This is a genomic window from Enterobacter sp. 01-M-03-SI-ECC, from assembly GCF_047530215.1.
Lineage (GTDB): Bacteria > Pseudomonadota > Gammaproteobacteria > Enterobacterales > Enterobacteriaceae > Enterobacter > Enterobacter chengduensis.
Genome location: NZ_JBLKDA010000003.1, coordinates 171,960 through 286,180, shown reverse-complemented (window position 1 = coordinate 286,180; position 114,221 = coordinate 171,960). Strand labels below are relative to the sequence as shown.

General features: G+C 54.9%; 105 protein-coding genes, 2 tRNA genes, 4 pseudogenes and 1 other annotated feature (2 of these 112 cut by a window edge). Of the genes and pseudogenes, 59 read left to right on the top strand and 52 right to left on the bottom strand.

Annotated features, from left to right (window positions below):
- The 3 genes from ACMWKK_RS04965 to ACMWKK_RS04955 all read right to left on the bottom strand — a co-directional run.
- Window positions 1–225 carry the 5' portion of a DUF1883 domain-containing protein gene (locus ACMWKK_RS04965; RefSeq protein ID WP_045329432.1) on the bottom strand. It extends 15 nt beyond the left edge of the window, so the window shows 225 of its 240 coding nt (coding positions 1–225); its start codon is at window positions 223–225; the stop codon falls past the left edge of the window.
- A gap of 211 nt (window positions 226–436) precedes the next feature.
- Window positions 437–2,221, bottom strand: a complete 1,785-nt coding sequence (locus ACMWKK_RS04960; RefSeq protein WP_112780898.1) for a methyl-accepting chemotaxis protein — start codon at window positions 2,219–2,221, stop codon at window positions 437–439.
- Window positions 2,222–2,327: 106 nt separating this feature from the next.
- The gene (locus ACMWKK_RS04955; RefSeq protein ID WP_112780899.1) at window positions 2,328–2,681 is read right to left on the bottom strand and encodes a DsrE/DsrF/TusD sulfur relay family protein; all 354 of its coding nucleotides are present in this window, start codon (window positions 2,679–2,681) and stop codon (window positions 2,328–2,330) included.
- Between the two features lie 177 nt (window positions 2,682–2,858).
- Here ACMWKK_RS04955 and ACMWKK_RS04950 point away from each other — a divergent pair, with 177 nt between their 5' ends.
- The gene (locus ACMWKK_RS04950; RefSeq protein ID WP_112780900.1) at window positions 2,859–4,265 is read left to right on the top strand and encodes a YchO/YchP family invasin; all 1,407 of its coding nucleotides are present in this window, start codon (window positions 2,859–2,861) and stop codon (window positions 4,263–4,265) included.
- A gap of 3 nt (window positions 4,266–4,268) precedes the next feature.
- Here the strand turns inward: ACMWKK_RS04950 and narL are convergent, their stop codons facing one another.
- Window positions 4,269–4,919: a two-component system response regulator NarL gene (gene narL, locus ACMWKK_RS04945; RefSeq protein ID WP_112780901.1), complete on the bottom strand. Its 651-nt coding sequence runs from the start codon at window positions 4,917–4,919 to the stop codon at window positions 4,269–4,271.
- Complete coding sequence (narX, locus tag ACMWKK_RS04940; protein ID WP_112780902.1) at window positions 4,912–6,708, bottom strand: nitrate/nitrite two-component system sensor histidine kinase NarX; 1,797 nt, start codon at window positions 6,706–6,708, stop codon at window positions 4,912–4,914. The genes narL and narX overlap by 8 nt, the downstream gene beginning before the upstream one ends.
- Before the next feature lie 309 nt (window positions 6,709–7,017).
- Here narX and ACMWKK_RS04935 point away from each other — a divergent pair, with 309 nt between their 5' ends.
- The 5 genes from ACMWKK_RS04935 to narI all read left to right on the top strand — a co-directional run bounded on the left by ACMWKK_RS04935 (window position 7,018) and on the right by narI (window position 15,456).
- Complete coding sequence (locus ACMWKK_RS04935) at window positions 7,018–8,415, top strand: NarK family nitrate/nitrite MFS transporter (RefSeq protein WP_045329425.1); 1,398 nt, start codon at window positions 7,018–7,020, stop codon at window positions 8,413–8,415.
- A 381-nt stretch (window positions 8,416–8,796) separates the two neighbouring features.
- The gene (locus ACMWKK_RS04930; protein WP_045329424.1) at window positions 8,797–12,540 is read left to right on the top strand and encodes a nitrate reductase subunit alpha; all 3,744 of its coding nucleotides are present in this window, start codon (window positions 8,797–8,799) and stop codon (window positions 12,538–12,540) included.
- Window positions 12,537–14,072, top strand: a complete 1,536-nt coding sequence (gene narH, locus ACMWKK_RS04925; RefSeq protein WP_112780903.1) for a nitrate reductase subunit beta — start codon at window positions 12,537–12,539, stop codon at window positions 14,070–14,072. The genes ACMWKK_RS04930 and narH overlap by 4 nt, the downstream gene beginning before the upstream one ends.
- Entirely contained in the window at window positions 14,069–14,779 is a 711-nt protein-coding gene (narJ, locus tag ACMWKK_RS04920; protein ID WP_112780904.1) for a nitrate reductase molybdenum cofactor assembly chaperone, read from the top strand. The genes narH and narJ overlap by 4 nt, the downstream gene beginning before the upstream one ends.
- On the top strand, window positions 14,779–15,456 hold the full coding sequence (narI, locus tag ACMWKK_RS04915; protein ID WP_112780905.1) for a respiratory nitrate reductase subunit gamma: 678 nt from the start codon (window positions 14,779–14,781) through the stop codon (window positions 15,454–15,456). Before narJ ends, narI begins: the two co-directional genes overlap by 1 nt.
- Here the strand turns inward: narI and ACMWKK_RS04910 are convergent.
- Window positions 15,453–16,349, bottom strand: a complete 897-nt coding sequence (locus ACMWKK_RS04910) for a DMT family transporter (protein WP_112780906.1) — start codon at window positions 16,347–16,349, stop codon at window positions 15,453–15,455. The two genes, narI and ACMWKK_RS04910, sit on opposite strands and share 4 nt — an antisense overlap.
- Window positions 16,350–16,457: 108 nt before the next feature.
- Here ACMWKK_RS04910 and ACMWKK_RS04905 point away from each other — a divergent pair, with 108 nt between their 5' ends.
- Window positions 16,458–16,901, top strand: coding sequence for an Lrp/AsnC family transcriptional regulator (locus ACMWKK_RS04905; protein ID WP_112780907.1), 444 nt, complete (start codon window positions 16,458–16,460; stop codon window positions 16,899–16,901).
- 95 nt (window positions 16,902–16,996) lie between these two features.
- On the opposite strand, the gene ACMWKK_RS04900 is transcribed toward ACMWKK_RS04905, so the two are convergent.
- From ACMWKK_RS04900 to ACMWKK_RS04885, 4 genes are all read right to left on the bottom strand, one after another.
- Window positions 16,997–17,081, bottom strand: a tRNA-Tyr gene (locus ACMWKK_RS04900).
- A gap of 35 nt (window positions 17,082–17,116) precedes the next feature.
- Window positions 17,117–17,201 (bottom strand) — tRNA-Tyr (locus tag ACMWKK_RS04895).
- A 157-nt stretch (window positions 17,202–17,358) separates the two neighbouring features.
- Window positions 17,359–18,201: a formyltetrahydrofolate deformylase gene (purU, locus tag ACMWKK_RS04890; protein WP_023312104.1), complete on the bottom strand. Its 843-nt coding sequence runs from the start codon at window positions 18,199–18,201 to the stop codon at window positions 17,359–17,361.
- A 46-nt stretch (window positions 18,202–18,247) separates the two neighbouring features.
- Window positions 18,248–18,706: a YchJ family protein gene (locus tag ACMWKK_RS04885; protein ID WP_045329419.1), complete on the bottom strand. Its 459-nt coding sequence runs from the start codon at window positions 18,704–18,706 to the stop codon at window positions 18,248–18,250.
- Between the two features lie 115 nt (window positions 18,707–18,821).
- Here ACMWKK_RS04885 and rssA point away from each other — a divergent pair, with 115 nt between their 5' ends.
- The 3 genes from rssA (at window position 18,822) to galU (ending at window position 21,938) form a co-directional block, all read left to right on the top strand.
- Entirely contained in the window at window positions 18,822–19,724 is a 903-nt protein-coding gene (gene rssA, locus ACMWKK_RS04880) for a patatin-like phospholipase RssA (RefSeq protein ID WP_045329418.1), read from the top strand.
- A 91-nt stretch (window positions 19,725–19,815) separates the two neighbouring features.
- Window positions 19,816–20,829, top strand: coding sequence for a two-component system response regulator RssB (gene rssB / locus ACMWKK_RS04875; RefSeq protein WP_112780908.1), 1,014 nt, complete (start codon window positions 19,816–19,818; stop codon window positions 20,827–20,829).
- A gap of 200 nt (window positions 20,830–21,029) precedes the next feature.
- Entirely contained in the window at window positions 21,030–21,938 is a 909-nt protein-coding gene (galU, locus tag ACMWKK_RS04870) for a UTP--glucose-1-phosphate uridylyltransferase GalU (protein WP_045329415.1), read from the top strand.
- A gap of 201 nt (window positions 21,939–22,139) precedes the next feature.
- Here galU and hns read toward each other — a convergent pair whose 3' ends face one another.
- Window positions 22,140–22,553: a histone-like nucleoid-structuring protein H-NS gene (hns, locus tag ACMWKK_RS04865; RefSeq protein ID WP_008502781.1), complete on the bottom strand. Its 414-nt coding sequence runs from the start codon at window positions 22,551–22,553 to the stop codon at window positions 22,140–22,142.
- 549 nt (window positions 22,554–23,102) lie between these two features.
- Between hns and tdk the strand changes: the two are divergent.
- Window positions 23,103–23,717 (top strand): annotated as a pseudogene (gene tdk, locus ACMWKK_RS04860) (thymidine kinase).
- Window positions 23,718–23,782: 65 nt separating this feature from the next.
- Here the strand turns inward: tdk and adhE are convergent.
- On the bottom strand, window positions 23,783–26,461 hold the full coding sequence (gene adhE / locus ACMWKK_RS04855) for a bifunctional acetaldehyde-CoA/alcohol dehydrogenase (RefSeq protein WP_045329413.1): 2,679 nt from the start codon (window positions 26,459–26,461) through the stop codon (window positions 23,783–23,785).
- 478 nt (window positions 26,462–26,939) lie between these two features.
- On the opposite strand from adhE, the gene ACMWKK_RS04850 reads away from it, so the two are divergent.
- The 7 genes from ACMWKK_RS04850 (at window position 26,940) to ACMWKK_RS04820 (ending at window position 34,825) form a co-directional block, all read left to right on the top strand.
- Window positions 26,940–27,587, top strand: a complete 648-nt coding sequence (locus ACMWKK_RS04850; protein ID WP_032641031.1) for a YchE family NAAT transporter — start codon at window positions 26,940–26,942, stop codon at window positions 27,585–27,587.
- Between the two features lie 770 nt (window positions 27,588–28,357).
- Complete coding sequence (oppA, locus tag ACMWKK_RS04845; protein WP_045329412.1) at window positions 28,358–29,989, top strand: oligopeptide ABC transporter substrate-binding protein OppA; 1,632 nt, start codon at window positions 28,358–28,360, stop codon at window positions 29,987–29,989.
- Window positions 29,990–30,073: 84 nt separating this feature from the next.
- Window positions 30,074–30,994 (top strand): oligopeptide ABC transporter permease OppB, encoded by a 921-nt coding sequence (oppB, locus tag ACMWKK_RS04840; RefSeq protein WP_008502786.1) that lies wholly within the window; start codon window positions 30,074–30,076, stop codon window positions 30,992–30,994.
- Window positions 30,995–31,006: 12 nt separating this feature from the next.
- On the top strand, window positions 31,007–31,915 hold the full coding sequence (oppC, locus tag ACMWKK_RS04835; protein ID WP_008502787.1) for an oligopeptide ABC transporter permease OppC: 909 nt from the start codon (window positions 31,007–31,009) through the stop codon (window positions 31,913–31,915).
- 11 nt (window positions 31,916–31,926) lie between these two features.
- A complete protein-coding gene (locus ACMWKK_RS04830; RefSeq protein ID WP_023335973.1) occupies window positions 31,927–32,940 on the top strand; it encodes an ABC transporter ATP-binding protein in 1,014 nt (337 codons plus the stop codon).
- On the top strand, window positions 32,937–33,941 hold the full coding sequence (gene oppF, locus ACMWKK_RS04825) for a murein tripeptide/oligopeptide ABC transporter ATP-binding protein OppF (RefSeq protein ID WP_045329409.1): 1,005 nt from the start codon (window positions 32,937–32,939) through the stop codon (window positions 33,939–33,941). Before ACMWKK_RS04830 ends, oppF begins: the two co-directional genes overlap by 4 nt.
- A 14-nt stretch (window positions 33,942–33,955) precedes the next feature.
- On the top strand, window positions 33,956–34,825 hold the full coding sequence (locus tag ACMWKK_RS04820; RefSeq protein WP_181663664.1) for an ion transporter: 870 nt from the start codon (window positions 33,956–33,958) through the stop codon (window positions 34,823–34,825).
- 31 nt (window positions 34,826–34,856) lie between these two features.
- Here ACMWKK_RS04820 and ACMWKK_RS04815 read toward each other — a convergent pair whose 3' ends face one another.
- Window positions 34,857–35,186, bottom strand: a complete 330-nt coding sequence (locus ACMWKK_RS04815; RefSeq protein WP_006810881.1) for an HI1450 family dsDNA-mimic protein — start codon at window positions 35,184–35,186, stop codon at window positions 34,857–34,859.
- Between the two features lie 33 nt (window positions 35,187–35,219).
- The gene (cls, locus tag ACMWKK_RS04810; RefSeq protein WP_008502791.1) at window positions 35,220–36,680 is read right to left on the bottom strand and encodes a cardiolipin synthase; all 1,461 of its coding nucleotides are present in this window, start codon (window positions 36,678–36,680) and stop codon (window positions 35,220–35,222) included.
- Window positions 36,681–36,837: 157 nt separating this feature from the next.
- Here cls and ACMWKK_RS04805 point away from each other — a divergent pair, with 157 nt between their 5' ends.
- Window positions 36,838–37,011, top strand: a complete 174-nt coding sequence (locus ACMWKK_RS04805) for a YciY family protein (protein ID WP_086379783.1) — start codon at window positions 36,838–36,840, stop codon at window positions 37,009–37,011.
- A gap of 108 nt (window positions 37,012–37,119) precedes the next feature.
- Window positions 37,120–37,755 (top strand): leucine efflux protein LeuE, encoded by a 636-nt coding sequence (gene leuE / locus ACMWKK_RS04800; RefSeq protein WP_045329407.1) that lies wholly within the window; start codon window positions 37,120–37,122, stop codon window positions 37,753–37,755.
- Window positions 37,756–37,790: 35 nt separating this feature from the next.
- Here leuE and ACMWKK_RS04795 read toward each other — a convergent pair whose 3' ends face one another.
- Window positions 37,791–38,087 carry a YciI family protein gene (locus ACMWKK_RS04795; RefSeq protein ID WP_023327637.1) on the bottom strand — a complete coding sequence of 99 codons (297 nt, stop codon included), beginning with the start codon at window positions 38,085–38,087 and terminating at the stop codon, window positions 37,791–37,793.
- Between the two features lie 220 nt (window positions 38,088–38,307).
- On the opposite strand from ACMWKK_RS04795, the gene tonB reads away from it, so the two are divergent.
- Entirely contained in the window at window positions 38,308–39,030 is a 723-nt protein-coding gene (gene tonB, locus ACMWKK_RS04790) for a TonB system transport protein TonB (RefSeq protein ID WP_045329459.1), read from the top strand.
- A 38-nt stretch (window positions 39,031–39,068) separates the two neighbouring features.
- Here tonB and yciA read toward each other — a convergent pair whose 3' ends face one another.
- The 4 genes from yciA to ACMWKK_RS04770 form a co-directional block, all read right to left on the bottom strand.
- A complete protein-coding gene (yciA, locus tag ACMWKK_RS04785; protein WP_008502796.1) occupies window positions 39,069–39,464 on the bottom strand; it encodes an acyl-CoA thioester hydrolase YciA in 396 nt (131 codons plus the stop codon).
- A 104-nt stretch (window positions 39,465–39,568) separates the two neighbouring features.
- Window positions 39,569–40,108 carry a septation protein A gene (locus ACMWKK_RS04780; protein ID WP_032647595.1) on the bottom strand — a complete coding sequence of 180 codons (540 nt, stop codon included), beginning with the start codon at window positions 40,106–40,108 and terminating at the stop codon, window positions 39,569–39,571.
- A 56-nt stretch (window positions 40,109–40,164) separates the two neighbouring features.
- Complete coding sequence (locus tag ACMWKK_RS04775; protein ID WP_112780909.1) at window positions 40,165–40,908, bottom strand: YciC family protein; 744 nt, start codon at window positions 40,906–40,908, stop codon at window positions 40,165–40,167.
- A gap of 25 nt (window positions 40,909–40,933) precedes the next feature.
- Complete coding sequence (locus ACMWKK_RS04770) at window positions 40,934–41,338, bottom strand: YkgJ family cysteine cluster protein (protein ID WP_112780910.1); 405 nt, start codon at window positions 41,336–41,338, stop codon at window positions 40,934–40,936.
- Window positions 41,339–41,620: 282 nt separating this feature from the next.
- Between ACMWKK_RS04770 and ompW the strand changes: the two genes are divergently transcribed.
- Window positions 41,621–42,253 carry an outer membrane protein OmpW gene (gene ompW, locus ACMWKK_RS04765; RefSeq protein WP_045329373.1) on the top strand — a complete coding sequence of 211 codons (633 nt, stop codon included), beginning with the start codon at window positions 41,621–41,623 and terminating at the stop codon, window positions 42,251–42,253.
- Between the two features lie 47 nt (window positions 42,254–42,300).
- On the opposite strand, the gene ACMWKK_RS04760 is transcribed toward ompW, so the two are convergent.
- The 10 genes from ACMWKK_RS04760 to trpL all read right to left on the bottom strand — a co-directional run bounded on the left by ACMWKK_RS04760 (window position 42,301) and on the right by trpL (window position 53,079).
- A complete protein-coding gene (locus tag ACMWKK_RS04760; protein WP_112780911.1) occupies window positions 42,301–42,639 on the bottom strand; it encodes a hypothetical protein in 339 nt (112 codons plus the stop codon).
- Window positions 42,640–42,764: 125 nt separating this feature from the next.
- On the bottom strand, window positions 42,765–42,998 hold the full coding sequence (yedF, locus tag ACMWKK_RS04755; RefSeq protein WP_003856774.1) for a sulfurtransferase-like selenium metabolism protein YedF: 234 nt from the start codon (window positions 42,996–42,998) through the stop codon (window positions 42,765–42,767).
- A complete protein-coding gene (yedE, locus tag ACMWKK_RS04750; protein ID WP_112780912.1) occupies window positions 42,995–44,206 on the bottom strand; it encodes a selenium metabolism membrane protein YedE/FdhT in 1,212 nt (403 codons plus the stop codon). The genes yedF and yedE overlap by 4 nt, the downstream gene beginning before the upstream one ends.
- 410 nt (window positions 44,207–44,616) lie before the next feature.
- On the bottom strand, window positions 44,617–45,756 hold the full coding sequence (locus tag ACMWKK_RS04745) for an acyltransferase family protein (RefSeq protein WP_406542756.1): 1,140 nt from the start codon (window positions 45,754–45,756) through the stop codon (window positions 44,617–44,619).
- 650 nt (window positions 45,757–46,406) lie between these two features.
- On the bottom strand, window positions 46,407–47,216 hold the full coding sequence (gene trpA, locus ACMWKK_RS04740) for a tryptophan synthase subunit alpha (protein WP_112780914.1): 810 nt from the start codon (window positions 47,214–47,216) through the stop codon (window positions 46,407–46,409).
- Window positions 47,216–48,409 (bottom strand): tryptophan synthase subunit beta, encoded by a 1,194-nt coding sequence (trpB, locus tag ACMWKK_RS04735; protein WP_023312081.1) that lies wholly within the window; start codon window positions 48,407–48,409, stop codon window positions 47,216–47,218. Before trpB ends, trpA begins: the two co-directional genes overlap by 1 nt.
- A 10-nt stretch (window positions 48,410–48,419) precedes the next feature.
- Window positions 48,420–49,778 (bottom strand): bifunctional indole-3-glycerol-phosphate synthase TrpC/phosphoribosylanthranilate isomerase TrpF, encoded by a 1,359-nt coding sequence (trpCF, locus tag ACMWKK_RS04730; RefSeq protein WP_161656411.1) that lies wholly within the window; start codon window positions 49,776–49,778, stop codon window positions 48,420–48,422.
- 3 nt (window positions 49,779–49,781) lie between these two features.
- Entirely contained in the window at window positions 49,782–51,377 is a 1,596-nt protein-coding gene (gene trpD / locus ACMWKK_RS04725; protein ID WP_161656412.1) for a bifunctional anthranilate synthase glutamate amidotransferase component TrpG/anthranilate phosphoribosyltransferase TrpD, read from the bottom strand.
- Window positions 51,377–52,939, bottom strand: a complete 1,563-nt coding sequence (locus tag ACMWKK_RS04720; protein WP_112780917.1) for an anthranilate synthase component 1 — start codon at window positions 52,937–52,939, stop codon at window positions 51,377–51,379. Before ACMWKK_RS04720 ends, trpD begins: the two co-directional genes overlap by 1 nt.
- 25 nt (window positions 52,940–52,964) lie before the next feature.
- Window positions 52,965–53,058: a sequence feature (Trp leader region), on the bottom strand.
- Window positions 53,035–53,079 carry a trp operon leader peptide gene (gene trpL, locus ACMWKK_RS04715; RefSeq protein ID WP_106993556.1) on the bottom strand — a complete coding sequence of 15 codons (45 nt, stop codon included), beginning with the start codon at window positions 53,077–53,079 and terminating at the stop codon, window positions 53,035–53,037. (Overlaps the previous feature by 24 nt.)
- Before the next feature lie 139 nt (window positions 53,080–53,218).
- On the opposite strand from trpL, the gene rnm reads away from it, so the two are divergent.
- From rnm to rluB, 3 genes are all read left to right on the top strand, one after another.
- Window positions 53,219–54,100: an RNase RNM gene (rnm, locus tag ACMWKK_RS04710; protein WP_112780918.1), complete on the top strand. Its 882-nt coding sequence runs from the start codon at window positions 53,219–53,221 to the stop codon at window positions 54,098–54,100.
- Window positions 54,097–54,717: an L-threonylcarbamoyladenylate synthase gene (locus ACMWKK_RS04705; protein WP_003856793.1), complete on the top strand. Its 621-nt coding sequence runs from the start codon at window positions 54,097–54,099 to the stop codon at window positions 54,715–54,717. The genes rnm and ACMWKK_RS04705 overlap by 4 nt, the downstream gene beginning before the upstream one ends.
- A 96-nt stretch (window positions 54,718–54,813) precedes the next feature.
- Window positions 54,814–55,689, top strand: coding sequence for a 23S rRNA pseudouridine(2605) synthase RluB (rluB, locus tag ACMWKK_RS04700; protein ID WP_032640985.1), 876 nt, complete (start codon window positions 54,814–54,816; stop codon window positions 55,687–55,689).
- Window positions 55,690–55,722: 33 nt separating this feature from the next.
- Here the strand turns inward: rluB and cobO are convergent, their stop codons facing one another.
- Both cobO and ACMWKK_RS04690 read right to left on the bottom strand, forming a co-directional pair.
- The gene (cobO, locus tag ACMWKK_RS04695; RefSeq protein ID WP_112780919.1) at window positions 55,723–56,313 is read right to left on the bottom strand and encodes a cob(I)yrinic acid a,c-diamide adenosyltransferase; all 591 of its coding nucleotides are present in this window, start codon (window positions 56,311–56,313) and stop codon (window positions 55,723–55,725) included.
- The gene (locus ACMWKK_RS04690) at window positions 56,310–57,071 is read right to left on the bottom strand and encodes a YciK family oxidoreductase (RefSeq protein WP_112780920.1); all 762 of its coding nucleotides are present in this window, start codon (window positions 57,069–57,071) and stop codon (window positions 56,310–56,312) included. Before ACMWKK_RS04690 ends, cobO begins: the two co-directional genes overlap by 4 nt.
- Before the next feature lie 251 nt (window positions 57,072–57,322).
- Between ACMWKK_RS04690 and sohB the strand changes: the two genes are divergently transcribed.
- Window positions 57,323–58,369: a protease SohB gene (gene sohB, locus ACMWKK_RS04685; protein WP_161656413.1), complete on the top strand. Its 1,047-nt coding sequence runs from the start codon at window positions 57,323–57,325 to the stop codon at window positions 58,367–58,369.
- Window positions 58,370–58,403: 34 nt separating this feature from the next.
- On the opposite strand, the gene ACMWKK_RS04680 is transcribed toward sohB, so the two are convergent.
- Window positions 58,404–58,655, bottom strand: coding sequence for a YciN family protein (locus ACMWKK_RS04680; RefSeq protein ID WP_003856804.1), 252 nt, complete (start codon window positions 58,653–58,655; stop codon window positions 58,404–58,406).
- A gap of 399 nt (window positions 58,656–59,054) precedes the next feature.
- On the opposite strand from ACMWKK_RS04680, the gene topA reads away from it, so the two are divergent.
- The 6 genes from topA (at window position 59,055) to acnA (ending at window position 66,538) form a co-directional block, all read left to right on the top strand.
- Complete coding sequence (gene topA, locus ACMWKK_RS04675) at window positions 59,055–61,652, top strand: type I DNA topoisomerase (protein ID WP_112780108.1); 2,598 nt, start codon at window positions 59,055–59,057, stop codon at window positions 61,650–61,652.
- A gap of 187 nt (window positions 61,653–61,839) precedes the next feature.
- Window positions 61,840–62,814: an HTH-type transcriptional regulator CysB gene (gene cysB / locus ACMWKK_RS04670; RefSeq protein ID WP_008502814.1), complete on the top strand. Its 975-nt coding sequence runs from the start codon at window positions 61,840–61,842 to the stop codon at window positions 62,812–62,814.
- A gap of 338 nt (window positions 62,815–63,152) precedes the next feature.
- Window positions 63,153–63,293, top strand: a complete 141-nt coding sequence (locus tag ACMWKK_RS04665) for a YmiA family putative membrane protein (protein WP_213327741.1) — start codon at window positions 63,153–63,155, stop codon at window positions 63,291–63,293.
- Between the two features lie 2 nt (window positions 63,294–63,295).
- Window positions 63,296–63,466, top strand: a complete 171-nt coding sequence (locus tag ACMWKK_RS04660; RefSeq protein WP_181663640.1) for a hypothetical protein — start codon at window positions 63,296–63,298, stop codon at window positions 63,464–63,466.
- 137 nt (window positions 63,467–63,603) lie between these two features.
- Complete coding sequence (gene ymiC, locus ACMWKK_RS04655) at window positions 63,604–63,702, top strand: small membrane protein YmiC (protein WP_032623144.1); 99 nt, start codon at window positions 63,604–63,606, stop codon at window positions 63,700–63,702.
- 160 nt (window positions 63,703–63,862) lie between these two features.
- Window positions 63,863–66,538, top strand: a complete 2,676-nt coding sequence (gene acnA / locus ACMWKK_RS04650; protein WP_112780109.1) for an aconitate hydratase AcnA — start codon at window positions 63,863–63,865, stop codon at window positions 66,536–66,538.
- Between the two features lie 37 nt (window positions 66,539–66,575).
- Here acnA and ribA read toward each other — a convergent pair whose 3' ends face one another.
- Complete coding sequence (ribA, locus tag ACMWKK_RS04645) at window positions 66,576–67,166, bottom strand: GTP cyclohydrolase II (RefSeq protein ID WP_008501210.1); 591 nt, start codon at window positions 67,164–67,166, stop codon at window positions 66,576–66,578.
- A 198-nt stretch (window positions 67,167–67,364) separates the two neighbouring features.
- On the opposite strand from ribA, the gene pgpB reads away from it, so the two are divergent.
- The 5 genes from pgpB (at window position 67,365) to yciH (ending at window position 71,014) form a co-directional block, all read left to right on the top strand.
- Window positions 67,365–68,132 (top strand): phosphatidylglycerophosphatase B, encoded by a 768-nt coding sequence (pgpB, locus tag ACMWKK_RS04640; RefSeq protein ID WP_406542755.1) that lies wholly within the window; start codon window positions 67,365–67,367, stop codon window positions 68,130–68,132.
- A 148-nt stretch (window positions 68,133–68,280) separates the two neighbouring features.
- On the top strand, window positions 68,281–68,589 hold the full coding sequence (locus ACMWKK_RS04635; protein ID WP_023312067.1) for a LapA family protein: 309 nt from the start codon (window positions 68,281–68,283) through the stop codon (window positions 68,587–68,589).
- Between the two features lie 6 nt (window positions 68,590–68,595).
- The gene (gene lapB / locus ACMWKK_RS04630) at window positions 68,596–69,765 is read left to right on the top strand and encodes a lipopolysaccharide assembly protein LapB (protein WP_045329357.1); all 1,170 of its coding nucleotides are present in this window, start codon (window positions 68,596–68,598) and stop codon (window positions 69,763–69,765) included.
- A gap of 185 nt (window positions 69,766–69,950) precedes the next feature.
- Window positions 69,951–70,688 (top strand): orotidine-5'-phosphate decarboxylase, encoded by a 738-nt coding sequence (gene pyrF / locus ACMWKK_RS04625; RefSeq protein WP_112780303.1) that lies wholly within the window; start codon window positions 69,951–69,953, stop codon window positions 70,686–70,688.
- Window positions 70,688–71,014 (top strand): stress response translation initiation inhibitor YciH, encoded by a 327-nt coding sequence (yciH, locus tag ACMWKK_RS04620; protein ID WP_045329356.1) that lies wholly within the window; start codon window positions 70,688–70,690, stop codon window positions 71,012–71,014. The genes pyrF and yciH overlap by 1 nt, the downstream gene beginning before the upstream one ends.
- Window positions 71,015–71,119: 105 nt before the next feature.
- On the opposite strand, the gene osmB is transcribed toward yciH, so the two are convergent.
- The 3 genes from osmB to ACMWKK_RS04605 form a co-directional block, all read right to left on the bottom strand.
- Window positions 71,120–71,338, bottom strand: coding sequence for an osmotically-inducible lipoprotein OsmB (osmB, locus tag ACMWKK_RS04615; RefSeq protein ID WP_008501216.1), 219 nt, complete (start codon window positions 71,336–71,338; stop codon window positions 71,120–71,122).
- Between the two features lie 260 nt (window positions 71,339–71,598).
- Window positions 71,599–72,351, bottom strand: a complete 753-nt coding sequence (locus ACMWKK_RS04610) for a DNA-binding transcriptional regulator YciT (RefSeq protein WP_045329355.1) — start codon at window positions 72,349–72,351, stop codon at window positions 71,599–71,601.
- Window positions 72,352–72,393: 42 nt separating this feature from the next.
- The gene (locus tag ACMWKK_RS04605) at window positions 72,394–72,576 is read right to left on the bottom strand and encodes a hypothetical protein (RefSeq protein ID WP_112780304.1); all 183 of its coding nucleotides are present in this window, start codon (window positions 72,574–72,576) and stop codon (window positions 72,394–72,396) included.
- A 193-nt stretch (window positions 72,577–72,769) separates the two neighbouring features.
- Between ACMWKK_RS04605 and ACMWKK_RS04600 the strand changes: the two genes are divergently transcribed.
- Window positions 72,770–73,639: a crotonase/enoyl-CoA hydratase family protein gene (locus ACMWKK_RS04600; RefSeq protein ID WP_045329353.1), complete on the top strand. Its 870-nt coding sequence runs from the start codon at window positions 72,770–72,772 to the stop codon at window positions 73,637–73,639.
- On the opposite strand, the gene pdeR is transcribed toward ACMWKK_RS04600, so the two are convergent.
- The 6 genes from pdeR to ACMWKK_RS04570 all read right to left on the bottom strand — a co-directional run bounded on the left by pdeR (window position 73,636) and on the right by ACMWKK_RS04570 (window position 83,753).
- Window positions 73,636–75,627, bottom strand: a complete 1,992-nt coding sequence (gene pdeR, locus ACMWKK_RS04595) for a cyclic di-GMP phosphodiesterase (RefSeq protein ID WP_045329352.1) — start codon at window positions 75,625–75,627, stop codon at window positions 73,636–73,638. The genes ACMWKK_RS04600 and pdeR overlap by 4 nt on opposite strands.
- A gap of 324 nt (window positions 75,628–75,951) precedes the next feature.
- Window positions 75,952–77,886, bottom strand: coding sequence for an exoribonuclease II (locus ACMWKK_RS04590; RefSeq protein WP_112780110.1), 1,935 nt, complete (start codon window positions 77,884–77,886; stop codon window positions 75,952–75,954).
- 88 nt (window positions 77,887–77,974) lie between these two features.
- Complete coding sequence (locus ACMWKK_RS04585; RefSeq protein WP_112780111.1) at window positions 77,975–78,961, bottom strand: carboxymuconolactone decarboxylase family protein; 987 nt, start codon at window positions 78,959–78,961, stop codon at window positions 77,975–77,977.
- A gap of 154 nt (window positions 78,962–79,115) precedes the next feature.
- Window positions 79,116–79,904 (bottom strand): enoyl-ACP reductase FabI, encoded by a 789-nt coding sequence (fabI, locus tag ACMWKK_RS04580; protein WP_003856831.1) that lies wholly within the window; start codon window positions 79,902–79,904, stop codon window positions 79,116–79,118.
- 270 nt (window positions 79,905–80,174) lie between these two features.
- Window positions 80,175–83,270: a multidrug efflux RND transporter permease subunit gene (locus ACMWKK_RS04575; RefSeq protein WP_112780112.1), complete on the bottom strand. Its 3,096-nt coding sequence runs from the start codon at window positions 83,268–83,270 to the stop codon at window positions 80,175–80,177.
- A gap of 96 nt (window positions 83,271–83,366) precedes the next feature.
- Window positions 83,367–83,753 (bottom strand): transporter, encoded by a 387-nt coding sequence (locus tag ACMWKK_RS04570; RefSeq protein WP_112780113.1) that lies wholly within the window; start codon window positions 83,751–83,753, stop codon window positions 83,367–83,369.
- 270 nt (window positions 83,754–84,023) lie between these two features.
- Here ACMWKK_RS04570 and ACMWKK_RS04565 point away from each other — a divergent pair, with 270 nt between their 5' ends.
- Window positions 84,024–84,728, top strand: coding sequence for a response regulator (locus ACMWKK_RS04565; RefSeq protein WP_045329348.1), 705 nt, complete (start codon window positions 84,024–84,026; stop codon window positions 84,726–84,728).
- Window positions 84,725–85,789 carry an ATP-binding protein gene (locus ACMWKK_RS04560; protein WP_161656415.1) on the top strand — a complete coding sequence of 355 codons (1,065 nt, stop codon included), beginning with the start codon at window positions 84,725–84,727 and terminating at the stop codon, window positions 85,787–85,789. Before ACMWKK_RS04565 ends, ACMWKK_RS04560 begins: the two co-directional genes overlap by 4 nt.
- Here ACMWKK_RS04560 and ACMWKK_RS04555 read toward each other — a convergent pair.
- From ACMWKK_RS04555 to pspF, 7 genes are all read right to left on the bottom strand, one after another.
- Complete coding sequence (locus tag ACMWKK_RS04555) at window positions 85,770–86,711, bottom strand: ATP-grasp fold amidoligase family protein (RefSeq protein WP_112780115.1); 942 nt, start codon at window positions 86,709–86,711, stop codon at window positions 85,770–85,772. The two genes, ACMWKK_RS04560 and ACMWKK_RS04555, sit on opposite strands and share 20 nt — an antisense overlap.
- 148 nt (window positions 86,712–86,859) lie before the next feature.
- The gene (sapF, locus tag ACMWKK_RS04550) at window positions 86,860–87,666 is read right to left on the bottom strand and encodes a putrescine export ABC transporter ATP-binding protein SapF (protein ID WP_406542754.1); all 807 of its coding nucleotides are present in this window, start codon (window positions 87,664–87,666) and stop codon (window positions 86,860–86,862) included.
- A 1-nt stretch (window position 87,667) separates the two neighbouring features.
- Window positions 87,668–88,660 carry a putrescine export ABC transporter ATP-binding protein SapD gene (gene sapD / locus ACMWKK_RS04545; RefSeq protein ID WP_406542753.1) on the bottom strand — a complete coding sequence of 331 codons (993 nt, stop codon included), beginning with the start codon at window positions 88,658–88,660 and terminating at the stop codon, window positions 87,668–87,670.
- Window positions 88,660–89,550 (bottom strand): putrescine export ABC transporter permease SapC, encoded by an 891-nt coding sequence (sapC, locus tag ACMWKK_RS04540; RefSeq protein ID WP_047716637.1) that lies wholly within the window; start codon window positions 89,548–89,550, stop codon window positions 88,660–88,662. The genes sapD and sapC overlap by 1 nt, the downstream gene beginning before the upstream one ends.
- Complete coding sequence (gene sapB, locus ACMWKK_RS04535; RefSeq protein ID WP_045329338.1) at window positions 89,537–90,502, bottom strand: putrescine export ABC transporter permease SapB; 966 nt, start codon at window positions 90,500–90,502, stop codon at window positions 89,537–89,539. Before sapB ends, sapC begins: the two co-directional genes overlap by 14 nt.
- Window positions 90,499–92,139: an ABC transporter substrate-binding protein SapA gene (sapA, locus tag ACMWKK_RS04530; RefSeq protein WP_112780116.1), complete on the bottom strand. Its 1,641-nt coding sequence runs from the start codon at window positions 92,137–92,139 to the stop codon at window positions 90,499–90,501. The genes sapB and sapA overlap by 4 nt, the downstream gene beginning before the upstream one ends.
- A gap of 88 nt (window positions 92,140–92,227) precedes the next feature.
- Window positions 92,228–93,205 carry a phage shock protein operon transcriptional activator gene (pspF, locus tag ACMWKK_RS04525; protein WP_045329335.1) on the bottom strand — a complete coding sequence of 326 codons (978 nt, stop codon included), beginning with the start codon at window positions 93,203–93,205 and terminating at the stop codon, window positions 92,228–92,230.
- 166 nt (window positions 93,206–93,371) lie between these two features.
- Between pspF and pspA the strand changes: the two genes are divergently transcribed.
- The 15 genes and pseudogenes from pspA to ACMWKK_RS04450 form a co-directional block, all read left to right on the top strand.
- Window positions 93,372–94,040, top strand: coding sequence for a phage shock protein PspA (gene pspA / locus ACMWKK_RS04520; protein ID WP_023617933.1), 669 nt, complete (start codon window positions 93,372–93,374; stop codon window positions 94,038–94,040).
- A 49-nt stretch (window positions 94,041–94,089) separates the two neighbouring features.
- The gene (gene pspB / locus ACMWKK_RS04515) at window positions 94,090–94,314 is read left to right on the top strand and encodes an envelope stress response membrane protein PspB (RefSeq protein WP_023312045.1); all 225 of its coding nucleotides are present in this window, start codon (window positions 94,090–94,092) and stop codon (window positions 94,312–94,314) included.
- Complete coding sequence (gene pspC / locus ACMWKK_RS04510) at window positions 94,314–94,673, top strand: envelope stress response membrane protein PspC (RefSeq protein ID WP_023617934.1); 360 nt, start codon at window positions 94,314–94,316, stop codon at window positions 94,671–94,673. Before pspB ends, pspC begins: the two co-directional genes overlap by 1 nt.
- 12 nt (window positions 94,674–94,685) lie before the next feature.
- A complete protein-coding gene (gene pspD, locus ACMWKK_RS04505) occupies window positions 94,686–94,910 on the top strand; it encodes a phage shock protein PspD (RefSeq protein WP_023312043.1) in 225 nt (74 codons plus the stop codon).
- A 194-nt stretch (window positions 94,911–95,104) separates the two neighbouring features.
- Complete coding sequence (locus ACMWKK_RS04500) at window positions 95,105–96,802, top strand: alpha-amylase family glycosyl hydrolase (protein ID WP_112780117.1); 1,698 nt, start codon at window positions 95,105–95,107, stop codon at window positions 96,800–96,802.
- 14 nt (window positions 96,803–96,816) lie between these two features.
- A complete protein-coding gene (locus ACMWKK_RS04495; protein ID WP_112780118.1) occupies window positions 96,817–98,109 on the top strand; it encodes an ABC transporter substrate-binding protein in 1,293 nt (430 codons plus the stop codon).
- 22 nt (window positions 98,110–98,131) lie between these two features.
- Window positions 98,132–99,013: a carbohydrate ABC transporter permease gene (locus tag ACMWKK_RS04490; protein ID WP_112780119.1), complete on the top strand. Its 882-nt coding sequence runs from the start codon at window positions 98,132–98,134 to the stop codon at window positions 99,011–99,013.
- Window positions 99,000–99,841: pseudogene (locus ACMWKK_RS04485) on the top strand (carbohydrate ABC transporter permease). Before ACMWKK_RS04490 ends, ACMWKK_RS04485 begins: the two are co-directional and overlap by 14 nt.
- A gap of 28 nt (window positions 99,842–99,869) precedes the next feature.
- Entirely contained in the window at window positions 99,870–100,922 is a 1,053-nt protein-coding gene (locus tag ACMWKK_RS04480; RefSeq protein ID WP_112780121.1) for a zinc-dependent alcohol dehydrogenase, read from the top strand.
- Between the two features lie 17 nt (window positions 100,923–100,939).
- Window positions 100,940–101,728: a sugar phosphate isomerase/epimerase family protein gene (locus tag ACMWKK_RS04475; RefSeq protein WP_112780122.1), complete on the top strand. Its 789-nt coding sequence runs from the start codon at window positions 100,940–100,942 to the stop codon at window positions 101,726–101,728.
- A gap of 11 nt (window positions 101,729–101,739) precedes the next feature.
- The gene (locus tag ACMWKK_RS04470) at window positions 101,740–102,798 is read left to right on the top strand and encodes a Gfo/Idh/MocA family protein (RefSeq protein WP_112780305.1); all 1,059 of its coding nucleotides are present in this window, start codon (window positions 101,740–101,742) and stop codon (window positions 102,796–102,798) included.
- The gene (locus tag ACMWKK_RS04465; RefSeq protein WP_112780123.1) at window positions 102,792–105,071 is read left to right on the top strand and encodes a glycoside hydrolase family 65 protein; all 2,280 of its coding nucleotides are present in this window, start codon (window positions 102,792–102,794) and stop codon (window positions 105,069–105,071) included. The genes ACMWKK_RS04470 and ACMWKK_RS04465 overlap by 7 nt, the downstream gene beginning before the upstream one ends.
- The gene (pgmB, locus tag ACMWKK_RS04460; protein ID WP_406542752.1) at window positions 105,061–105,726 is read left to right on the top strand and encodes a beta-phosphoglucomutase; all 666 of its coding nucleotides are present in this window, start codon (window positions 105,061–105,063) and stop codon (window positions 105,724–105,726) included. Before ACMWKK_RS04465 ends, pgmB begins: the two co-directional genes overlap by 11 nt.
- A gap of 13 nt (window positions 105,727–105,739) precedes the next feature.
- Entirely contained in the window at window positions 105,740–106,822 is a 1,083-nt protein-coding gene (locus ACMWKK_RS04455; protein ID WP_406542751.1) for an ABC transporter ATP-binding protein, read from the top strand.
- A gap of 65 nt (window positions 106,823–106,887) precedes the next feature.
- Window positions 106,888–107,091: pseudogene (locus ACMWKK_RS04450) on the top strand (OmpG family monomeric porin); the annotation flags it as partial.
- 15 nt (window positions 107,092–107,106) lie between these two features.
- On the opposite strand, the gene ACMWKK_RS04445 reads toward ACMWKK_RS04450, so the two are convergent.
- Window positions 107,107–107,804, bottom strand: a protein-coding gene (locus ACMWKK_RS04445) for an IS1 family transposase (protein WP_226328485.1) whose coding sequence is annotated in 2 segments (ribosomal slippage) — window positions 107,107–107,555 and window positions 107,555–107,804 — 699 coding nt in all. Because the reading frame shifts where the segments join, the coding sequence is not laid out codon by codon here.
- On the opposite strand from ACMWKK_RS04445, the pseudogene ACMWKK_RS04440 reads away from it, so the two are divergent.
- Window positions 107,787–108,578, top strand: a pseudogene (locus ACMWKK_RS04440) (OmpG family monomeric porin); the annotation flags it as partial. The gene ACMWKK_RS04445 and the pseudogene ACMWKK_RS04440 overlap by 18 nt on opposite strands.
- 32 nt (window positions 108,579–108,610) lie before the next feature.
- Here ACMWKK_RS04440 and ACMWKK_RS04435 read toward each other — a convergent pair.
- Complete coding sequence (locus tag ACMWKK_RS04435; RefSeq protein ID WP_045331166.1) at window positions 108,611–109,621, bottom strand: LacI family DNA-binding transcriptional regulator; 1,011 nt, start codon at window positions 109,619–109,621, stop codon at window positions 108,611–108,613.
- A gap of 155 nt (window positions 109,622–109,776) precedes the next feature.
- On the opposite strand from ACMWKK_RS04435, the gene ACMWKK_RS04430 reads away from it, so the two are divergent.
- The 3 genes from ACMWKK_RS04430 to tyrR all read left to right on the top strand — a co-directional run bounded on the left by ACMWKK_RS04430 (window position 109,777) and on the right by tyrR (window position 113,877).
- Complete coding sequence (locus tag ACMWKK_RS04430) at window positions 109,777–111,174, top strand: YcjX family protein (RefSeq protein WP_112780127.1); 1,398 nt, start codon at window positions 109,777–109,779, stop codon at window positions 111,172–111,174.
- Window positions 111,171–112,223, top strand: coding sequence for a YcjF family protein (locus ACMWKK_RS04425; protein ID WP_112780128.1), 1,053 nt, complete (start codon window positions 111,171–111,173; stop codon window positions 112,221–112,223). The genes ACMWKK_RS04430 and ACMWKK_RS04425 overlap by 4 nt, the downstream gene beginning before the upstream one ends.
- Window positions 112,224–112,335: 112 nt before the next feature.
- Window positions 112,336–113,877, top strand: a complete 1,542-nt coding sequence (gene tyrR, locus ACMWKK_RS04420; protein ID WP_045331158.1) for a transcriptional regulator TyrR — start codon at window positions 112,336–112,338, stop codon at window positions 113,875–113,877.
- 36 nt (window positions 113,878–113,913) lie between these two features.
- Here tyrR and ACMWKK_RS04415 read toward each other — a convergent pair whose 3' ends face one another.
- Window positions 113,914–114,221, bottom strand: the final stretch of a protein-coding gene (locus tag ACMWKK_RS04415) for an aldose 1-epimerase family protein (protein ID WP_112780129.1). 901 nt of this gene lie beyond the right edge of the window; only the last 308 of its 1,209 coding nucleotides appear in the window; the start codon falls outside the window, past its right edge; it ends in the stop codon at window positions 113,914–113,916.

The window sequence follows — 114,221 nt, the reverse complement described above, 5'->3', positions numbered from 1 at the left end:
GCTGACGGAATGCTCCAGCGACTGGCTGTGGCTGTCGATCAGCACATCCCACGTGCCGGTATACGGCACGGTAAGCCAGGCCTTATCATCCTGCACGGTCAGAATATCCGCCTGGGATTGTTGCTGTGCTTTCGCACTCATCAGATGAATACGACAGCGTTCTGAGCAACGCACCACGACCGTATCCCCGCCAAACAGCTTCAAACTTGTTTTTACCAGTGCCATTTTTTACCCCGTAGTTTTAAACAACGCTCTCCCTGCAGCTATATCCGAGCGTGATGTTGTTCACAATTCACTCATGGCATAACACCAAAGGGGGAGCGCCGGGATGCTGATTTTGATCAAAAAATGGCATAACGATTAAACAAAAATGACAAAATTCCTCAAAATTTCCGCTGGCGCACGTTTTACCCGCTAAACGCGCGCCGGAAGAAAATTATATGCGGAAATGGCCGGCGGTTTCAGCAAGGTCGCCCGCCTGGCTCTGCAGGGCACCCGCGGCGGCGGCGGATTGCACCACCAGCTCGGCGTTCTGCTGGACCATCCTGTCGAGATGGGTCACCGCGTGGTTGATTTCATGGATGCCTTTCATCTGCTCGCTGGTGGCGATGGAGATTTCACGCATGATGCCGGAGACGCTGCCGATGCTGGAGCGGATCTCGTCCATGCTTTCCCCCGCCAGATGCACGTAGCGTGAGCCTGTTGCCACGCTGTCGGTGGTGGAATCAATCAGCGATTTGATCTCCTTCGCTGCCTGGGCGCTGCGGCTCGCCAGGTTACGCACTTCGCCTGCGACGACGGCAAATCCGCGTCCCTGTTCACCGGCACGCGCAGCTTCGACAGAGGCGTTCAGCGCCAGAATATTGGTCTGGAACGCAATGCCGTCAATCACGCTGGTGATATCGCCAATTTTTGCCGACGCAACTTCAATGGACTGCATGGTGCTGATGGCCTGAGAGACCACCTCGCCGCCGCGCGCCGCGGCCGCGGAGGCTTTGCTCGCCTGATCGTTCGCTTCTGCCGCCGATTCATTCGACTGGGTCACGGAGGCGGTAATCTGCTCCACGGCGCTGGCCGTCTCGCGCAGGCTGGATGCCGCCTGCTCGGTGCGCCCGGAGAGATCCTGGTTACCCGCCGCAATCTCCTGCGCAGCGTTTTTTACCGATTCACTGGCGTCGCGGAGCTGCACCATCACCACCGACAGCTTATCGCTAAAGGCGTTAAAGGCCTGCGCAATCTGCGCCACCTCGTCTTCGCCGGTGTCCGGCAGGCGCTGCGACAGGTCGTTAGTGCCGTTGGCAATGCTGTGCATCGCGTCGCGAATGTCAGACAGGCGTTTCAGCAGGCGGGCAATCAGGAAGTGCACAATGGCCGCGCTCAGCAGCGCCAGGATCACCAGCGAAATCCCCGATGCCTTAAGCAGGGAACGCATGCCGGAGGTGGCGTCACCGTTGTCGAGCGCAACGACTAACAGCCAGCTTGTGCCCGGCACGGCGGTCGCCACGAAGGTTTTTTCAGCGTCGTTGAGCGTTCCGTCGATCGGCTTACCGCTTTTCAGCGCAGCAAAATCAACGCCTTTGATGGTCTCCGCAAAGGGTTTGAGCGTGAGGGCCGGATCGTTGGCCGCAATCACGCTGCCGTCGCTGTTGAGCAGCAGGCCGCTGCTGGCCGGGGTAGGATGGATCCCGCGCACGTTTTCCACCACGCTGTCCATGGCCACATCGCCCGCCACGACCGCTTTCAGGCTGCCATTTTCTTTCACGGGTACGGCAAAGGTCACCACCAGTTTACCGGTCCCCGCGTCAACGTAGGGCGCGGTGACAACCGGACCGTCCGTGCTGACCACCTGCTGATACCACGGGCGAATGGTCGGGTCATAATCCGCCGGGACGCCCGCCGGTTCAGAGAATTTCGCGGTTTTGCTGGCGTAACCAACATAGACGTTAGTAAATCCACCCGCCTGCGCAAGCTGCTTAAACACCGGAACCGAATCGTCGCTCAGCGCAACGGTCTGCGCGGAGGCGATTACCGTCATCTTGCTTTTAACCCAGTCGGCAATCGCCATGTTATGGCTGGCGCTGGTGCTGGTCAGGATATCGCGCTGGGACTGCTGGTTATCCTGACGGGTGACCTGGAAGTTAATAACGGTATTAAGAAGAAGGGCGACGACCAGACAGCCTGCCGTCGTCGCGATGATGCGTGCACGAATCGATCTGAACATAAGTGAAATACCTGCTGTGTTGTTTCCATGCCTATCGGCAACCCCGCAGGTAAACTTGATGCTGAAACCGCGTCCATAAGAAAATAATATTTTTACGGGTTTATTATTAAAAAGTTAATACTTTATCGGCGGACAGCGTCCATTCGGCCAGCTCAACCAGCGTACCAATCTCAACGCCATCAATCAGCGGCAGCCCGGTAATGCCGCGCCCGTCGGTGCAGGTCTTGCACAGCTTCACCGGGACGTTTTGCGCGGTGAGGATCTCCAGCATCTGCTGAATGTTATAGCCCTCGGCCGGTTTTTGGCCCTTGAGCCCGGCGGTGACCGCGTCCGACATTAAAAACAGTTTTAACGCCAGGTCACCCTCTTTTTCGCGCAGCGCAATCGCCAGGCGAAGGCTGTTAAAAAGGGATTCGCTGCCGTAGGCCGCACCGTTGGCGACGATCACAATCTTTTGCATGTTGACTCCAGTTCATATAAAGGCACGAATAATATAGGGTTTACCGAGTTTACGCTGCCTGCTGCTGTCAATAAACTTCAGGATATTCCTGAAATGTTCCGTAAGGCTGCAATTCTTTCCTGATGGCGTTAAGGTAAGAGGGTCTACTACTAAACTCAGGCGCTAATCCCGACGTTGATGGCCGTATCGTCCCGCATTCGTTCTCTGCTATTACTCTCCCTCCTGTCGGCCGGAGCCGTTCACGGTGCGCCGCATTCCTTTATCCAGCAGGCGCAGAATCCCTTTGATAATGACGGGGATAATCTGCCGGATCTCGGTTTGGCCGCGCCAACCGGCGAGGGGGAAAAGCATCTGGCCGAAATGGCGAAAGCCTTCGGCGAAGCCAGCATGACCGACAATGGCCTGACGACCGGCGAGCAGGCGCGTCAGTTTGCCTTTGGTCAGGTACGCGACGCGGTGAGCGGCGAAGTGAACCAGCAGATTGAGTCCTGGCTGTCACCCTGGGGAAACGCCAGCGTGAACTTACTGGTGGATAACGACGGCAAATTTAACGGCAGCAGCGGAAGCTGGTTTATCCCGTGGAACGATAATAACCGCTACCTGAGCTGGAGCCAGCTTGGTCTGACCCAGCAGACGGATGGCCTGGTGAGTAACGCCGGAATAGGTCAGCGCTGGGTCGCCGGGAAGTGGCTGCTGGGCTACAACACCTTTTACGATAACCTGCTTGATGAAAACCTGCAGCGTGCCGGGCTGGGGGCGGAAGCGTGGGGGGAAAATCTGCGCCTGTCAGCGAACTATTACCAGCCCTTTGCCGGCTGGCGCGAGCGCTCCGACGTCCGGGAGCAGCGCATGGCGCGCGGATATGATGTTACTGCTAAGGCCTGGCTGCCGTGGTTCCATCACCTGAATACCAGCGTCAGCTTCGAGCAATACTTTGGCGATAACGTCGATCTGTTCAACAGCGGCACCGGCTATCACAATCCCGTTGCGGTGAATCTGGGGCTTAACTATACCCCGGTTCCGCTGGTTACCCTGACCGCCGCGCACAAGCAGGGCGAAAGCGGCGAGAGCCAGAATAACCTCGGTCTGAAGCTCAACTATCGCTTTGGCGTGCCGCTGGCTAAGCAGCTTTCCGCCGATGAGGTCGCCGCCGCGCGCTCCCTGCGCGGAAGCCGCTACGACTCGCCGGAGCGCAATAGCCTGCCTGTGATGGAGTTTCGCCAGCGTAAAACCCTGTCGGTCTGGCTGGCTACGCCGCCGTGGGACCTGAAAGGGGGCGAGACCGTTATGCTGAAGCTCCAGGTTCGCAGCACGCACGGCATTCGTCAAATCCACTGGCAGGGGGATACGCAGGCATTGAGCCTGACGTCACCGGCGAAAAGCAACAGCAGCGACGGCTGGAGCGTGATTATGCCTGCCTGGGATGAACGGGAAGGGGCGACAAACCGCTGGCACCTGTCGGCGGTGGTGGAAGATGAGAAAGGCCAGCGCGTCTCGTCCAATGAGATCGCGCTTGCGGTGGCGCAGCCGCTGGTCGCCCTGCCGGACAACGACCCGCGCTGGAAGCTGCTGCCGGATGAGTAACGCTTAGAATATGCGTTCCTGATGCACCCACACGGCGGCCTCAACGCGGGATTTCAGCTTCATTTTCTTCAGCATATGCTTCACGTGCACTTTCACCGTGCTTTCGGTGATGTCCAGGCGGCGGGCGATCATTTTGTTCGGCAGCCCTTGGGCAATCAGTTTGAGGATATCGCGCTCGCGCGGCGTGAGCTGGCTGACGTCACGGTCAGAGGTGGCGCGGTTGGCCCGCAGGCTGGCGGCCAGCACCGGCGTTAAGGCTTCGCTGAGCACCATCTCGCCCGCTGCCGCCTGCTGCAGCGCCTTAAGCAGGTCTTCCGGCTCCATGTCCTTCAGCAAATCGCCATCCGCCCCGCGCTTCAGCGCCGTGACCACGTCCTCTTCATGGTTCGACACGCTAAAGACGACGATGCGTCCGGAAAGCGATTTTTCCCGCAGCTTGTCGAGCGTTTCCAGACCGTTCATGCCCGGCATATTCAGATCGAGCAGGATCAGATCGGGATCGAGAGATTCGGCAAGCTCAATGCCCTGTTCGCCGTTGCTGGCTTCGCCCACCACGGTGATATCGGGTGCCATGCTGACCAGCTGTTTCACGCCAGTGCGCAGCATCGGATGGTCGTCGATCAACAGGATGGATGCCGGTTCCTGATTAGTCATGGGTTTCTCCTTGAGCAGTTGTAAGCGGTTTTTCGGGAATAAAGGTGACGACAACTTCCGTGCCGCCCGTCTCTCTCCGGCGAACCTGGCAATCACCGCGCAAGCTTTGGGCGCGGTCTCGCATGATAATTAAACCATAGTGGTTAGTGCGTTCGGCATTTTCCGGCACGCCGCGGCCGTTGTCGTGAACCGTGAGCTTCACCTGATTGTCGTGCTGGCTGACGGTGACCGTGACCGCCGTCGCGTCAGCGTGTTTGAGCACGTTGCTCAACGCTTCGCGGGCGATCTGCAGTAAATGGATGGCCTGATGGGAAGGGACAAACCGCGGCGGCAGCTGGTAATCCAGCTTCACCGGGAACCCCAGCCGGGCGCTAAATTCGTGGCAGCTGGCTTCCAGCGCCGGGCGCAGGCCAGGCTCGGTCAGCTGCAAGCGGAAGGTGGTCAGCAGCTCGCGCAGCTGCACCCAGGAGGTGTTCAGCTCGTTGCGGATCTGGCTGAGCAGCTGCTTATTGCTTTCCGGCATCTGCGCATCCTGCATCTGCAGGCAGCTCACCTGCATTTTCATACAGGAGAGCGACTGGGCGATGGAGTCGTGCAGCTCGCGGGCAATGGTGGCGCGCTCTTCCATGACGATCAGCTGCTGCTGTTTCTCCTGATGCCTGTCGAGCGCCAGCGTGGCCGTCAGCTGTTCAACCAGCGTATCCACCAGCTGCTGCTGGTCGTGGCTCAGGTGACGCCCCGCGGGCAGGGTCGCCAGCAAAATACCGTACTGGGTGTGGCTGTCGGTCAGGCGCCACTTAAGGGTGGTGCCGCCGGAGGTCAGCGGCGGCAGGCTGCGAGGGCAAAGATGGCAGCCTTTGTCATCACAGGACATATCGGACTGGCAGGTAAATTCCTGATGGTTATCTTCGTCCTCCACATCGTAAACCCGCAGCTCCAGGTCGCGAAGCAGGGTCAGATTTTGCAGGCCGTTCAGCACCGGCGAGAGGCGTTCACATAGCGGCACCTGCATGTGCAGCCGACGGTTGGCCTGCCACAGGAAGGAGAGGATCTCGTTTTTCTGTTCCAGCCCGGCCGTTTTTTCCTGAACGCGCTGTTCCAGCACCGCGTAGCTCTCGGAGAGCTCAGCCGACATGGTGTTGAGCGCCTGGCCGAGCATCGCCATCTCGTTGCGCCCGCTGATGTGCGTGCGCTGGGTAAAATCGCGGGCGGTGACCGCACGCGCCATGGCCAGCAGTTGTTTCCAGGGGTTCAGCAGCCGCGCGCGAAGCCAGAGGATGGTGAAGATCAGCAGCAGCCCCATAAACAGCGCCATGCCGCGGTGCACCATCACCACCCGGTCAATGCGTAGTTCGGTCGTCTGGTCGAAAGAGGAGACGAGAGCATCAATGCGAGAGACGAACCCCGCCACGTCCTGCGCAACGGTTGCCGTACCTCGGGCCTGTTTCAGGCCGGGCTCAAGCTGGGTGTGCCAGTAGCCCTGAAGGGCTTTAAGCTGAGGTTGCTGGCCGGCGCGAATGGCGGCATTCTCCAGTTCGGGGCTGAAGACCGTGCGCTCCATTTCAGCAATCAGGGGCTGTTCCTCCTGCGTCAGGGGAACCGACGCCAGCAGGCGATAGCTCTGCATGCGAAGGGAGCCTGCCTCGTTGATGGCATGCGCATTACCCTGTACGCCCTGTACCAGCCAGCCGGAGATCGCCATGCCGGTTACGCCGATGGCGGTGGACAGCAAGACGATCAGCGCGAGCTGATTCACGAGCGTCAGCGGAGAAAAACATCTTTTTAACATAGAGGTGGCGTGCTCCTGACGTGGCCTGCCTGCAGGAATGGCGCTATTCTGGTGCATACCCTGGAGTATACCCATACCTATAAATGATTACTCCCAAATTGCCAGCGGAGTATGCGTTAAAGGGTAGGGAGAGCAGGGACGCGTCAGCGCCGTGAAAAACCACGTCTTTTTTACCGAAATAACCTACTCACTAAGGATAAGGCCTTATTTTGCGCCGCAAATCCTCGCACTTTTCCTTTGATTTATATCAACTTACCGCCGCCCTAAAACCCTAATGTTTGCAGCATCATTCGAGTATCAGAGGTGTCTATGAGTCACTCATCCGCTCCCGAAAGGGAAAATGGTGCCGTTATTACAGACTGGCGTCCAGAGGATCCGGCGTTCTGGCAACAGCGCGGCCATCGTGTAGCCAGCCGGAATCTGTGGATTTCCGTGCCGTGTTTGTTATTAGCGTTTTGCGTATGGATGTTGTTTAGTGCAGTGGCGGTCAATCTGCCAAAAGTTGGGTTTAGCTTCACAACCGATCAGCTGTTTATGCTGACCGCGCTGCCGTCGCTGTCAGGCGCGCTGCTGCGCGTACCTTACGCGTTTATGGTGCCGGTGTTTGGCGGTCGTCGCTGGACGGCGTTCAGTACGGGCATCATGATCGTCCCCTGCGTGTGGCTCGGCTTTGCGGTGCAGGATACGTCCACGCCGTTTAGCGTGTTCGTGATTATCTCCCTGCTGTGCGGTTTCGCGGGGGCGAACTTCGCCTCCAGCATGGCAAACATCAGCTTCTTCTTCCCGAAAGCGAAGCAGGGCGGCGCGCTGGGCATTAACGGCGGTCTGGGGAATATGGGCGTGAGCGTGATGCAGCTGATTGCGCCGCTGGCGATCTCGGTTTCTATTTTTGCGGCCTTTGGCGGCGGTGGCGTTGAGCAGGCGGATGGTTCTTCCCTCTATCTGCAGAACGCCGCCTGGATCTGGGTTCCTTTCCTGGTGGTCTTCACCCTCGCAGCCTGGTTCTTTATGAATGACCTGTCCGCGTCGAAGGCGTCGCTGAGCGAACAGCTGCCGGTGCTGAAGCGTGGACACCTCTGGGTGATGGCGCTGCTGTATCTGGCCACCTTCGGTTCGTTTATCGGCTTCTCGGCGGGCTTCGCGATGCTGTCGAAAACGCAGTTCCCGGACGTGCAGATCCTGCAGTTCGCCTTCTTCGGGCCATTTATCGGCGCTCTTGCCCGCTCGCTGGGCGGCATGGTGTCTGACCGACTGGGCGGTACCCGCGTGACGCTGGTTAACTTCGTCGTGATGGCGGTCTTCTGCGCGCTGCTGTTCCTCACGCTGCCGGCCGACGGGCAGGGCGGGAACTTCATCGCCTTCTTCGGCGTATTTATGGTGCTGTTCCTGACGGCAGGGCTGGGAAGTGCCTCTACCTTCCAGATGATCTCCGTGATCTTCCGTAAGCTGACCATGGATCGCGTCAAGGCGCAGGGTGGAAGCGAAGAGCAGGCGATGCGCGAAGCGGCGACCGACACCGCCGCGGCGCTCGGCTTTATCTCTGCTATCGGCGCAATCGGCGGCTTCTTTATCCCGAAAGCGTTCGGTATCTCTCTGGACCTGACCGGCTCTCCGGCGGGCGCAATGAAAGTTTTCCTCGTCTTCTATATCGCCTGCGTTGTGATTACGTGGCTGGTATATGGCCGTAATACCAAGAAAAATAAGTAAGTGTGATTATCCGTTTGCGCGGCCTTCGGGCCGCGTTTTTTTTAGCCTGAATAATAGTTACAACATACTTAACGCTTTTATGGCAAATGCCTGCGGCGACACCGCGATGGCCCTCGCTTTGCAGGGGGGTCTACCCCTTAATACCTGAGATGTTAAATTTTGACTTGCTTTTTGTACGATAAAATAAAAATAACGATATATTTCATAGTGATATGATTTTCTGAGAGATACCGCTTTGGTGGTATTTAGCCTAACCCCATCCCTGAAAGTCCCTCCTCGGCTTGATCGTTATCAATTCTCCCCCTCTTTCAGGGCGTTACTTTCGCTGCAAATCAGCAATGTCGATTTAGAGAGCCACAGGCTCCACACAGGAGATACCCGATGAGCAAATTTTTGGACCGGTTTCGCTACTTCAAACAGAAGGGTGAAACTTTTGCCGATGGGCACGGCCAGGTTCTGGATACCAACCGGGACTGGGAAGACGGTTACCGCCAGCGCTGGCAGCATGACAAAGTCGTCCGTTCGACCCACGGCGTGAACTGTACTGGCTCATGTAGCTGGAAGATTTTCGTTAAAAACGGTCTGGTGACGTGGGAAATGCAGCAGACCGACTATCCGCGCACCCGCCCGGATATGCCAAACCACGAACCGCGCGGCTGCCCGCGTGGCGCCAGCTACTCCTGGTATCTCTACAGCGCCAACCGTCTGAAATACCCGCTGATGCGCAAGCGCCTGATGAAAATGTGGCGTGAAGCGAAGGTTCAGCACAGCGATCCGGTTGACGCCTGGGCGTCCATCATTGAAGACGCCGACAAAGCAAAAAGCTTCAAACAGGCTCGCGGTCGCGGCGGCTTTGTTCGCTCTTCGTGGAAAGAGGTGAACGAGCTGATTGCCGCCTCCAACGTCTATACCGTTAAAACCTACGGCCCTGACCGCGTGGCGGGCTTCTCGCCAATCCCGGCGATGTCGATGGTCTCCTACGCGTCAGGCGCGCGCTATCTCTCCCTGATTGGCGGGACCTGCCTGAGCTTCTACGACTGGTACTGCGACCTGCCACCTGCGTCGCCGCAGACCTGGGGCGAGCAGACCGACGTGCCGGAATCCGCGGACTGGTACAACTCCAGCTATATCATCGCCTGGGGCTCTAACGTGCCGCAGACCCGTACCCCGGACGCGCACTTCTTTACCGAAGTTCGCTACAAAGGCACCAAAACCGTGGCGGTGACCCCGGACTACGCCGAAATCGCCAAGCTCTGCGATCTGTGGCTGGCGCCGAAACAGGGTACCGATGCCGCAATGGCGATGGCGATGGGCCACGTCATGCTGCGCGAATTCCACCTCGACAAGCCGAGCCAGTACTTCACCGACTACGTGCGCCGCTACACCGACATGCCGATGCTGGTGATGCTGGAAGAGCGTGACGGCTACTATGCCGCGGGCCGCACGCTGCGTGCCGCCGATCTGGTGGACGCGCTGGGCCAGGAAAATAATCCGGAGTGGAAAACCGTTGCGTATAACAGCAACGGGGAGCTGGTGGCGCCGAACGGCTCTATCGGCTTCCGCTGGGGCGAGAAGGGCAAGTGGAACCTTGAGCAGCGTAACGCCACCACCGGCGAAGAGACGGAGCTGCGCCTGAGCATGCTGGGCAGTCAGGACGAGATTGCCGAGGTCGGCTTCCCGTACTTCGGCGGCGACGGCACCGAGCACTTCAATAAGGTTGAGCTGCAGAACGTGCTGATGCACAAACTGCCGGTTAAACGCCTGACGTTAGCCGACGGCACTACTGCGCTGGTCACCACCGTTTATGACCTGACCATGGCGAACTATGGTCTGGAACGCGGTCTGGGCGATGAAAACTGCGCAACCGGCTATGACGACGTGAAGGCCTACACCCCGGCCTGGGCGGAACAGATTACCGGCGTGCCTCGCGCACAGATCACCCGTATCGCACGCGAATTTGCGGAAAACGCGGATAAGACACACGGTCGCTCCATGATCATCGTCGGCGCGGGTCTGAACCACTGGTACCACCTCGATATGAACTACCGTGGGCTGATCAACATGCTGATGTTCTGCGGCTGCGTCGGCCAGAGCGGCGGCGGCTGGGCGCACTACGTGGGCCAGGAAAAGCTGCGTCCGCAGACCGGCTGGCAGCCGCTGGCGTTTGCCCTCGACTGGCAGCGTCCGGCGCGCCACATGAACAGTACCTCCTACTTCTATAACCACTCCAGCCAGTGGCGCTACGAAACGGTGACCGCGCAGGAGCTGCTGTCGCCAATGGCGGATAAATCGCGCTACAGCGGCCACCTGATTGACTTCAACGTGCGCGCCGAGCGCATGGGCTGGCTGCCGTCCGCGCCACAGCTGGGCACTAACCCGCTGCGCATTGCCGAAGCGGCGAAGAAGGCGGGCATGTCGCCGGTGGACTATACCGTGAAATCCCTGAAGGACGGCTCAATCCGCTTTGCGGCTGAGCAGCCTGAGAACGGTAAAAACCATCCGCGTAACCTGTTCATCTGGCGCTCCAACCTGCTGGGCTCGTCCGGTAAAGGCCACGAGTACATGCTGAAATACCTGCTCGGTACCGAAAACGGTATTCAGGGGAAAGACCTCGGCAAGCAGGGCGGCGTGAAGCCGGAAGAGGTGGAGTGGAAAGACAACGGCCTGGACGGCAAGCTGGATCTGGTGGTCACCCTCGACTTCCGCCTGTCCAGCACCTGCCTGTACTCGGACATCGTGCTGCCAACCGCGACCTGGTACGAAAAAGACGACATGAATACCTCGGATATGCATCCGTTTATTCATCCGCTGTCTGCGGCGGTTGACCCGGCGTGGGAATCGAAAAGCGACTGGGATATCTACAAAGACATCGCGAAGACATTCTCCGAAGTGTGCGTAGGGCATCTGGGCAAAGAAACTGACGTGGTGACGCTGCCCATCCAGCACGACTCCGCTGCCGAACTGGCGCAGCCGCTGGACGTGAAGGACTGGAAAAAAGGCGAATGCGACCTGATCCCGGGCGTCACCGCGCCGCACATCATTCCGGTTGAACGCGACTATCCGGCAACGTACGAACGCTTTACCTCCGTCGGCCCGCTGATGGAGAAAATCGGTAACGGCGGGAAAGGGATCGCCTGGAACACCCAGAGCGAAATGGACCTGCTGCGCAAGCTCAACTACACCAAAGCGGACGGCCCGGCGAAAGGCCAGCCCATGCTGAATACGGCAATTGATGCGGCAGAGATGATCCTGACCCTGGCCCCGGAAACCAACGGTCAGGTGGCGGTGAAGGCATGGGCGGCGCTGAGCGAGTTTACCGGCCGCGACCATACGCACCTGGCGTTGAATAAAGAAGACGAAAAAATTCGCTTCCGCGATATTCAGGCCCAGCCGCGCAAGATTATCTCCAGCCCGACCTGGTCAGGCCTGGAAGATGAGCACGTGTCCTATAACGCGGGTTACACCAACGTTCACGAGCTGATCCCATGGCGCACCCTGTCAGGCCGTCAGTCGCTGTATCAGGATCACCAGTGGATGCGCGACTTCGGCGAAAGTCTGCTGGTCTATCGTCCGCCGATTGACACCCGCTCGGTGAAAGAGGTGATGGGCGACAAATCCAACGGCAATCCGGAGAAAGCGCTGAACTTCCTGACGCCGCACCAGAAGTGGGGGATCCACTCCACCTACAGCGACAACCTGCTGATGCTGACGCTGGGTCGCGGCGGTCCGATTGTGTGGATGAGCGAAGCGGACGCCAAAGAGCTGGGCATCAAAGATAACGACTGGATCGAGGTGTTTAACAGCAACGGTGCCCTGACCGCGCGTGCGGTAGTAAGCCAGCGCGTGCCGGCCGGGATGACCATGATGTACCACGCGCAGGAACGTATCGTGAACCTGCCGGGTTCAGAGATAACGGAGCAGCGCGGCGGTATTCATAACTCAGTAACCCGCATTACGCCGAAGCCAACCCACATGATCGGCGGCTATGCGCAGCTGGCCTACGGCTTTAACTACTACGGTACGGTAGGGTCTAACCGCGATGAGTTCGTGGTGGTACGTAAGATGAAGAATATTAACTGGTTAGACGGCGAAGGTAATGACCAGGTACAGGAGAGCGTAAAATGAAAATTCGTTCACAAGTCGGCATGGTGCTGAATCTGGATAAATGCATCGGCTGTCATACCTGCTCGGTCACCTGTAAAAATGTCTGGACCAGCCGTGAAGGTATGGAGTACGCCTGGTTCAACAACGTTGAGACTAAGCCGGGCACCGGCTTCCCGACCGACTGGGAAAACCAGGAGAAGTACAAGGGCGGCTGGATCCGCAAGATCAACGGCAAAATTCAGCCGCGCATGGGTAACCGTGCGATGCTGCTGGGTAAAATCTTCGCTAACCCGCACCTGCCGGGCATCGACGATTATTACGAGCCGTTTGACTTCGACTATCAAAACCTCACTCACGCGCCGGAAGGCAAGCATCAGCCGATTGCGCGCCCGCGCTCGCTGATTACCGGCCAGCGTATGGCGAAAATCGAAAAAGGTCCGAACTGGGAAGACGATCTGGGCGGCGAGTTCGAGAAGCTGTCGAAAGACCAGAACTTCGAAAACATGCAGAAGGCGATGTACGGCCAGTTTGAAAACACCTTCATGATGTATCTGCCGCGCCTGTGCGAGCACTGCCTCAACCCGGCGTGCGTGGCGACCTGCCCGAGCGGCGCCATCTACAAGCGCGAAGAGGACGGCATCGTACTGATTGACCAGGACAAGTGCCGCGGCTGGCGTATGTGCATCACCGGCTGCCCGTACAAAAAAATCTACTTCAACTGGAAGAGCGGCAAGTCTGAGAAGTGCATCTTCTGCTACCCGCGTATCGAAGCCGGCATGCCGACCGTCTGCTCAGAGAGCTGTGTAGGCCGTATCCGCTACCTCGGCGTGCTGCTGTACGACGCGGACGCGATTGAAAACGCAGCCAGCACCGAGCACGAAAAAGATCTGTACCAGCGTCAGCTGGACGTGTTCCTCGATCCGAACGATCCGAAGGTGATTGAGCAGGCGCTGAAGGATGGCATTCCGCAGAGCGTGATCGACGCGGCGCAGCAGTCGCCGGTCTACAAAATGGCGATGGACTGGAAGCTGGCCCTGCCGCTGCACCCGGAATACCGCACCCTGCCGATGGTCTGGTACGTGCCGCCGCTGTCGCCGATCCAGTCTGCTGCCGATGCGGGCGAGCTGGGCAGCAACGGCATTCTGCCGGACGTCGAAAGCCTGCGCATTCCGGTTCAGTACCTGGCTAACCTGCTGACCGCAGGGGATACCCAGCCGGTACTGCTCGCGCTGAAGCGTATGCTGGCGATGCGCCACTTCAAGCGTGCGGAAACCGTAGACGGCGTGACCGATACCCGCGCGCTGGAAGAGGTTGGTCTGAGCGAAGCGCAGGCGCAGGAGATGTACCGCTATCTGGCGATAGCCAACTACGAAGACCGTTTCGTGGTGCCGAGCAGCCACCGCGAGCTGGCCCGCGAGGCCTTCCCGGAAAAAAGCGGCTGTGGCTTTAGTTTTGGCGACGGTTGCCACGGGTCAGACAGCAAATTCAACCTGTTCAACAGCCGCCGCATCGACGCCATGGATGTGACCAGTAAAACGGAGCCGCACTCATGATTGAACTCGTCATTGTTTCGCGTCTGCTCGAATACCCGGACGCTGCGCTTGTGCAGCACCAGCAGGAACTCTTTGATGCACTTGCGTCTTCTGAAAATCTGGATAAAGAGGATGCCCAGACGCTTAGGGTTTTCCTCCGCGACCTGTTAGCGCGCGATCTTCTCGACGCGCAGGCGGACTACAGCCAGCTCTTTGACCGCGGACGCGCAACGTCGTTACTGCTGTTCGAACACGTACACGGTGAATCCCGCGACCGCGGTCAGGCGATGGTGGATCTGATGGCCCAGTACGAGCAGCACGGCCTGCTGCTCGACAGCCGCGAGCTGCCGGACCATCTGCCGCTGTACCTGGAGTATCTGGCGCAGCTGCCGAAAGACGAGGCGCTGGGCGGCCTGCAGGACATCGCCCCGATCCTGGCGCTGCTCGGCGCGCGTCTTCAGCAGCGCGAGAGCCGCTATGCGGTCTTGTTCGATCTGCTGGTGAAGCTGGCGAACGCCGCTGTCGACAGTGAAAAAGTAGCGGAAAAAATCGCCGATGAAGCCCGCGACGATACCCCGCAGGCGCTGGATGCGGTCTGGGAAGAAGAGCAGGTGAAATTCTTTGCTGACCAGAGCTGCGGCGAGTCTGAAATTTCCGCTCACCAGCGTCGTTTTGCCGGGGCGGTCGCTCCGCAATATTTGAATATCTCTAACGGAGGACGGCACTAATGCACTTCCTGAATATGTTCTTCTTTGACATTTACCCGTATATCGCGGGCACCGTGTTCCTGGTGGGAAGCTGGCTGCGCTATGACTACGGTCAGTACACCTGGCGTGCCGCCTCCAGCCAGATGCTGGATCGTAAGGGGATGCACGTTGCGTCTAACCTGTTCCACATTGGTATTCTGGGGATTTTTGCCGGGCACTTTCTCGGGATGCTGACGCCGCACTGGATGTATGAAGCGTGGCTCCCCATCGAGGTGAAGCAGAAGATGGCGATGATCGCCGGCGGTGCCTGCGGCGTGATGACCCTCGTGGGTGGCCTGCTGCTGCTGAAACGTCGTCTGTTCAGCCCGCGCGTGCGTGCGACCACAACCGCGGCGGACATCCTGATCCTCTCCCTGCTGGTGGTGCAGTGTGCGCTGGGCCTGCTGACCATTCCGTTCTCGGCGCAGCATATGGACGGCAGTGAAATGATGAAGCTGGTCGGCTGGGCGCAGTCCTTGGTGACCTTCCGCGGCGGCGCGTCTGAACACCTGGACGGCGTGGCGTTTATCTTCCGCGTTCACCTGGTGCTGGGCATGACGCTGTTTGTGCTGTTCCCGTTCTCCCGTCTGGTGCACATCTGGAGCGCGCCGGTGGAGTACCTGACGCGCAAATACCAGATTGTACGCGCCCGTCGCTAATTCACCGTTTTAATACCAACCCCGCACTCGCGGGGTTTTTTTTCGCCCCAGCCCAGGTTGTTACCCGCCGCGGCAAACAGGATCAGCGCGCCGCCCGCCAGCTGCGTCAGGTTCAGCGCGTGTCCGAACACCAGATTATCGACAACGATCGCCACCACCGGATAGATAAACGACAGGGAGCCGGTTATGGGCGTAGGGAGCTTCTGAATCGCGCTGTAGAGCAGCTGGTACATAATGCCGGTATGGACGATGCCCAGCGTCAGCAGGATCGGCCAGGGAAAATCACCGGAAAATGACGGCAGGCTGGCAAACGGTAAGAGCATCACGACCCCCGTCAGCACCTGGACAAAGGCAATATGCTGCGGTGCGATGGATTTCAGCTTGCGGGCAATAATGGCCGTGACGGCGTAGAAAAAAGCCGCGGCCAGGGCCAGACCGATTCCGGCGAGCCATTCAGCGCCGTGCGCGCCGGACAGCTCGCTGGAGAGCAAAATCACCACGCCACCGAAAGCGAGGACCAGCCAGCCCCATTTCACCAGGCTGACGCGCTCGCCTAAAAACATCCCCATCAGTACCAGCATAAACGGCTGGGTGTTATACACCACGGTCGAAAGACCAATCGAGATCCGCTCATAGGCGGCGAAGAGCAGCAGCCAGTTCACCACGAGCGCCACGCCGCCTAGAATGGCCAGCAGCAGCGTGGTGCGGGTGAGGGGGCTAAAAGGCTTTTGACTGACCCGGATAAACAGAAGAAGCGCTATCGCGCCGATAAGACAGCGCCAGAACACCACTTCCGTCACCGGCAGACCGCTGAGTAAAACAAACGCACCGATAGAGCCGGAAATTAACATCGCGAGGCTCATTTGCCACACGCCTTTATGGAAATCACGCATCGTTCACCTCCTGGTTTAATGACGCTATTGTCAAAAATCGCTGTCGGGTTTTACAGAGGTGATATAAGGTGCAAAAGAATAATGGCTTTTTAAAATTAGGTAAAAACGATGGAATACCTTCTCGATGAGATAGACCGACTAATTTTAGCCTGTCTGGTAGAGGATGCGCGTATGTCCCTGAAGGTGCTCAGCGGGCGTATTGGCCTGACCTCGCCCAGTACGGCAGAGCGTCTGAAAAGGCTGGAAGAACGGGGCGTGATCCAGGGGTATGGCGCACGGGTGAATCTGGCGGCACTGGGGTACACGCTGCAGGCGCTGGTGCGCGTGCGGCCTTTACCGGGGCTGTTGCAGAAGGTGGATAAGTACATTCAGGCAATGCCGGAGTGTATTGAGAGCGACAAAGTCACCGGGGAAGATTGCTTTGTGATTAGGCTGGTGGTGCGCTCCATAGCGCAGCTGGATGTGTTGCTGGACGGGCTGGCGGAGCATGCTCAGTGCAATACGTCTATTGTGAAGAGTTCGCCGGTGACGCGGCGATTGCCACCGATGTAGCCGTCTGTTGCCGGGTGGCGGCTGCACCTTACCCGGCCTACAAAGGCTGGTTAGGTTAAGTTCTATAGTGTTTTTTGGTATTTTGCGGGAAGTGATGGTGGTGGGGGAAGGATTCGAACCTTCGAAGTCGATGACGGCAGATTTACAGTCTGCTCCCTTTGGCCGCTCGGGAACCCCACCAGGGGTAATACATATTTTGAGGTAACGCTGAGAGATGGTGGTGGGGGAAGGATTCGAACCTTCGAAGTCGATGACGGCAGATTTACAGTCTGCTCCCTTTGGCCGCTCGGGAACCCCACCACGGGGTAATGCTTTTTACTGGCCTGCTTCCTGCTGGAAGCGGGGCGCATCATATCAAATGAGACGCCCCTGTAAAGCATTCCTTTAGGGAAATGACGCTGTTTGCCTGCTTTTTATCCGTAAAGGCGCAAAGCTAATCAATTCATTTTCCGAAAGATTAAAGAATGATGGTTCTGTTGCCGTAAACGAAGACCCGCTGCGCCAGCACCTGATAAAGCGCACGGCTTAACACATTTTTCTCAACGTCACGGCCTGCACGCATCATGTCCTCGGCAGTGTAGGTGTGATCTACGTGAATCACGTCCTGCATGATGATAGGACCTTCGTCCAGGTTGTCGTTCACATAGTGAGCGGTCGCGCCGATGATTTTCACGCCGCGCTCGTACGCCTGGTGATAGGGACGCGCACCAATAAAGGCCGGCAGGAACGAGTGGTGAATATTGATGATCTTGTTCGGGAAGCGCGCCACGAAGGAGGGCGTTAACACGCGCATGTATTTTGCCAGCACCACGTAGTCAGGGTTATGCGCTTCAATAGCCTGCGCCATCAGGTCGTCGTGTTCTTCGCGGGTATGCCCTTCGTGGCTTACCAGCTCGAACGGAATATCAAAACGCTCAACCAGCGTGCGCAGCGTCTCGTGGTTGCCAATCACGGCGGCGATTTCAACGTCCAGACCGCCGTAGTTGGCCTTCATTAACAGATCGCCCAGGCAGTGCGCTTCTTTGGTCACGAGGATGACGATGCGGCGTCGACCGGCTGGGGTCAGTTCGCGCACGGAACCTTCCGGCAGCGCGCTGTCGAGATCGGCAAGCAGGGTGGTGTCGTTGAAAATACCTTCGAGTTCGGTACGCATAAAGAAGCGGCCGGTACGGTGGTCAACGAACTCGTTGTTCTGCACGATATTCAGTTCATGCTTGTAGCAAATGTTGGTAATTCGTGCGATCAGCCCTTTTTGATCGGGACAGATAGTGCGCAGAACTTTACGTTGTAATGATTGCATCGCCGGGAAATCCTGTTTGTATTTGCGAAATCTGGGTTGTCAGGCATTACTGCCCGCAACACTTTTTAAATTTTTTGCCTGAACCACATGGACAGGGATCGTTACGACCAAGCTGCGGGCGCGTTCCGTCAATATAATACCACTGCCCGCTTTCCTTTAAGAACCGGGAACGCTCGATAATGGCGCCAGGCTTAGTGTTCTCGATAAAGCGAGCGACAAAGCTCACGTAACCTTCATCAACATGACTGCCGGTTGACGATTCATAGACGGTAAGGCCGAGCCATTGCGTGTTCGCAAACCCGGCTTCGATCTCCTGCCTGAATTCCGCAGCGCGGCAGGACGGGTGCCAGGTTTTAATCAGGTAGTCTGCGTCTTTGATCACAAAAGCAGTATACCGTGAACGCATGAGGTGTGACGGGTCTGGTGCAACCTGATTGCCAGAAAGATATCGCTGGCAACATAGGCTATACTCCAGAGCGCTACCACAAGGGCAGAGTTGAGACACGATTCTCTTCCTGGAACAAAAAAATAAAGGCGTTAAACGCTTCGGGTAGCACTATGTTAACTGAGCTGTTGCGTTGACGCTATGTCAGGAATCCAGGGGAAGTAAAACAGGGCTAATGAGAAAGGTTAAAATTGGACTGGCGCTGGGCTCAGGTGCAGCCCGGGGATGGTCGCACATCGGCGTGATTAATGCCTTAAACAAGATGGGCATTGACGTTGATATTGTTGCAGGGTGTTCAATAGGCTCGCTGGTGGGCTCCGCCTACGCGTGCGGGAAGCTTCCTGAACTCGAGACGTGGGTACGCTCCTTCAGCTACTGGGACGTGCTGCGTCTGATGGACGTCTCATGGCAGCGTGGTGGACTGTTACGCGGCGAACGCGTCTTTAACCAGTTCCGCCAGGTTATGCCTCTCGATAACTTCACTGATTGTAAGATGCCCTTCGGCGCCGTCGCGACGAACCTCAGTACGGGACGCGAACTCTGGCTGACCGAAGGGGATATTCACCTCGCGGTTCGTGCCTCATGCAGTATCCCAGGGCTTATGGCCCCGGTTCCCCACAACGGCTACTGGCTTGTCGACGGTGGCGTTGTGAACCCGGTACCCATCTCTCTGACCCGCGCGATGGGGGCAGATATCGTGATTGCCGTCGACCTGCAGCACGACGCCCACCTGATGCAACAGGATCTCATGCCGGTCAATCTCCAGAGCGAAGATGCCGAGGGCGAGAAGCTGGCCTGGCACGAGCGCCTGCGCGGAAGAATCGGGCGTATGGCCGCTCGTCGCTCGGTTGCGGCGCCGACGGCGATGGAAATCATGACCACGTCAATCCAGGTGCTGGAAAATCGCCTTAAGCGCAATCGCATGGCGGGCGACCCGCCAGATATTCTTATTCAGCCTTACTGTCCGCAAATATCTACCCTTGATTTCCATCGGGCTGAGGCCGCCATCGCAGCGGGCTCGTTAGCCGTCGAAAAGAAAATGGACGAATTGTTGCCTTTTGTGCAAGCAGCACGTTAAGCACCTTTTTTTGATTACTTCAGCAAAATCTGACAGGCGATAGTGCCGATCGCATGCCACTATTTAGTAACTGTCAGCCAGGGGAGGAACCATGACGCAGCCATTGGCCGGAAAACACATTTTGATTGTTGAAGACGAGCCCGTTTTCCGATCGCTACTGGATTCGTGGTTATCCTCGTTGGGAGCAATCACTTCACTGGCTGAAGATGGCATCGACGCGCTGGAAAAAATGATCGGCATTACGCCCGATTTGATGATTTGCGACATTGCGATGCCGCGCATGAACGGGCTGAAGCTGGTTGAACATCTGCGTAACGAAGGTAACCAGACGCCGATTCTGGTGATTTCTGCCACAGAGAATATGGCCGACATTGCCAAAGCATTGCGTCTTGGCGTTCAGGATATTCTGCTTAAGCCGGTCAAGGATCTAAACCGGCTCCGTGAAACGGTTTTAGCGTGCCTTTATCCCAATATGTTCAATTCCCGCGTTGAGGAAGAGGAGCGTCTTTTCCAGGACTGGGATGCCCTGGTGAGTAATCCGCCTGCCGCAGCGAAACTGTTGCAAGAACTCCAGCCGCCCGTACAGCAAACTATTTCACACTGTCGCGTAAATTATCGCCAGCTGGTGGCGGCCGACCAGCCTGGACTGGTGCTGGATATTGCACCTCTTTCGGATTCCGACCTCGCGTTTTATTCTCTGGATGTCACCCGGGCGGGGGACAATGGTGTATTAGCCGCGTTACTTCTTCGCGCGCTATTTAATGGATTGCTGCAGGAACAGTTATCGCATCAGGGACAGCGGCTGCCGGAGTTAGGCAGTTTACTCAAACAGGTAAACCAGCTTTTTCGCCAGGCCAATTTGCCTGGACAGTTCCCGCTGCTGGTCGGCTATTACCACAGCGGTTTAAAAAATCTGATCCTCGTTTCAGCGGGTCTCAACGCTTCACTGAATACCGGTGAACATCATATTCAGGTGAGTAACGGTGTGCCCCTTGGAACACTGGGAACGGCTTACCTTAATCAAATTAGCCACCGTTGTTCCTCCTGGCAGTGCCAAATTTGGGGCGCCGGGGGAAGGCTACGCTTAATGTTGTCCACGGAATAAGCAATTGGATCTTATTTTTAAGATTGCTTTACCTGTGTTTTACGGGGAGTGCTACTATCGCTGCCCAGTTTCATGCGTATTTGTCCTAATTGATCGGCAACGCGTTCTTTTCAGACCCGGACTGTGGGGCGAGGCTGATATACTCAACGCGTTATTTATTGCATAAAAGTTCAAAACTTGAACAGCTCAGGAGAATTTGAATGGCTGCCCTAAATTCGAAAGTCAGAAAGGCCGTCATCCCGGTAGCGGGATTGGGGACCAGGATGTTACCAGCAACTAAGGCGATTCCTAAAGAGATGCTGCCTCTGGTTGATAAGCCATTAATCCAGTATGTCGTCAATGAATGTATCGCAGCCGGCATTACGGAAATTGTGCTGGTTACGCATTCATCAAAAAACTCTATCGAAAACCATTTCGATACAAGCTTTGAACTTGAAGCCATGCTGGAAAAGCGTGTTAAGCGTCAGCTGTTAGAAGAAGTTCAGTCTATTTGCCCTCCACACGTGACCATTATGCAGGTTCGTCAGGGACTGGCTAAAGGCCTGGGCCACGCTGTTATGTGTGCACATCCTGTTGTGGGTGATGAGCCTGTTGCGGTCATTCTGCCTGACGTTATTCTGGACGAATATGAATCCGATCTTTCTCAGGATAACCTGGCTGAGATGATCAAACGTTTCGACGAAACCGGCAGCAGCCAGATTATGGTTGAGCCTGTTGAAGACGTAACGGCATACGGCGTGGTTGACTGCAAAGGCGTTAACCTTGAGCCGGGCGAAAGCGTGCCTATGGTTGGCGTGGTAGAGAAGCCTAAAGCCGACGTCGCGCCTTCAAACCTGGCTGTAGTAGGTCGCTATGTCCTGAGCGCTGAAATCTGGCCTCTGCTGGCGAAAACGCCTCCAGGCGCGGGTGATGAGATCCAGCTGACGGATGCTATCGATATGCTGATCGAGAAAGAGACCGTTGAGGCTTACCATATGAAAGGTAAGAGCCACGACTGCGGTAATAAGCTCGGTTATATGCAGGCGTTTGTCGAATATGGTATTCGCCACAATACCCTTGGTGAAGAATTTAAAACCTGGCTCAAAGAGAGCGCAGGTATTAAGAAATAAGCCAAGGCTGCAAACGTTCTAAACCGGTGAGGCGTTGCCCACCGGTTTTTTTATGCCCGTCACACGCCGGTAGCCCTCTTGATTGTAAGCGTTTTGAAAACGCCGAATAACGCTTCATGAAAGAGTGTAAGGGGATGTTTGCGATAAATTTTGGTTAAAAAAAATCCCGCATTACGCGGGATTTTTCTGAATGTGGCGTGATTAATCCTTGATCAGGAAATCATCCAGCTGTTTACCTTGCTCATCCATGGCTTTCTTGATAACAGCAGGAGTGCGACCCTGGCCAGTCCAGGTTTTAGTTTCGCCGTTCTCGTCAACGTAGCTATATTTAGCAGGACGAGCAGCACGCTTGGCTTTGGTACCGGTTTTAGCTGCAGCCATGCTGTTCAGCAATTCATTTGGATCGATACCATCAGCAATCAGCATTTCGCGATACTGCTGCAGTTTACGAGTACGCTCTTCGATTTCAGCGGCAGCAGCGCTTTCTTCTTCGCGACGTTCATTAACTACAACTTCTAATTTTTCCAGCATTTCTTCAAGCGTTTCGAGGGTGCATTCTCTTGCCTGCGCACGAAGAGTACGGATGTTGTTCAGAATTTTAAGTGCTTCGCTCATTGTAGTAATCTCAAACTTATAATGGGGGGTGGTTTGTTGACCTAATAATAGAGCCATAAATTCAGATGTGCAATAGCCAGGAATGTAAGGAATTCAAAAAATACTAAATAATGGCACTATTATTAATTACGCTAACTTAAATTTCATCAGCCGACAGTCTCGCTTGTTATCACGTAAACCTGCTTAACCCGGTCGATTGCATCTTTTTTTTGTGACATTTACCGCAGGAATTATAGTTGCGACGGATAAATATCAGCCTTTTGTATTAGTTCCCTCTCACGATGTTAAGACTGAAATAGTTAATAAATGGTGAATTTTAATGGACGGTGATTCCACTATAAAAAGAAGTGTTATGTCTGATTGAACATATAACCTATTGGCCTGACTGAATGCGTTTACTTCATGTTTTAACGGATTATTTTCGTCAACAGACGGTTCTGAACTTCGTGCTAAACCGCATCCTCTGTGCGCTGTAACGCTGATGACCGGACAAAATATGGTACAATGACTCATCGGGAATATTACACATTGATTAGGGTTTTACGGCCAATGGCACAACTTTATTTCTACTATTCGGCGATGAATGCCGGTAAATCCACCGCATTGCTGCAGTCCTCGTACAATTACCAGGAGCGAGGGATGCGCACCGTTGTCTACACGGCTGAAATTGACGATCGCTTTGGCGCAGGGAAGGTGAGCTCCAGAATAGGGCTCTCGTCGCCTGCCAGGCTGTTTAACCCGAAAACCGATCTGTTTGAAGACATTCGCACCGAACATGCTTCACAGCCCATTCACTGTGTTCTGGTCGATGAAAGCCAGTTTCTCACGCGTGAACAGGTTCACGAACTTTCCGAGGTAGTAGATGAGCTTGATATCCCCGTACTTTGTTACGGGCTGCGCACGGATTTTCGCGGTGAGCTCTTTGCCGGGAGTCAGTACCTGCTCGCGTGGTCTGATAAACTTGTCGAACTAAAAACGATCTGCTTCTGCGGTCGTAAAGCCAGTATGGTGCTTCGTCTCGATCAGGCCGGAAAACCCTATGCAGATGGTGAGCAGGTGGTGATAGGCTGAAATGAACGCTACGTATCGGTATGTCGTAAGCATTATAAAGAAGCGTTGTCTGTAGGCTCTCTGACGGCCATTCAGCACGATAACAGACAATAACGTCAGCCCAGTTATTCAAACATAAAAAAACCCGCCATTAAGGCGGGTTTTTCGTTAGCGGTCAATTAAGCGCTTTTCTTCGCTTTCTTGTCAGCTTTGATGACAGGAGCTTCAGTTTTCACTGCTGCAACGTCACCTTCTTTGAACTCACGACCGTAGTAGGTATCCAGCAGAATCTGTTTCAGTTCGGAGATCAGTGGGTAGCGCGGGTTAGCACCAGTACACTGGTCATCGAATGCATCTTCAGACAGCTTGTCTACGTGAGCGAGGAAGTCAGCTTCCTGTACGCCTGCTTCACGGATAGATTTAGGAATACCCAGCTCAGCCTTCAGGCTTTCCAGCCATGCCAGCAGTTTCTCAATCTTCGCAGCAGTACGGTCGCCCGGCGCGCTCAGACCAAGGTGATCTGCGATTTCAGCATAGCGACGACGTGCTTGCGGACGGTCGTACTGGCTGAACGCAGTCTGCTTGGTTGGGTTGTCGTTCGCGTTATAACGGATAACGTTGCTGATCAACAGGGCGTTCGCCAGACCGTGAGGAATGTGGAACTGTGAACCCAGCTTGTGCGCCATAGAGTGGCAAACACCCAGGAAGGCGTTCGCAAACGCGATACCGGCGATGGTTGCTGCACTGTGAACGCGTTCACGTGCTACCGGGTTTTTAGAGCCTTCGTTGTAGGACGCTGGCAGGTTTTCTTTCAGCAGTTTCAGAGCCTGCAGAGCCTGGCCGTCAGAGAACTCAGATGCCAGTACAGAAACGTAGGCTTCCAGGGCGTGAGTTACCGCATCCAGACCACCGAACGCACACAGTGACTTAGGCATTTCCATGACCAGGTTGGCATCAACGATAGCCATGTCTGGGGTCAGTGCATAGTCAGCCAGTGGGTATTTCTGACCGGTTGCATCATCTGTTACCACTGCGAATGGCGTCACTTCTGAACCGGTACCGGAAGTGGTGGTAACCGCGATCATTTTCGCTTTTACGCCCATTTTCGGGAACTTGTAGATACGTTTACGGATGTCCATAAAGCGCAGCGCCAGTTCTTCGAAGTGGGTTTCAGGATGCTCGTACATGACCCACATGATTTTCGCGGCGTCCATTGGGGAACCACCACCCAGTGCGATAATCACATCTGGTTTGAAGGAGTTAGCCAGCTCAGCACCTTTACGTACTACGCTCAGGGTAGGGTCAGCTTCAACTTCAAAGAACACTTCAGTTTCAACGCCAGCCGCTTTCAGCACAGAGGTGATCTGGTCAGCGTAGCCGTTGTTAAACAGGAAACGGTCAGTCACGATGAGCGCACGTTTGTGGCCATCAGTAATCACTTCATCCAGCGCGATTGGCAGTGAGCCACGGCGGAAGTAGATAGATTTCGGAAGTTTGTGCCACAACATGTTTTCAGCTCGCTTAGCAACGGTTTTCTTGTTGATCAGGTGTTTAGGACCAACGTTTTCAGAGATGGAGTTACCACCCCAGGAACCACAACCCAGAGTCAGGGAAGGTGCGAGTTTGAAGTTGTACAGGTCACCGATACCACCCTGAGACGCAGGGGTGTTGATCAGGATACGGGCAGTTTTCATCATCTGACCGAAGTGAGCAACACGCTCTGGCTGGTTATCCTGGTCGGTGTACAGACATGAGGTGTGACCGATACCGCCCATGGCAACCAGCTTCTCAGCTTTCTCTACCGCGTCTTCGAAATCTTTCGCACGGTACATGGCAAGCGTAGGAGACAGTTTTTCGTGTGCAAAAGGCTCGCTTTCGTCAACAACTGTCACTTCACCGATCAGGATTTTAGTGGTTGCCGGAACGGTAAAGCCTGCGAGTTCAGCAATTTTATACGCTGGCTGACCCACGATAGCGGCGTTCAGCGCGCCATTTTTCAGGATGATGTCCTGAACTGCTTTCAGCTCTTTGCCCTGCAGCAGGTAGCCGCCGTGGCTAGCGAAGCGTTCACGAACGGCATCGTATACGGAGTCGACAACAACAACAGACTGTTCAGATGCACAGATTACGCCGTTATCGAAGGTTTTAGACATCAGTACAGATGCGACAGCACGTTTGATGTCAGCGGTTTCGTCGATAACAACAGGGGTGTTACCTGCGCCCACACCGATGGCTGGTTTACCGGAACTGTATGCCGCTTTAACCATGCCAGGACCACCGGTCGCCAGAATCAGGTTAATGTCAGGGTGATGCATCAGGGCATTGGATAGCTCAACGGAAGGTTGGTCGATCCAGCCAATCAGATCTTTTGGCGCGCCAGCAGCGATGGCTGCCTGCAGGACAATATCTGCCGCTTTGTTGGTCGCGTCTTTCGCACGTGGGTGTGGAGAGAAGATAATTGCGTTACGGGTCTTCAGGCTAATCAGTGATTTGAAGATAGCAGTAGACGTTGGGTTAGTCGTTGGAACAATACCGCAGATGATGCCGATAGGTTCAGCGATGGTGATAGTACCGAAGGTGTCGTCTTCGGACAGCACGCCACAGGTTTTCTCATCTTTATAGGCGTTGTAGATATACTCGGAAGCAAAGTGGTTTTTGATCACCTTATCTTCCACGATACCCATGCCGGATTCGGCAACGGCCATTTTCGCGAGAGGGATTCGAGCATCTGCAGCAGCCAGTGCGGCCGCGCGGAAGATTTTATCAACCTGTTCTTGGGTGAAATTGGCATATTCACGCTGGGCCTTTTTAACGCGCTCGACGAGGGCGTTCAGTTCAGCGATATTAGTAACAGCCATAATGCTCTCCTGATAATGTTTAAACTCTTTTAGTAAACCAGCGCTCGATACGTCACACAGTATAGACAGAGCCGATACGACTTGCTTAACATAAAGTAAAACAAAGAGTTACTTTATGCTTTAGCACACTAATTTACTAAAAGAGCCTTACCTTAGCATCATCCCTTTTTGTCAGGTGACCTCCCTGGGGGTGTAACCAAGATTACTCACTTCTGAGTACGAAAATCATGATCTGTGTCAATTTTCTCCCAAGCTGATACCTTTCAGCAGGGTTATTTTGTGCTGATTTTTCCAGTGTTAAATAATTACGTAAGTATTGGAAGCGGGGCTATCATTGATTATACATATGTTTAACATCCTGAAATGATAACGTTTTGGTACAGATTTCAAGTGAAGTATGCTGATAAAAAGGGTATCTTCAGCGCGATTTCTCACGACAAATTGTCAGTCCAGGGCATGTGTATAAGCGGAGCAAAACGTGATCCAAACGCTCTTTGATTTTCCAACGTATTTTAAATTTTTTATTGGTTTGTTTGCCCTGGTCAACCCGGTGGGGATCATTCCTGTCTTCATTAGTATGACGAGTTACCAGACGGCGGCGGCCAGGAATAAGACCAACCTCACCGCGAACCTCTCGGTGGCTATTATCTTACTCACCTCCCTTTTTCTGGGTGACGCCATTCTGCAGATCTTCGGGATCTCGATTGATTCTTTCCGCATTGCGGGTGGGATCCTGGTCGTGACCATCGCCATGTCCATGATCAGCGGTAAGCTTGGCGAGGATAAACAGAACAAGCAGGAGAAGTCAGAAACCGCCATTCGCGAAAGCATCGGCGTGGTGCCGCTGGCTTTACCGCTCATGGCCGGTCCCGGTGCCATCAGTTCAACCATTGTCTGGGGTACGCGTTATCATAGCCTGATGCACCTGATTGGCTTTTCCGTCGCCATTGCGCTTTTCGCGCTCTGCTGTTGGGGCGTATTCCGCATGGCGCCCTGGCTGGTGCGCCTGTTGGGGCAGACCGGCATCAACGTTATAACGCGTATCATGGGCCTGCTGTTGATGGCGTTAGGCATTGAATTCATTGTCACGGGTATTAAAAGCATTTTCCCCGGTTTGCTGCATTGATATTTCGTATGAAAGAACGGAGCTGCGGCTCCGTTTTTTTACGTCTTTATCAGTAAATCCTATAACTAAAGTTGAAATGCTCACATATCATAATAAATTCTACTAATAATGTTCATTGCTTGTATTTCAATAAGTTATTAATTCCCCTCAAACCCGTCTGCGCATAAAACCTGCGATCGCTCTGTTATTTTACTCACATGATACTCTGGGGCTTGCTGAGCGATAACCGAAATGATATTAGTAATTTCAACATTCCCCCAGATGAATGTGCTAAATAATAACCAGTTGTTAAATTTTTGTACAAAAACACTCGATGATAGCGCAGCGACGCGCTTAGAGAGAAAAATCTCTCTATCTTATTGAATGTCATATTTTTTTAGTGGCTTTCGATGTCCGGCAGGGCTGCCCTCAACGATGCGGTACTCACCGTAAAAGAGAATTGCTTAACAAATTTGCAAAATGTATTGGCGCGCGTTTACGCCATTTGATACTTTCCGGCCTACTATTTTGCAGCATAAAACAAGCAGATGAGAATTATTTTCATATGGTTCTCTTCTCCTATATCCAGCGCAGGTCTCAAACAGGGGAGGCCTGTAAAGAATCGACGCAAGACGGCCATACGAGCGGTCAGTAATAAAAAAGTCGGTGATAGCAAGCAGTAAAAGAAGAACCTGACAGCAGCAAAAAAAACTCCTGCGCTGTACAGGCCCCAACAGGGGATTACACAGCTGGCGAAGGCCAGTCATTATAATGAGTGGAGTACCAACACAATGTCCATCATCACAAAAAAAAATCTGGTAGCGGCGGGGATTTTAACTGCGCTAATCGCGGGGAACGCTGCAATGGCTGCGGACGTTCCAGCAGGTGTTCAACTGGCGGAGAAGCAGACGCTGGTGCGTAACAATGGTGCGGAAGTTCAGTCTCTTGACCCGCACAAAATTGAAGGTGTTCCTGAGTCTAACGTTAACCGCGACCTGTTTGAAGGCCTGCTGGTGACTGACGTAGACGGCCACCCGGCGCCGGGTGTGGCAGAAAAATGGGAAAACAAAGATTTTAAAGTCTGGACCTTCCATCTGCGTAAAGATGCGAAATGGTCCGACGGTACGCCGGTCACGGCTGAAGATTTCGTTTATAGCTGGCAGCGTCTGGCGAATCCGACCACCGCCTCCCCGTATGCGAGCTACCTGCAATATGGCCATATTGCCAATATTGATGACATCATTGCGGGCAAAAAACCGGTAACCGATCTGGGCGTAAAAGCGATCGATGCCAATACCTTTGAAGTGACGTTGAGCGAACCTGTTCCGTACTTCTATAAGCTGCTGGTTCACCCGTCCGTTTCCCCGGTACCAAAATCCGCCGTAGAAAAATTTGGTGAAAAATGGACCCAGCCTGCCAATATCGTGACCAACGGTGCCTATAAGCTGAAAGACTGGGTGGTCAACGAACGTATGGTGCTTGACCGTAACCCACAGTATTGGGATAACGCCAAAACCGTCATTGACCAGGTGACCTATCTGCCAATTTCGTCCGAAGTGACTGACGTCAACCGCTACCGCAGCGGTGAAATCGACATGACCTATAACAACATGCCGATTGAGCTGTTCCAGAAACTGAAAAAAGAGATCCCTAAAGAAGTTCACGTCGATCCGTACCTGTGCACCTACTATTATGAAATCAACAACCAGAAAGCACCGTTCACCGACGTACGCGTTCGTACCGCGCTGAAGCTGGCGCTGGATCGCGATATCATCGTGAACAAGGTGAAAAACCAGGGCGATCTCCCGGCATACAGCTACACCCCACCTTACACCGATGGCGCAAAACTGACCGAACCAGACTGGTTCAAACAGACGCAGGAACAGCGTAACGCGGAAGCGAAGAAACTGCTGGCCGAAGCGGGTTATACCGCAGATAAGCCGCTGACCTTCAGCCTGCTGTACAACACCTCCGATCTGCACAAAAAACTGGCTATCGCCGTTGCCTCGATCTGGAAAAAGAACCTGGGCGCGAACGTGAAGCTGGAGAACCAGGAGTGGAAAACCTTCCTCGACAGCCGTCATCAGGGCACCTTTGACGTGGCGCGTGCGGGCTGGTGTGCGGACTATAACGAACCGACCTCCTTCCTGAACACCATGCTGAGCGACAGCTCGAACAACACCGCGCACTATAAGAGCCCGGCGTTCGACAAGCTGATTGGCGACACGCTGAAAACCACTGACGAAGCACAGCGTACAGAACTGTACTCTAAAGCTGAGCAGCAGCTGGACAAAGATTCCGCGATCGTTCCGGTTTACTACTACGTTAACGCCCGTCTGGTGAAACCGTGGGTAGGTGGCTATACCGGTAAAGACCCGATGGATAATATCTACGTTAAAAACTTGTATATTATCAAGCATTAATGGCAATGAGTGGGGCGGGCGTGCTCGCCCCACGGTGTCTAACCAACGTCACATAATATAGGCACACGCCAGAAGGTACGGGCAATGTTGAAATTTATCCTACGTCGCTGTCTTGAAGCGATTCCAACGCTATTTATTCTCATCACGATTTCCTTCTTCATGATGCGCCTTGCGCCGGGAAGTCCATTCACCGGTGAGCGTACGCTGCCGCCAGAAGTCATGGCGAATATCGAAGCGAAATACCACTTAAACGATCCTATCTCCACTCAGTACTTCAATTACCTGAAGCAGCTGGCTCACGGCGATTTTGGACCGTCATTTAAATATAAAGACTATTCCGTTAACGACCTGGTGGCCTCCAGCTTCCCGGTTTCAGCTAAGTTGGGTGCTGCGGCATTCATTCTGGCCATCGTTTTCGGGGTCACCGCAGGCGTTATCGCCGCGCTCAGACAAAATACCAAATGGGATTATGCCGTAATGGGGGTGGCAATGACCGGGGTAGTGATACCCAGCTTCGTTGTCGCGCCATTGCTGGTGATGATATTTGCCATCACGCTGAAGTGGCTGCCGGGCGGCGGCTGGAACGGCGGGGCATTGAAGTTCATGATTTTGCCGATGGTGGCATTATCTCTGGCGTACATCGCCAGTATCGCGCGTATTACCCGTGGATCAATGATCGAAGTGCTGCACTCAAACTTCATTCGTACCGCGCGCGCGAAAGGGCTGCCGATGCGTCGGATTATCTTCCGCCACGCGCTCAAGCCGGCGCTGTTGCCCGTGCTCTCCTACATGGGACCGGCATTTGTTGGCATTATCACCGGCTCGATGGTTATCGAAACAATCTACGGCCTGCCGGGCATTGGCCAGCTGTTCGTTAACGGCGCGCTCAACCGCGACTATTCGCTGGTGCTGAGCCTGACCATTCTCGTCGGTGCGCTCACCATTCTCTTTAACGCTATTGTCGATGTGCTGTATGCCGTCATCGACCCGAAAATCCGTTACTAACTGGAGCACGCCATGATGTTGAGTAAGAAAAACAGCGAGGCGCTGGAAAACTTCAGTGAAAAACTGGAAGTGGAAGGTCGTAGCCTCTGGCAGGACGCGCGCCGTCGCTTTATGCATAACAGGGCTGCGGTTGCCAGCCTGGTGGTTCTGGTCATCATCGCGCTGTTTGTTACCCTGGCGCCGATGCTGTCACAGTTTACCTATTTCGACACCGACTGGGGCATGATGTCCAGCGCGCCGGATATGGAATCGGGCCACTATTTTGGCACGGACTCCTCGGGGCGCGATCTGCTGGTGCGTGTTGCTATCGGGGGGCGTATCTCGCTGATGGTCGGGATTGCTGCCGCGCTGGTGGCGGTGATCGTGGGGACGCTCTACGGCTCACTGTCTGGCTACCTTGGCGGTAAAGTGGACTCGGTGATGATGCGTCTGCTGGAAATCCTGAACTCCTTCCCGTTTATGTTCTTTGTCATCCTGCTGGTGACCTTCTTCGGTCAGAATATCCTGTTGATCTTCGTGGCCATCGGGATGGTTTCGTGGCTGGATATGGCGCGTATTGTTCGCGGCCAGACGCTGAGCCTGAAGCGCAAAGAGTTTATCGAAGCAGCCCAGGTCGGCGGCGTCTCTACCGGGAATATCGTGGTTCGCCATATCGTTCCTAACGTGCTGGGCGTGGTGGTGGTCTATGCCTCACTGCTGGTGCCAAGCATGATCCTGTTCGAGTCCTTCCTGAGCTTCCTCGGTCTGGGTACGCAAGAGCCGCTGAGCAGCTGGGGCGCGCTGCTGAGCGATGGCGCAAACTCAATGGAAGTGTCACCTTGGCTGCTGTTATACCCGGCGGGTTTCCTGGTCGTTACCCTGTTTTGTTTCAACTTTATCGGCGATGGCCTGCGTGATGCCCTCGACCCGAAAGACCGTTAAGGAGCGCCGTCATGACAATTATTGAAACGGCCACTGCGCCACAGGTGCAACAGCAGAATAACCTTCTGCTGGACGTGAAAGACCTCCGCGTGACCTTTAAGACGCCGGACGGGGATGTGACCGCCGTAAACGATCTCAACTTCAACCTGCGCGCGGGCGAAACGCTGGGGATCGTGGGTGAATCCGGCTCCGGAAAATCCCAGACCGCCTTTGCGCTGATGGGCCTGCTGGCCGCTAACGGAGTGATTGGCGGTTCTGCGAAATTCAACGGTCGTGAAATCCTCAACCTGCCGGAGCACGAGCTGAACAAGCTGCGCGCTGAGCAGATCTCGATGATTTTCCAGGATCCAATGACCTCACTGAACCCGTACATGCGCGTCGGTGAGCAGCTGATGGAAGTCCTGATGCTGCACAAAGGTCTGGGCAAAGCCGAAGCCTTTGAAGAGTCGGTTAAAATGCTGGATGCGGTGAAAATGCCGGAAGCGCGCAAGCGCATGCGCATGTTCCCGCACGAGTTTTCTGGCGGTATGCGTCAGCGCGTGATGATTGCGATGGCGCTGCTGTGCCGGCCAAAACTGCTGATTGCCGATGAACCCACCACCGCGCTGGACGTGACCGTTCAGGCGCAAATCATGACCCTGTTGAACGAGCTGAAGCGGGAGTTCAACACGGCGATTATCATGATCACCCACGACCTGGGCGTGGTGGCGGGCATCTGTGACAAAGTGCTGGTGATGTACGCCGGACGAACCATGGAATACGGAAAAGCGCGCGATGTGTTTTATCAGCCCGCGCACCCGTATTCGATTGGCCTGCTGAATGCGGTACCGCGTCTTGATGCGGAAGGGGAATCCCTGCTCACCATTCCGGGCAACCCGCCAAACCTGCTGCGCCTGCCGAAAGGCTGTCCGTTCCAGCCGCGCTGTCCGCACGCGATGGAAATCTGCAACAGCGCGCCGCCGCTGGAAGAGTTTGCACCAGGCCGTCTTCGCGCCTGCTTTAAGCCGCAGGAGGAGCTGGTATGAACGCATTAGACGAAAAACGCAATGTGCTGCTTGAAATCGCCGACCTTAAGGTACATTTCGATATCAAAGACGGCAAACAGTGGTTCTGGCAGCCGCCGAAGACCCTGAAAGCGGTAGACGGCGTTACGCTGCGTCTGTATGAAGGGGAAACCCTGGGCGTGGTGGGCGAGTCCGGCTGCGGTAAATCAACCTTTGCGCGTGCGATTATCGGTCTGGTGAAAGCCACCGACGGTAAGGTGGCCTGGCTGGGTAAAGATCTGCTCGGCATGAAGCCCGACGAGTGGCGCGAGGTGCGTAGCGATATCCAGATGATTTTCCAGGATCCGCTGGCATCACTTAACCCGCGTATGACCATCGGCGAGATTATTGCCGAGCCGCTGCGCACCTATCATCCAAAGATGTCTCGTCAGGAAGTGCGCGACCGCGTGAAGGCGATGATGCTGAAAGTCGGCCTGTTGCCTAACCTTATCAACCGCTATCCGCATGAGTTTTCCGGCGGTCAGTGCCAGCGTATCGGTATTGCCCGTGCGCTGATCCTCGAACCGAAGCTGATTATCTGCGATGAGCCGGTTTCCGCGCTCGACGTGTCCATTCAGGCACAGGTGGTTAACCTCCTGCAGAAGCTGCAGCGCGAAATGGGGCTGTCGCTGATCTTCATCGCGCACGATCTGGCCGTGGTGAAGCACATCTCTGACCGCGTGCTGGTGATGTACCTGGGTCATGCCGTGGAGCTGGGTACCTACGATGAGGTGTACCACAATCCACTGCATCCTTACACCAGAGCGCTGATGTCGGCGGTGCCGATCCCCGATCCCGATCTGGAAAAGAATAAGACCATCCAGCTTCTGGAAGGGGAATTGCCTTCCCCGATTAACCCACCGTCAGGCTGCGTGTTCCGCACGCGCTGCCCGATGGCCGGGCCGGAATGTGCGAAAACGCGACCGGTTCTGGAAGGCAGTTTCCGACATGCGGTTTCCTGCTTGAAAGTAGACCCGTTATAATCGCAAGGGCTGACATGATGTCAGCCCTTATTATTTGCGAGGTTACTGTGTCGCGTTTATTCACGTCTGCCCGTCGGCGGCTCTATCATTTTTTATTCGATCCTGAAACGGTATCCGGGCGACGCTTCGAAGGGCTTTGCGGTTTATTCGTGCTCCTCAGCGTGGTGGTCATCTTTATCGAGTCAGGTGCCGGGACGCAATACCATCTGACGTACGACGAATGGCATATCTTCGTCTGGCTTGAGCTGGCGATTACCCTGGTTTTTACCGCTGAATATTTGCTCAGAGTCATTGCCTGGCCCAACCCGGCCCGATATGTTTTCAGCTTCTGGGGATTTATTGATTTGGCCACCATCCTGCCGCTCTATGTGATGTGGCTGTGGCCGGAGATTAGCCTGAGCTATGTCTTTGCCTGGCGAGCGATGCGCGTGATTCGCGTATTACGTATTCTGAAATTACTGCGTTTTATGCCGTCATTACGCGTGTTCTGGAGTGCGATCGTCAGCGCGCGGCATCAGCTTATTCTGTTCTACTCGTTTATTGCCATCGTCATGATTGTTTTTGGCGCGCTGATGTATTTAATTGAGGGGCCAAAATATGGCTTTACGACCCTCAACGCGTCCGTCTACTGGGCCATCGTGACGGTCACCACCGTGGGTTACGGCGATATCACGCCCCATACGCCGCTGGGCCGCATTGTGGCCTCAGTGCTGATACTGATTGGCTATTCGGTGATTGCCATTCCGACCGGGCTTATTACCACGCACATGAGCAGCGCATTTCAAAGCCGCAAACAGCTGCGCAAATGTCCTCATTGCCAGCAGGGCGAACATGAACACGACGCGCGCTTTTGTCACCGCTGCGGCAGCGAATTGCCGGAGTAAATAAAAAAGGCTGCGATTGCAGCCTTTTTTATTATTCGCGCCAGAGTATATGGCACAGCTTATGGTCTTTCTCACGACACAGCAGAACGCGCGCGAAGATATCGTTGATTTCGCCGCCATCTTCATCGGCCAGCCCAATCACCACTTCGGCAAAGAAGTCAGGATTCAGGTCGAAGTCCACGTGCTCAGCCCAGTCTTCTGAAGGGTCGAACAATTCTGCGCCGCCGCGCTCTTCGAACTGCAGATTGAAGAGGATCACGTCTGCGGGATCGAGGTTATCAACCGCCAGTTCGAGAAAAATGTCGTAGGCCTGCTCGAGCGTTTCGTCTTCGGTCAGGCGATTGTTCAGATCCATTTCCATGATGACTACCTGTTTAACATCGTTGGGCACGTTTTACAGCAACGGACTAAAGAAGTAAAACAGTCGTTCAGCAATTCTCTGCCACAGCGGACGTTTTACCCACAGTCTGGCATCCAGCAGCCGCGAACGGGAGATATAGTCATCCTGTACCGCCGCGAGGTCACCGCCAAAACCGGCGTCATCAATCACCAGCGTGATTTCAAAGTTGAGCCACAGGCTGCGCATATCGAGGTTGACCGTGCCCACCAGGCTTAACTCGCCGTCGACAAGCACGCTTTTGGTGTGGAGCAATCCGCCTTCGAACTGGTAGATCTTCACCCCTGCGGCCAGCAGTTCGCTAAAGAATGCCCGGCTGGCCCAGCCCACCAGCAGGGAGTCATTTTTACGCGGCAAAATAATGCTCACATCGACGCCGCGCTGCGCCGCAGTACAGATCGCGTGCAGGAGGTCATCGCTGGGAACAAAGTAGGGCGTCGTCATGATCAGATATTCACGCGCCGAGTAGGTTGCCGTCAGCAGCGCCTGATGGATCAAATCTTCCGGGAAGCCCGGCCCGGAGGCAATGGTATGAATGGTGTGACCGCTGGCCTCTTCAAACGGCATTATATTGCCGTCCGGCGGGGGCGGCAGGATACGCTTGCCGGTCTCAATCTCCCAGTCGCAGGAGTAGACGATGCCCATTGAGGTGGCAATCGGCCCCTCCATTCGCGCCATTAAATCAACCCATTGCCCTACGCCCGAGTCCTGTTTGAAGAAGCGCGGGTCAACCATGTTCATACTGCCGGTGTAGGCAATATAGTTATCGATCATGATCATTTTGCGATGCTGACGGAGGTCCATCCGGCGCAGAAACACGCGCAGGAGATTCACCTTCAGCGCCTCAACCACTTCGATCCCGGCATTGCGCATCATGCCCGCCCAGGGGCTACGGAAAAATGCCACGCTACCCGCAGAGTCAAGCATCAGGCGGCAATGAATACCGCGTCGCGCGGCCGCCATCAGCGACTCAGCGACCTGGTCAGCCATTCCTCCGGGCTGCCAGATGTAAAAAACCATCTCGATATTATGACGCGCCAGCTGAATATCGCGGATTAACGCCTGCATAACGTCGTCGGACGAGGTCAGCAGCTGCAGCTGATTGCCCTTAACGCCGCCAATTCCCTGACGGCGCTCGCACAGCTTAAACAGTGACGAGGCAACGCTGCTGTTCTCCTCGGCAAAAATATGTTTGCAGGCTTTAAGGTCGTTCAGCCACTTCGCGGTAGAAGGCCACATGGCGCGGGCGCGCTCGGCGCGGCGTTTACCCAGATGAAGCTCACCGAAAGAGAGATAGGCAATAATTCCCACCAGCGGGAGAATGTAAATGATCAGAAGCCAGGCCATGGCAGAGGGTACGGCTCTGCGCTTCATCAGGATGCGTAAGGTCACACCCGCGATTAACAGCCAGTATCCCAGAATGACCAGCCAACTCACCACGGTGTAGAAGGTTGTCATAGGTAAAAAATCCTTTTGAAAGCGTATTGTTATGAGTGTACGCATCAGGATTCATCTGGCAAATAAAAACGCCAGGTAAAAGCGCTGGTTTGCCGCCGGGTTGGGTTTATAATGGCCTTTCTTTTAGAGAAGAAGTGTTAGAGAAAGAGTTGTAGACATGAAGCGCAGTAGAACTGAAGTAGGGCGCTGGCGCATGTTGCGACAGGTGAGTCGTCGCAAGGCTCGTTGGCTGGAAGCACAATCCCGCCGCAATATGCGTATTCACGCCATCAGAAAATGTGGATTGACCCGGCACCGCAACGCGTTGCTGTTCGCAGTCCAGGATATCTGAAACCATGAGGGCACCGTAATGGTGCCCGCTGATTTTTTAGCGTCTGATTTTTAGGGAATAGCGTATTTGCAGCGTTGTTTCTGTTGTGTTTTGCAAAAGGAGGGAGAAGTGTTTGCGGAGTTTGGTGTACTGAATTTCTGGACGTACGTTGTCGGCGCATTTTTTATCGTGCTGGTACCGGGGCCGAATACCCTGTTTGTGCTCAAAACCGGGATCGGTCACGGCGTTAAAAAAGGGTATCTTGCCGCCACGGGCGTATTTATCGGTGATGCGGTGCTGATGTTTCTGGCCTGGGCGGGCGTTGCGGCCTTAATCCAGACCACGCCGGTGCTCTTTAATATCGTGCGCTATCTCGGGGCTTTCTATCTGCTCTGGCTGGGGGGGAAAATGCTCTGGTCGGTGGTGAACCGTCAAAAGAACGCTCATGAAAGCGGCCCCGAACCTGCCAGCATGATCATGAAGCGTTCGCTGGTGTTAAGCCTGACCAATCCCAAAGCGATTCTGTTCTACGTCTCGTTCTTCGTTCAGTTCATTGACGTGAATGCGGAAAGTACCGGCACTTCTTTCCTGATCCTCGCGACGACGCTGGAGTTGATCAGCTTTATGTACATGAGCTTCCTGATCTTCTCCGGTGCGTTTGTCACGCGTTATCTAAAAACGAAAAAGAAACTGGCAAAGCTGGGGAACGGGCTGATAGGGCTGCTGTTCGTTGGGTTTGCGGCGCGACTGGCGTCGCTGCATTGATGTGGAGAAAGGCTCCTGCGGGAGCCTTTATTACATCAAAACACTTTCTTATACGGTCTGACCGTCACCTTCGCATACACCCCTGCGGCAACATACGGGTCTGCATCGGCCCACGCCTGAGCGGCTTCCTGAGATTCAAACTCGGCGATAACGGTGGAACCGGCAAAACCGGCTGCACCCGGATCGTTGCTGTCTACAGCAGGCATTGGGCCGGCGGTCAGTAAACGGCCTTCATCCTGGAGCAGCTGCAAACGCGCCAGGTGAGCAGGGCGGACAGACTGGCGTTTCTCAAGTGAATCAGCAACATCTTCAGAGTAAATCACGTAAAACACGGCGAAGCTCCTTAACCGGTAAAAGTGTCAGCTACGTTATGTGAAAGGGCATACGACTGCAATGTAAAATAAAAACAATGTTAATACCCTGATCTGACTGCGCCTTTTTTGGCCTCTCTGGCGCTAAAGTTGCGCCAGAACAAAGTGTCTTATTGAATATGATTGCTATTTGCATTTAAAATCAGGGTTCGGTTTTTTAACGTTGATGATTATGACTTCGATGACCCTTGATTTACCTCGCCGCTTTCCCTGGCCGACGCTGCTTTCTGTCGTGATTCACGGTGCCGTTGTGGCGGGTCTGCTGTATACCTCGGTTCATCAGGTTATTGAAATGCCCGCGCCCGCGCAGCCGATTTCCGTGACGATGGTTTCGCCAGCGGATCTCGAACCGCCGCAGGTTGCTCCTCCACCGCCACAGCCGGTGGCTGAACCGGAGCCAGAACCCGAGCCCGTTCCTGAACCACCGAAGGAAGCGCCGGTGGTGATCCACAAACCTGAACCGAAGCCGAAACCCAAGCCGAAGCCAAAGCCGGTGAAGAAGGTTGAGGAGCGTCCGAAACGCGAGGAACGTCCGGTTGAACCACGAGCGACTCAGCCGGTAGAAAATGCAGCGCCTTCACGTCCGGTAATGAACAATACGGCAACGACGTCAAAGCCAACAGTTACCGCGCCTTCGGGCCCGCGCGCCGTAAGCCGCAACCAGCCTCAGTATCCGGCGCGAGCCCAGGCCTTGCGTATTGAAGGTCGCGTGCGGGTGAAATTTGACGTGACCGCGGATGGGCGCGTGGATAACGTAGAAATCTTGTCTGCGCAACCTTCTAATATGTTTGAGCGCGAAGTGAAATCTGCCATGCGCAGGTGGCGCTATGAGCCGGGCAAGCCGGGCAGCGGATTGATCGTCAATATCGTTTTCCGCCTGAACGGCGGGGCGCAGATGGAATAAAAGAAGCCTCCGAAAGGAGGCTTTTTTTTGCCTGTCGATTAGGCCTGCGGGAGTTGACGAGGTTTACCCTCGCTGTCCACTGCGACGTAAATAAACAGCGCTTCAGTGGCCTTATAACGCTGCCCAATAGGTTCAGAAGAGACTTTTTTAACCCATACTTCGATGTTGATGGAAATAGAGGTGTTGCCGCGCTTGACGCAGCGCGCGTAGCAGCAAACCACATCGCCCACCGCAACCGGGCGCAGAAAGGTCATGCCGTCCACTCTCACGGTCACCACGCGTCCGTGAGCAATCTCTTTTGCCAGAATTGCGCCGCCCATATCCATCTGCGACATCAGCCAGCCGCCAAAAATATCGCCATTGGCATTGGTGTCAGCGGGCATTGCCAGTGTGCGTAAAACCAGTTCGCCCTGCGGGGCGTTAGTTGTTGTCATTGTTTTAACTCGTAACGGAAGACTTCAGGCGGGATGCTACTATGATTCGCGTGCGGAGAGAATAGACCAGAACGTCTGTCGTTGACGTTCCGGTCAGTCATTAATCAGTGCTTGTCATCCTGCGGCATGTGGCGGTAGATATATACGCCGCTTAACAGCGTGAAGATAAGGGTCAGCGCGGTCAGGCCGAAGACCTTGAAGTTGACCCAGATATTCTGCGGCAGCCAGAAGGCGATATAGATATTGGCAAGACCGCAAAGAATAAAGAAGACCGCCCAGGCAATATTCAGACGGGACCAGACGTGTTGCGGCAGCGTCAGCTCTTTGCCCAGCATGCGCTGGATCAGCGGCTTTTTCATCACCCACTGGCTGATTAACAGCGCGCCCGCAAACAACGCGTAAATGACGGTCACTTTCCACTTGATAAATTCATCGTTATGGAAGAAAAGCGTCAGTCCGCCGAACACGGCGACCAGCACGAAGGTGACCAGCGCCATTTTTTCGACTTTACGATAGCGAACCCAGCTGTAGATCAGCACCACAGCGGTGGCAACGATCAGCGCCGTGGTCGCCGCATAAATGTCATACAGCTTATAAAACGCGAAAAAGACCACGAGCGGTAAAAAATCAAGAAACTGCTTCATTCTGTGATTCCATCTTTTGAGCGGGGCGGGTGGCAATAATGCCCCCCGCCTCAGGATTACTGACGAATTAACATATACAGGCGGAACAGATAGACCAGCAGTACCGCTGAAATCAGATTGCTCAGCGTATTCGCCACGACCGCGCCAACATTTGGCGTTAATACCGCAAAATTCGGCGCAAACAGCAGCAGGAGCGTTTTGGCAAGCAGCCAGCCGATCACGGCAGGCGCCACCAGACGCATATTAGCCCATGCCAGTCTGATACTGCTGCGCATCGCGGTAAAAATCCCCATCTTATCCTGCACGACCATCACCGGCGCAAAGGAGAGCACGATTGCCAGTAATACGCCCGGCACCACGACCAGCATAATGCCCATCTGCACCAGCAGGGTGGTTAAAAAAATCAGGATAAACAGCTTAGGTAAGACCGGCGCGCTGGCACCAATCGCCCGCAAGGCGCTAATCCGTTGACCCGCCGATACCAGCTGAATCATCAGTAAAACGCCGCCAGCCAGAACCGCATTTCCAATCAGACCGGAGAACGTGGACGCGGCAGAGGCGCGCAGCAATATCTGTTGCTGCTCCGGCGTCATGTTTTGCACCAGTTCAAATAGCCCCACGCTTGCGGCCAGGTGATCGCCCTGGCTCAGACTGGCAATCTGTTCTTCACTCGGTGAGAAGGCATGGCCCAGCACCACCGTGATAAAGGCACATAGCAGCGCGATCAGTAAAAAGGTAATGAACTGATTGCGGAAAAAGTTTCCCGTGTCACGGTAGACAGACTTCGCCGTGATAGACATGCACTCTCCTTGAGTATTGCAGGTGTTAATTAGCCGGCAATTGTACACCGGATGCACCTGCTGTGGCAGCATCAAGGCTTGTATGGAAAAGCATATCTTTGTAAAGCGGCGGTAATCCAACGCGCGCGCGGGCGCGATTGCAGGCTTCGTTGACCTGCCCATCCTCCCCCGACATGGCAAATTCCCGGCACGGGCTGGGGCGATTCTCATAGATGGAACATCGGGTAGACACCCCCGGCTCACCCTGCAGCGCGACGCAGCGGGCCTGCTTTTGGTTCGTGCCGCTCATGCAGCGCAAAAAGGGTGTCAACGGCTCGGTGAGATGAACCGGAACGGTACCGCCGGCATCGCTGGCTTCGGCCCAGTAGAAAGAGACTCGAAAATACGCACAACAGGCTCCGCACGTCATGCACGGGTTAATATCACTCATGGCACACCTGCAAAAGAAGAACGCATCAAATCAACTTGTGAGAGCGATAAATTAGCCAGCCGCCAGAGGAAGAGCAAGAGGGGAAAAAGGGAAAATTTTGTAACCGCGAAATGCCAAAAATTGACATGGAAACAACTTATTGGTTTTGGATGCGCCACAAAAAATTAACCCAGATCAATGAATGTTAAGTTACTGGTTTTAATGTGATCTGTGGCAGATCACTTATTACTCTTTTGTGAGTATATTCTCATCCGCGATTAAAACCACAACGATGGAGCGGATATGAAAAAATTAGCGGTGGCAGCCCTTGTATTAAGCAGTCTCTCTGGCGGCGCGTATGCGCATGAAGCAGGCGAGTTCTTTATTCGTGCCGGTTCGGCTACGGCTCGCCCAACGGAAGGATCGGATAACGTGTTGGGAATGGGCGGTTTTAACGTCAGTAACAACACCCAGTTAGGTTTAACATTCACCTATATGGCGACGGATAACGTGGGTGTCGAGCTTCTGGCGGCAACGCCGTTCCGTCATCGCGTGGGTCTCGGGCCGACCGGTGATATCGCCACGGTTCACCATTTACCGCCAACGCTGATGGCGCAATGGTACTTTGGCGACGCAAACAGCAAGGTGCGTCCTTATATTGGCGCCGGTGTGAACTACACCACCTTCTTTGATGAGAAGTTTAACGATACCGGTAAAGCGGCCGGTCTGACGGACCTCAGCCTGAAAGATTCGTGGGGGATGGCAGGGCAGGTCGGTCTGGATTATTTGATTAACCGCGACTGGCTAATCAACGCCTCGGTCTGGTACATGGATATTGATACGGACGTACGCTTCAAGGCGGGCGGGCAACAGCAAAGCATCAATACTCGTCTGGATCCGTGGGTATTTATGTTCTCTGCGGGCTATCGTTTCTAATTCCCCAGCTAAACTGGCCACGCGGTGGCCAGTTTGCATTGCACTCTTCAGAACGACGGATAAACCGGTCGTTCGTCCAGCTTAAGGCAGTGCCGCAGGCGCGTTTCCCCATCATATAAATAGCTGAATGCGTCGCTGGATACGGAATGGAACAGAATATCACCGTTGGCAAACGGGATAATTTCGGTGTCCCCCGCGCGCTTGTGTCCCGCGCCGGTTTCAAAATGATCTCGCCAGCGTTCCTGCGTATGGTCGTATACGTGCAGAATAACCTCAACAAGTCCTCTTTCAGGACAGTTAAGCCGCAGGAAGGTTGAAGAGAAATTCAGGGGCAGCGCGTGAAAGGGAATCAGTAAGGCGAAAAACAGTAAAGCTCGTAAATACATCAAACCGCAAAAACCTCATTCAAAAGAGAAATGAGATTTTACTTAAGTCAGGCCTGAGCGCTTTGCCCTGGATCAAGACGTCTTATAATTCAATACGATAAAGGCCCCTGACGAGGCCTTAACGATCATTTTTGAATCAAATAGCGAATGGTTGGCCCGTCCTGCTGGATATCCAGCACCGTATAACCGTGGTTTTTCGCATCCAGCGGAATGTTGTTGATGGACTGCGGGCAGTCGCTCACCACTTCCAGAATTTCCCCTTTTTTGAGCTGTGGAAGCGCTTCAAGGGTAGCCACTGCCGGATAAGGGCAAGGCTCACCGACCATATCGAGGCGATAGTCAGGTACGATCTCTTTCATGCAGCGTTCTCCTGCGTTTCAGTTTTGAGGTTTGCGCGACGGAAGAAACGTTTCTCCTGCGCGACAACCAGTAAAAAAGCAACCAGCAGCAGGGCATAGGTGACCAGCAGGCCGCCGAGGGGACCGAAGGTGCTTAGCAGATTGACCTTATCCCAGCTCGTGGCCAGCACCGGAGAAACATCATCCCAGAAGTAGGCCAGGATCGTCGAGCCGATAACATTTCCCAGCCCTACCCACCAGTAATGCACCTGACCTTCAACGGCACGGTACATCCAGCCGGTTTCACACCCACCGGCCAGCACAATCCCGAAGCCAAACAGCAGGCCGCCAATCACCGCATTTGGACCGGCCCACATGATTTTCGGTTCGACGCCCAGCTGGACATAGCTGAAGATGCCGATGGCGCTGACCGCCATCCCGGCGATAATCGCCTTCGCCATCATCGTCCGGCCGGTGATCCACATATCGCGAAACGCGGAGGTAAAGCAGATCTGCGCGCGCTCAATGAGCAGACCAAACCCCACGCCGAACAGCATCGCAAGGCCGAGTTTAGGCTGGTTCAGAGCCGTGCACAGCGCCCATGCCACCATGGCGAAAAAGACCAGCATCCCGAGACGGAAACGGCGGCGTGCCTGAGAGGGCTTCTGGGTTAACGGAGACGCTGCGCTGACCTTAGTCATTTTCACCGGAATGCGGAACAGCGGCAGCAGGGTGAATTTCGCGCCAAAGTAAGAGCCAATGGCCGTAGCGACGGCAAAGAACCAGGCGTGAAGCGAAAACTGCGGGATCCCGGTAAAGAAGGCAGCCAGGTTACACCCCATCGCCAGACGGGCACCAAAACCGGCAATGATACCGCCAACCACCGCCTGCACAATGCGAATACGGCTTTTGGGCATACGCAGCTTAACGTTGTTTGCCCAAAGCGCCGCCGCGAAACAGCCGCCGAACATACCGATGATCATCATCCCGTCGATGCGGGTGAGCGGCGTGCCGTCCAGATGAATAAGTTTAAAGTAACCCCACTCTTCGGCATGAACGCCGGCGAGCTGCAGTAACTGACCACCCCAGCGGGTAAACTCGCCGGTCACGGCCCAGAAGGTGCCGGTGATGCCGAAATAATAGGTAGAAAGAATGCCTGCCGCGATAACGGCCGGGACGGGGGACCAGAACTTAACCAGGTAAGTCTGCTTGAAGGATTGCCATGACATGAATAAGCCTCTGAACTCAGAAGGTGTATGTTGAATTAAAGGACTGGAATATATAATTTTTTTCTTTCTAAAACACTTTTCTAATACTTTCCTCCTGAATATTTCTCTTTTTTATGACCTTAATCAGTAAATAGCGCTTTTCACCGGATCCTGGAATGAAGATAGCAAGCGCCATCCATTGCTTACCACGATCATTCGATGACTATGTTAATTGTGGAATATGTTGAGTTTATCCCACTGATGAAATGCACTCTTTTACAATCAGCAGGGATGGTAGGTGGTTTTTAATTATAATCATAAACATCTATACAGTGCATAATTATTAATATATTACATCATGTGTAGAAGAATTGGAAAAGAAATGATGTTGCATGGAGATAGAATTCCCGGCGCGAAAGCGCCGGAAATGATTACCTGCTATAAACTTTTTTGATAAGACTGCTAAAACTCATTCGTTTTAAAAACGGCCGTTCAATAAAGTGATAAGTGGCTGAGGAGATGAGACATATTGCCAAGTAACATAGAACCAAAGTCACAAAAGTACGTACATTTAACTCAAATTTATTATTTGCTTGGAAATGAAGTATTACAGGGAATAAGATCAATCCTTGTGTTAGATACAGGCTATAACTTATTGCGCCAAGGCGAATGGCTGCCTTGGTGATTAAGAATCCAAATAGATTCGCACCTGAAACTACAGAGAAGAATATAATGAAGAGAAAAAATTTCTCAGGTGAGCCGTAAAGAGTAGGTTGCGCTAACATTGTTATAATTATCATGAGTGCCAATAAGACGTTAGCTGTTTTTTTTGTTATGATTACTCTATCCTTAATTTCACTACATAACATTCCACCGAAGAAATACGACCATAAATATGCATCGTTAGTAAAGCCAGGAAGAAAGTATAACGAGAAAGCAAAAAGAGAAATAGTTAATTCGAATGACCATTTTTTGAAAATAAATAACAGCGGGAGAGTAAAGTAGAAAATCCACTCCAAACGCAGGGTCCACGTCACCCCAGCCAGGGCCATAAAAGAATATTGGAATGATGTAACAGGTGGTTTGTAATTCCAGAGCCCTACATCAAACCAGGAAAGCGCGTTTGTTACTACGCTTATAGAAAATTCGTTACGTTCCGTTAAAAAGAAAAGTAAACCTAGCGCAGCTAAAGTGCAAAATATTGATAAAGGTGCAATTCGGTAAAGCCGTTTTTTATATAGATCAACCCAGTTAACTTCATTTGCTTTTCTGATTTTACCCCAAAACAAAAAAGCTGTAATCATAAAGAATAGAGCCACACCATATTTTCCCATGTAAAGCAATAAGTCCGATGTGGGAGCCCAGTTGCCTTTGGTTATATACGTATAAGCACAGTCCATATGATGGAATATCACAAATGAGGCAAGAACATACCTAATTCCATCTATACTGTTTGATCTTGCTGGATCAGTATCTTCATCTATGAATTTGAATACTGGCAGGCTAAAGATCGCTATTGCCAACGTTAAGCATATTAGAACTAGGGGAATCGAAAAATATAGATCCATCATCAAACCTTACAAATATTAATATATAATGGAATGTAGGGCACTACCTAACCCGTCAGTCATTCTATCACTGCTTAAAACAATCGTCGAGATAACATATTTTATTGATCTTAAATTAAATTGGTGAGCATTTAATCTTTCGGCTTTTAAAATTCCCAAAAGTGCACCTAAAACTATGTCAAATACATTTATCAGTGGATATTGCATACCAGGCTACTAACTCGTCACCTCCTTTTAAGTCTACTTCCCGATGCAACCATTTACGAGGAATGTCAGGTGACGTTACAAGCGGTCTTAAGACGTCAAATTGACCAAACCTCATCAGTCGCAAATCCTATAATTTTCAATTCGTACCCTCTCTTCCAAAGCGCTTGCGGCTTCAGAAGGTAATGACAGTGCCTGTAGAGGATTTTTAAGACACTAGCCATCCCCTGGATATCAATGTTTTTCTAATGAATTCAATAAGGTTAAAGAGATCATAAAGCCAGTTACAACGTGACGATAAATATAGTCAAAAAAGACTGAGTACTTAGTGAAAAGTACAATTAATAATTAGCGTACTAATGGTTGCAATTGATATTAAAGCGGTAAAGAGAGAGAAAATGTAATAAAAGAAGATAACCGTCTGGCAGGGCTGCCAGACGGTGAGGAGGTTAGGCTTTACGCGTTGCCGCCTTCATGGCGGTCACAAACGTTTTCAGCTCGGCCAGCATCTGCTCGGGCTTGTCTACGTTCTTTTCGATGATCTTCACAATCGCAGAGCCGGAGATGGCACCCGCCGCCTTCGCGTCAATCGCCGCGGTGACCTGTTCCGGAGAGGAGATCCCGAAGCCCTGCAGCGGCGGTGCGGCATGGTACTCAGCCAGCTTTTCCACCAGATGATGCAGCGGCAGGGCGGCTTTATTCTCGGCACCGGTCACGCCTGCGCGGGAGAGCAGGTAGGTATACCCGCGCCCGTAAGAGGCTATCTGGCGCAGCAGCGCGTCATCCGCGTTTGGCGGGCAGATGAAAATCGGGGCGACGTTGTGGCGCATCGCGGCCTGGCGGAACGGTGCGGACTCTTCAACTGGTACGTCAGCCACCAGGACCGAGTCAACGCCGACGCGCGCACACTCGGCGTAAAATTCATCAATACCGCGGTTAAACACCAGGTTGGCGTACATCAGCAGGCCAATCGGAATGGTCGGGTGCTTCTGGCGAATCGCCGCCAGCATCTCGAAGCACTGGGTCGGCGTCACGCCTGCAGCAAACGCGCGCAGGGTCGCGTTCTGGATGGTCGGGCCATCCGCCAGCGGGTCAGAGAATGGAATGCCCAGCTCCAGCGCGTCGGCACCGGCCTCAATCAGGGCGTCGACGATCTTCAGCGACTGTTCCGGGCCCGGGTCGCCCAGCGTAACGAAGGGAACGAAGGCGCCTTCCTGGCGGGATTTCAGTTCGGCAAATACGTTATCGTAGCGTTCCATCAGATTTCCCCTCGTGCTTTCAGAATATCGTGAACGGTGAAGATATCTTTGTCACCGCGACCGGAAAGGTTTACCACCAGCAGCTGTTCTTTTTCCGGGTTCTCTTTCATCATTTTCAGGGCGTGCGCCAGCGCGTGAGAAGACTCCAGCGCCGGGATAATCCCTTCGCTGCGGCACAGCGTTTTGAAGGCTTCCAGCGCTTCGTCATCGGTAATGGAGACATAGTCCGCACGACCGGTGCTGTTCAGATAGGCGTGCTGCGGCCCGACGGATGGGAAGTCGAGGCCGGCAGAGATAGAGTAAGACTCTTCAATCTGGCCTTCATCGGTCTGCATCATCGGGGATTTCATGCCGAAGTAGATCCCCACGCGGCCATGCTTCAGCGGCGCGCCGTGTTCACCCGATTCAATGCCGTGACCCGCAGGCTCGACGCCAATCAGACCCACGCTGGTGTCGTCGATAAAGTCTGCGAACATACCGATGGCGTTAGATCCGCCGCCGACGCAGGCGATGACCGCATCCGGCAGGCGACCCTCTTTTTCAAGGATCTGCGCTTTGGTCTCTTCCCCGATCATGCGCTGGAATTCACGCACGATGGTCGGGAACGGGTGCGGACCCGCCGCGGTGCCGAGCATGTAGTGCGCGGTTTCGTAGCTGCCGGACCAGTCGCGCAGCGCTTCGTTGCAGGCATCTTTCAGCGTCGCGGAGCCGCTGTGCACCGGGATCACTTCTGCCCCCATCAGGCGCATGCGGAAAACGTTTGGAGACTGGCGCTCAACGTCTTTCGCGCCCATGTAAATGCGGCACTTCAGGCCGAGCAGGGCGCTGGCAAGCGCCGAGGCCACGCCGTGCTGGCCCGCGCCGGTTTCGGCAATGATTTCGGTTTTACCCATACGCTTCGCGAGCAGCGCCTGACCAAGAACCTGGTTGGTTTTATGGGCACCACCGTGCAGCAGATCTTCACGCTTGAGGTACAGCGTGGTTTTGGTGCCTTCCGTCAGGTTGCGGCATTTGGTCAGCGCCGTTGGGCGGCCCGCATAATTTTTCAGCAGGTCGGTAAACTCCGCCTGAAACGCCGGATCCTTCTGCGCGCTGACGAAGGCCTCTTCCAGCTGGCGCAGGGCGGGCATCAGGATTTGCGGAACGTACATCCCGCCGAATTCACCAAAATACGGGTTAAGTAATGTCGTCATCTTCTCTTCCTTAATATGCACGCAGAGTTTTAAAAACCGAGGCCAGTTTGCTGGCATCTTTTATGCCCGGCTGGGACTCTACGCCTGAATTGAAATCGAGGCCCGCGCAGCCGGCTTTTGCCGCTTCTACGCAGTTATCCGGGCTTAATCCGCCCGCCAGCAGGACGTTGTCCAGCTTTTCGCCGTTCAGCAGCGACCAGTCAAAACGCTGGCCGGTACCGCCCTGGCCGTTATCGAGGACGTATTTATCCACGTGGTTAAGGTTACGCGGGGGCAACGTATCGCCAACGCTTTGCGCTTTCCAGATTTGCACCTGCGGGGCCAGCGCGGCGCGCAGGGTATCGATATAGATCTGGTCTTCACTGCCGTGGAGCTGCACCGCGCTCAGGGATAACGCGTCGGCTTTGGCCGCAACGTCTGCAATATCTGCGTTGCGGAATACGCCCACGTAGCTCAGCGGAGCCGCTGAGATGACCTGACGCGCCTGCGCTTCGCTGACCGCGCGAGGTGAGGAATCTACAAAGATCAGCCCGCCATAAATCGCCCCGGCCTCATACGCGGCCTGGGCATCCTGTTCACGGGTTAGGCCGCAGACTTTGTTTTCCCCCAGCAGCACGCGACGCACCGCGGCGTTGAGATCGTCCTGCTCCATCATGGCGGAGCCAATCAGAAAACCGTTGGCGAAGTGGCTCAGCTCGCGTACCTGGGCGTAGCTGTTAATGCCGGATTCGCTGATCACCGTGACGCCAGGCCCCAGACGCGGCGCAAGCTGGCGCGTGCGGTTCAGGTCAATCGACAGATCGCGCAGATCGCGGTTATTAATGCCAACCACTTTGGCTTCAAGCGCAATCGCGCGCTCAAGTTCTTCTTCGTTGCTTACTTCGGTCAGCACGCCCATATTCAGGCTGTGCGCCACGGCAGCGAGCTGGCGATACTGCTCGTCGTCGAGCACCGAGAGCATCAGCAGGCAGGCGTCGGCCTGGTAAAAACGCGCCAGCCAGATCTGATATGGGTCGATAATAAAGTCTTTGCACAGGATCGGCTGCGGCGCGATGCCGCTGACGATCGGCAGAAAATCGAAGCTGCCCTGGAAATATTTCTCATCCGTCAGCACGGAGATGGCTGACGCATGATGCTTATAAATACCGGCAATGCGCGCCGGGTCGAAATCGTCACGGATAACGCCTTTTGACGGAGAGGCCTTTTTGCACTCGAGAATAAACGCGGTGCGCGCACCCTGCAGGGCGTCATAGAAGCGACGGCTGCTCGGGACGACGTCGTTCTGAAAACTTGCAAGCGGCTGCTGCTGCTTGCGGGCTTCCACCCAGATGGCCTTATCGGCAACGATTTTCGCTAAAACGGTCTGCATTCTTTACCCTCTTGCCGCAAGTGCGGTAACGCGGTCGTAAGCTGCACCGGAGCGCAGTACATCCAGAACTTTTTGAACGTTGGCCTTCAGGTCTTCCTCGCCGTGCAAACGCATCAGCATGGCGACGTTGGCAGCCACGGCGGCCTCATGGGCGACCTCTCCCTTACCTTGTAATAAGCGCGTCAGAATGTCACGGTTTTCTTCCGGCGTACCGCCAGCCAGCGCCTCCTGGTGATACGGCGCGAGGCCGAAGTCGGCAGCGTCAAGCTGATAGCTCAGGATCTCACCGTCGCGCAGTTCGGCTACCAGCGTCGGCGCATGCAGTGACACTTCGTCCATTCCGCCGCTGTGCACTACGGCGGCACGCTGGTAACCCAGCACGCGCAGCGTCTCGGCAATCGGCAGGACCAGCTCAGGGCTGTAAACGCCAATCAATGCGAGCGGCGGATGCGCCGGGTTGATCAGCGGGCCGAGCACGTTAAACAGCGTGCGGGTTTTAAGCTGCTGACGAACCGGCATCGCGTGGCGGAAACCGGTGTGATACTTCGGCGCAAACAGGAAGCAGACGCCCAGGTCATCCAGCGCTTCGCGGGAGCGTTCGGCGTTCATATCGAGATTAATGCCGAACGCGGCGAGCAAATCGGACGAGCCTGACCGGCTGGACACGCTGCGGTTGCCGTGCTTCGCGACCTTCAGCCCGCACGCCGCCGCCACGAAGGCGCTGGCGGTTGAAATATTGATACTGTTGCTGCCGTCGCCGCCGGTGCCGACGATATCCGCAAACGGATAGTCCGGGCGCGGGAACGGGGCGGCATTTTCCAGCAGGGCCGTGGCGGCACCGGCGATCTCCTGCGGGCTTTCGCCGCGCACCTTCATGCTCACCAGCGCGGCCGCCAGCTGTTCCGGCTTCAGCTCGCCGCGCACCACGGCGGAGAAGAGCTGGTGGCTCTCCTGCTGGCTCAGGGTTTGCGCCTGATACAGTTTTTCCAGAATAGGCTGCAGGGTGTTGGTCTGCTCCAGCTTCTGTAGCGCCCAGTCGAGGGTCTGCTCCAGCAGGCGGGCGCCGTGGGAGGTCAGGATCGATTCCGGGTGGAACTGCATTCCGCAGACGCGATCCGCATCGTGACGCACCGCCATCACCATCCCTTCAAACGAGGCGTTGATGGTCAATCCGGCAGGAATGTTGCTGCCGACCAGCGAATGGTAGCGCGCAACCGGAAGCGGGTTCGGCAGCCCGGCAAACATCGCCTTGCCGTCATGTTCGATGCTGGACGCTTTACCGTGCAGGATCTCGCCCGCCTGACCGACGTAGCCGCCGTAGGCTTCCACGATCGCCTGGTGGCCCAGGCAGATGCCGATAATCGGCAGCTTGCCGCGCATGCGCGTCAGGAGCTCCGGCATACAGCCCGCTTCACTCGGCGCCCCCGGCCCCGGGGAGAGCATCAGCACCGGGTTTTGCATGGTTGCCAGACGATCAATCAGGGTCTGCGCCGGAACGTGGTTGCGGTAGATAACGACGTTATGGCCATTCGCACGCAGCTGATCTGCCAGGTTGTAGGTAAAGGAGTCGATATTATCGAGCAGCAGAATGTCAGCCATCAGAAAATCTCCTGTGCATGGTGTGCGGTTGCAATGGCGCGAAGGACCGCACGGGCTTTGCTGCGCGTTTCGTCAGCTTCAGACTGCGGAACAGAATCAAGAACAATTCCGGCGCCAGCCTGGACGGTAGCAATCCCGTCCTCAACATAGGCGGAGCGGATGACGATGCAGGTATCGAGATCGCCGTGGGCGGTGAAGTAACCCACCGCGCCGCCGTAGCTGCCGCGACGACGTCCTTCCGCTTCGGCAATCAGCTGCATGGCGCGCACTTTCGGCGCGCCGCTCAGGGTGCCCATGTTCATGCAGGCACGGTAGGCGTGCAGCACGTCGAGATCGTGGCGTAGTTCACCCACCACGCGGGAAACCAGGTGCATCACGAACGAATAGCGGTCAACTTTGGTCAGGTCCGCCACGTAGCGGCTGCCCGGGGTGCAAATACGCGCCAGGTCGTTACGCGCCAGGTCAACCAGCATCAGGTGCTCAGAGAGCTCTTTGTGATCGGTACGCATTTCCAGTTCGATACGGCTGTCGAGATCCCGATCCAGCGAGCCGTCTGCGCGACGTCCGCGTGGACGGGTTCCGGCGATCGGGTAGATCTCAATCTGACGGCTGGTGGCGTCGTACTTCAGCGAGCTTTCCGGCGAGGCGCCAAACAGCGTGAATTCGTTGTCCTGCATAAAGAACATATACGGGCTTGGGTTACTCTTTTTCAGCACGTCGTAGGCTGCGAGCGGCGACGGGCAGGGCAGCGAGAAGCGACGGGACGGCACGACCTGGAAAATTTCCCCGGCGCGAATCGCTTTTTGCATCTGGCGAACCACGGCGCCGTACTGGTCGTCAGTCTGGTTAACGTCGCAGGTCATTTTCTCCACGCGCTGCACCGGCAGCGCGGGCGGTGCTTCCGTCATCTGCTGCTGAAGCTGCGCGATGCGGTGCTCAAGGCGATTTTTCTCAGCCGTCGAAGGGGTGAACAGGCTCGCCTGGATGCGGGTGTATTGCTTCTGGTGGTCGATCACCAGCAGGGTTTCGGCCAGATAGAAACAGTAGTCCGGGCAGCGATTGCCCTGCTCGGTTTCCGGTAAATCTTCAAATCCGGCGACCAGGTCGTAAGCAAACAGCCCGCCAAAGAACATCGCTTCACGCTCGTCTTCCGGCACGGTGACCAGGTTCTGCAGCAGACGGAAGGCATCGAACACGGACAGCGAGCAGAGGCGGGCGTCTTCGTCCAGCAGCTGGCTCACGGGCGGGAAGCGCAGAATGCGCATTTCCGGATGAGGTTCGTTTTCAATGCCTGAAGGCAGGGCGGCGTCCAGCAGCGGCAGCAGCGATGCGCCATTGTCTGACAGTGCCTTAATAGTGACAGTGTCACCTAAGGCGGTAATGCGCAGCGCGCTGTCGACCAGCAGCAGGCTCTTCAGATCGTCCTTACTGTCGATGTCCGCAGACTCCAGCAGAAGCGTTGCCGGACGAGCCCCGCACACCTGATGAAACAGCGCTGTCGGGTTGTGGCGATAGGCCGCCTCGCAGGTCAGCAGCTCGAGATGGGGTTTGGCTGTTTGCATGTTGTTGTTCTCATTTATTCTGTTCAAAAAAAAGCCCGCTGGGTAGCGGGCGGGTATCTGTTTGCATTTCGCAGACGCGTGACACTGCCCGAAGATCAGGAAGTACGCCACCAGCCGTGCAGAGTGAAATGTGCTGTCATTTTCAGATACCTTTCTCGTGTGAACTTGCGTACTAGTTAACTAGTTCAATGGCAAGTTGTCAACCCTTGATTTCAGAATTTCGCGTTAAGTCGGTATCATGGTGGTTTCGGATGTCTCCAACCTGTTATGGGAAGTGCTTTGAGCGATACCACCTACGCCATTATTTATGATTTACACAGCCATACTCAGGCCTCTGATGGCCTGCTGACACCCGAAGCCCTGGTTCATCGTGCCGTTGAAATGCGCGTCGGCACGCTGGCGATAACCGATCATGATACGACCGATGCCATTCCGGCGGCCCGCGCTGAGATTGCCCGCAGCGGGCTGGCGCTGGATCTGGTCTCCGGCGTCGAGATCTCGACCGTCTGGGAAAACCATGAGATTCATATCGTTGGCCTGAACATCGATATAGACCATCCGGCACTTACGGCATTTTTGCAAGAACAAAAAACGCGCCGCAACCAGCGTGCAGAGATGATCGGCGAGCGTCTCGAAAAGGCGCATATTCCGGGCGCGCTGGAAGGCGCGCAAAAGCTGGCGAACGGCGGGGCGGTCACGCGCGGTCATTTCGCCCGTTTTCTGGTCGAAGCGGGCAAAGCGACGACCATGGCGGATGTTTTTAAAAAGTATCTGGCGCGCGGGAAAACCGGATACGTTCCGCCACAGTGGTGTACAATAAAACAAGCTATTGATGTGATTCATCATTCTGGCGGTAAGGCCGTACTGGCCCATCCGGGGCGGTATAATCTTTCTGCTAAATGGCTGAAAAGACTGCTGGCACACTTTGCCGAATGCGGCGGTGAGGCGATGGAAGTCGCCCAGTGTCAGCAGGCGCCCAACGAGCGCGCGCAGCTCGCGACCTACGCCCGCCAGTTCGGCCTGCTTGGGTCACAGGGGTCTGATTTCCATCAGCCCTGCGCGTGGATCGAACTGGGGCGCAAGCTCTGGCTGCCCGCTGGCGTTGAGCCGGTCTGGCAGCTTTGGGAACAGCCGCAGCAAATTGAAGAGAGGGAAGTATGAGTCAGTTTTTCTATATCCATCCGGATAACCCGCAGCCGCGTCTGATTAACCAGGCCGTGGAGATCGTCCGCAAAGGCGGCGTGATTGTTTACCCGACCGATTCAGGCTACGCGCTCGGCTGCAAAATTGAAGATAAAGGGGCGATGGAACGCATCTGCCGTATTCGCCAGCTGCCGGACGGCCATAACTTTACCCTGATGTGCCGCGATCTCTCCGAGCTGTCGACCTATGCGTATGTGGATAACGTGGCGTTTCGCCTGATTAAGAACAACACGCCGGGCAACTACACCTTCATCCTGAAGGGGACGAAAGAGGTGCCGCGCCGCCTGCTGCAGGAAAAACGTAAAACCATCGGGATGCGCGTGCCGTCGAACCCGATTGCGCAGGCGCTGCTGGAAACCCTCGGCGAACCGATGCTCTCTACCTCGCTGATGCTGCCGGGAAGTGAATTTACCGAGTCCGATCCGGAAGAGATCAAAGATCGTCTCGAGAAGGTGGTCGAGCTGATTATTCACGGCGGCTATCTCGGCCAGCAGCCGACCACCGTGGTCGACTTAACCGAAGATGCACCGGAAGTGATTCGTGAAGGCGTGGGCGATGTAAAGCCTTTCTTGTAACGGTATAAGCAGATATACTACGCGGCCATCAAAGCAGGGCTCAGCCCTCTTTTGACCTGATTCGACGCCTGTGAAGGCGACACCTGAGGAAGCTCAATGAGCGAGAAGTTACAGAAAGTGCTGGCGCGTGCCGGCCACGGCTCACGCCGTGAAATCGAAGCCATTATTGAAGCGGGCCGCGTGAGTGTGGACGGTAAAATCGCCACGCTGGGTGACCGCGTTGAAATTGTACCGGGGCTGAAGATCCGCATCGACGGTCATCTTATCTCCGTGAAAGAGTCTGCCGAACAAATCTGCCGCGTGCTGGCTTACTACAAGCCGGAAGGCGAGCTGTGTACCCGCAACGACCCGGAAGGTCGTCCGACGGTGTTTGACCGTCTGCCTAAGCTGCGCGGTGCGCGCTGGATTGCCGTTGGTCGTCTGGACGTGAACACCTGCGGTCTGCTGCTGTTTACCACCGATGGTGAACTGGCCAACCGTCTGATGCACCCAAGCCGTGAAGTGGAACGTGAATACGCCGTGCGTGTGTTCGGCCAGGTTGACGAGAATAAACTGCGCGATCTGTCGCGTGGCGTTCAGCTGGAAGACGGTCCTGCGGCGTTCAAAACCATCAAATTTACTGGTGGGGAAGGCATTAACCAGTGGTACAACGTAACCCTGACCGAAGGCCGTAACCGCGAGGTGCGTCGTCTCTGGGAAGCGGTAGGCGTCCAGGTGAGCCGCCTGATCCGTGTCCGTTACGGCGACATCCTGCTGCCGAAAGGTCTGCCACGCGGGGGGTATACTGAACTGGATCTGACCCAAACCAACTACCTGCGCGAGCTGGTCGGCCTGACGCCGGAAACCACCTCTAAAGTGGCGGTAGAAAAAGACCGTCGTCGCATGAAGGCGAACCAGATTCGTCGTGCGGTGAAGCGTCACAGCCAGGTGAACAGCAGCCGCCGCTCCGGCAGCCGTAATAACAACGGTTAATCTAAAAGCCCGGTGAGGACACCGGGCTTTTTTTTAGTAATCAATTCCGATTTGCGCTTTGATGCCAGCATCAAACGCATGTTTTACCGGTCGCAGTTCGCTGACGGTATCGGCCAGCTCCAGAATATCCCGATGACACCCGCGCCCCGTAATAATCACCGTCTGGTGGGCTGGACGATTTTTCAGTGCATCCAGCACGGCGTCGAGCGGCAGGTAGTCGTAGGCGACCATATAGGTGATCTCATCCAGCAGAACCATATTCAGTGAGGGATCGGCCAGCATTCTTTTCGCGTGCTCCCAGACGGCGAGACAGGCTGCGGTGTCGGTTTCGCGGTTCTGGGTGTCCCACGTAAAGCCGGTCGCCATCACCTGAAACTCGACGCCATGAGGCTCAAGCAAATTCCGCTCGCCGTTGGGCCATTCACCCTTAATAAACTGGATAACGCCGACCTTCTGCCCGTGGCCGACCGCGCGGGTGGCAGTACCAAACGCGGCGGTGGTTTTCCCTTTGCCGTTGCCGGTAAAGACGATGACGATCCCACGCTCTTCCTGGGCTGCCGCGACGCGTGCATCAACCTGTTCCTTCAGGCGCTGCTGGCGCTGCTGATGACGTTCTTCACTCATTGGGAAATTCCCGGCTTACGGCCCGGCTGGGCATCAAAGGTCATCCCGGTTTTGCGGCGGCTGTCGTCGCCCATCAGCCAGAGATAGAGCGGCATAATGTCTGCCGGCGTTTTCAGCTTCTGCGGATCTTCCGTCGGGAAGGCGCTGGCGCGCATCCTGGTGCGCGTACCGCCCGGGTTAATGCAGTTTACGCGCAGATGGCGGCTCTGGTACTCCTCCGCCAGCACCTGCATCATGCCTTCGGTCGCGAATTTTGATACGGCATAGGCTCCCCAGTTTGCGCGTCCTTCACGGCCAACGCTGGATGAAGTAAAGACCAGCGACCCTGACTCGGATTTCAGTAATAAAGGAAGCAGTGCTTGGGTAAGAAAGAAGGTGCCGTTAACGTTAACCTGCATGACCTGCTGCCAGATATCAGGATCCTGTTCATCCATCGGACGCACTTCGCCCAACAGACCGGCGTTGTGCAGCACGCCGTCGAGTCTTGGGTAGTGGGCGCTGATGCGCTGGGCTAATTCCTGACACACGGCGGGCGTGCAGGTCAGTAAATCGAGCGTATACCACGGTGCCGGCTTGCCGGATACCGTCTCAATCTCGTGAGCGACGTTTTTCAGTTTTTCTTCGTTGCGCCCGACCAGAATAACGGTTGCGCCATAGTCGGCGTAGGTCAGGGCCGCCTCGCGGCCAATCCCGTCGCTAGCACCGGTGACGAGAATAATCCGGTTTTGCAGCAGATTTTTTTGCGGTTGATAATGCACGGTGACTCCTCAGGCGACCGATGACGCAATGGTGCCTTTGTGATGACTTTTCGGCTTTATGCCCGAAATAGCCTAATAATTCAATCAGTCTACAGGACGCATTGCCGTAAAATTAACAATTTGCAAATATTTAAACGTCAGGTCGGGGATTCCTGAAGGCGGCTCGCAGAGGTAATGTCACGAGCGAGACGCATGGGCAGCGCTGTTGTACACTGCCGTGAAAGATTCGTGGTTAAATCAAGGTGGAACGCGTGGAATTACTTTCTCAATATGGGTTGTTTTTGGCCAAAATCGCGACGGTGGTGATCGCCATTGCGGTGGTTGCCGTTTTGATTGTCAACCTGACGCAGCGCAAGCGTCAGCGTGGGGAGTTACGCATCACCCGCCTGAGCGAGCAGTATAAAGAGATGCAGGAAGAGATGTCTCTGGCGCTGCTTGATAGTCATCAACAGAAACTCTGGCTGAAAGCGCAGAAGAAAAAGCATAAGCAGGAAGCCAAAGCGGCAAAGGCAAAAGCAAAGCTTAATGCGCCGCAGGATAAGGCCGCGCCACGCGTCTATGTGCTCGATTTTAAGGGCAGTATGGACGCGCATGAAGTTGCTTCTCTGCGGGAGGAGGTGACAGCCGTTCTGGCCGTGGCAACGCCGCAGGATCAGGTTGTCGTGCGTCTTGAAAGCCCGGGAGGGGTGGTTCACGGTTACGGGCTGGCCGCCTCACAGCTGCAGCGTCTGCGTGAAAAACAGATCCCGCTCACCGTGGCCGTGGATAAAGTGGCGGCCAGCGGTGGCTACATGATGGCCTGCGTGGCGGACAAAATTGTTGCTGCGCCGTTCTCCATTATTGGTTCGATTGGCGTGGTCGCGCAAATTCCGAACTTTAACCGCTTTCTGAAAAACAAAGAGATTGATATCGAACTTCACACGGCGGGTCAGTACAAACGGACCCTGACGCTGCTGGGGGAAAACACGGAAGAAGGGCGCCAGAAATTCCGTGAAGACCTCAACGAAACGCATCACCTCTTTAAAGATTTTGTGCACCGTATGCGCCCGACGCTCGATATTGAACAGGTCGCAACGGGTGAGCACTGGTACGGCGTTCAGGCACAGGAGAAAGGGCTGGTGGATGAGGTCGGAACCAGTGACGATCTGCTGCTCAACCTGATGGAAGGTCGTGAACTGGTGGGCGTGCGCTTTACCCAGCGCAAGCGCCTGCTTGACCGCTTTACCAACAGCGCGGCGGAAAGCGCGGACCGCCTGCTGCTGCGCTGGCTCCAGCGCGGACAAAAACCGCTGCTCTAAACAAAAACGCGAGGCACATGCCTCGCGTTTTGCATTAATCGACCAGGTGATATTTCTCGGAAAGCGTATGGGCCAGGTATTTAAACATATTAAACACGGCGGTGCTTTTCGGGGTCGGTAACCCCTGTTCGTCAAGGAAGTATTCGCCGCTGAAAACCAGCACGCCATTACGCTGCTCTACGCCGGTGGCTTCGATGCCTGCCAGGGTATCTTCATGGTCACGGATAAGCTTGTTTGCTTCGATAAGCAGAGAGGCTCGGTCAATAGGTTGGGTCGTATTCTGCATAATCCACTCCTTAAACAGTGACAATAGTCTACGCCGAGGGCGCTTTGGGGGCAAATTTTCCCTGTAATGTGAGGGGGTAAGGGACAGGGGCCTGGCTGGCGGGATTTGCTTTTGCATGCTAATAAAGTTGCGTAACGGATTTTATCAGGTAGAGTGTGCGCTTTCGTCATTCTGGCAACAGAATTGCTTGACATTCAACCGGGAATTCGTCACGAATTACACGAGATGTGAGAAAAATACCCGAAAACTCAATCACCTGGGTGTCTTTTCTTTAACGCCCGGTAAGACAAAGGGGTTGATATCTCCTGACACAGTCGCAATATCATTGGCTCGTCGTCAGCGGAAGGGAAATCAACGTGCGGCGTATTCCTGGAAGAATTAAATTAGGTAAAGGTGAATATGGGTAAAGCTCTCGTCATCGTTGAGTCCCCGGCAAAAGCCAAAACGATCAATAAGTATCTGGGTAATGACTACGTGGTTAAGTCCAGCGTCGGTCATATCCGCGATTTGCCGACCAGTGGCTCAGCCAGCAAAAAGAGCGCAGACTCTACCTCCACCAAAGGGGCTAAAAAGCCTAAAAAGGATGAACGTAGCGCGCTTGTCAACCGCATGGGTGTTAACCCATGGCATAACTGGGATGCACAATATGAAGTGCTGCCCGGGAAAGAAAAAGTCGTTAACGAGCTGAAGCAGCTTGCTGAAAAAGCAGACCACATCTATCTCGCAACCGACCTTGACCGCGAAGGGGAAGCCATTGCCTGGCACCTGCGGGAAGTGATCGGGGGTGATGACAAACGCTACAGCCGCGTAGTGTTTAACGAAATTACGAAGAATGCGATTCGTCAGGCGTTTGAGAAGCCGGGCGAGCTGAATATTGACCGTGTAAACGCCCAGCAGGCACGTCGCTTCATGGACCGCGTTGTGGGCTACATGGTTTCTCCGCTGCTGTGGAAGAAGATTGCTCGTGGCCTGTCCGCCGGTCGTGTGCAATCCGTGGCCGTGCGTCTGGTCGTTGAGCGTGAGCGCGAAATTAAAGCCTTCGTGCCGGAAGAGTTCTGGGAAGTAGACGCCAATGTGACCACGCCGGGCGGTGACGCTCTGCCGCTGCAGGTAAGCCATCACAACGATAAGCCTTTCCGTCCAGAAAACCGCGACCAGACCATGGCCGCCGTAGCGCTGCTGGAAAAAGCGCGCTATCAGGTGCTGGAACGTGAAGACAAACCGACCAGCAGCAAGCCGGGTGCGCCGTTTATCACCTCTACGCTGCAACAGGCTGCAAGCACGCGTCTGGGCTATGGCGTGAAGAAAACCATGATGATGGCCCAGCGCCTGTATGAAGCGGGCTACATCACCTACATGCGTACCGACTCAACCAACCTGAGCCAGGACGCTGTCAGCATGGTGCGCGGCTATATCAGCGACAATTTCGGTAAGAAATACCTGCCGGAGAGCGCTAACCAGTTCGCCAGCAAAGAGAATTCTCAGGAAGCACACGAAGCGATTCGTCCTTCTGATGTCTCTGTGTTAGCGGAATCGCTGAAAGACATGGAAGCCGACGCGCAGAAGCTGTATCAGCTGATCTGGCGTCAGTTTGTGGCGTGCCAGATGACTCCGGCGCAGTACGACTCCACCACGCTGACCGTTGGCGCCGGTGATTTCCGTCTCAAGGCGCGCGGACGTATCCTGCGTTTCGACGGCTGGACGAAAGTGATGCCTGCGCTGCGCAAAGGCGATGAGGACCGAACGCTGCCTGCGGTGAACAAAGGTGACGAACTGTCTCTGGTTGAGCTGATCCCGGCTCAGCACTTTACCAAACCGCCTGCACGCTTTAGTGAAGCGTCCCTGGTCAAAGAGCTGGAGAAACGCGGTATTGGCCGTCCGTCGACCTACGCGTCCATCATCTCGACGATTCAGGACCGTGGTTATGTACGCGTTGAAAACCGTCGTTTCTATGCGGAAAAAATGGGTGAGATCGTCACCGACCGTCTGGAAGCGAACTTCCGCGAGCTGATGAACTACGATTTCACCGCGCAAATGGAAGACAGCCTTGACCAGGTTGCCAGCCATCAGGCGGAATGGAAAAAGGTCCTCGACAGCTTCTTCAGCGACTTTACCGACCAGCTTGAAAAAGCGGAAAAAGATCCCGAAGAAGGCGGGATGCTGCCTAACCAGATGGTTCTGACCAGCATCGACTGCCCAACCTGCGGCCGCAAGATGGGGATCCGCACCGCAACCACGGGCGTGTTCCTTGGCTGCTCCGGTTACGCGCTGTCGCCAAAAGAGCGCTGCAAAACCACCATCAACCTGGTGCCGGAGAACGAAGTTCTCAACGTGCTGGAAGGTGACGATGCGGAAACCAACGCTCTGCGCGCCAAACGCCGCTGCAAAAAATGCGGCACGGCAATGGACAGCTACCTGATCGATCCAAAACGTAAGCTGCACGTCTGCGGTAATAACCCAACGTGCGACGGGTATGAGATCGAAGAGGGCGAGTTCCGCATTAAAGGCTATGACGGCCCGATTGTGGAGTGCGAGAAGTGTGGCTCTGAAATGCACCTGAAAATGGGGCGTTTCGGCAAGTACATGGCGTGCACCAACGACGAGTGTAAAAACACGCGTAAAATTCTGCGTAACGGTGAAGTGGCTCCGCCGAAGGAAGATCCGGTTCCGCTGCCAGAACTGCCGTGCGAGAAATCCGACGCGTACTTCGTGCTGCGTGACGGCGCCGCGGGTGTCTTCCTGGCCGCCAACACCTTCCCGAAATCGCGTGAAACGCGTGCCCCGCTGGTGGAAGAGCTTTATCGCTTCCGCGATCGTCTGCCTGAGAAGCTGCGTTATCTGGCCGATGCGCCACAGCAGGATCCGGAAGGCAACAAAACCGTGGTGCGGTTTAGCCGTAAAACCAAGCAGCAGTATGTTGCGGCCGAGAAAGAGGGTAAAGCGACTGGATGGTCCGCCTTCTTTGTCGATGGCAAATGGGTTGAAGGCAAGAAATAATCTTCCCTTACCGTAACTTACCTGTAAAAGGGCCGGATCTCCGGCCCTTTTTTATTGCCCTGTTATTATTTTTTGTTCCGTACTATACAGTCAGGCTATAAATGATATAGTGGTTATAGTTAACCCGTTTCTTATTATTAAATCGTCTTAAGCGATTGACCGCATGCGCTAAATCGGATGGTCTGGCATGAAATTACAGCAGCTTCGTTATATCGTTGAGGTGGTGAATCATAACCTCAACGTCTCTTCTACCGCCGAGGGCCTGTATACCTCGCAACCGGGCATCAGCAAACAAGTTCGTATGCTGGAGGACGAGTTAGGTATCCAGATATTTGCCCGCAGCGGTAAGCATCTCACCCAGGTGACGCCCGCGGGGCAGGAAATTATCCGCATCGCGCGGGAAGTGCTCTCCAAAGTGGATGCCATTAAGTCTGTGGCGGGGGAACACACGTGGCCGGATAAAGGTTCCCTGTATATTGCCACAACGCATACCCAGGCGCGCTATGCGCTTCCCGGTGTTATCAAAGGCTTTATCGAGCGCTATCCTCGCGTCTCATTGCACATGCACCAGGGCTCGCCAACGCAAATCGCTGAAGCCGTTTCCAAGGGGAATGCAGACTTTGCTATCGCCACCGAAGCGCTTCATCTGTATGACGATCTGGTGATGCTTCCGTGCTATCACTGGAACCGATCGATCGTAGTGACGCCCGATCACCCGTTGGCGGGGAAAGGGTCAGTGACGATTGAAGAGCTCGCCCAATATCCGTTGGTCACATATACGTTTGGTTTTACCGGACGCTCCGAGCTGGACACGGCCTTTAATCGGGCAGGGTTAACGCCGCGTATTGTCTTCACCGCGACGGATGCCGACGTCATTAAGACCTACGTACGGCTTGGCTTGGGCGTGGGCGTCATTGCCAGCATGGCGGTGGATCCGGTGTCAGACCCTGACCTGGTGCGCCTTGATGCGCACGATGTTTTCAGCCACAGCACCACAAAGATTGGATTCCGTCGCAGCACATTCCTGCGTAGCTATATGTATGATTTTATTCAGCGCTTTGCCCCGCATTTAACGCGTGATGTGGTTGATACCGCCGTGGCATTACGCTCAAACGAAGATATTGAAGAGATGTTTAAAGACATCAAACTTCCGGAAAAATAATCACACCCGGTATCTTTCCCTAAGGGAAAGATACCGAAATAACGCCTCAAAGCCAAATTAGAATTATCATCATCTACATGTCCCCTGTCATATAATGTCATTATCCATTTAATCCGTAAGGTTATAATGTCGTGAATTGGCGACAAAAGTAGAAACTAATTTACGCCTTCGCAAATTTTTCTTTTCAATTATTTATTTCTGGTCAAAAGATTGAATATTTCACACCTCCCGGTGCGTAAATTCACTGGCTTTTCGGCTAAAGTTTCTTTAGGATTTATCTCAACAGATGATTAATTGTACCAATTGTTTGGTCCTAAATGATAAGCGATGTCGATTGTATGAGGTTAGCAATGCCTTCAGGAAGTGAAGAACCGCAAAGGGATCCTGCGCTCAAGCGTAAAGCCTGGCTGGCGGTCTTTCTCGTCTCTACCCTGTTTTGGGTAGTGGTTGCTCTCCTGGCCTGGAAATATTGGGGTTAAATATGGCAGTGACGGTACGTACCGCTTCGGTAAAACAGATGTGTCAGCATCGTGACAACGGCCGCAGAGGGCGTAAAGCACCTGCGACTGTTGTACCCGCGTCCTGGAAACTGACGCCGCAGCAGCAAGCGTTTATTGATGTGTTCGCGGAAGACGAACCCAAAAAACAATAATTTAGTTTATTGCGTAATGGTGCAAATAGTCTGAATATCGACTCTGCACTTTTGTACTCTTTAATAAATACACATCAGCAATATAGCACTGAGGACTCACCTCGGAACTTTTTTAAATAATGCCTGGTGTCCCTATGATGAATAACATGACGTCTCACAAATACTGGTCATGGATCGGCGTTTTTACCGTGTCGATTCTGTTCTGGAGCCAGCTCATCTGGCTGGCGCTCCACTAAATTGTAAAACCTCGCTTCGGCGGGGTTTTTTGTTTTCCGATCTGGACCAATCCTAAATTTATCAATTTGGGTTGTTATCAAAACGTTACGACATCTTTGTGTTATCTTTAATTACGGCCCTGATGATTGTCGGGGCATCTCTGTGATTAAGGAGGAGCTTATGTCGTTAACCCTACGCGAAGCCAGTAAGGATACATTACAGGCAGAAAATAAAACCTGGCACTACTACAGCCTGCCGCTGGCTGCCAACACGCTTGGGGACATTTCGCGTTTACCCAAGTCATTGAAAGTTTTACTGGAAAATCTATTGCGCTGGCAAGACGGTGACTCTGTCACCCTTGATGATATCCAGGCGCTGGCAGGGTGGCTTGAGCATGCCCATGCCGACAGAGAAATCGCCTATCGCCCGGCAAGGGTGCTGATGCAGGACTTTACCGGGGTCCCGGCCGTGGTTGATTTAGCCGCGATGCGTGAAGCCGTTAAGCGCCTCGGTGGGGATACGGCAAAAGTTAACCCGCTTTCCCCGGTTGACCTCGTGATTGACCATTCCGTGACCGTTGACCACTTTGGCGATGACGATGCCTTTGGTGAAAACGTGCGTCTCGAGATGGAACGTAACCACGAGCGCTACGTATTTTTGAAGTGGGGGCAGCAGGCGTTCAGCCGGTTTAGCGTGGTCCCGCCGGGAACCGGTATTTGCCACCAGGTTAACCTTGAATATCTCGGTAAAGCCGTCTGGAGCGAACTGCAGGATAAAGAGTGGGTTGCTTATCCCGACACGCTGGTGGGGACGGATTCCCATACCACCATGATCAACGGTCTGGGCGTGCTGGGGTGGGGCGTCGGCGGTATCGAAGCGGAAGCGGCCATGCTCGGCCAGCCGGTATCCATGCTTATCCCTGACGTGGTGGGCTTTAAGCTCACCGGCAAGCTGTCTGAAGGCATTACTGCCACCGATCTGGTGCTGACCGTTACCCAGATGCTGCGCAAGCATGGCGTGGTGGGCAAGTTTGTTGAATTTTACGGTGACGGTCTGGATTCGCTGCCGCTGGCCGACCGCGCCACCATTGCCAATATGGCGCCGGAATACGGTGCGACCTGCGGCTTTTTCCCCATTGACGATGTGACGCTGGAGTACATGCGCCTCAGCGGGCGCAGCGAAGAGCAGGTCGCACTGGTGGAAGCGTATACCAAAGCGCAGGGCATGTGGCGAAACCCAGGCGATGAACCGGTCTTCACCAGCACGCTTGAACTCGATATGGGAAGCGTCGAGGCGAGCCTCGCCGGGCCGAAACGCCCGCAGGATCGGGTTGCGCTAAGCGACGTGCCAAAAGCCTTTGCCGCCAGCAATGCGCTGGAGGTCAACGTGGCGCAGAAAGATCACCGTCCCGTCGACTATGTCCTGAACGGGCAACAATATCAGCTTCCGGATGGCGCGGTGGTTATTGCCGCCATTACCTCCTGCACCAACACCTCGAACCCCAGCGTATTAATGGCGGCCGGTTTGTTGGCGAAAAAGGCGGTAGAGCTTGGGTTAAAACCTCAGCCGTGGGTCAAGGCATCGCTGGCACCGGGCTCCAAAGTGGTATCGGATTATCTGGCCCAGGCCAAACTGACGCCGTACCTTGACGAGCTGGGCTTTAACCTCGTGGGCTACGGCTGTACGACCTGTATCGGTAACTCCGGTCCGCTGCCTGAACCCATTGAAACGGCGATCAAGCAGGGTGACCTGACGGTAGGCGCGGTCCTCTCCGGTAACCGAAACTTTGAAGGGCGTATTCATCCGCTGGTGAAAACCAACTGGCTCGCCTCGCCGCCGCTGGTGGTGGCTTATGCCCTGGCAGGGAACATGAATATCAACCTGGTGACCGATCCGATTGGTCACGACCGTAAGAATGACCCTGTCTACCTGAAAGATATCTGGCCCTCTTCGCGTGAAATCGCGCTGGCCGTTGAAAAGGTCTCAACCGAGATGTTCCGCAAAGAGTATGCAGAGGTCTTTGAAGGCACGCCGGAATGGAAAACCATCAACGTGGTGGGCTCCGACACCTATGACTGGCAGGATGACTCGACCTATATTCGTCTGTCGCCGTTCTTTGATGAGATGCTGGCCGAGCCGGCTCCGCTTAAGGACATCCACGGCGCGCGCATACTGGCGATGCTGGGGGATTCCGTCACAACGGACCACATCTCTCCGGCGGGAAGCATCAAGGCCGATAGCCCGGCAGGCCGCTATCTGCAAAGCCGGGGCGTCGAACGCCGTGATTTTAACTCCTACGGCTCGCGTCGCGGCAACCATGAAGTCATGATGCGCGGCACGTTCGCCAACATCCGCATTCGTAACGAAATGGTGCCGGGCGTGGAAGGGGGCATGACGCGCCATCTGCCGGGGACGGAGGTCGTGTCGATTTATGATGCGGCGGTCAAATATCAGCAGGAAGGCACGCCGCTGGCGGTGATTGCCGGGAAAGAGTACGGTTCAGGCTCCAGCCGTGACTGGGCGGCGAAAGGTCCGCGCCTGCTTGGCGTGCGCGTGGTTATCGCCGAATCATTCGAACGTATTCACCGCTCGAACCTGATTGGTATGGGGATCCTGCCGCTCGAGTTTCCGCAGGGCGTAACGCGTAAAACGCTGGGGCTGACCGGGGAAGAGCAGATTGAGATTAGCGGTCTGCAAAACCTGCAGCCGGGTAAAACGGTGCCGGTGAAGCTAACGCGGGCGGACGGGAAAACCGAGGTGCTGGACTGCCGGTGCCGTATTGATACGGCAACCGAGCTGACCTATTACCAGAACGACGGCATTTTACATTACGTGATTCGTAAGATGCTGGATTGATGAAGCGTGCCCGGCATGCGTGCCGGGCTTTTTAGCATCACTCTTTCAGCAAGTGGCCCATTTTGGCGGCTTTGGTGTCAAGGTAGTGGGCGTTTTTCGGGTTACGGCCGACAATCAGCGGTACGCGCTCGACGATGTTGATCCCCGCTTCGGTCAGGATCTCCACCTTTTTCGGGTTATTGGTCAGCAGGCGAACTTCGTCCACGCCCAGCAGCTTGAACATATCGGCGCATAAGGTGAAGTCACGCTCGTCAGCGGCAAAGCCGAGCTGGTGGTTTGCTTCTACCGTATCGTAGCCCTGATCCTGAAGCGCGTAAGCGCGGATTTTATTCAGCAGACCAATGTTACGGCCTTCCTGACGGTGATAAAGCAGCACGCCGCGACCTTCTTCTGCGATATGAGACAGGGCGGCTTCCAGCTGGAAACCACAGTCACAGCGCAGGCTGAACAGCGCATCGCCGGTAAGACACTCTGAATGGACGCGGGACAGCACCGGCGTCTGCCCTGAAATGTCGCCATACACCAGCGCGACATGATCCTGTCCGGTTGCCAGTTCTTCAAAACCCACCATCAGGAAATCGCCCCATGGGGTTGGCAGTTTGGCTTCTGCCACACGTTTAAGCTGCATGTGATTCTCCAGACCAGGCTGACACGTTTCGTGTCTTTGCCCTGTTTTTGCTTTCTGTATCAATTCATTTTGCCACAAGCTCGGCAGGTTCGCCTAATGGCTACCACGCTATATGAACGTTAAACGCACGATCCGACATCTCCACCCGGCGGCGGAATTTCAGTTATGATTGTGATGCTTAGCGAAAAAGGAGAAGACATGCTTTCAATCGCCAGACGTACGGCAGCAGGCGCGGCCATTTTACTGATTATGCCTCTGGCCGTATGGCTTTCAGGCTGGATGTGGCAGCCCGGGCAGAATGCCCTGTGGCTGAAAACGTTATACTGGATAACGGAAACGGTCACTCAGCCGTGGGGAATTATTACCCACGTACTCCTTTGCGCCTGGTTTCTGTGGTGCCTGCGCTTTCGTCTGCGCGCGGCGCTGATGCTCTTTGCAATCCTCGGCGGCGCTATCCTTATCGGTCAGGGCGTGAAGTCCTGGGTGAAAGATCGCGTTCAGGAACCGCGTCCTTTTGTCGTCTGGCTGGAAAAAACGCATCATGTTCCGGTGGATGAGTTCTACACTTTAAAACGTAAAGATCGCGCAGTGCTGGTGAAAGAACAGCTTGCGGAACAGCAGGATATCCCGAAATTCTTGCGTAAACACTGGCAGAAAGAGACGGGATTCGCATTTCCTTCCGGTCACACCATGTTTGCGGCCAGCTGGGCATTGCTGGGCGTTGGGCTGCTTTGGCCAAGACGAAGGACGATTACTATTGCGATTTTACTGGTCTGGGCAACGGGGGTAATGGGCAGCCGCTTGCTGCTGGGAATGCACTGGCCGCGGGACCTTGTCGTCGCTACGCTGATCTCATGGCTGCTGGTCACGCTGGCGACCTGGCTTGCTGAACGGTTCTTCGGACCGCTAACGCCGCCGCCGGAAGAGAAAGAAGAAATCGCTGAAAGGGACCAAACGGACGCCTGACGGTTGATATTTCGTATTTAGCCCACAAATCCATGACGGGCGCGTCACTTTTTCCGTTTCGCGCCCGTCGCTAAAATGGTAGTTTATAAGGCTGATTGCGGTGAGTTGAACACACTTTATTCGCTTGAACCACATAACGGGAAGTCATGTGAAATATTTACTCATTTTCTTACTGGTATTGGCGATTTTTGTCATTTCAGTCACGCTGGGTGCACAAAACGATCAGCAGGTGACGTTTAACTATCTGCTGGCTCAGGGTGAGTATCGCGTATCAAGCCTGCTGGCGGTCTTATTTGCTGCCGGCTTTGCCATTGGGTGGCTGGTTTGCGGTCTGTTCTGGCTGAAAGTCCGTGTTTCTCTTGCGCGCGCTGAACGTAAAATTAAGCGACTCGAAAATAACATTGCCCCTGCGTCTGACATTCCGGAAAGCTCTGGCGTGCCGGTCGTGAAGGAATAAACGACTATGCTGGAGTTGTTGTTTCTGCTTTTGCCTGTAGCCGCAGCCTATGGCTGGTATATGGGCCGCAGAAGTGCGCAACAAACAAAACAGGATGAGGCCAACCGGCTCTCCCGCGACTATGTTGCGGGGGTGAACTTCCTTCTGAGCAATCAGCAGGACAAAGCGGTAGACCTGTTCCTCGATATGCTGAAAGAGGATACGGGGACGGTTGAAGCGCATCTCACCCTGGGTAACCTGTTCCGCTCGCGCGGCGAGGTCGATCGCGCCATCCGTATTCACCAGACCCTGATGGAAAGCGCCTCGCTAACCTACGATCAACGTCTGCTTGCGGTGCAGCAGCTGGGGCGTGATTACATGGCTGCGGGGCTTTACGATCGCGCTGAAGATATGTTCTCGCAGCTGGTGGATGAGACCGATTTCCGCATCGGCGCGCTGCAGCAGCTACTGCAGATTTATCAGGCCACCAGCGACTGGCAGAAAGCCATTGATACGGCTGAGCGTCTGGTGAAGCTGGGTAAAGATAAGCAGCGCGTAGAGATAGCCCATTTCTACTGCGAGCTTGCGCTTCAGCAGATGGGCAACGACGACATGGATAAAGCCATGGCGCTGCTGAAGAAAGGTGCCGCCGCGGACCGCAACAGCGCGCGTATCTCCATCATGATGGGACGCGTCTTTATGGCGAGTGGCGATTACGCCAAAGCCGTTGAAAGCCTGCTGCGCGTTATTGACCAGGACAAAGAGCTGGTCAGTGAAACGCTGGAGATGCTGCAAACCTGCTATCAGCAGCTAGACAAGCAGGAGGAGTGGGTCGCCTTCCTGCGTCGCTGCGTGGAAGAGAATACCGGCGCCACTGCCGAACTGATGCTCTCCGACGTTGTTGAGCAGTACGAGGGAAGCGACACCGCGCAGGTGTATATTACGCGTCAGCTGCAGCGTCATCCTACCATGCGGGTCTTCCATAAGCTGATGGATTACCACCTGAACGATGCGGAAGAAGGGCGCGCGAAAGAGAGCCTGATGGTGCTGCGCGACATGGTTGGCGAGCAGGTGCGCAGCAAGCCTCGCTACCGTTGCCAGAAGTGTGGTTTTACGGCGTATACGCTCTACTGGCACTGTCCTTCCTGCCGCGCCTGGTCCACCATCAAGCCAATCCGTGGCCTGGACGGGCAGTAATTTTTTAAAACCCCTCATTTTAGTTACAACATACTGATGGCTTTTAACACTTTTTGACCCCAGTGCGGTTAGTCGGCCTGGCAGGCGGATAAATGGACCCTGTCAATTTGCGGCGTCGGCAGGTAGAATGCTGGCCGTTTATCTGTTCCGCGCCGCTGCGCGCCCATAGACGAAAAGGGCTGGTCATGACGTCTGTTACATCCTCCACTTCCCGCATAATTACGGATTCTCCTGTTGTTGTAGCGCTTGATTACAATAAGCGTGACGCTGCACTGGCGTTTGTCGACGGCATCGACCCTCGCGACTGCCGTCTGAAAGTTGGCAAAGAGATGTTCACGCTGTTTGGACCGCAAATCGTTCGCGATCTGCAGCAGCGCGGCTTTGACGTTTTTCTCGACCTGAAATTCCATGATATCCCGAATACTACGGCGCACGCCATTGCCGCAGCCGCAGAGCTTGGCGTATGGATGGTCAACGTTCACGCATCGGGTGGGGCAAGAATGATGACGGCCGCCCGTGAGGCGCTCCTGCCGTTCGGTAAGGATGCCCCACTGTTGATCGCCGTCACCGTGCTGACCAGCATGGACGAAAACGATCTGCGCGACCTGGGCGTGACGTTGTCACCCGCCGAGCATGCAGAACGTCTCGCGCGTCTGACGAAACAGTGCGGCCTGGATGGCGTTGTTTGCTCCGCACAGGAAGCGGTACGTTTCAAATCAGCGCTGGGCCAGGATTTTAAACTGGTCACGCCGGGGATCCGTCCTGCGGGCAGCGACGTGGGCGATCAGCGCCGTATTATGACGCCTGAGCAGGCGCTGGCCGCTGGCGTTGACTATATGGTTATCGGGCGTCCGGTGACGCAGTCTGCCAACCCGGCAGAGACGTTAAAGGCTATCAACGCATCGCTGAAAAAGGGGGCGTAATGACCGATTCCAACAGCCGTCTGGTCTACTCAACCGAGAGCGGACGAATCGACGAACCGAAAACGAAAGTGGAGCGCCCAAAGGGAGACGGCATTGTTCGCATCCAGCGCCAGACCAGTGGACGAAAGGGCAAAGGGGTTTGTCTGATCTCCGGCATTGACCTGGACGATGTGGAACTGACGAAGCTGGCGGCCGAACTGAAAAAGAAATGTGGCTGCGGCGGTGCCGTGAAGGACGGCATTATTGAAATCCAGGGAGATAAGCGCGATTTAATAAAATCCCTGCTGGAAGCCAAAGGGATGAAGGTTAAACTGGCAGGCGGTTAAAATAAATGAGCCACGGCAAATGCCGTGGCTCGTGTTATATACGTGCGTATGTCAGACCATAAATGCGTTCAAATATCGCAATATCGGGGAAGGCTCAGATAATAATTATTTGCCAACCTGGTGACCGATAATACCACCGACAGCAGCGCCGCCTAATGTACCCAGCGTACTACCATCCGTTAATACTGCACCACCCAAAGCACCGGCACCCGCACCAATAGCGGTGTTACGGTCACGTTTAGACCAGTTAGAGCATGCGCTCAGGGACATTGCTACAGTGATTGCCAGAACAGCGGCGGCTAATTTTTTGCTGGTTAAGGTCATAATACTTTCTCCTGAATTATCGATTCACGGAAAGGTGGACACCTTAAGTATAGACGAGCCGAATACTTAATTCTGTTTTCCGTGAAAGCTGGTCGCGCAGGCGTTACGTAATCACGCAGGTGATAGTCACTTCCTGTTATATCGCTAACATTAATTTTACGACTTTAAGGCGGGTTAAACAGGTAAAAACTCTTAAAGCAGGGTTAAGAATCATCTCAGAGAAAGGATATATGCGCCCAACATTTGGGCGCGGAGGTAAATCAGGCGCTGGTTTGAATAATATTGACGATCAAACCGCTGTCTTCGAGCTTATTGCGGTGCGCTTCGCTCAAACGGTCATCGGTAATGACGCGGCTAAACCGTGAAGCGGGGCCCATCGTATACGGGTGAACGGCGCCAAATTTAGAGCTGTCGGTGAGCACGATGGCTTCACACTCTTTCTCCAGGACGGCATTCACGACGTCAGAGCGCATCATATCCCGGCCGGTGAAACCTGTTTCCGGCTGCCAGCCGTCAATTCCGATAAAAGCCTTGCTGAAATGCACCTGCTGGACATACTGACGGGTCAGCGGGCCGACCATGCTTTCACTTTTCTTCTGATAGATGCCGCCGAGCAGAATCACCTCGCAGCGCGTCTCTTTGAGCAAATGCGCGATATAGCTGCTGACGGTGATAATGGTTACGTCTTTTTGATCGGCTAGCGTGCGTGCCAGAAGGGCGTTACTGCTGCCGTTTTCAATAAAGACGGTCTCGCCGTTGTTCACCAGGGAAGCGGCAAATTCCGCCAGTTCACGTTTGAGCGCGTAGTTGTTCATCATGCGCGTCTCAACGTCATCACTGTCCAGCGGAACCGCATACCCGTGGGCGCGCCGCAGGTAGCTCTGTTTTTCCAGCAGATTAAGATCCTGACGGATTGTGACTTCAGACACGCCGGTGGTTTTAGCGAGATCGACGACGCTTACGCGTCCCTGATCGATGACCATCTGCAAAATGAGTTGTTGTCGGGAATTCATAGCATCCATTTAATAAAGCGAAACGAGGTCGGAGGCGGTGGGTTAAACTTCCCACGGCGCTTTTGGCTGTCGGTTGTCGGGTGCATTATCAGCACCATTCTGCGCAAGAAGTTCAGACTTCAGGATCTCAAGATTACGGATAGCAGAGTGATAATCGCCCGCTACCAGGATATCCAGGACGGTATCAATTCGTTGTGCTACAGCTTGTGCGTCAATAGTCGACATCATCTCACCCCAGGCGCGAAAAGTTAATATTTTCAATGATGCAGAAATTAGGATCAAAAGAGAAGGGAAAAAACGCAATAACTAAATTACATAAACGTAAGTGATAAATTTATTCCCCCTCATACAGCAGGCTTAATGGGTGGATTAGTCTAAAACTGCGCGCAAGGCGCTTCTTTATAAGAGGAATTAGACTATGACAGTTATCAATCAGCCTACCTGCACACTCTTTACCGATACTGAACGGTTCACGCAGCTGTCAGGGTATTACGAGGCGGAGCGTCACACCGTCTGGATGATGCTGCGGGCGCAGCCGCGTCCTTGCTTTAACCATGCGTTAATTGAGGAGATCATGAACTTTTCCTGGCTGGTTCGCCAGTCAGGTTTTGCGGTTGATTTTTGGGTAACCGGATCGCTGGTTCCCGAGATGTACAATGCGGGCGGTGATTTACAGTTCTTCGTCGAGTGCATACAGAACGGTCGTCGGGAAGCGTTACGGGCTTACGCTCGCGCCTGCGTTGACTGCGTCCATGCGGCGTCACGGGGGTTTGATACGGGCGCCATCTCTCTGGCAATGGTCGAAGGCAGTGCGTTAGGGGGCGGGTTTGAGGCGGCGCTTGCGCATCATTTTGTCCTGGCGCAGCGCGATGCCCGTCTGGGCTTCCCGGAGATTGCCTTCAACCTGTTTCCGGGCATGGGGGGATATTCCCTTGTAGCACGCCGTTCAGGCATGAAGCTGGCGGAGGAGCTCATCTATAAAGGGGAATCCCACACGGCGGAATGGTATGCACAGCACGGACTGGTGGATCTGCTGTTTGAGCCCGGACAAAGCTATGTCTCCACCCGAACCTTCATCGATACGCTGCGGCCAAAGCTGAACGGCATAAGGGCAATGCTGCGCGCCCGGACGCGGGTTCTGCAGCTGCCGCGCAGTGAACTGATGGACATCACGGAAGACTGGGTTGATGCTGCTTTCTGCCTGGAGCCGAAAGATATCGCCTACATGGAGCGTCTGGTCACGCTGCAAAATCGCCATCACGCGGCGGGCCTGCGTAAAGCCAGTTAACGTTGATTTCGCGCTTGATAACGTTTTAGCCATCGCTCGAATGCGGCAGCGGGCATCGGCTTAGCAAACAGAAAACCCTGCCGTTCGTTGACGCCGTTCTTGGTCAGAAAGGCGTCTTCTTTTGCACTTTCCACGCCTTCGGCAATGACCTGCAGATTTAACGCCTGCGCTACCGCGACGATAGCGCGCACCAGCGACTGCGAAATGGACTGCTTATGAATATCTTTGACGAAGGATTGATCGAGCTTAATGGCGTCGATAGGGAAGCGGGCCAGCTGCGAAAGGGAAGAGTAGCCGGTGCCAAAATCATCCAGATGAATCTGTGCCCCGAGCTTGCTGAACTGCTGGATCACGGACAGCGCCAGCTCTTCGTTCTCGATAAGACAGCTTTCCGTTAATTCCACGTCGACGGGGCAGTATTCAAAATTCAGATCCTTCAGCGCCTGCTTTAAGTCGCTGAAGATGGTCTGATCGGCCAGCTGGCGGGCAGAGACGTTGACGGCCACGCGCAGGTTTATGCCCTTATCGCGCCATTTTGCCACCTGGCGAACCACGTCGAGCATCACCCAGCGGCCCAGGGGCACAATCAGCCCCGACTCCTCGGCATAAGAGATAAATTCCAGCGGCGGGATCAGGCCGCGCTCGGGGGATTGCCAGCGGACCAGCGCTTCAAGGCTTCTGACTTCCCCGCGCCAGGTGATTTTTGGCTGATAGTGGATCAGAAGCTGATCGTTATCCAGGGCCTTACGCAGGTTGGTATCCAGCCAGAGATACTCGAACACGCGCTGGTTCATCTCGGGTGAGAAGACGCAGAACTTGCCCCGACCGTTCTCTTTGGCGGTATACATCGCGGTATCCGCGTTACGAATAACGCTTTCCCGGTCGTTGCCATGCTGCGGGGCGAGGGCGATACCCAGGGAGCAGCCGGTATAAATTTCAATCAGGCCGATTCGAAACGGCTGGCGCAGACGGGTCAAAATGCGCGATGCCATTGCCTCCAGAGAGCCCTGAGAGGTATTGGTGGCCAGGACGATGAACTCATCACCCCCAAGCCGCGCCAGCACCTGTTCCTTATCCAGACAGCTCAGGATGGCGAGGGCGACCGCCTGTAACAGCTGATCGCCAAACATGTGCCCGTAAGCGTCGTTGACCTTTTTAAAATTATCCAAATCGAGATACACCACGCCCACCTGCGTGTCGCCGCGGTTGTCGATGGCGTCAGAAATCAGGTCGTGAATGGCATTGCGGTTTGGCAAGCCGGTGATGGTATCGGTGTTGGCCAGCACGCGCAGCCGCTCCTGAGCGCGGCGCTCCTCGGTGATATCGGTCCCGGAACAGATAAGGAAAATTTCATTTTTACCGCTGCCGCTGTGCACGAATTTGTTTCTGAACAGAAACAGCCGCTGTCCTTTACGCGTCTTGACCCAGCGTTCGACTTCATAGGAGCTGCCGTTGCGAAAGAAACCGGTAATATTACGCTTTGACGCTGCCGCTTCGCTACGGCTCATAAACAGCTTAAACACGTTCTGGCCAATCACTTCATGCTCTTTCAGGCCGGTGTACTCTTCGCTAAGCCGGTTAAAACGCTGGATATTGCCGTGCTGATCGAGAATAACAATGACGGAGTTGGCCTCAGAGACAACCTGCTCCGCAAATGAGAGCCCCTGTGCCAGATCGCGCGCCACGGAGGGCGTATCGTTCCAGGCGGAAGCGGTTCCGGCCCACTCGTTACGGGTAATTTTCCGGCCAACAAGATGAACCGGGACATCTTCTCCGTACAGGGAGAGCGACATGGAAATACTGGACGTAATCACGGTTAACTGACGGATGAGATCGGCCTGTTCATCGTCCAGCGCCACGACCTGAGTGGCATCGGCATTTTCGCTGGTGGAAAGGTGCAGAGCGTTGCTGTCAGCTGACAAGCGCCACCACGGGCTGTGAGTGCCCATGTAGCGAAACAGCAAATTCTGCTCCAGATCGTCCATCATGTTTTCTCCCGCAGCTGTTCATTAGCGCACAAATTATTCATTTGCAGTCGACTTTTCCGTTGAGAAACGGCGGTAAAACCGAAGTGAACCTGTTGTTTTTCCCTGCTTTTTTATAATAAAACGAGTCAGGTTAAAAAGGATACCGAGCGTATAGGAATTCACGTAACCGAATATAACAACACTCTTTTACTGTAGATAATTATGGCGGTTTTGGGCGAAGGGAGACTGAAAATAGTAAGGAAAAATAATGATTTTGTGGCGGGGATAAAAAAGAAAAATTGTCGGCCTTTCCGGAAGGGAAATAGCCGACAATTGAACCGGTTATCAGGCGACAGGGCGCGCGATAATACTGCGGGTTTCCATGCGAACTTCGGCGATAGTCACGTCAATCACGTCGGTGACTTTGTAAACTGTTTCACCTTTAATTTGCACGGTACCGTTTTCCTGACTACAGACCATTTCGTCACGCACCGCATGCAGGAATGGAGCAGGAATGAACGCGACGGCACCGTTATCGACCAGGCGGACGCGCATCCCGCCGCGGCTGATATCAATGATTTCCGCCGCGAAGCGGGTGTCGGTTCCGGCTTTATCCTGCAGGAAGCGCGCGTACAGCCAGTCTCCAACGTCACGCTCCGCCATGCGGTTCAGACGGCGACGATCGGCCATCTGCAGCGTGGTGTCGTCCTGAGGACGCGCGATCGTTTCGCCTTTGATTATCGCTTTCAGCAGACGGTGGTTTACCATGTCGCCATACTTGCGGATCGGCGAGGTCCAGGTAGCGTAGGCGTCGAGGCCAAGGCCAAAGTGCGGACCAGGTTCGGTGCTGATTTCGGCGAAGGACTGGAAGCGACGAATGCGGCTGTCGAGGAAACCTGACGGCTGTGCGTCCAGTTCACGGCGAAGCTTGCAGAAGCCCGGCAGGGTCAGCACTTCTTCCGGATCAACGTGCACATCGTGATTTTTCAGCAGGGCCGCCAGCGCTTCGGTATTCGCCGGATCGAACCCGGTATGGACGTTGTAAATACCAAAGCCCAGCTTGTCGCGCAGCACGCGTGCGGCACAAATGTTGGCGGCAATCATCGCCTCTTCAACGATGCGGTTCGCGATGCGTCTCGGTTCGGCCACGATGTCCAGCACTTCGCCTTTCTCGCCCAGAACAAAGCGATAATCCGGGCGATCTTTGAACACCAGCGCATGGGTTTTACGCCACTCGCTGCGGTTCAGGCAGATGCGATGCAGCAGACGGATCTGCGCGGCAATGGCGTCGGATTCAGGCTTCCAGCTGCCGGTATTTTCCAGCCAGTCGGAGACGTTATCGTAGGCCAGCTTGGCTTTCGACTCGATGGTGGCGGCAAAGAACTCAATATCGTCTTCAATCGTGCCATCGGCAGCAATGGTCATGCGGCAGGCAAGGACCGGGCGCACTTCATTTGGACGCAGCGAGCAGAGATCGTCTGACAGTTCACGCGGCAGCATCGGAATGTTGAAGCCCGGCAGGTAGTTGGTGAAGGCACGGATTTTCGCCGCGTCATCCAGCTTGCTGCCTTCGGCAATCCAGGCAGTGGGATCGGCAATCGCAACGGTCAGGTGCAGCTTGCCGTGGGCGCTCTCTTCAGCGTACAGCGCGTCATCCATATCTTCCGTACTGGCGCTGTCGATGGTGACAAACTCCAGCGCGGTGAGATCGCGACGCGTCAGACCTTCTTCCTGCATCTCCGTCGCCACGCCGTTCGGCGCTTCTTTTTCAAGATTGTGGCGTGCCAGCGTGACCCACCATGGCACGAAATGGTCGGCGCCAAAGGTGATGAACTGGGTCAACTCAGCATAAAAACCGCGGTCGCCTTTCAGAGGATGACGGCGCATTTCTGCTACGGCCCAGTCACCTTCCTTAAAATCATGCTCAACGCCACGGGCGGCGCGGCAGGGAATAGCATCTTTCAGCAGGGGATGGTCCGGCACGATAGAAAGACGATCGTCTTTTCTCTGCACCTTACCCACAAAACGGGTCAGGAACGGTTCGATCAGTTCTTCCGGTTCGGCGGACTCCCGGTCCTTCTCGGTATGAATGACCGCCATGACGCGATCGCCATGCATCACTTTCTTCATCTGCGGTGGCGGAATGAAGTAGCTTTTCTGCGCGTCAACTTCAAGGAAGCCAAAGCCCTTTTCCGTGGCTTTTACGACCCCTTCTGCACGCGGCGTCTGGGAATGCAGTTGCTGTTTAAGCTGCGCTAGCAGCGGGTTGTCCTGAAACATAATGTTCTATTTTCGTAGCCATTGAGCGGCTGACAGTTTTACGCGATTCTCACTGTCTCAGCAAGCGGTCTTTGGGTAATTAGTATGGTTATTCCTCTTTACCAAACGCGACTTTCAGACGATTGAGCCAGCCGTCAAACGCACTTTGGGTCAGCAGGGCAATCGCGTGTTCGGCACTGAGCCCTTGATCGGTTAAAGGGGTAAACTGGGCGGCGCTGAAACGGTCCGGAGAGCGCGTCAGCAGTTCGATCGCCGCCGAAAGTGCGGGGGAGGTTTTCGGGATCTCTGCGCGGCTGTTTAGCAGGATTTCTCCGGTCAGGTCGAGCAGCGACGGCTCATGGCAAAGGACCGGCGTTAGCGCCTCCAGCGCGGGTTCTGCCTGCCAGCGTGACAGCGACTCAAGCTGATGCGCACTTGCATAGCGCAATTCGACGACGGGCAAGAGCGGCACCCACGCGGCGTGACGTGCGGGAAGGGTATGCGGCGGAATATGATGGCCTGGCAACCAGCGAACAGGGTGTCCCAGCAGCGCCTGAAAAATCGCGACGACGCGCGCCTGAAAACCGATAAAGCCGATAATCTGGTTAATCACCACGATGTCATACGTTGACAGCCCAACCTCATCAAGCTGGTTCTGCGCTTTATCATCAATGACGTCAGGAGAGCTGGCGAGCTGGCGGGCATACTGGGTGATTTGCGCCAGACGCCGGTTACTTTCACGCGAGGAGTCCGGGCCGGGAAGCGGGGCGAGGAGAGCGGCGTAATGGTTACAGAGCCGCTGAACGCCGCAGGCCTGTGCGACCGTTAGCGCGGTACTAAGCCGATCGTAGGCGCTGAGCGTGTGCAGGCGGTTCACGGGAATCGAGAGCGGAAACAGCTGGTGGCATAAGGCTCTGGCAGGGGTAAGCCAGCCAGAACAGGCGGCGACAATCTCAACAGGCAGGGCTAAATCGAGCAAAAAACGATCGTCGACGTTAGCGGCTTCGGGCACCAGAGGCAGAACATCCGTCTGCGCGTGGTTTGACTGGGTCTCGTGATACCAGTGGCCTTTGCCGGAAAAACGGCGTTGTTCCATGTGCGTTCCTTGATCTCAAAATGGCGATCAATATCCTGGCGTAAGGCAGATAAAGGGAAAAATATTGTTAGGTGATAACAAATAGCAGAACGGAATAACGAAGGGGTGACGCGGGGGGAAATACTCTCTTCCCTGGCGGGAAGAGAGTCACAGCTTATTTAATTTCCAGCTCGTTCATTGCAGCGATGTTGAAGCCGCCGTCAACGTGAACCACTTCGCCGGAGATGCCTGCGGAAAGGTCAGAGCACAGGAATGCTGCAGAGTTACCTACATCTTCAATGGTAACGGTACGACGAATCGGGGTAACCGCTTCGCAGTGTGCCAGCATTTTACGGAAATCTTTAATACCGGAAGCCGCCAGGGTGCGGATAGGACCGGCAGAGATGGCGTTAACGCGCACGCCTTCAGGACCCATTGCGTTTGCCATGTAGCGTACGTTCGCTTCCAGAGAGGCTTTAGCCAGACCCATCACGTTGTAGTTAGGGATAGCACGTTCAGCGCCCAGGTAGGACAGGGTCAGCAGGGCTGCGCCCGGGTTCAGCATCGCGCGGCAGGATTTCGCCATCGCAACGAAGCTGTAGGAGCTGATGTCGTGAGCGATTTTGAAGCCATCACGGGTAACCGCGTTCACGTAGTCGCCGTCCAGCTGGTCGCCAGGCGCGAAGCCGATGGAGTGAACAAAACCGTCGAATTTCGGCCATGCTTTTGCCAGTTCAGCAAACATGCCGTCGATGCTTTCGTCTTGTGCAACGTCGCATTCCAGAACAATGCTGGAACCCAGCTGCGCGGCAAACTCTTCAACACGGCCTTTCAGCTTGTCGTTCTGGTAGGTGAACGCCAGCTCAGCGCCTTCGCGATGCATTGCCTGCGCGATGCCGTATGCGATGGACAGTTTGCTGGCAACGCCAGTCACCAGAATGCGCTTACCGGAAAGAAAACCCATAGCTTTAATCCTTATATTCATTGTTTATTTTGCCTTGTAATTCATAGCGTTACAGGCAGTATTTCAAAATCATTCGAAATTAGCTCGAAATTATAGCCCACTCACGGCCCCTTGTGTCACGATATTTCTCGCACTTCTCCGAAGTCGCCTGCCCCGAAGAATGCGCCGCGAACCCGCGGGGGCGCAAAATTTAAGCATTCGTCCAGTATATCACCCGGTATCAGCTTCGCCTCATCCAACCAGAGAGGCAGCGTGATTCGACCAGGGTGTTCACGCGTTCCTGATATTGTCGACGAAACGCGCAATCGTGATAAAGAAAACCGGTACGAAGAAGATCGCGAGAAGCGTACCGCTAATCATGCCGCCAAATACGCCGGTACCGATGGCATGCTGCGTACTGTCGCTCGCCCCTCTGGCCAGCATCAACGGAACAACCCCTAAGCTGAAGGCTAGCGATGTCATCAGAATCGGACGCAGGCGCTGGCTGGCGGCATGAATGGTTGCCGCCAGCAGGGGCTGCCCCTGGCGATGGAGCTGCCTGGCAAATTCAACAATCAGAATGGCGTTCTTGGCCGACAGGCCGATAAGCGTAATCAGGCCGACCTTGAAGAAAACGTCATTGGTCATGCCGGCAACAAACACCGCTATCACCGCGCCGATAAGACCCAACGGAACGACCAGCATGACCGCAAAAGGAACAGACCAGCTCTCATACAGGGCGGCGAGCACCATAAACACGACGAGTATCGACAGGACAATAAGGCCCGGAAGCTGAGATTCCGATTTTCTCTCCTGCAATGAACTCCCGGCCCATTCGCCCGCCATGCCCTGAGGTAACTCTCTGGACAAACTCTCCATAACCTTCATTGCGGTGCCGCTGGATACTCCTGACGCGGCATTTCCGGTAATGCGAAGAGCAGAATAACCCTGATAGCGCGTCAACTGCTGCGGCGCAACGTTCCAGGAGATCGACACGAACGTTGATACCGGCACCATTTCACCCATCCGGTTTTTCACTGACAGTTTCAGTATCTGCTCAGGCTGCATTCGGTAGGGCGCATCGGCTTGAACAATCACCTGTTGAACGCGGCCATTGTTCGTATAGTCGTTGACGTAATTTGAACCCAGGGTGACGGAGAGCGTCTGGTTGATTTCATCAAATGAGACGCCCATCGCTTCCGCTTTTTCCCGGTCAACCTGGAGCGCAAGGCTGGTTCCTTCCGGCAGACCGTCTATATAGACGTCACTCAGTTCAGGACGCTGATTGGCTTGCAGGACCAGCGCGTCGGCAGCGCGCTTTAATGCCTCATAGCCCAGTCCTGCTCTGTCCTGCACGTACCAGGTGAAGCCTGAGGAGGTACCCATATCCGAAATGGCCGGCGGAAGCAGGCTCATCGTGACGGCATCAGAAACGTTCGCCATGCTGGCCTGTATATGGTCGGCTTCATCCTGGGCCGTCGAGCCGTGCCGGTTTTTCCAGTCCTTCAGCGTGGTGAAGGCCATAGCCGAATTCGGTCCTGAACCTGAAAATCCAAAACCCAGGATCATAATGTTGCTTTCAATATCCGGCCGGGCCGTAATTTCCTCTTCAAACTTTTTAACCACGTTAAGGGTGCGCTGCATCGTGGCATCAGAAGGCAGCTGGATGGAGGACATAAAGTAGCCCTGATCTTCGTCCGGGAGAAAGGACGACGGTAATGAAGACAACCCCAAAAACAGCGCAGCGCAAAGCGCAACGTACAGGAGCAGCATACGCCCGGTTCGCTTCAGGACGGCGCCCAGCCCGGCTTCGTAACAGGTGGTAAGCCTATGAAAGCGCGCATTAAACCCTGCTGCGAACCGCCCACCTCCGCTCGTTTCTCCCTTATGTGGCTTGAGTAGCGTTGCGCACAGGGCAGGCGTCAGCGTCAGGGCAAGAAACGCGGACAGCAGTATGGAGACTGCCATGGAAATACAAAATTGTCGGTAGATAATCCCGACGGATCCTTCAGCAAACCCCATGGGGATAAAGACGGCGGTTAGCACCAACGTAATCCCGATAATCGCCGGGGTGATCTCCTGCATGGCCTGCCGGGTAGCGTCCCGTGGGGACAGGCGTTTTTCCTCCATCAGTCGTTCGACGTTCTCCACAACCACAATGGCATCATCAACGATAATTCCTATCGCGAGCACCATGCCGAACATCGTCAGAATATTGATGGAGTATCCGCTCAATAACATCACTGTGAAGGTGCCAAGAAGTGCGACGGGAGCTACAATCGCCGGGATAATCGTACAGCGTATCTTGTGCAGAAAGAGCAGCATAACAAGGAAGACCAAGACCATCGCTTCCACAAATGTCTGAACAACCTTCATAATAGAAAGTTTCACAAACGGTGCGGTATCGAAAGGAACCGTAAACACTATTCCCTTAGGTAACACCCGAGAAAGTTCGTCGATGCGCGCACGCACGCCTGAAGCCGTACTCATTGCGTTGGCACCCGGCGACAGCTGGATTGCCGCCGCCGTTGCGGGCACGCCATTTTCACGGATACCAAAGGCGTAGCTTTGCAGTCCAGATTCAATTCGCGCAATGTCGGACAATTTCAGGCGGGCGCCGGATGCGTCAGATTTCAGGGTGATATTTCTGAACGCCTCGATCGAGGAGAGCTGTCCCTTTACGGTGATGGGGTACGTTACCCTTTGTCCTTCAGATGCGGGCTCATCTCCCGTTTTACCGGGCGAAACCAGGGCATTTTGCTGGCCAACGGCGGTAAGAACATCGCTCACCGAAAGGCCGTAGCTGTGGAGCTTCAGGGGATCCAGCCAGATGCGCAGCGCTTTTTCGCCGCCAAACAGCTGAACTTTCCCTACGCCGGGCACGCGACGAAGCTCGTCACTGACGTTTCGGGCAAAATAGTCGCTTAAGTCGGCTTCCTCGAACTGACCGTTAGTGGACTTCAACCCCACCATCATTAAAAAGCCAGAATTAGCGGCCTCGACGTTAATGCCATTTTGTCTTACCGCCTGAGGAAGACGAGGCTCGACGATCTTAATCTGATTTTGTAGATCCATCTGTGCCAGCTTAATGTCCGTACCGGGTTTAAACGTGACGGTAATCGATGCCGAACCGGTTGTGTCGCTTGATGATTCGAAGTAGAGCAAATTATCTACGCCAGAGATTTCGCGCTCGATTAACGACACAACCGACGTATTCATGATATCGGGGCTGGCCCCCGGGTAACTGACGGAAATAATGATTCCTGGGGGTGCCACCGCTGGATACTGCGCAACCGGCAAACGAGGAATAGACAGGAGACCCGTCAGGACGATAAACAGTGCTACTACCCAGGCGAAAATGGGACGTTCGATAAAAAAATGAGGCATTGGTTATTTTTTTGTGCAAAAGAGTGAGGTAGAGACTCTACCGCGCACCTGTTTAGCGGAAGTGGGCGGTTTATGGAGGCCGTGTGGATCACGTGCTCAAATCATTCTTATCATGAGGTACAGCGGTGCGCCGCCAAAAAAAATGATCAAATAACACTCGTAATAAAAGACCAGATCCTCGATATCGGGCATCGCGTTTAACAGCACGGTGAACGTAATAATAAGATAAACAAAAATCACCATCAGCCAGAAGGCAATCACAATTAGCTCAGGCAATGCGCCGGCTTTATTTTGCAGCATCAGAGAGACAACCGACAATGCGATGCAGCCGTAAATGATGGGTGAAGAGGGTAGCGTCGACGCGACTTTCTCATCCATTCCGTGTATCAGCATCAGCCAGATATAAAGTAATCCCCATGACAGCAGCAGGAACAGGGAATATATGCCAATTTTTCCAGTGGAGAAGTATTTAGAAAGTTCCATGATCGTTATCTCAGCCAACGTCAGAGCGTCTTGAACGGACGGTGTTAATTAGTGACTCTCAGTGAAAGGGGGTTATGCCTGAATAGCGATTTTGAACCGACATTGTCGAGTCTTTATTGACTGAATGTGTAGACTGTATGGAGAAATAACCGGGCATTAAATTCAGACGGGAAATTTTCATTTCCACGGCACTTTTTCCCGGAGGCTATGTCTTATTGTGCTAAAGATATCTGATAGCGTGCTTAAAGGGATTTCACCCGCGGAGATAACATGCACAAAAATACGCTGATCCTTGTTGTTGAAGATGAAGACGAAATCGCCGATATACTGATGAGCTACTTAGAGCGCTCGGGAATGAAAACGCTCAGGGCCAGGCAGGGCGAGCAGGCCATAACGCTCAATCGTCTCCATAAGCCGGATCTCATCTTGCTGGACATTCACCTCCCCGTATGTGACGGCTGGAGCGTACTTACCACGCTTCGTCAGGAAAGCACTGTCCCCGTCATTATGGTTTCCGCTCTCGATCAGGATGTCGATAAGCTCATGGGGCTGAGACTGGGTGCGGATGATTACGTGATCAAACCCTTCAACCCGTCTGAAGTTGTGGCACGGGTTGAGGCGGTGCTGCGCAGAACCAAACCCGCGCTTCAGCAGGCGAGTTCCCTGCCGCTCAGAACGCCATTTATCACGGTCTATCCGGATGATTTTTACGTAGAAGTCACCGTGGGCGCAGAGGCGATTTCCCCGGTATTAACGACGACCGAATTTAAATTACTGACTTACCTGGTGAGATATCCGCGAAAGGTCTGTTCCCGGGAAGAGTTACTCAACGCGTGTCTGCCGGAAGGTGATACGCTCGACAGAACGGTCGACAGCCATATGAGCAAGCTGCGAAAAAAACTGGAGCTGGCCGGTCTTTACGGCGTGCCCGAAAGTATCAGAGGCATGGGTTATCGGCTTGGGGAAAAGAAATGAACAAAGAGTCTGTCCTGAGCCGTCAGATCTTAACGTATATGCTGCTGTTAACGTTTACGATAATTGCCATCGCCGTACTGGGCTCCTGGCTATTTTACTCCTTCATTCTGGATCACCTTCCGGGCGGGACGATTTCGAGCGATGACGAGCAAATGACGATGTGGGACTGGGTATGGATTGGCACCGCGACGACGATCAGCCTGTTTATTGCCCTCTTTTTCACCGTCAAACTCTCGTCGCGGATACTCACCCCGCTAAACGCGGTAGCGTCCAGCCTGAAAAGAATTTCTCAGGGCGATCTGGACGCACGGGCGTTCTGCGCCAGTTCCCGGCTGGGTGAGATCAACCACCTTGTCACGGATTTCAATGAAATGGCGGAAAAATTACAGACGCTGGATATGCACAGGAAAACCTGGAATGCCGCTATTGCACATGAACTGAGAACCCCGGTCACGATCTTACACGGACGGCTTCAGGGACTGGTTGACGGTGTTTTTAGCCCGGACCCGGTTCTGTTTCTTAATCTTCTTAAACAGACGGAAGGGTTAACCCGTCTGATTGAAGATCTGCGGGTCATAAGTTCGGACGGTGGAGCGGGATACACGCTCCATCCGTCGAGAAGGGATCTAAAAGGGGCAATACAGGATGCGCTCGATACATTCATGCCAGAATTCAACCGTAAGGACTTTACCGTCAGTGCAGACCTAAGGGAGCAGCAATGCGTATTCGATCCGTTACGCATCAATCAGTGTCTGACCGTGTTATTTGACAATGCCTTACACTATTCCACCTCGCGCAAACTCATCGTGAAAAATGGCGTTTCGGATAGCGGCAATTTTATTCTTATTCAGGACGAGGGGCCGGGCATCCCCAGAGAGTTTCATGATTTCTTATTTCAGCCCTTTCAGCGCGACACGGGGGCCAGACAGTTAAACCCGGAAGGCTGTGGGTTGGGCTTGTCGGTGGTAAAAGCCATCATGCTGGCGCATGGTGGCGATGTTACCTATACCTTATCGACGCAAAACCACTCGATATTTAAACTCACCTGGCCCGACTCGTGAGGTTCAGCGGCAGGTCAAATGCGCCTGCCGGCGATAAATGCCACATTTTTCCTAACCTGGCATCCCATTCCTGCGGGGTAATCGTCAGCTTACCGCGTTTCGGGCTTAAGGTTATCTCACTGAAATAGATCTCATCCTTTTTAAGCATCAGGTCGACGCGGCAGTAGTCGATTCCTTCAGCCAGCTCCTGGGAGGCCAACAATGCCTGTCGGAATAAGAGCGGCTCAGCTGCAACGGCTGTCGTATTCGGATATTCCATCCGGAAGGGCTGTAAATTCCAGTGTCTGTCGTAAACGTTGATGAAACCGTTGCCGTTATCATCCGTAAAATCCGCTTCAACATAGTGCGCGACGCCATGAAAGCAATGGATCCTCAGCATTTCGGGGGTTGTGTTCCTGTCTGCGTCATCAAAGAGATCGATATACGGCTCGCAAAGTATACTTGGCGTAATGTTTTTGTACTGCCATTCACGCGTGGTGTAGTACAAATTTTTCTTTAACGCGAGATTCAGTTTTTTACACGCTTCTCTGACATTAAACTGAGCTTTATGAGTACATATTACAGTGCTGCCGCTGTCATGGTTGCACTTAAGGACAAATTTGTCCGGGAGGGCTGAAAAATCAATCTGCGACGTCTTCGCATAAACGCCAATTAATGGCACCGTTTTCACGCGCGTTGTTCTGGCGGAAACATATGCCCGAACGGCGAGTTTATCGGCAAGCATCGTGTAGAAGTTATTATGGTCATAGACCAGACGATGACATATTTTCTCGCTCAACGTCGTGGGCGATTTGATGTCAGGCATTTTCCCGGATGCTTTCTTAAGCCTCTCGGTATGAAAGTGCAGGTCAGTTATTAGCAATGAGCGGCATCTTCTGATGAGATACTCTGTATATTTGAGAACGTAAGTGGTGGTGTTCATTTCTTCTCCTCCGTAATGTCCGGTTATTCTGGAGAAGAACTGTTGATTGATATTGCGTGAAATATGGAGCAGGGATGGAGATAAAAAAGTAAAGGATTAAACAGCGCGTAAAGACTATTTAATCCTTATTGAACGATGCAGCGTTTGTTTACCGATCTTTTCGCCATGCATCGGCGGTCAATGCTTCACCGAAATGATCGGCGATCAATCGTTTGGTCAGTTCATGAAGCGGGGAAGCCATCACATCCGCGGTGCTGCCGCGCTCGACCACTTCGCCCTGGTGCATGACCATCACCTGATCGCTAATGTGTTTCATCATGCCCAGATGTTGGGTTACGTAGATGTACGAAATCCCCTGTTTTTCCTGCAGTTCCAGCATCAGGTTAATCAGCTGTGAGCGCATAGACATATCCAGCGAGGCAAGCGCTTCATCCGCAACGATCACTTTTGGCCGCAAGATTAATGCACGCGCCAGACCCAGACGCTGTTTCTGGCCAGGGGCCAGCATATGCGGGTAGTAGCTTTCGTGATCCGGCAGCAGTCCCACCATGCGCAGGGTTTCAACTACGCGCTTACGGCGCGCCTCTGGCTCCAGGTCGGTGTTCAGACGCAGCGGAAAATCGAGGATCTGCGAGATGCGCTGGCGTGGATTGAGCGAGGTAGACGGATCCTGGAAGATCATGCGAATACGCTGGCTGCGGAAAGAGTAATCGCCGAACGTCAGAGGATGATCGTCAATCAACACTTCCCCTGCGGTCGGTTCAACCATGCCGGCGAGCATTTTCGCCAGGGTGGATTTCCCTGAGCCGTTCTCGCCGATGATCGCCAGGGTCTGTTTTTCGCGCAGCGTAAAGCTCAGCGGTTTCACCGCGTCGACGGTCTGACGATGAAACAGCCCCGTGCGGTAGCGAAAGGTCTTACTCAGGTTGCGGACTTCAAGCAAGGTTTCGACCATTTCACTCTCTCTCCATGTTCAGCGGGAAATGACAGGCGTAAAGATGATTTTTGGCTCCGGTCAGGCGCGGCGTCTCGATACACTTACGCTGCGCATAGGGGCATCGCGGCCCCAGACGGCAGCCTATCGGCAAAGATTCCAGCAGCGGAATTGCCCCTGGCAGGGTATTCAGGCGGCTCTTATGCGGCATCGCGCTGCCAAAATCTGGAATGGCGCGGATAAGCGCCTGAGTGTACGGATGATGCGGCGCGGTGACCAGATCTTCACTCGGCGCGGTCTCGACCGTTTGCCCGCAGTACATCACGTCAATCTTATCCGCCCATTTGCTGAGCATCTGCAGGTCATGGCTGATGAGCAAAATGGTGGTGTTGTTATTCTGGTTGAGACGCGACAGCATGCGGAAAATTTGCGCCTGCGTGGTAGGTTCCATCGCGTTCGTCGGTTCATCTGCAATCAGCAAACGCGGCTGATTGGCCAGCGCGATGGCAATCATCACCTTCTGGCATTCACCGTCGGTCAGCTCATACGGGAAGCTGCGCATCGCATCTTTGTGATCTTTGATGCCAACGCGGTGCAACAGCTCGATAGCGCGACGTTTGCGCCAGCCGAAACGCTGCCACCAGCGGCCTTTATAGGTCCAGCCGGGGATGTTCTGCATCAGCTGTTTGCCCACGCGTTCGGACGGGTCGAGACAGGACTGAGGCTCCTGAAAAATCATCGAGACGTTGTGCCCGACCAGCTTGCGCCGCTCGCGGGGGGAGAGGCGCAGCAGGTCGATATCGTCGAAGCGCATGCGGTCTGCGGTAACGCGCCAGTTGTCTTTCGCCACGCCGCAGATGGCTTTAGCAATCAGGCTTTTTCCCGAGCCGGATTCCCCCACCAGCCCGCGTATTTCCCCCTCCGCGAGGGTGATGCTGATGCGATCGACGGCCTTAACCCAGCCTTCGCCGGTTTTAAATTCAATGGTGAGGTTGCGAATATCAAGAAGCGGCATTATTGCACCCCCGCGTTAATTGCACGGCGAATACCGTCGCCCAGCAGGTTGATCAGCAGCACGCTCACCATAATGGCCGCACCCGGCAGCATAACCGTCCACGGCGCGACGTAGATAAGTTCCAGCGCGTCGCCGAGCATCGCGCCCCATTCAGGCGACGGCAGCTGCGCGCCAAGGTCGAGGAAGCCGAGCGCCGCGATGTCCAGAATCGCCATCGACAGGGCGCGGGTGATCTCGGTGACCAGCCCGGCCGCGATGTTCGGCAGCACCGCAAACCACAGAATGTTGAAGGTCGTCGCGCCGTCCAGACGGGCGGCAACAACGTACTCTTTTTCCAGCTCATCATGCACCATGCTGTAAACCGAACGCACGATGCGGGGCAGGATAGCCAGCCAGACGGCAAACATGGCATGCGAAAGATGCGGACCGGCAAAGGCAACCACAACGATCGCCAGCAGCAGAGACGGAATCGACAGCAGCGTATCCAGAATGTGGTTAAGCACCGCCGAGCGCAGACCATGCGTGGAGCCTGCAAAAATGCCGAGCGCCAGCCCGCAGATCGTTGCCGCGAGCGTCACCACAAACGCGCCGCCCACCGTCGGGGCAGCACCGCTCAGCAGGCGGCTCAACACGTCACGCCCGAGGTCGTCCGTGCCCAGGAAGAAAGAGACTTCTCCGTAGCGGGACCAGGACGGCGGCAGCAGCTGATAGCCAAGGAACTGCTGGTCAATGCCATACGGCGCAAACCACGAGCCAAAGACGCACAGCAACACCAGGCCGGCGCAGCCATAAAGGCCGATCATCGCCGTGGTATCGCCATAGAATTTACGCCACACGGTACGCAGCACACCGGGCGTGCGCTTTTCATTGTATACGCTATCGTAAGGCATACCATTCCTTATGCTTCAATGGGTTAGCCATGGCACCCAGAATATCGGACAACACGTTAACAATAATCACCAGCGAACCAATCACCATCACGCCTGCGGAAATCGCGGCGTAGTCCTGCTGGCGAATGGCGTTAATCAGCCAGCGTCCCAGGCCGGGCCAGCTAAAGACCATCTCGGTGATCATGGCCAGCGTCAGCATGGTGGAAAACTGTAATCCCAGACGGGGAATAACCGGCGGCAGCGCGTTGTGCAGGACGTTGCGGCGCAGTATGGTCAGGCGCGACAGTCCGCGCGTGGCGGCGGCTTTGATATAGTTCTGCTCAAACACCTCGATGGTGCTCAGGCGCATCAGGCGGATCACTTCGGTCGTCGGCGCAACCGCCAGCGTCAGCACCGGCAGCACCATATGGCGCAGGGCGCTGACGATCATCTCATGCCGCCATACCGAATCGGACAGCCACGCGTCAATGATGGCAAAGCCGGTCACCGATTTAACCGTGTAGAGCAGGTCAAAACGGCCAGACACCGGCAGCCAGCCCAACGTCAGGGAGAAGAACAGCGTCAGCAGGAGCGCCAGCCAGAATACCGGGATGGAGAAGCCGAACAGGGCGAGGGCGCTGATAAACTTATCCTGCCATTTATTGCGATAGATCCCGGCCAGCATGCCCACGGGGATCCCGACCATCAGGGCAAAGCCGAACGCCAGAATGCACAGCTCCATCGTGGCCGGAAAAACCTCTTTCAGCTGGTCTGAAATCAGCTGCCCGTTAATGCTGGACACGCCGAAGTCCCAGTGCAGCAGCCCGTTAAACCAGAAGAGCCAGGCATCCCACAGCGACGACCCCTGGAGCGGCGCATGGGGCGTGAAGTAGCTCAGGCTAAAGCCGACAAAGTTCAGGAAAAAGAGCGTCACCAGCAGTAAAAGGAGCCGACGTAAGGTAAAAATAATCATGGTTTTTTCACCTCTTGTTCTTTTTCACGCGACACGCCGGCGAACGAAGCGTTGCCGAACGGGCTCAGCACCAGGCCTTTAATATCATAACGATACGCCTGAAGACGCAGGGAAGAGGCCAGCGGCAGCACGGGCAGCTCCTCGGCGAGGATCTTCTGCGCTTCATCATAGGCGTCGATGCGTGAGGCCAGCTGTTGGGAAGCCAGCGCTTTTTGCAGCACGGCGTCAAACTCCCGATTACACCAGTGGGCGTAGTTGGTCTGCGAGTTTATCGCCGCGCAGCTCAGCAGCGGTCGGAAGAAGCTGTCCGGATCGTTACTGTCCGTGGCCCAGCCGGTCAGGGTTAAATCATGATTCATGTCCATCAGGCGCGCCTCCTGGAAACGGCCCTCAACCGGTAAGATAATCACCTTAACGCCCACCTGCGCCATGTCCGCCTGCAGCAGTTCGGCGGTCTTGAGCGGGCTCGGGTTCCACGCCTGGGAGCTGGTCGGCACCCAAAGCTGCAGCGTCAGGTTTTCCGCCCCCAGCGCCTTCAGCTGTTCACGCGCTTTCGCCGGATTGTATTCCGTAATTTTAGCCTCACCGTCATAGGCCCACGAGGCGCGCGGTAAAATTGAGGCGGCGGTTTCCGCCGTGCCGTAATAAATCGACTGCATCAGGCGCTGGTTGTTGATCGCCAGCGCCAGCGCATGACGAACGGCAGGGTTATTCAGCGGCGGCTTATCCGTGTTAAAGGCCAGATAAGCGATATTCATGCCGGGGCGTAACGTCAGGCGCAGACGCGGATCGTCGCGCAAAATGGTGAGCTGGCTGGCGGCGGGCCAGGCAAGCACGTCGCATTCGCCGGTAAGCAGTTTCGACAGGCGTCCCGTTCCGCCCGAACCGAGATCGACCACCACCTGCGGCATCAGCGGGGTGCCGCGCCAGAAATGCTCATGACGCTGCAAACGAATATATTGCCCGGCGCGGTATTCAGCCAGCTGGAACGGCCCGGTGCCGACAGGCTGACGATCGAGCAGCTCCTGACGATCCTTTTTCGTCAGGTTCGCCGCATATTCCGCAGACATGACCGACGCATAGTGGGTCGCAAGGTGCCAGAGGAAGGAGGCATCCGCTCGCGTCAGCGTAAATTCTACCGTCCGGCTATCCAGCTTGCGCACGCTCTTGACGGTATCGGCAAACTGCAGGCTGTCGAAATAGGGGAAGTTGCTGCCGTTAACGTTATGCCACGGGTGATTGCGGTTGAAGATGCGCTGGAAGGTAAAGACCACGTCGTCCGCGTTTAGCTTGCGCGTGGGGGTAAACCACGGCGTGCGCTGAAACGCAACGTCATCGCGCAGGTGAAAACGGTAGGTTGCGCCGTTATCCAGCACTTCCCAGCTTTCCGCAAGCTCGGGTACCAGGCGGTAGGTGTACGGGTCAACGTCAAGCAGGCGATCGTAAAGCTGTGCGGCCAGGGTATCCACGATCAGGCCGCTGCCCGCTTTTTGCGGGTTGAAGGTATCTACCTGGCCGCTTACGCAATAGACGAAGCCGCTGTCACGAATATCAGGCTGCGGCGTTTGCCCGGGCGCGGCGAAGGCCAGGCTGCTAAACAGACCGAGTGCAAAAAAGGACGATAAAACCAGACGCATAATTTTTAAGGTTTTTAGGTTCGATCTGCAAAGTGTATCGCACTTACGCCTGCTTCGTAAAAATGTCTGCGGGTAAGTGCTGATATTGTCAGCGCATTTGATGCTTTTTGAGCAATGCCCTTAACTGATGGTAGGTCAGACCCAGCAGTTCAGCCGCCCGTTTCTGGTTATATTTCGCGATCTTAAGGCTTTGCTCCAGCAGCTGTTTCTCCTGGTCGTGCTGGAACTGGCGCAAATCAAGGGGGAGAGTGGGGGCGTCGCCAGAAGACGCAGGGGCGGACGGCGGCGATGCGCTGCGCTGAAAAGGATCGATAATGATGTTGTCCAGCTCGGTATCGCTGCTGCCGTGGCGATAGACGGAACGCTCCACGACGTTTTTTAGCTCGCGGATATTGCCCGGCCAGTGGTAAGCCAGCAGCGTCTCCCGCGCATAATCGCTAAAGCCGGGGAACAGCGGCAGCCCAAGCTCGCGGCACATCTGAATCGCGAACTGGTCTGCCAGCAGCATGATGTCGCTTTTTCGCTCGCGCAGGGGAGGAAGCTGCACGACGTCAAAGGCCAGGCGGTCGAGCAGGTCGGCACGGAATTTCTCCTGTGCCACCATTTCCGGCAGGTTGGCGTTCGTGGCGCACACCAGGCGCACGTTGACCTGCAGCGGCTGGCTGCCGCCGACGCGCTCCAGCTCGCCGTACTCAATCACGCGCAGCAGTTTTTCCTGCACCAGCATGGGCGCGGTGGCCAGTTCATCAAGAAAGAGCGTCCCGCCGTCGGCGCGCTCAAAGCGTCCGGGATGGCGTTTCTGGGCGCCGGTAAAGGCGCCCGCTTCATGGCCGAACAGCTCGGTGTCGAGCAGGTTTTCATTCAGCGCCGCGCAGTTGAGGGAAATGAAGGGACCGTCCCAGCGCCCGGATAGGTAATGCAGGCGGTTGGCTATCAGCTCTTTCCCCGTACCGCGCTCGCCGATGATTAGCACCGGCTTATTGAGCGGCGCCAGGCGAGAAACCTGCTCCAGCACTTCGAGAAAGCTGTTCGCTTCGCCGAGTAAATTGTCTTTGTATCCAGGCATGATGAAATTAACCACTCCTTAGCGATATTCACCAGGCAAGAATAGTTCTTCATTGCCTGAAAATCAATCAGACCCATTGAAATCAATAAGATAAAAAGTTGGCATGATGTTTGTATTATCTGTTAAGCAGGGCATCGCCTGATAACAGAACTATGAGGATTTGATTATGGGTATTTTTTCTCGTTTTGCCGACATCGTGAACGCCAACATCAACTCGCTGCTTGAGAAAGCGGAAGATCCGCAGAAGCTGGTACGCCTGATGATTCAGGAGATGGAAGACACGCTGGTTGAAGTGCGTTCTACCTCCGCCCGCGCGCTGGCGGAGAAAAAACAGCTTACGCGTCGTATTGAACAGGCCACCGCTCAACTGAACGAATGGCAGGAAAAAGCGGAGCTTGCGCTGCGCAAAGATAAAGAGGATCTGGCCCGCGCGGCGCTGATCGAAAAACAGAAGCTGGCGGATATGGTCGCGACGCTGGAACATGAAGTGACGCTGGTGGACGATACGCTCACTCGCATGAAGAAAGAGATTGGCGAGCTGGAGAACAAGCTGAGCGAAACCCGCGCGCGTCAGCAGGCGCTTACCCTGCGTCACCAGGCGGCAAGCTCATCCCGCGACGTGCGTCGTCAGCTGGACAGCGGTAAGCTTGATGAAGCGATGGCGCGTTTTGAATCATTTGAACGTCGCATCGACCAGATGGAGGCGGAAGCCGAGAGCCACGGCATCGGCAAGCAAAAGTCGCTGGATCAGCAGTTTGCCGATCTGAAGGCCGATGATGAAATCAGCGAACAGCTGGCGGCCCTGAAAGCCAAAATGAAGCAAGACAACCAATAATAATGCCTGCGGCACCTGAGCGTGCCGCATCGTAAGACAAGGAGTACACATGAGCGCGCTTTTTCTGGCCATTCCCCTGACAATTTTCGTGCTGTTCGTTTTGCCGATTTGGCTATGGCTGCACTACAGCAACCGTTCTTCACGGGGCGAACTTTCCCAGAGCGAACAACAGCGTCTGGTACAGCTCTCCGATGAGGCGAACAAAATGCGCGAACGCATTCAGGCGCTGGAAGCTATCCTGGATGCTGAGCATCCAAACTGGAGGGACCGCTAATGTCTGGACTGAATCTGAACAAAAAGCTGTGGCGTATTCCCCAGCAGGGCATGGTGCGCGGCGTTTGTGCCGGGCTGGCGCATTATCTTGATGTCCCGGTTAAGCTGGTGCGGGTGGTGACGGTGCTGTCGATCTTCTTCGGTCTGGCCTTTATTACCCTGGTGGCATATATCGTTCTGTCGTTTGTTCTGGATCCGATGCCGGAAGGGGAACTGGCTGCGGAAGGTGCCCCCACCAGCAGCGATCTTCTCAATGCCGTCGATGAACAACTCGCCGCCGGTGAGAAGCGGCTACGGGAAATGGAACGCTATGTCACATCCGATACCTTTACGCTGAGAAGTCGTTTCCGTCAGCTTTAAGAGAGAAATGAGATGAAACAACACTGGCAACAGGCCGGTCAGAAGGTAAAACCCGGCCTGAAAATCGCAGGTAAACTGGTCCTGCTGACCGCGTTACGTTTCGGCCCGGCAGGCGTGGCGGGCTGGGCGATAAAATCCGTTGCCCGCAAGCCGGTCAGAATGGTGCTGGCGGTAGCGCTCGAACCGCTGTTGCAAAAGGTGGCAAAACGGCTTTCTCGCCGCTACTTGTCCCAATGATCCCCGCTGGCGCTAGCCCTTTCCCCTCCGGGAGAGGGGCTGGGCCTTAACCTTATTTTTTCTTTTCCCCGTCCTTTCTTTGCGGCAGCTCACACTATTGTACTGAGCTGCTTTGCTATCGCATTTTTCTCCTGCCCGGTCCGTTGACAGATATTTTTCATGGGAGTAGATTGCCACTCCGTGGGACCGCTACCATGGAAAATAAAGTGAACGAAAAAATTAAAGCACTCATTAATCTTGTTTATGGAAAAACGTTTTCTGAAGCCCATCTCAGTGTGCTGCTGGAAAATATTGGAAAGGCCGCGTCTGTTATTACTGAAAAACGTAAAGCAGGCTGGGATGAAAAAGATGTTGTTCTGATTACCTATGCCGATCAGTTTTCTGCGAAAGGCGTGAAGGCGCTGCCGGTTTTTACCCGTTTTTATAACAAATGGCTTTCTCATTCTTTTTCTCATGTTCATCTTTTGCCTTTTTATCCGTGGTCATCAGATGATGGCTTTTCTGTCATTGATTATCATGAGGTTGCGCCCGAAACGGGAACCTGGCGAGATATTGCGGAATTAAAAAAGTCAGCCAGCTTGATGTTTGATTTCGTGTGCAACCACATGTCGGCCAAAAGCAAATGGTTTGCTAATTACCTGAATCAAACGCCTGGGTATGACGATTTTTTTATTTCTGTCGACCCTGAAACAGACTTATCCGCCGTGACGCGCCCGCGTGCCTTACCGCTGCTTACGCCTTTTACCATGCACGATGGCAGCGTGCGGCACCTGTGGACCACCTTCAGCGAGGACCAGATTGATCTCAACTTCGCCTCTCCGCAGGTGCTGATCGCAATGGTCGACGTGCTGCTGCATTACCTGATTGAAGGGGCGCGATACATTCGCCTGGATGCAGTGGGCTTTATGTGGAAAATACCCGGAACCAGCTGCATTCACCTTGAGCAAACCCACCGGCTTATCCAGCTTTTCCGTGCCATTACCGAGGCTGTCGCGCCGGGAACGGTAATCATCACCGAGACGAACGTGCCGCATAAAGATAACGTCTCTTACTTCGGTGACGGTCAAAATGAAGCGCAGATGGTTTATCAGTTCTCTTTGCCCCCGCTGGTGCTGCATGCGGTGCATTCTCAGGACGTTCGGACGCTGAGCCAGTGGGCCGCGTCGCTTGCGTTGCCTTCCACAAAAACCACCTGGTTTAACTTCCTGGCCTCGCATGACGGGATTGGGCTGAATCCGTTACGCGGCATTTTACCCGAGTCGGACATCCTTTCGCTGGTCGAGAAACTTCAGGCTGAAGGGGCACTGGTTAACTGGAAAAATAACCCGGATGGGACGCGCAGTCCTTATGAAATTAATGTGACCTATCTGGATGCATTAAGTACGCGCGACAGTCTTGATAGCGAACGGATTGCGCGGTTTATTCTGGCCCATGCCGTCCTGTTAAGCTTCCCCGGCGTGCCTGCAATTTATATTCAGAGTATTCTCGGTTCCCGTAATGATTATGCCGGTGTTGAACGCCTGGGATACAACCGCGCGATTAACCGTGAGAAATACGCGGCAGGACAAATTGATAGCGTGCTTGAGGATAAACATAGCCTGCGTTCTCAGGTTTATTCCTCATTAAGCCGGTTAATCACGCTGCGTCGGGCGGAAAAAGCATTTCATCCTGCCAGCGAGGCTTATTTTAGCGCCTCGGGGGACCATGTTTTAAAAATCGTTCGCGCAGCGAATGGTGGCGAAAAAATAACGGCGCTGTTTAATTTCAGTGATGGCATTCAAACGGTGGAGTCCGATATTCAATCCGGAACGGAGTTGATTACCGGAAAAAATATTACAGATAAAACGCTGACCCTACATCCGTGGCAGGTGCTGTGGATTAAAGAAAACTAAAAAGGACCTTAAAAATGAAAATGCCCCGAATTGTGCTGATATCAGCACTGGTTTCGTGCGCCTTGCTGTCAGGCTGCAAGGATGACAAAAAATCGGCTGTCACCATTGAGTTTATGCATTCATCGGTTGAGCAGGAGCGTCAGGCGGTTATCACGAAGCTGATCGAAAAATTCGAGAAAGAGAACCCCGGCATCACGGTGAAACAGGTGCCGGTAGAAGAGGATGCCTACAACACCAAGGTCATTACGCTCGCCAGAACCGGCGCGCTGCCTGAGGTGATTGAAGTCAGCCATGACTACGCGAAAGTCATGGATAAGGAACAGCTGCTGGATCGCAAGGCGATTGGCGAAGTCATTAAAGCGGTCGGGGAGAATACCTTCTATGACGGCATATTGCGTGTTGTTCGCACGGAAGACGGTTCTGCCTGGACGGGGGTGCCCGTCAGTGCCTGGCTATCCGGCGTCTGGTACCACAAGGATGTGCTTGCTGCCGCCGGAATTCAGGAGCCGCATAACTGGGAGCAACTGCTGGAAGCCAGCCAGCGCCTGAACGATCCGGCCAAAAAACATTACGGTATTGCGCTGCCCACTGCGGAAAGCGTGATGACCGAGCAGGCATTCTCCCAGTTTGCGCTTTCCGGCGGGGCGAACGTGTTTGATGCCCAAGGGAACGTCGACATCAATACCCCTGAAATGGCAAAAGCCCTGGCGTTTTATAAAGCTCTGGCCGCGACCACGATGCCGGGCTCAAACGACGTCATGGAGATCAAAGATGCCTTCATGAACGGCTCTGCGCCGATGGCCGTTTACTCAACCTACATCCTGCCGGCGGTATTCCAGGATGGAAACCCTGCCAACCTGGGGTTCGTCGTCCCAACAGAAACATCTTCCGCTGTTTACGGCATGGTCACGTCGCTGACGATTACTACCGGTCAAAATGAAGAGGAAACTCAGGCGGCTGAAAAATTTGTGACCTGGATGGAACAGGCTCAACACGCAACCGACTGGGTCATGATGTCGCCCGGTGCGGCACTGCCGGTGAACAAGCTCGTGGTGGGCACCGATACCTGGAAAAACAACGAGGTCATTAAAGCGTTTGGGCAACTGCCTTACGAACTCATTGCGCAGTTCCCTAACGTTCAGGTGTTTGGCGCAGTGGGCGACAAAAATTTCACGCGCATGGGCGATGTCACCGGGTCCGGCATTATCAGTTCCATGGTGCATAACGTCACGGTGGGAAAGCACGATCTCAGCGCCACGCTTAGCGACAGCCAGAAGCGTCTGACTGACCTGATGTCACAACGATAGGAGCGCTCTGCGGAAGGAAATTATGAAGACGTTGTTTTCTGGTCGTTCAGATATGCCTTTCGCCATGCTGCTGTTGGCCCCCAGCCTGATTTTGCTGGGGGGCCTGGTGGCCTGGCCAATGATTTCCAATATTGAAATCAGTTTCTTACGTTTGCCGCTTAACCCGCGTATTGATGCGGTGTTCGTCGGGCTGGATAACTACATCCGCATTCTCGGTGATGCCGCGTTCTGGCACTCGCTGTGGATGACGTTCTGGTACACCGCGCTGGTGGTCATCGGCAGCACGGGGTTGGGGCTCGCGGTGGCGATCTTCTTTAACCGTGAATTCCGCATGCGGAAAACGGCGCGTTCACTGGTGATTTTGTCCTACGTCACCCCGTCCATTTCGCTGGTGTTTGCATGGAAATACATGTTCAACAACGGCTACGGCATCGTGAACTACCTGGGCGTCGATCTGCTGCATCTGAATGACCAGGCGCCGCTGTGGTTCGACAATCCTGGCAGCAGCTTTGTACTGGTGGTGCTGTTCGCGATCTGGCGTTACTTCCCGTACGCGTTCATTTCATTCCTGGCGATTTTGCAGACCATTGATAAGTCACTGTACGAAGCGGCGGAAATGGACGGGGCAAACGCCTGGCAGCGTTTTCGGATCGTTACGCTGCCCGCCATCATGCCGGTGCTGGCAACGGTGGTGACGCTGCGAACCATCTGGATGTTCTACATGTTTGCGGATGTCTATCTGTTGACGACCAAGGTCGACATTTTGGGCGTCTATCTCTACAAAACCGCGTTCGCGTTCAACGACTTGGGTAAAGCAGCGGCGATCTCTGTGGTGCTGTTCGTGATCATCTTCGCGGTGATCCTGCTGACCAGAAAAAGGGTAAACCTCAATGGCAACAAATAAACGCGTCCTCAACCGTATTGGTTTTTATCTGGGGCTGGCGGTGTTTCTGGTCATCACGCTGTTTCCGTTCTTCGTGATGCTCATGACGTCGTTTAAGAGTGCGAAAGAGGCGATATCGCTTAGCCCGACCATTTTGCCGCAGGCGTGGACGCTGCAGCATTACGTCGACATCTTTAATCCGCTGATTTTTCCGTTTGTGGACTATTTCAGAAACAGCATGGTGGTGTCGCTGACCTCCTCGGTGATTGCCGTGTTTCTCGGCACGCTGGGGGCTTACGCTCTGTCCAAACTGCGGTTTAAGGGTCGCACGACGATCAACGCGAGTTTTTATACCGTTTACATGTTCTCCGGGATATTGCTGGTGGTGCCGCTGTTCAAAATCATCACTGCCCTTGGGATCTACGACACCGAGCTGGCGCTGATTATCACCATGGTGACCCAAACGTTACCGACAGCGGTGTTCATGCGCGCAGCTATTTCGACACCATCCCGGACGAAATCGAAGAAGCCGCGATGATGGACGGCCTGAACCGCCTGCAAATCATCTTTCGCATCACCGTACCGCTGGCGATTTCCGGGCTGGTATCGGTGTTTGTCTACTGCTTCATGGTGGTGTGGAACGACTACCTGTTTGCGTCCATTTTCCTGTCCAGCGCCAGCAATTTCACCTTGCCGGTCGGGCTGAACACGCTCTTTAGCACGCCAGATTACATCTGGGGTCGCATGATGGCGGCATCGCTGGTCACGGCGCTGCCGGTGGTCATTATGTACGCCCTGTCTGAACGTTTTATTAAAAGTGGTTTGACCGCCGGGGGCGTGAAGGGCTGAGGCGGCCAATTTTAACAAGGAGTCAGTCATGAAAAAGTTAGTTGCGACAGCGCCGCGCGTGGCGGCGCTGGTGGAATATGAAGATCGTCCGGTTGCCGGTCATGAAGTGAAAATTCGCGCCCGCTTCGGCGCGCCGAAACACGGTACCGAAGTGGTGGATTTCCGCGCCGCCAGTCCGTTTATCGATGAAGAGTTCAACGCGGAGTGGCAGATGTTTACCCCGCGCGAAGAGGGTGCCGCGCGCGGGATCGAATTTGGTAAGTTCCAGCTCGGGAACATGATCGTCGGCGACATTATTGAATGCGGTGCTGACGTCACGGAATATCAGCCCGGCGATCGCGTCTGCTGCTATGGCCCGCTGCAGGAGACGGTTATCGTCAACGGGGTGAACAACTACAAGCTGCGCAAAATGCCGCAGGGCGCCTCCTGGAAAAACGCCGTTTGCTACGATCCGGCGCAGTTCGCCATGAGCGGCGTGCGCGATGCCAACGTCCGCGTGGGCGACTTTGTGGTGGTGGTCGGTCTGGGGGCCATCGGACAGATAGCGATCCAGCTGGCGAAAAAAGCCGGTGCGTCAGTCGTCATCGGCGTCGATCCTATCGAACACCGCTGCGAGATCGCCCGCCGTCATGGGGCGGACCACTGCCTGAACCCTATCGGCACGGACGTCGGTCTGGAAATCAAAAAGCTGACCGGGAAGCAGGGCGCGGACGTGATCATCGAGACCAGCGGCTTTGCAGATGCCCTCCAGTCCGCGCTGCGCGGCCTCGCCTACGGCGGCACCATCTCCTACGTTGCGTTCGCGAAACCGTTCGCGGAAGGCTTCAATCTGGGGCGCGAAGCGCACTTCAACAACGCGAAGATTGTCTTCTCCCGCGCGTGCAGCGAGCCAAACCCGGACTACCCGCGCTGGAGCCGCAAGCGTATTGAAGAGACCTGCTGGGAACTGCTGATGAACGGTTATCTGAATTGTTACGATCTGATCGACCCGGTCGTGACCTTCGCTACCTGCGCTGAAAGCTATATGCAATATGTCGATCGGCACCCGGAACTGAGCATCAAAATGGGCGTCACTTTTTAAGCTAAGGAGAGCAAATCATGAAAATCGCAACACAGAACCAGGCCTTTTTCCCGGCCAACATCATGGAAAAATTCGAGTACATCAAAGCGATGGGTTTTGATGGCTATGAAATTGACGGCAGGCTGCTGGTGGAAAACCTCGCCGAGGTGAAGGCGGCGATTAAGGCCACCGGCCTGCCGGTAACGACGGCCTGCGGCGGATACGATGGCTGGATTGGCGACTTCATCGAAGAGCGCCGTCTGAACGGGTTAAAGCAGATTGAACGCATTCTGGACGCCCTGGCGGAAGTGGGCGGCAAGGGCATTATCGTGCCTGCAGCCTGGGGAATGTTTACCTTCCGTTTGCCGCCAATGACCTCACCACGCAGTCTCGAAGGAGACCGCAAAGCGGTGAGTGCGTCGCTGCGCTGGCTGGATGAGGTGGCCGCGCGCACCGGCACCACCGTCTACCTGGAGCCGCTGAACCGCTATCAGGACCACATGATTAACACCCTGGCAGACGCGCGTCGCTATATCGAAGAGAACGATCTCAAGCACGTGCAGATCATCGGCGATTTCTATCATATGAACATCGAAGAAGATTCGCTGACGGACGCGCTGCATCAGCATCGCGATCTGCTGGGCCATGTGCACATCGCGGATAACCACCGCTATCAGCCGGGCAGCGGCAGCCTCGATTTTGCCAGCCTGTTCGATCGGCTGCGTGCGGATAATTACCAGGGTTACGTGGTGTATGAGTGCCGCGTTCGCGCCGAGGATCCGGCTCGGGCATACCGGGATTCACTCACCTATCTGCGTAAATGCTAAGGATGACGAGCGTGATGAGTGCTTCTACACCTTCGCCTCTGCGCGTTGCCATCATTGGCGCCGGGCAGGTCGCGGATAAAGTGCACGCCTCGTATTACGCCACGCGCAGTGATGTTCAGATGGTGGCCGTCATGGACAGCCACCCTGAACAGGCTCGGGCGTTTGCGGAACGTCATGGTATTCCCTCGGTATGGCAGGATGCGCGAGACATGCTCGACGCGGCGAAGCCGGATGTGGTGAGCGTCTGTTCGCCTAACCGATTCCATTTCGAGCACGTCATGGCCGCGCTGGAAGCCGGCTGCCACGTGATGTGTGAAAAACCACCAGCGATGACACCGCAGGAGGCCGACCGGATGCGCATGGCCGCACGCAGGGCAGGGAAAGTGCTGGCGTATGATTTTCACCATCGCTTTGCTCTCGATACGCAGCTGCTGCGCGAGGCCGTGATGAAGGGAGCGCTGGGGGAAATTTATTACACCTCGGCGCAGGCGTTGCGGCGCTGCGGGGTTCCCGGCTGGGGCGTCTTTACCAACAAAACGCTCCAGGGCGGTGGGCCGCTGATTGATATCGGCATCCATATGCTTGATGCCGCGATGTACGTGCTGGGGTTCCCGGCGGTTAAGCGGGTGACGGCACACAGCTTTCAAAGGCTGGGCAACCGAAAAAGCAGCGGCCAGTTTGGTGAATGGGACCCCACGCAGTTTACCGTTGAGGATGCCCTGTTTGGCACCATTGAATTTTGCAACGGCGGCATTCTGCGCCTCGACACGTCGTTTGCGCTCAATATCCGTGAGCAATCGATCATGAACGTCGCGTTCTGCGGGGAAAAGGCGGGGGCGACGCTGTTCCCGGCGCACATCTACCACGACGAAGCCGGAACTTTAGTCACCCTCTCGCAGCGTGAAGAGGCTGACGACCAGCGTCACAGGCGCAGCATGGATGCCTTCGTGCGCCATGTTCAGGGCGAGCCCGTCACGATCGCCGATGCAGAGCAGGGGCTGATTATCCAGCAGCTTGTCGCCGCGCTGTATCAATCAGCAGAAACAGGGGAAAGCGTGACGTTATGCTAAACGTGTCTGTATTAACCGAACCGGGCTTTTGTCCACACAGCCTGAATAAATACGGCTCCATTATGGCCTGCGGCAATGGCTACATGGGGATCCGCGCTGCGCACGAAGAAGATTACACCCGGCAAACCAGAGGCATGTATCTTGCGGGGCTCTATCACCGGGCGGGGCGTAACGAGACCACTGAGCTCATCAATCTACCGGATATCATCGGTATGGATGTTGAGCTGGATGGCGTCAACTTCACGCTCCTGTCAGGCGACATTCTTGAGTGGCAGCGCGGGCTGGCGTTTGCCAATGGCGAACTTCGTCGCAGCGTCGTCTGGCGCGCGCCTGACGGAAAACGGTATCGGCTGGAGAGCCGACGTTTTGTGTCGCTGGACCAGCTACCCCTGGTGGCCATGCAGCTTTCGATCACCCCGCTTGATGCCGCCACGCAGGCCGTGCTGAAAACCGGCATTGATGCCACGCAAACGAACAGCGGCAGACAGCATCTGGACGAAATATCGGTCAGAGTGTTTGACCAGCAGTACATGCAGGGCGTGTATGAAACGCAGGACCGTGCGTCAGACGTTGTTGTTTCGGCATTTTGTCAGCTCTCCGCAAAGAGCGACAGCTGCTTCACCGCCAAAAATCGTCGTCTCAGCGTTCATCATTCGCTGACGATCGCGAAGGGTGACACCGTCACGCTTGAGAAAATCGTCTGGGTGACCCACCGCAGTGATAAAGCGCTGTCGCAGGCGTCTTTCGCTCACAACGCGCTGGCCGATCTTAAGGCCTGTGCGGCAAGAGGCTATGACGCGCTGCTTGAGAGCTCATCCTATGCCTGGAAAGATGTCTGGCGTGACGCGCGGGTTGAGGTGGACTCTTCGGAGCATCAGGATCAGATGGCGCTGGACTACGCCGTCTGGCATTTGACGGCCATGACGCCTGCCCATGATGAGCGAAGCAGCATCGCCGCCAAAGGGCTAACGGGAGAAGGGTATAAAGGCCACGTCTTCTGGGATACCGAAATTTTCCTGCTGCCTTTCCATCTCTTCACGCGTCCCCAAACTGCCCGTAGCCTGCTGCGCTATCGTTGGCTCAACCTGGCCGGGGCGCGGGAAAAAGCCCGTCGCAACGGCTGGCCCGGCGCGTTGTTCCCCTGGGAAAGCGCCGCCAGCGGTCAGGAAGAGACGCCGGAGTTCGCGGCTATCAATATCCGCACCGGCACGCGCCAGAAGGTGGCCTCCGCGCTGGCGGAACACCACATCGTGGCGGACATTGCCTGGGCCGTCGTCGCTTACTGGCAGGCGACGCACGATGATGCCTTTATGCGCCATGAAGGCCTGACGCTGCTGATGGAAACCGCTTCGTTCTGGATGGGCCGCGCAACGGAAATCAACGATCGTCTCGAAATCCATGACGTCATCGGACCGGACGAATACACCGAACATGTGAACAACAACGCTTACACCAACTATCTGGCCTGGCATAACGTTGCCTGCGCCCGCCGGTTTATGGCGATGTTCGGGCGGGAGGATGACGGTTTTACGCAGAATGCCACGCGGTTCCTGACGCGCCTGTGGCTGCCGGAAGCCGGTTCAGACGGCGTGATCCCGCAGGATGATACCTTCATGGCGAAGCCTGCCATTGACCTGAGCCGCTATAAAGCGAAGGCGGGCAAGCAGACCATTCTGCTCGATTATTCCCGTGCGGAAGTGAACGACATGCAGATCCTTAAGCAGGCTGACGTGGTGATGCTGACCTATCTGCTGCCGGAGCGGTTTACGCCGCAGCAGTGCGCCGCCAATCTGGCATTCTACGAGCCCCGCACGATCCACGACTCTTCGCTGAGCAAGGCCATTCACGGGATTGTCACCGCCCGCTGTGGTGACACCGAAGGTGCCTACGCCTTCTGGCGTGATGGCGTCGCCATTGACCTTGGAGACGATCCCCACAGCTGCGATGACGGAATTCACGCCGCTGCGACCGGCGCTATCTGGTCCGGGGTCATTCAGGGCTTTGCCGGTATGCAGATAGTGGAAGGGGAGCTGCATCTTTCCCCACGGTTGCCAGCCCACTGGCGAAGACTGGCGTTCCCCCTGCGCTGGCGGAACGCAACGCTGCGCTTCACCTGTGAACACGAGGTGCTAACCATTGTGACGTCGGCTCCGGTCACGCTGACGCTGTGGGGCAAAACGCTACGCGTCTCGGGGCATCAGGTTTGCGCTTATAAGGACTTTCTTGCACCCACAAATGGGACCGCTACCACGGAGGGGCGACATGACGCTTAAAGCCGTTGTATTCGATCTGGACGGTGTGATAACCGATACCGCACACCTCCATTTTCTGGCCTGGCGTGCGGTGGCGGAGGAAATCGGCATCACCATCGACGAGGTGTTTAACGAGCAGCTGAAGGGCATTAGCCGCATGGATTCCCTGCAGCGCATCCTGAAGCATGGCGGGAAAAAGGGGATGCTCAGCGATGAGCAGCGCCTCGCGCTGGCGACGAAAAAAAACGCGCGCTATGTGCAGTCTCTGGCGTCACTGACGGAGTATTCACTGCTGCCCGGTATTCGCAACCTCCTGGCGGATATACGTGCGGCGAACGTCAAAATTGGGCTCGCCTCCGTTTCCCTGAATGCCCCTGCCATATTGCGTGCCCTTGGCATTCAGCACGCGTTTGATTTTTGCGCCGATGCGTCCCTCATTATCTGTTCGAAGCCAGACCCGGAGATCTTCCTCGCCGCCTGTGCAGGCCTGAATGTCCGTCCTGAAGAGGCTATCGGCATCGAAGATGCCCCTGCGGGCGTCGAGGCGATCAACGCGGCGGGAATGCTATCGGTTGGGATTGGATCTGGCCTGAAACATGCGGGATTACAACTTCATTCAACGCGGGAACTGACCTGGACACGCCTGACCGAGTTTTGGGCATCCCGGGCGTATTGATAAGGAATTAACAATGGCTCAACTGTCTCTGAAACACATTCAGAAAATCTATGATAACCAGGTCCACGTGGTGAAGGATTTCAATCTCGAAATCGACGATAAGGAGTTTATCGTCTTCGTCGGGCCTTCTGGCTGCGGTAAGTCCACAACGCTGCGCATGATTGCCGGTCTGGAGGAGATCAGCGCGGGGGAACTGGTTATTGACGGGGTTTGCATGAACGACGTGCCCGCCAAGTCTCGCGATATCGCCATGGTGTTCCAGAACTATGCGCTTTACCCGCATATGACGGTCTACGACAACATGGCGTTTGGCCTGAAGATGCAAAAGATTGCGCCTGCGGTTATCGAAGAGCGCGTTAACTGGGCGGCGCAGATCCTCGGGTTACGCGAGTACCTTAAGCGCAAGCCAGGCGCGCTGTCCGGCGGTCAGCGTCAGCGCGTGGCGCTGGGCAGGGCGATAGTGCGGGAAGCGGGCGTGTTCCTGATGGATGAACCGCTCTCCAACCTCGATGCCAAGCTTCGCGTGCAGATGCGGGCTGAAATCAGCAAGCTGCACCAGAAGCTCAATACCACGATGATTTACGTAACCCACGATCAAACGGAAGCCATGACGATGGCGACCCGCATCGTGATTTTAAAAGACGGCATTATTCAGCAGGTCGGCGCACCGAAGCAGGTATACAACGAACCGGCAAATATGTTTGTCGCGGGGTTCATCGGCTCGCCGGCCATGAACTTTGTTCGTGGCGCTATCGACGACCGCTATTTCGTCACGGAAACGCTGCGTCTGGCGATCCCGGAAGACAAGCTCGCGTCACTGCATGCCGCAGGGTATCAGCGTAAAGCCGTAGTCTTTGGGATCCGCCCGGAAGATATTCTTACTCTGCAGAACAGCGGTGAGAATATCGCGGCGAAAGTCAGCGTAGCCGAACTGACCGGTGCGGAGTTTATGCTTTACGCCACGGTTGGCGGCCATGAGCTGGCTGTTCGCGCGGGTGCCGCGAATGATTATGCCGCAGGGAACAGTATCGGCATCCAGTTCGATATGAATAAGTGCCATTTCTTCGACGCTGAAACCGAAGCGGCTATTAGATAAGAAAGGTGTTCGCCGGAAATACCTATTTCCGGTTTTTTGTTTGTTACTTATAAAGGGAATATTTGATGAGTACTCTACTAAAAAGTGCTGCGCTCTTGCTGTGCGCAGGGGTTAGCTGCGCACAAGCATCAGAAACAGCTAAACAGTGGGCGTTTAATATTGGTGCGATGTATGAAATTGAAAACGTCGAAGGGCAGGGAGAGGATAAAGACGGATTGTATGAACCCTCCGTGTGGTTTAATGCAACCTGGGATGCCTGGACAATCTCGGGTAATGACTCCAACTTACTGATAGTGTTTTATGTTCAGATAATGCCCGATGACCTTGTCATGCAGCTCCACCGATTTTGAGAACGACAGTGACTTCCGTCCCAGCCTTGCCAGATGTTGTCTCAGATTCAGGTTATGTCGCTCAATGCGCTGAGTGTAACGCTTGCTGATAACGTGCAGCTTTCCCTTCAGGCGGGGTTCATACAGCGGCCAGCCATCCGTCATCCATACCACGACCTCAAAGGCCGACAGCAGGCTCAGAAGACGCTCCAGTGTGGCCAGAGTGCGTTCACCGAAGACGTGCGCCACAACCGTCCTCCGTATCCTGTCATACGCGTAAAACAGCCAGCGCTGACGTGATTTAGCACCGACGTAGCCCCACTGTTCGTCCATTTCAGCGCAGACAATCACATCACTGCCCGGCTGTATGCGCGAGGTTACCGACTGCGGCCTGAGTTTTTTAAGTGACGTAAAACCGTGTTGAGGCCAACGCCCATAATGCGTGCACTGGCGCGACATCCGACGCCATTCATGGCCATATCAATGATTTTCTGGTGCGTACCGGGCTGAGAGGCGGTGTAAGTGAACTGTAGTTGCCATGTTTTACGGCAATGAGAGCAGAGATAGCGCTGATGTCCGGCAGTGCTTTTGCCGTTACGCACCACGCCTTCAGTAGCGGAGCAGGAAGGACATCTGATGGAAATGGAAGCCACGCAAGCACCTTAAAATCACCATCATACACTAAATCAGTAAGTTGGCAGCATTACCCAATCTCGCTCGCAATGTATCAGGAAGGGCCCGTTGATTACAGCAGCATGACCCGCGGGACCTATTTCGATCGTCCTGAAGTTGAATTACGCTATCGTTTTATCGGAACCGATGATTTTACTTTCGGTCTGACCGGCGGTTTCCGTAATTATAGCTATCACTTTAAAGATGAACACGGCGCCAGAGACGGCAGCGCAAATATGCAGCGCTATAAAATTCAGCCTGACTGGGATATTAAATTAACCGACGACTGGCGCTTTGGCGGCTGGTTTGCCATGTACCAGTTTGCCAACGACCTGGCAAAAACCGGCTATGCTGACAGCCGCGTCGAAACGGAAACGGGCTTTACCTGGACGCTTAACGAAACCTTTGCAGCTAAAGTAAATTACTATTTAGAGCGCGGTTTCAACATGGACGGTTCCCGTAATAACGGCGAGTTTTCTACCCAGGAAATTCGTGCCTATCTGCCCATTTCGTTAGGCCAGACCACCCTGACGCCTTATACCCGTCTGGGGCTGGATCGCTGGACGAACTGGGACTGGCAGGACGATCCTGAGCGTGAAGGACACGATTTCAACCGACTCGGTCTTCTCTACGCTTACGATTTCAACAATGGTTTATCCATGACGCTGGAGTACGCCTATGAATGGGAAAATCATGACGAAGGTAAAAATGACCGCTTCCACTATGCGGGCGTCGGGGTAAATTACGCGTTCTGACCGTAAATTCCAGGGGCGAACGGCCCCTGGTTTTAGCGCAGAGAGGCCGCCAGCAGAAAGTGGGTATCAACAAGCACTTTTCGCGGGACGGGATGTCCCGCAATGCGTCTGAACAGAAGATCGCTGCTCTCTTCCCCGAGCTTTCGGATGGGGATATCAAAGCCGCCCGGGGCGGGGGTTAAAACGAGAGACAGCATCGGGTCACTGTATCCGGCTATCACCACCTGCTCTGGGATCATCAGATTCAACTCATCCGCCGCGCGATAAAGGCTGAGCAGCTTCATGCTGTCGGTCGCAAATACCGCATCAGGCGGCGTGGGCGAGGACAACAATTCCAGCGCCACCGTCAGCGCACTTTCATGGGTATAACCGCCATCCCTGATCCACTCGGGGTTAATGGCAATATGATGCTTTTCCAGGCTGGCCTTATAGCCCGCCAGACGATCGATTGAAACATGATAATCAAGCGGCGCATGCAGGCAGGCAATTTTACGGCGACCGTTTTTAATAAAGGTCTCGGTGAGCGTGGCGCTGTCATGAAAATTATCCGTGTCGACGGAATAAATATTCTGATATTCACCTTCGACTTTGCCGATAACCACGATCGGTACGCCATACGCATCCAGCGTGGTAAAAAAGGATTCATTTGCCGGTGAACTCAGCATAATGATCCCTTTGATCATCTTCTGTTTTATTTTACTCACGCATTTCAGCAGATCGTCTTCGCTGCTTTTTGACGTCTGTAAAATAACATCAAATCCTTCTTCTTCCGCTTTTGCCGTAATGGCGTGAAGCACATCGGAGAAAAACGGATTGCCGGCAGTGGTTTTAGTGGAGCGGGTTGAAATAACCATAATGGCATCGAAGCCTGACGTCGTCAGGGCGCGGGCCAGTTTGTTGGGCTGATAATTTAATTCGTCAATCGCCTTCAGCACTTTGTCGCGCGCTTCGGGAGAAATATTCGTTTGTTTATTCAGAACGCGGGAAACGGTTGATTTCGATACGCCCGCAACCCGTGCGATATCATAGATGGTGGGTGACATACACCTTACTCACTCCGGACTGACAGCAATGTCGTTCATCTTACTGGAGAGAAAACGGCAATAGCAATAAATAAGAATTGATAATCAACGATCTGCCCCCATTTATTGTATTCTGAAACGATGCATTCAAGGCTTCCAGGCAACGAAGGACGGCGATGAAGCGACTTAAAAACGAAATCAATTCACTGGTGAACCGCGGCGTCGATCGTCATCTGCGTCTGGCCGTGACGGGGCTGAGCCGCAGCGGTAAGACGGCGTTTATCACCGCAATGGTAAACCAGCTCCTGCACCTGCACGCCGGGGCGCGTCTGCCGTTACTGAGCGCGGTTCGCGAAGAGCGCCTGCTGGGCGTTAAGCGCGTCCCGCAGCGTGATTTTGGTATTCCCCGTTTCACCTATGACGAAGGGCTGGCGCAGCTCTATGGCGACCCCCCTATGTGGCCGACGCCGACGCGAGGGGTGAGTGAAATTCGCCTTGCGCTACGTTTTCGCTCGAATGAATCCCTGATGCGCCACTTCAAGGATACCTCCACCCTGTATCTTGAGATCGTCGATTACCCCGGCGAATGGCTGCTCGATTTGCCTATGCTGGCGCAGGATTACCTCAGCTGGTCCCGGCAGATGACGGGGCTGTTGCAGGGGCAGCGCGCCGGGTGGTCGGCTAAATGGCGACAGCTCTGCGAGGGCCTGGACCCGCTTGCGCCCGCCGATGAAAACCGTCTGGCGGCCATTGCCGGGGCGTGGACGGACTATTTGCATCAGTGCAAGCAGGAGGGGCTGCACTTCATCCAGCCGGGGCGTTTTGTGTTGCCGGGTGATTTAGCGGGCGCACCCGCGCTGCAGTTCTTCCCGTGGCCGGACGTGGATGGGGTGGGCGAGTCGACGCTGGCGCAGGCGGACAAACATACGAACGCCGGGATGCTGCGCGAGCGTTACCATTACTACTGCGAAAAGGTGGTCAAGGGATTCTATAAAAATCACTTTTTACGCTTCGATCGCCAGATAGTGCTGGTGGATTGTCTGCAGCCGCTCAACAGCGGGCCGCAGGCATTCAACGATATGCGCCTCGCGCTGACGCAGCTGATGCAAAGTTTTCACTACGGGCAGCGGACGCTGTTTCGCCGTCTGTTCTCACCGGTGATCGACAAACTGCTTTTTGCGGCCACCAAGGCCGATCACGTCACGGTCGACCAGCATGCCAATATGGTATCGCTGCTGCAGCAGCTGGTGCAGGACGCCTGGCAAAACGCCGCCTTCGAAGGGATCGGCATGGATTGCCTTGGGCTCGCGTCCGTCCAGGCGACGCAAAGCGGGCTGATTGACCTCAACGGCGAGAAAATACCGGCGCTGCGCGGCAACCGGCTCAGCGACGGCGAACCGCTCACCGTCTATCCGGGCGAAGTGCCTGCGCGGCTGCCGGGTCAGGCCTTCTGGCAGAACCAGGGCTTCCAGTTTGAAGCCTTCCGCCCGCAGGCAATGAGCGTCGACAGGCCCTTACCGCACATCCGTCTGGATGCGGCGCTGGAGTTTTTGATTGGAGATAAATTGCGATGACGGAACCGTTAAAACCGCGCATAGACTTTACCGGAACGCTTGAGCAGAACCCTCAGGAGGCGTTCAAAACGGCGCAGACGTTCAGCGGTACTCAGGCCGATAATTTCGCCCCTGCGCTGCAGGACGAGCCCGCTGTTGAGGACGGTCCGGCAGAGGCTGTCGTGGATGCCGCGCTGCGTCCAAAACGCAGCCTGTGGCGTCGGATGGTCACCGCCGGTCTGGCGCTGTTTGGCGTAAGCGTGGTTGGGCAGGGCGTGCAGTGGACGATGAATGCCTGGCAAACGCAGGACTGGGTGGCGCTGGGCGGATGCGCCGCGGGTGCGCTGATTGTGGGGGCAGGCGTCGGTTCGGTTGCCACCGAGTGGCGTCGGCTCTGGCGTTTGCGACAGCGCGCGCACGAGCGTGACGAAGCGCGGGATCTGCTCCACAGCCACGGGACCGGCAAAGGTCGCGCATTTTGTGAAAAGCTGGCCAGCCAGGCAGGTATCGATCAGTCGCATCCGGCGCTTCAGCGCTGGTATGCCGCCATCCATGAAACCCAGAATGACCGGGAAGTGGTGACGCTCTACTCCCATATGGTACAGCCGGTGCTGGATGCCCAGGCGCGGCGCGAAATTAGCCGTTCAGCGGCGGAATCCACCCTGATGATTGCCGTCAGCCCGCTGGCGCTGGTCGATATGGCTTTTATCGCCTGGCGTAACCTGCGCCTGATCAACCGTATCGCGAACCTTTACGGTATTGAGCTGGGTTACTACAGCCGGATCAGATTGTTTAAGCTGGTCCTGCTCAATATCGCCTTTGCCGGGGCGAGCGAGCTGGTGCGCGAAGTGGGCATGGACTGGATGTCGCAGGATCTGGCGGCGCGCCTTTCAGCCCGTGCAGCCCAGGGGATCGGCGCGGGATTGCTGACGGCGCGTTTGGGGATAAAAGCGATGGAGGTCTGCCGTCCGCTGCCGTGGATTGACGGCGATAAGCCCCGTCTGGGGGATTTTCGACGTGAACTGATCGGCCAGCTCAAAGAGACGCTCAATAAAAAACCGGCTCCCTGAGGTTTTGTTCACTAATCGTGCTGGCTGTCAATATTTGTTGACAGCCATCTTCCGGATCACCGTGTTCTGACATATCATTTTACTGTTATTGGCTTAAAACGGTGAATTTCCCATGCGTCTTGAAGTCTTCTGTGAGGACCGTCTCGGTCTGACCCGCGAATTACTCGATCTTCTTGTTTTACGTAGCATTGATTTACGTGGCATTGAGATCGACCCTGTCGGGCGAATTTACCTCAATTTTGCCGAAATTGAATTTAATACCTTCAGCAGCCTGATGGCGGAAATCCGCCGTATCGCTGGCGTTACGGATGTCCGCACCATTCCCTGGATGCCCTCCGAGCGCGAGCACCTGGCGCTGAGCGCGCTGCTGGAAGCCATGCCGGAGCCGTTCCTCTCCCTGGATCTGAAAAGCAAAGTTGAGCGCGTTAACCACGCAAGCTGCCAGCTTTTCGCCCAGAGCCAGGAGAAGCTGAGCAATCATCATGCCGCGCAGCTGATCCCCGGCTTTAACTTCCAGCGCTGGCTGGACAGCAACCCGCAGAACACGCACAGCGAGCATGTGGTGATCAACGGGCAGAATTTCCTGATGGAAATCACGCCGGTCTATCTGAAAGGGGAAGGGAATACCCGCGTGCTGACCGGGGCGGTGATCATGCTGCGCTCGACGCTACGCATGGGTCGCCAGCTGCAAAACATTTCCAGCCAGGACGTGGGAGCCTTTAGCCAGATTATTGCCGTCAGCCCGAAAATGCGCCACGTGGTGGATCAGGCGCGCAAGCTTGCCAGCCTGACCGCGCCGCTGCTGATTACCGGCGATACCGGCACCGGGAAGGACCTGCTGGCGCACGCCGTCCATCTGGCAAGCCCGCGTGCGGCTAAGCCTTATCTGGCCCTTAACTGCGCCTCTATTCCGGAAGATGCCGTTGAAAGCGAGCTGTTTGGCCACGCGCCGGAAGGCAAGAAAGGGTTCTTCGAGCAGGCCAACGGCGGCTCCGTGCTGCTGGACGAGATCGGCGAAATGTCGCCGCGTATGCAGGCTAAGCTTCTGCGCTTCCTGAACGACGGTACGTTCCGCCGCGTCGGTGAGGATCACGAAGTGCATGTGGACGTGCGCGTCATCTGCGCCACCCAGAAAAACCTGGTGGAGCTGGTGCAAAAGGGGATCTTCCGCGAGGATCTCTATTATCGCCTCAACGTCCTGACGCTGAATATTCCGCCGCTGCGCGATTGCCCGCAGGACATCATGCCGCTGACGGAGCTGTTCGTCGCCCGCTTCGCCGACGAGCAGGGGGTGCCGCGTCCGAAGCTGTCCGCCGATCTCGGCACGGTGCTCATGCGCTACGGCTGGCCGGGCAACATTCGTCAGCTCAAAAACGCCGTTTATCGCGCGCTGACCCAGCTTGAAGGCTATGAGCTGCGTCCGCAGGATATCCTGTTGCCGGATTACGACGCCGGTACGGTATCGGTAGGCGAAGAGGCGATGGAAGGGTCGCTGGACGATATCACCAGCCGTTTCGAACGCTCGGTGCTGACCCAGCTGTACCGCAGCTACCCCAGCACCCGCAAGCTGGCAAAACGCCTTGGCGTCTCGCACACCGCGATCGCGAATAAGCTGCGCGAGTACGGTTTGAACCATAAGAAAGGTGATGAATAACAAAAAGCCTCTGTAAAGAGGCTTTTGGCTTTCGGTTTATTCCTTCGCCATCGGCGTGTTAATGATTTCCGTTTTTGTCTCGCCCTGAATAGACGCAATCCTGCTTTCGACCTCTTTCACCTGCTGCGGGCTATGCAGCAGGGTATAGGTCAGATCAAACTGCGCGCTGGCACCTGGCTGCAGCTGCTTAACCCGCTTCTGCTCGCGTTCAATGGTGACGGGGTAGGCGTAGCTGGTGCCCGGCTCAATGCCCGTGACATAACCCTGCTTCAGGGTGTCGGTATTTTTCCATAAGGTCAGCACGGGCAGCTGGCGGGTATCAAACTGGATTGACGCCCCTTTAT

What these genes read in the sequence shown, in the direction of transcription:
- sapA (WP_112780116.1), bottom strand. Translation starts at nt 92,139, where the DNA reads ATGCGTCTGGTTTTATCGTCCTTTTTTGCACTCGGTCTGTTTAGCAGC.
- ACMWKK_RS04590 (WP_112780110.1), bottom strand. Translation starts at nt 77,886, where the DNA reads ATGTTTCAGGACAACCCGCTGCTAGCGCAGCTTAAACAGCAACTGCAT.
- ACMWKK_RS04480 (WP_112780121.1), top strand. Translation starts at nt 99,870, where the DNA reads ATGAAAAAGTTAGTTGCGACAGCGCCGCGCGTGGCGGCGCTGGTGGAA.
- trpD (WP_161656412.1), bottom strand. Translation starts at nt 51,377, where the DNA reads ATGGCTGACATTCTGCTGCTCGATAATATCGACTCCTTTACCTACAAC.
- ACMWKK_RS04560 (WP_161656415.1), top strand. Translation starts at nt 84,725, where the DNA reads ATGAACAAAGAGTCTGTCCTGAGCCGTCAGATCTTAACGTATATGCTG.
- ACMWKK_RS04960 (WP_112780898.1), bottom strand. Translation starts at nt 2,221, where the DNA reads ATGTTCAGATCGATTCGTGCACGCATCATCGCGACGACGGCAGGCTGT.
- pdeR (WP_045329352.1), bottom strand. Translation starts at nt 75,627, where the DNA reads ATGATGGACGATCTGGAGCAGAATTTGCTGTTTCGCTACATGGGCACT.
- yciA (WP_008502796.1), bottom strand. Translation starts at nt 39,464, where the DNA reads ATGACAACAACTAACGCCCCGCAGGGCGAACTGGTTTTACGCACACTG.
- narL (WP_112780901.1), bottom strand. Translation starts at nt 4,919, where the DNA reads ATGACTAATCAGGAACCGGCATCCATCCTGTTGATCGACGACCATCCG.
- ymiC (WP_032623144.1), top strand. Translation starts at nt 63,604, where the DNA reads ATGAATAACATGACGTCTCACAAATACTGGTCATGGATCGGCGTTTTT.
- hns (WP_008502781.1), bottom strand. Translation starts at nt 22,553, where the DNA reads ATGAGCGAAGCACTTAAAATTCTGAACAACATCCGTACTCTTCGTGCG.
- ribA (WP_008501210.1), bottom strand. Translation starts at nt 67,166, where the DNA reads ATGCAGCTTAAACGTGTGGCAGAAGCCAAACTGCCAACCCCATGGGGC.
- ACMWKK_RS04950 (WP_112780900.1), top strand. Translation starts at nt 2,859, where the DNA reads ATGGCCGTATCGTCCCGCATTCGTTCTCTGCTATTACTCTCCCTCCTG.
- purU (WP_023312104.1), bottom strand. Translation starts at nt 18,201, where the DNA reads ATGCAATCATTACAACGTAAAGTTCTGCGCACTATCTGTCCCGATCAA.
- ACMWKK_RS04570 (WP_112780113.1), bottom strand. Translation starts at nt 83,753, where the DNA reads ATGGAACTTTCTAAATACTTCTCCACTGGAAAAATTGGCATATATTCC.
- trpB (WP_023312081.1), bottom strand. Translation starts at nt 48,409, where the DNA reads ATGACGACATTACTTAACCCGTATTTTGGTGAATTCGGCGGGATGTAC.
- ACMWKK_RS04830 (WP_023335973.1), top strand. Translation starts at nt 31,927, where the DNA reads ATGACAATTATTGAAACGGCCACTGCGCCACAGGTGCAACAGCAGAAT.
- yedF (WP_003856774.1), bottom strand. Translation starts at nt 42,998, where the DNA reads ATGAAAGAGATCGTACCTGACTATCGCCTCGATATGGTCGGTGAGCCT.
- pgpB (WP_406542755.1), top strand. Translation starts at nt 67,365, where the DNA reads ATGCTTTCAATCGCCAGACGTACGGCAGCAGGCGCGGCCATTTTACTG.
- ACMWKK_RS04495 (WP_112780118.1), top strand. Translation starts at nt 96,817, where the DNA reads ATGAAAATGCCCCGAATTGTGCTGATATCAGCACTGGTTTCGTGCGCC.
- ACMWKK_RS04720 (WP_112780917.1), bottom strand. Translation starts at nt 52,939, where the DNA reads ATGCAAACAGCCAAACCCCATCTCGAGCTGCTGACCTGCGAGGCGGCC.
- trpA (WP_112780914.1), bottom strand. Translation starts at nt 47,216, where the DNA reads ATGGAACGCTACGATAACGTATTTGCCGAACTGAAATCCCGCCAGGAA.
- pspF (WP_045329335.1), bottom strand. Translation starts at nt 93,205, where the DNA reads ATGCCTGGATACAAAGACAATTTACTCGGCGAAGCGAACAGCTTTCTC.
- pyrF (WP_112780303.1), top strand. Translation starts at nt 69,951, where the DNA reads ATGACGTCTGTTACATCCTCCACTTCCCGCATAATTACGGATTCTCCT.
- ACMWKK_RS04660 (WP_181663640.1), top strand. Translation starts at nt 63,296, where the DNA reads ATGGCAGTGACGGTACGTACCGCTTCGGTAAAACAGATGTGTCAGCAT.
- ACMWKK_RS04490 (WP_112780119.1), top strand. Translation starts at nt 98,132, where the DNA reads ATGAAGACGTTGTTTTCTGGTCGTTCAGATATGCCTTTCGCCATGCTG.
- ACMWKK_RS04935 (WP_045329425.1), top strand. Translation starts at nt 7,018, where the DNA reads ATGAGTCACTCATCCGCTCCCGAAAGGGAAAATGGTGCCGTTATTACA.
- ACMWKK_RS04585 (WP_112780111.1), bottom strand. Translation starts at nt 78,961, where the DNA reads ATGGAACAACGCCGTTTTTCCGGCAAAGGCCACTGGTATCACGAGACC.
- trpCF (WP_161656411.1), bottom strand. Translation starts at nt 49,778, where the DNA reads ATGCAGACCGTTTTAGCGAAAATCGTTGCCGATAAGGCCATCTGGGTG.
- ACMWKK_RS04475 (WP_112780122.1), top strand. Translation starts at nt 100,940, where the DNA reads ATGAAAATCGCAACACAGAACCAGGCCTTTTTCCCGGCCAACATCATG.
- cobO (WP_112780919.1), bottom strand. Translation starts at nt 56,313, where the DNA reads ATGAGTGAAGAACGTCATCAGCAGCGCCAGCAGCGCCTGAAGGAACAG.
- topA (WP_112780108.1), top strand. Translation starts at nt 59,055, where the DNA reads ATGGGTAAAGCTCTCGTCATCGTTGAGTCCCCGGCAAAAGCCAAAACG.
- yedE (WP_112780912.1), bottom strand. Translation starts at nt 44,206, where the DNA reads ATGTCATGGCAATCCTTCAAGCAGACTTACCTGGTTAAGTTCTGGTCC.
- pgmB (WP_406542752.1), top strand. Translation starts at nt 105,061, where the DNA reads ATGACGCTTAAAGCCGTTGTATTCGATCTGGACGGTGTGATAACCGAT.
- ACMWKK_RS04455 (WP_406542751.1), top strand. Translation starts at nt 105,740, where the DNA reads ATGGCTCAACTGTCTCTGAAACACATTCAGAAAATCTATGATAACCAG.
- ACMWKK_RS04610 (WP_045329355.1), bottom strand. Translation starts at nt 72,351, where the DNA reads ATGAATTCCCGACAACAACTCATTTTGCAGATGGTCATCGATCAGGGA.
- ACMWKK_RS04500 (WP_112780117.1), top strand. Translation starts at nt 95,105, where the DNA reads ATGGAAAATAAAGTGAACGAAAAAATTAAAGCACTCATTAATCTTGTT.
- acnA (WP_112780109.1), top strand. Translation starts at nt 63,863, where the DNA reads ATGTCGTTAACCCTACGCGAAGCCAGTAAGGATACATTACAGGCAGAA.
- yciH (WP_045329356.1), top strand. Translation starts at nt 70,688, where the DNA reads ATGACCGATTCCAACAGCCGTCTGGTCTACTCAACCGAGAGCGGACGA.
- ACMWKK_RS04905 (WP_112780907.1), top strand. Translation starts at nt 16,458, where the DNA reads ATGGAATACCTTCTCGATGAGATAGACCGACTAATTTTAGCCTGTCTG.
- cysB (WP_008502814.1), top strand. Translation starts at nt 61,840, where the DNA reads ATGAAATTACAGCAGCTTCGTTATATCGTTGAGGTGGTGAATCATAAC.
- ACMWKK_RS04435 (WP_045331166.1), bottom strand. Translation starts at nt 109,621, where the DNA reads ATGTCACCCACCATCTATGATATCGCACGGGTTGCGGGCGTATCGAAA.
- ACMWKK_RS04775 (WP_112780909.1), bottom strand. Translation starts at nt 40,908, where the DNA reads ATGTCTATCACGGCGAAGTCTGTCTACCGTGACACGGGAAACTTTTTC.
- galU (WP_045329415.1), top strand. Translation starts at nt 21,030, where the DNA reads ATGGCTGCCCTAAATTCGAAAGTCAGAAAGGCCGTCATCCCGGTAGCG.
- pspC (WP_023617934.1), top strand. Translation starts at nt 94,314, where the DNA reads ATGTCTGGACTGAATCTGAACAAAAAGCTGTGGCGTATTCCCCAGCAG.
- ACMWKK_RS04555 (WP_112780115.1), bottom strand. Translation starts at nt 86,711, where the DNA reads ATGAACACCACCACTTACGTTCTCAAATATACAGAGTATCTCATCAGA.
- sapB (WP_045329338.1), bottom strand. Translation starts at nt 90,502, where the DNA reads ATGATTATTTTTACCTTACGTCGGCTCCTTTTACTGCTGGTGACGCTC.
- narH (WP_112780903.1), top strand. Translation starts at nt 12,537, where the DNA reads ATGAAAATTCGTTCACAAGTCGGCATGGTGCTGAATCTGGATAAATGC.
- ACMWKK_RS04780 (WP_032647595.1), bottom strand. Translation starts at nt 40,108, where the DNA reads ATGAAGCAGTTTCTTGATTTTTTACCGCTCGTGGTCTTTTTCGCGTTT.
- tonB (WP_045329459.1), top strand. Translation starts at nt 38,308, where the DNA reads ATGACCCTTGATTTACCTCGCCGCTTTCCCTGGCCGACGCTGCTTTCT.
- ACMWKK_RS04745 (WP_406542756.1), bottom strand. Translation starts at nt 45,756, where the DNA reads ATGATGGATCTATATTTTTCGATTCCCCTAGTTCTAATATGCTTAACG.
- sapF (WP_406542754.1), bottom strand. Translation starts at nt 87,666, where the DNA reads ATGGTCGAAACCTTGCTTGAAGTCCGCAACCTGAGTAAGACCTTTCGC.
- ACMWKK_RS04760 (WP_112780911.1), bottom strand. Translation starts at nt 42,639, where the DNA reads ATGTATTTACGAGCTTTACTGTTTTTCGCCTTACTGATTCCCTTTCAC.
- ACMWKK_RS04665 (WP_213327741.1), top strand. Translation starts at nt 63,153, where the DNA reads ATGAGGTTAGCAATGCCTTCAGGAAGTGAAGAACCGCAAAGGGATCCT.
- ACMWKK_RS04815 (WP_006810881.1), bottom strand. Translation starts at nt 35,186, where the DNA reads ATGGAAATGGATCTGAACAATCGCCTGACCGAAGACGAAACGCTCGAG.
- ACMWKK_RS04605 (WP_112780304.1), bottom strand. Translation starts at nt 72,576, where the DNA reads ATGTCGACTATTGACGCACAAGCTGTAGCACAACGAATTGATACCGTC.
- pspD (WP_023312043.1), top strand. Translation starts at nt 94,686, where the DNA reads ATGAAACAACACTGGCAACAGGCCGGTCAGAAGGTAAAACCCGGCCTG.
- ACMWKK_RS04430 (WP_112780127.1), top strand. Translation starts at nt 109,777, where the DNA reads ATGAAGCGACTTAAAAACGAAATCAATTCACTGGTGAACCGCGGCGTC.
- osmB (WP_008501216.1), bottom strand. Translation starts at nt 71,338, where the DNA reads ATGACCTTAACCAGCAAAAAATTAGCCGCCGCTGTTCTGGCAATCACT.
- ACMWKK_RS04425 (WP_112780128.1), top strand. Translation starts at nt 111,171, where the DNA reads ATGACGGAACCGTTAAAACCGCGCATAGACTTTACCGGAACGCTTGAG.
- ACMWKK_RS04955 (WP_112780899.1), bottom strand. Translation starts at nt 2,681, where the DNA reads ATGCAAAAGATTGTGATCGTCGCCAACGGTGCGGCCTACGGCAGCGAA.
- ACMWKK_RS04575 (WP_112780112.1), bottom strand. Translation starts at nt 83,270, where the DNA reads ATGCCTCATTTTTTTATCGAACGTCCCATTTTCGCCTGGGTAGTAGCA.
- ACMWKK_RS04680 (WP_003856804.1), bottom strand. Translation starts at nt 58,655, where the DNA reads ATGCAGAATACGACCCAACCTATTGACCGAGCCTCTCTGCTTATCGAA.
- lapB (WP_045329357.1), top strand. Translation starts at nt 68,596, where the DNA reads ATGCTGGAGTTGTTGTTTCTGCTTTTGCCTGTAGCCGCAGCCTATGGC.
- ACMWKK_RS04565 (WP_045329348.1), top strand. Translation starts at nt 84,024, where the DNA reads ATGCACAAAAATACGCTGATCCTTGTTGTTGAAGATGAAGACGAAATC.
- narJ (WP_112780904.1), top strand. Translation starts at nt 14,069, where the DNA reads ATGATTGAACTCGTCATTGTTTCGCGTCTGCTCGAATACCCGGACGCT.
- oppF (WP_045329409.1), top strand. Translation starts at nt 32,937, where the DNA reads ATGAACGCATTAGACGAAAAACGCAATGTGCTGCTTGAAATCGCCGAC.
- ACMWKK_RS04805 (WP_086379783.1), top strand. Translation starts at nt 36,838, where the DNA reads ATGAAGCGCAGTAGAACTGAAGTAGGGCGCTGGCGCATGTTGCGACAG.
- oppA (WP_045329412.1), top strand. Translation starts at nt 28,358, where the DNA reads ATGTCCATCATCACAAAAAAAAATCTGGTAGCGGCGGGGATTTTAACT.
- ACMWKK_RS04910 (WP_112780906.1), bottom strand. Translation starts at nt 16,349, where the DNA reads ATGCGTGATTTCCATAAAGGCGTGTGGCAAATGAGCCTCGCGATGTTA.
- sapD (WP_406542753.1), bottom strand. Translation starts at nt 88,660, where the DNA reads ATGCCGCTTCTTGATATTCGCAACCTCACCATTGAATTTAAAACCGGC.
- cls (WP_008502791.1), bottom strand. Translation starts at nt 36,680, where the DNA reads ATGACAACCTTCTACACCGTGGTGAGTTGGCTGGTCATTCTGGGATAC.
- ACMWKK_RS04930 (WP_045329424.1), top strand. Translation starts at nt 8,797, where the DNA reads ATGAGCAAATTTTTGGACCGGTTTCGCTACTTCAAACAGAAGGGTGAA.
- narI (WP_112780905.1), top strand. Translation starts at nt 14,779, where the DNA reads ATGCACTTCCTGAATATGTTCTTCTTTGACATTTACCCGTATATCGCG.
- narX (WP_112780902.1), bottom strand. Translation starts at nt 6,708, where the DNA reads ATGTTAAAAAGATGTTTTTCTCCGCTGACGCTCGTGAATCAGCTCGCG.
- oppB (WP_008502786.1), top strand. Translation starts at nt 30,074, where the DNA reads ATGTTGAAATTTATCCTACGTCGCTGTCTTGAAGCGATTCCAACGCTA.
- ACMWKK_RS04770 (WP_112780910.1), bottom strand. Translation starts at nt 41,338, where the DNA reads ATGAGTGATATTAACCCGTGCATGACGTGCGGAGCCTGTTGTGCGTAT.
- ACMWKK_RS04465 (WP_112780123.1), top strand. Translation starts at nt 102,792, where the DNA reads ATGCTAAACGTGTCTGTATTAACCGAACCGGGCTTTTGTCCACACAGC.
- pspA (WP_023617933.1), top strand. Translation starts at nt 93,372, where the DNA reads ATGGGTATTTTTTCTCGTTTTGCCGACATCGTGAACGCCAACATCAAC.
- adhE (WP_045329413.1), bottom strand. Translation starts at nt 26,461, where the DNA reads ATGGCTGTTACTAATATCGCTGAACTGAACGCCCTCGTCGAGCGCGTT.
- sapC (WP_047716637.1), bottom strand. Translation starts at nt 89,550, where the DNA reads ATGCCTTACGATAGCGTATACAATGAAAAGCGCACGCCCGGTGTGCTG.
- ACMWKK_RS04705 (WP_003856793.1), top strand. Translation starts at nt 54,097, where the DNA reads ATGAGTCAGTTTTTCTATATCCATCCGGATAACCCGCAGCCGCGTCTG.
- fabI (WP_003856831.1), bottom strand. Translation starts at nt 79,904, where the DNA reads ATGGGTTTTCTTTCCGGTAAGCGCATTCTGGTGACTGGCGTTGCCAGC.
- tyrR (WP_045331158.1), top strand. Translation starts at nt 112,336, where the DNA reads ATGCGTCTTGAAGTCTTCTGTGAGGACCGTCTCGGTCTGACCCGCGAA.
- rssB (WP_112780908.1), top strand. Translation starts at nt 19,816, where the DNA reads ATGACGCAGCCATTGGCCGGAAAACACATTTTGATTGTTGAAGACGAG.
- ACMWKK_RS04600 (WP_045329353.1), top strand. Translation starts at nt 72,770, where the DNA reads ATGACAGTTATCAATCAGCCTACCTGCACACTCTTTACCGATACTGAA.
- ompW (WP_045329373.1), top strand. Translation starts at nt 41,621, where the DNA reads ATGAAAAAATTAGCGGTGGCAGCCCTTGTATTAAGCAGTCTCTCTGGC.
- pspB (WP_023312045.1), top strand. Translation starts at nt 94,090, where the DNA reads ATGAGCGCGCTTTTTCTGGCCATTCCCCTGACAATTTTCGTGCTGTTC.
- ACMWKK_RS04820 (WP_181663664.1), top strand. Translation starts at nt 33,956, where the DNA reads ATGATGTCAGCCCTTATTATTTGCGAGGTTACTGTGTCGCGTTTATTC.
- rssA (WP_045329418.1), top strand. Translation starts at nt 18,822, where the DNA reads ATGAGAAAGGTTAAAATTGGACTGGCGCTGGGCTCAGGTGCAGCCCGG.
- rluB (WP_032640985.1), top strand. Translation starts at nt 54,814, where the DNA reads ATGAGCGAGAAGTTACAGAAAGTGCTGGCGCGTGCCGGCCACGGCTCA.
- oppC (WP_008502787.1), top strand. Translation starts at nt 31,007, where the DNA reads ATGATGTTGAGTAAGAAAAACAGCGAGGCGCTGGAAAACTTCAGTGAA.